This window comes from Bradyrhizobium prioriisuperbiae (assembly GCF_032397745.1).
Lineage (GTDB): Bacteria > Pseudomonadota > Alphaproteobacteria > Rhizobiales > Xanthobacteraceae > Bradyrhizobium_A > Bradyrhizobium_A prioriisuperbiae.
Window position 1 is genome coordinate 8658162 of sequence record NZ_CP135921.1, and the last position, 113435, is coordinate 8771596.

At 63.2% G+C, this 113435-nt stretch carries 111 protein-coding genes and 2 pseudogenes (2 of these 113 cut by a window edge); 51 read left to right on the plus strand and 62 right to left on the minus strand.

Annotated elements, in window-relative coordinates:
* The 5 genes from RS897_RS40140 to RS897_RS40160 form a co-directional block, all read right to left on the minus strand.
* Positions 1-186, minus strand: the 5' portion of a protein-coding gene (locus RS897_RS40140; RefSeq protein WP_315834186.1) for an ABC transporter ATP-binding protein. Its footprint begins 582 nt before the window's first position; the window shows 186 of its 768 coding nt (coding positions 1-186); its start codon is at positions 184-186; the stop codon falls past the left edge of the window.
* Positions 183-998: an ABC transporter permease gene (locus tag RS897_RS40145; RefSeq protein ID WP_315834187.1), complete on the minus strand. Its 816-nt coding sequence runs from the start codon at positions 996-998 to the stop codon at positions 183-185. Before RS897_RS40145 ends, RS897_RS40140 begins: the two co-directional genes overlap by 4 nt.
* Positions 998-1960: an ABC transporter substrate-binding protein gene (locus tag RS897_RS40150; RefSeq protein WP_315834188.1), complete on the minus strand. Its 963-nt coding sequence runs from the start codon at positions 1958-1960 to the stop codon at positions 998-1000. The genes RS897_RS40145 and RS897_RS40150 overlap by 1 nt, the downstream gene beginning before the upstream one ends.
* 72 nt (positions 1961-2032) lie before the next feature.
* On the minus strand, positions 2033-2431 hold the full coding sequence (locus RS897_RS40155; protein WP_315834189.1) for a carboxymuconolactone decarboxylase family protein: 399 nt from the start codon (positions 2429-2431) through the stop codon (positions 2033-2035).
* Positions 2432-2471: 40 nt separating this feature from the next.
* Positions 2472-3614 carry an FAD-dependent monooxygenase gene (locus RS897_RS40160; RefSeq protein WP_315834190.1) on the minus strand — a complete coding sequence of 381 codons (1143 nt, stop codon included), beginning with the start codon at positions 3612-3614 and terminating at the stop codon, positions 2472-2474.
* Positions 3615-3870: 256 nt separating this feature from the next.
* Here RS897_RS40160 and RS897_RS40165 point away from each other — a divergent pair.
* Positions 3871-4154, plus strand: a pseudogene (locus RS897_RS40165) (type II toxin-antitoxin system RelE/ParE family toxin).
* Between the two features lie 39 nt (positions 4155-4193).
* The gene (locus tag RS897_RS40170) at positions 4194-4490 is read left to right on the plus strand and encodes a HigA family addiction module antitoxin (protein WP_315834191.1); all 297 of its coding nucleotides are present in this window, start codon (positions 4194-4196) and stop codon (positions 4488-4490) included.
* A gap of 81 nt (positions 4491-4571) precedes the next feature.
* On the opposite strand, the gene RS897_RS40175 is transcribed toward RS897_RS40170, so the two are convergent.
* From RS897_RS40175 to RS897_RS40195, 5 genes are all read right to left on the minus strand, one after another.
* The gene (locus RS897_RS40175; RefSeq protein WP_315834192.1) at positions 4572-5003 is read right to left on the minus strand and encodes a DUF1801 domain-containing protein; all 432 of its coding nucleotides are present in this window, start codon (positions 5001-5003) and stop codon (positions 4572-4574) included.
* A gap of 17 nt (positions 5004-5020) precedes the next feature.
* Entirely contained in the window at positions 5021-5224 is a 204-nt protein-coding gene (locus RS897_RS40180) for a hypothetical protein (protein ID WP_315834193.1), read from the minus strand.
* 45 nt (positions 5225-5269) lie between these two features.
* The gene (locus RS897_RS40185; RefSeq protein WP_315834194.1) at positions 5270-5701 is read right to left on the minus strand and encodes an SRPBCC family protein; all 432 of its coding nucleotides are present in this window, start codon (positions 5699-5701) and stop codon (positions 5270-5272) included.
* On the minus strand, positions 5698-6021 hold the full coding sequence (locus RS897_RS40190; RefSeq protein ID WP_315834195.1) for an ArsR/SmtB family transcription factor: 324 nt from the start codon (positions 6019-6021) through the stop codon (positions 5698-5700). Before RS897_RS40190 ends, RS897_RS40185 begins: the two co-directional genes overlap by 4 nt.
* 191 nt (positions 6022-6212) lie before the next feature.
* Positions 6213-6734, minus strand: a complete 522-nt coding sequence (locus tag RS897_RS40195; protein ID WP_315834196.1) for a hypothetical protein — start codon at positions 6732-6734, stop codon at positions 6213-6215.
* Positions 6735-7059: 325 nt separating this feature from the next.
* Here RS897_RS40195 and RS897_RS40200 point away from each other — a divergent pair, with 325 nt between their 5' ends.
* Positions 7060-7851 (plus strand): phytanoyl-CoA dioxygenase family protein, encoded by a 792-nt coding sequence (locus RS897_RS40200; protein ID WP_315834197.1) that lies wholly within the window; start codon positions 7060-7062, stop codon positions 7849-7851.
* A gap of 78 nt (positions 7852-7929) precedes the next feature.
* Here RS897_RS40200 and RS897_RS40205 read toward each other — a convergent pair whose 3' ends face one another.
* Together RS897_RS40205 and RS897_RS40210 are read right to left on the minus strand one after the other, a co-directional pair.
* Positions 7930-8919, minus strand: a complete 990-nt coding sequence (locus tag RS897_RS40205) for a Bug family tripartite tricarboxylate transporter substrate binding protein (protein ID WP_315834198.1) — start codon at positions 8917-8919, stop codon at positions 7930-7932.
* Positions 8920-9021: 102 nt separating this feature from the next.
* On the minus strand, positions 9022-9951 hold the full coding sequence (locus RS897_RS40210; RefSeq protein WP_315834199.1) for a LysR substrate-binding domain-containing protein: 930 nt from the start codon (positions 9949-9951) through the stop codon (positions 9022-9024).
* A gap of 141 nt (positions 9952-10092) precedes the next feature.
* On the opposite strand from RS897_RS40210, the gene RS897_RS40215 reads away from it, so the two are divergent.
* Positions 10093-11340: an MFS transporter gene (locus RS897_RS40215; protein ID WP_315834200.1), complete on the plus strand. Its 1248-nt coding sequence runs from the start codon at positions 10093-10095 to the stop codon at positions 11338-11340.
* A gap of 149 nt (positions 11341-11489) precedes the next feature.
* Positions 11490-12254: a DsbA family protein gene (locus RS897_RS40220; RefSeq protein WP_315834201.1), complete on the plus strand. Its 765-nt coding sequence runs from the start codon at positions 11490-11492 to the stop codon at positions 12252-12254.
* Between the two features lie 18 nt (positions 12255-12272).
* Here RS897_RS40220 and RS897_RS40225 read toward each other — a convergent pair whose 3' ends face one another.
* The 4 genes from RS897_RS40225 to RS897_RS40240 form a co-directional block, all read right to left on the minus strand.
* A complete protein-coding gene (locus RS897_RS40225) occupies positions 12273-13049 on the minus strand; it encodes an acyl-CoA thioesterase domain-containing protein (protein WP_315834202.1) in 777 nt (258 codons plus the stop codon).
* 129 nt (positions 13050-13178) lie between these two features.
* A complete protein-coding gene (locus RS897_RS40230; RefSeq protein ID WP_315834203.1) occupies positions 13179-14204 on the minus strand; it encodes a histone deacetylase family protein in 1026 nt (341 codons plus the stop codon).
* A 46-nt stretch (positions 14205-14250) separates the two neighbouring features.
* Positions 14251-15540, minus strand: coding sequence for an ArgE/DapE family deacylase (locus tag RS897_RS40235; RefSeq protein ID WP_315834204.1), 1290 nt, complete (start codon positions 15538-15540; stop codon positions 14251-14253).
* Positions 15541-15580: 40 nt separating this feature from the next.
* Positions 15581-16327, minus strand: a complete 747-nt coding sequence (locus tag RS897_RS40240; protein WP_315834205.1) for a GntR family transcriptional regulator — start codon at positions 16325-16327, stop codon at positions 15581-15583.
* A 133-nt stretch (positions 16328-16460) separates the two neighbouring features.
* On the opposite strand from RS897_RS40240, the gene RS897_RS40245 reads away from it, so the two are divergent.
* The 9 genes from RS897_RS40245 to RS897_RS40285 all read left to right on the plus strand — a co-directional run bounded on the left by RS897_RS40245 (position 16461) and on the right by RS897_RS40285 (position 27294).
* Positions 16461-17237, plus strand: coding sequence for a class II aldolase/adducin family protein (locus RS897_RS40245; RefSeq protein ID WP_315834206.1), 777 nt, complete (start codon positions 16461-16463; stop codon positions 17235-17237).
* 60 nt (positions 17238-17297) lie between these two features.
* Positions 17298-18848 (plus strand): ABC transporter substrate-binding protein, encoded by a 1551-nt coding sequence (locus tag RS897_RS40250; RefSeq protein WP_315834207.1) that lies wholly within the window; start codon positions 17298-17300, stop codon positions 18846-18848.
* An 85-nt stretch (positions 18849-18933) separates the two neighbouring features.
* Positions 18934-19905, plus strand: a complete 972-nt coding sequence (locus tag RS897_RS40255; protein ID WP_315834208.1) for an ABC transporter permease — start codon at positions 18934-18936, stop codon at positions 19903-19905.
* Positions 19902-20741, plus strand: a complete 840-nt coding sequence (locus tag RS897_RS40260) for an ABC transporter permease (protein WP_315834209.1) — start codon at positions 19902-19904, stop codon at positions 20739-20741. Before RS897_RS40255 ends, RS897_RS40260 begins: the two co-directional genes overlap by 4 nt.
* A gap of 2 nt (positions 20742-20743) precedes the next feature.
* Positions 20744-22363: an ABC transporter ATP-binding protein gene (locus RS897_RS40265; RefSeq protein WP_315834210.1), complete on the plus strand. Its 1620-nt coding sequence runs from the start codon at positions 20744-20746 to the stop codon at positions 22361-22363.
* 3 nt (positions 22364-22366) lie between these two features.
* A complete protein-coding gene (locus RS897_RS40270; RefSeq protein WP_315834211.1) occupies positions 22367-23302 on the plus strand; it encodes a 2-hydroxyacid dehydrogenase in 936 nt (311 codons plus the stop codon).
* A 146-nt stretch (positions 23303-23448) separates the two neighbouring features.
* Positions 23449-24819 (plus strand): aspartate aminotransferase family protein, encoded by a 1371-nt coding sequence (locus tag RS897_RS40275; RefSeq protein WP_315834212.1) that lies wholly within the window; start codon positions 23449-23451, stop codon positions 24817-24819.
* Positions 24820-24959: 140 nt separating this feature from the next.
* Positions 24960-25889 carry a LysR substrate-binding domain-containing protein gene (locus tag RS897_RS40280; RefSeq protein ID WP_315834213.1) on the plus strand — a complete coding sequence of 310 codons (930 nt, stop codon included), beginning with the start codon at positions 24960-24962 and terminating at the stop codon, positions 25887-25889.
* A gap of 316 nt (positions 25890-26205) precedes the next feature.
* Positions 26206-27294: a TRAP transporter substrate-binding protein gene (locus RS897_RS40285; RefSeq protein WP_315834214.1), complete on the plus strand. Its 1089-nt coding sequence runs from the start codon at positions 26206-26208 to the stop codon at positions 27292-27294.
* Between the two features lie 73 nt (positions 27295-27367).
* Here the strand turns inward: RS897_RS40285 and RS897_RS40290 are convergent, their stop codons facing one another.
* On the minus strand, positions 27368-28162 hold the full coding sequence (locus RS897_RS40290) for a DeoR/GlpR family DNA-binding transcription regulator (RefSeq protein ID WP_315834215.1): 795 nt from the start codon (positions 28160-28162) through the stop codon (positions 27368-27370).
* Positions 28163-28689: 527 nt separating this feature from the next.
* On the opposite strand from RS897_RS40290, the gene deoC reads away from it, so the two are divergent.
* The 8 genes from deoC to RS897_RS40330 all read left to right on the plus strand — a co-directional run bounded on the left by deoC (position 28690) and on the right by RS897_RS40330 (position 38160).
* A complete protein-coding gene (gene deoC, locus RS897_RS40295) occupies positions 28690-29607 on the plus strand; it encodes a deoxyribose-phosphate aldolase (RefSeq protein ID WP_315834216.1) in 918 nt (305 codons plus the stop codon).
* Positions 29608-29614: 7 nt separating this feature from the next.
* The gene (locus tag RS897_RS40300; RefSeq protein WP_315834217.1) at positions 29615-32014 is read left to right on the plus strand and encodes an aldehyde dehydrogenase family protein; all 2400 of its coding nucleotides are present in this window, start codon (positions 29615-29617) and stop codon (positions 32012-32014) included.
* An 80-nt stretch (positions 32015-32094) separates the two neighbouring features.
* A complete protein-coding gene (locus RS897_RS40305; protein ID WP_315834218.1) occupies positions 32095-32550 on the plus strand; it encodes an RbsD/FucU family protein in 456 nt (151 codons plus the stop codon).
* A gap of 3 nt (positions 32551-32553) precedes the next feature.
* Positions 32554-33489: a ribokinase gene (locus RS897_RS40310; protein WP_315834219.1), complete on the plus strand. Its 936-nt coding sequence runs from the start codon at positions 32554-32556 to the stop codon at positions 33487-33489.
* Positions 33486-34361, plus strand: coding sequence for a carbohydrate ABC transporter permease (locus RS897_RS40315; protein ID WP_315834220.1), 876 nt, complete (start codon positions 33486-33488; stop codon positions 34359-34361). Before RS897_RS40310 ends, RS897_RS40315 begins: the two co-directional genes overlap by 4 nt.
* On the plus strand, positions 34358-35395 hold the full coding sequence (locus RS897_RS40320) for a carbohydrate ABC transporter permease (RefSeq protein ID WP_315834221.1): 1038 nt from the start codon (positions 34358-34360) through the stop codon (positions 35393-35395). The genes RS897_RS40315 and RS897_RS40320 overlap by 4 nt, the downstream gene beginning before the upstream one ends.
* Before the next feature lie 53 nt (positions 35396-35448).
* The gene (locus RS897_RS40325) at positions 35449-36906 is read left to right on the plus strand and encodes an extracellular solute-binding protein (protein WP_315838906.1); all 1458 of its coding nucleotides are present in this window, start codon (positions 35449-35451) and stop codon (positions 36904-36906) included.
* Between the two features lie 162 nt (positions 36907-37068).
* Entirely contained in the window at positions 37069-38160 is a 1092-nt protein-coding gene (locus RS897_RS40330; protein WP_315834222.1) for an ABC transporter ATP-binding protein, read from the plus strand.
* Here RS897_RS40330 and RS897_RS40335 read toward each other — a convergent pair.
* The 3 genes from RS897_RS40335 to RS897_RS40345 all read right to left on the minus strand — a co-directional run bounded on the left by RS897_RS40335 (position 38157) and on the right by RS897_RS40345 (position 42389).
* Entirely contained in the window at positions 38157-39380 is a 1224-nt protein-coding gene (locus tag RS897_RS40335; RefSeq protein ID WP_315834223.1) for an adenylate/guanylate cyclase domain-containing protein, read from the minus strand. The genes RS897_RS40330 and RS897_RS40335 overlap by 4 nt on opposite strands.
* Positions 39381-39443: 63 nt before the next feature.
* Positions 39444-41054 carry an MDR family MFS transporter gene (locus RS897_RS40340; RefSeq protein WP_315834224.1) on the minus strand — a complete coding sequence of 537 codons (1611 nt, stop codon included), beginning with the start codon at positions 41052-41054 and terminating at the stop codon, positions 39444-39446.
* Between the two features lie 78 nt (positions 41055-41132).
* Positions 41133-42389, minus strand: a complete 1257-nt coding sequence (locus RS897_RS40345; RefSeq protein ID WP_315834225.1) for an HlyD family secretion protein — start codon at positions 42387-42389, stop codon at positions 41133-41135.
* A 157-nt stretch (positions 42390-42546) separates the two neighbouring features.
* Between RS897_RS40345 and RS897_RS40350 the strand changes: the two genes are divergently transcribed.
* A complete protein-coding gene (locus RS897_RS40350; protein ID WP_315834226.1) occupies positions 42547-43464 on the plus strand; it encodes a LysR family transcriptional regulator in 918 nt (305 codons plus the stop codon).
* Positions 43465-43467: 3 nt separating this feature from the next.
* Here the strand turns inward: RS897_RS40350 and RS897_RS40355 are convergent, their stop codons facing one another.
* The 5 genes from RS897_RS40355 to RS897_RS40375 all read right to left on the minus strand — a co-directional run bounded on the left by RS897_RS40355 (position 43468) and on the right by RS897_RS40375 (position 49213).
* Entirely contained in the window at positions 43468-43668 is a 201-nt protein-coding gene (locus tag RS897_RS40355; protein WP_315834227.1) for a hypothetical protein, read from the minus strand.
* Positions 43665-44807, minus strand: coding sequence for a PepSY-associated TM helix domain-containing protein (locus RS897_RS40360; RefSeq protein ID WP_315834228.1), 1143 nt, complete (start codon positions 44805-44807; stop codon positions 43665-43667). The genes RS897_RS40355 and RS897_RS40360 overlap by 4 nt, the downstream gene beginning before the upstream one ends.
* A 37-nt stretch (positions 44808-44844) precedes the next feature.
* Positions 44845-47058 (minus strand): TonB-dependent siderophore receptor, encoded by a 2214-nt coding sequence (locus RS897_RS40365; protein ID WP_315838907.1) that lies wholly within the window; start codon positions 47056-47058, stop codon positions 44845-44847.
* Positions 47059-47343: 285 nt separating this feature from the next.
* Positions 47344-48408 carry a hypothetical protein gene (locus RS897_RS40370; protein WP_315834229.1) on the minus strand — a complete coding sequence of 355 codons (1065 nt, stop codon included), beginning with the start codon at positions 48406-48408 and terminating at the stop codon, positions 47344-47346.
* A gap of 220 nt (positions 48409-48628) precedes the next feature.
* Complete coding sequence (locus RS897_RS40375) at positions 48629-49213, minus strand: HutD/Ves family protein (RefSeq protein ID WP_315834230.1); 585 nt, start codon at positions 49211-49213, stop codon at positions 48629-48631.
* Positions 49214-49412: 199 nt separating this feature from the next.
* Here RS897_RS40375 and RS897_RS40380 point away from each other — a divergent pair, with 199 nt between their 5' ends.
* Entirely contained in the window at positions 49413-50666 is a 1254-nt protein-coding gene (locus tag RS897_RS40380; protein ID WP_315834231.1) for a serine hydrolase domain-containing protein, read from the plus strand.
* A 150-nt stretch (positions 50667-50816) separates the two neighbouring features.
* Here RS897_RS40380 and RS897_RS40385 read toward each other — a convergent pair whose 3' ends face one another.
* The 4 genes from RS897_RS40385 to RS897_RS40400 all read right to left on the minus strand — a co-directional run bounded on the left by RS897_RS40385 (position 50817) and on the right by RS897_RS40400 (position 56101).
* Positions 50817-51803: a SphA family protein gene (locus RS897_RS40385; protein WP_315834232.1), complete on the minus strand. Its 987-nt coding sequence runs from the start codon at positions 51801-51803 to the stop codon at positions 50817-50819.
* Between the two features lie 366 nt (positions 51804-52169).
* On the minus strand, positions 52170-53312 hold the full coding sequence (locus tag RS897_RS40390; RefSeq protein WP_315834233.1) for a tetratricopeptide repeat protein: 1143 nt from the start codon (positions 53310-53312) through the stop codon (positions 52170-52172).
* A gap of 18 nt (positions 53313-53330) precedes the next feature.
* A complete protein-coding gene (locus RS897_RS40395; RefSeq protein ID WP_315834234.1) occupies positions 53331-54635 on the minus strand; it encodes an MFS transporter in 1305 nt (434 codons plus the stop codon).
* Entirely contained in the window at positions 54632-56101 is a 1470-nt protein-coding gene (locus RS897_RS40400; RefSeq protein ID WP_315834235.1) for an amidase, read from the minus strand. The genes RS897_RS40395 and RS897_RS40400 overlap by 4 nt, the downstream gene beginning before the upstream one ends.
* A 427-nt stretch (positions 56102-56528) precedes the next feature.
* Here RS897_RS40400 and RS897_RS40405 point away from each other — a divergent pair, with 427 nt between their 5' ends.
* Entirely contained in the window at positions 56529-57185 is a 657-nt protein-coding gene (locus RS897_RS40405; protein ID WP_315834236.1) for a TetR/AcrR family transcriptional regulator, read from the plus strand.
* A gap of 29 nt (positions 57186-57214) precedes the next feature.
* Here the strand turns inward: RS897_RS40405 and RS897_RS40410 are convergent.
* The 8 genes and pseudogenes from RS897_RS40410 to ftrA all read right to left on the minus strand — a co-directional run.
* Positions 57215-57513, minus strand: a pseudogene (locus tag RS897_RS40410) (integration host factor subunit alpha); the annotation flags it as partial.
* A 73-nt stretch (positions 57514-57586) separates the two neighbouring features.
* Positions 57587-58798 carry an MFS transporter gene (locus RS897_RS40415; RefSeq protein ID WP_315834237.1) on the minus strand — a complete coding sequence of 404 codons (1212 nt, stop codon included), beginning with the start codon at positions 58796-58798 and terminating at the stop codon, positions 57587-57589.
* A 206-nt stretch (positions 58799-59004) separates the two neighbouring features.
* The gene (locus RS897_RS40420) at positions 59005-60705 is read right to left on the minus strand and encodes an aldehyde dehydrogenase family protein (protein WP_315834238.1); all 1701 of its coding nucleotides are present in this window, start codon (positions 60703-60705) and stop codon (positions 59005-59007) included.
* A gap of 34 nt (positions 60706-60739) precedes the next feature.
* On the minus strand, positions 60740-61909 hold the full coding sequence (locus RS897_RS40425; RefSeq protein ID WP_315834239.1) for an alanine racemase: 1170 nt from the start codon (positions 61907-61909) through the stop codon (positions 60740-60742).
* Positions 61906-63198 carry a D-arabinono-1,4-lactone oxidase gene (locus RS897_RS40430; protein ID WP_315834240.1) on the minus strand — a complete coding sequence of 431 codons (1293 nt, stop codon included), beginning with the start codon at positions 63196-63198 and terminating at the stop codon, positions 61906-61908. The genes RS897_RS40425 and RS897_RS40430 overlap by 4 nt, the downstream gene beginning before the upstream one ends.
* 523 nt (positions 63199-63721) lie before the next feature.
* Positions 63722-64072, minus strand: a complete 351-nt coding sequence (locus RS897_RS40435; protein ID WP_315834241.1) for a BA14K family protein — start codon at positions 64070-64072, stop codon at positions 63722-63724.
* A 311-nt stretch (positions 64073-64383) separates the two neighbouring features.
* Positions 64384-64797, minus strand: a complete 414-nt coding sequence (locus RS897_RS40440) for a YbaY family lipoprotein (RefSeq protein ID WP_315834242.1) — start codon at positions 64795-64797, stop codon at positions 64384-64386.
* A 151-nt stretch (positions 64798-64948) separates the two neighbouring features.
* On the minus strand, positions 64949-65917 hold the full coding sequence (ftrA, locus tag RS897_RS40445) for a transcriptional regulator FtrA (RefSeq protein ID WP_315834243.1): 969 nt from the start codon (positions 65915-65917) through the stop codon (positions 64949-64951).
* 85 nt (positions 65918-66002) lie between these two features.
* Here ftrA and RS897_RS40450 point away from each other — a divergent pair, with 85 nt between their 5' ends.
* Positions 66003-66398, plus strand: a complete 396-nt coding sequence (locus tag RS897_RS40450) for a rhodanese-like domain-containing protein (protein ID WP_315834244.1) — start codon at positions 66003-66005, stop codon at positions 66396-66398.
* Here the strand turns inward: RS897_RS40450 and RS897_RS40455 are convergent, their stop codons facing one another.
* Positions 66399-67076, minus strand: coding sequence for a terminase small subunit-like protein (locus RS897_RS40455; protein WP_315834245.1), 678 nt, complete (start codon positions 67074-67076; stop codon positions 66399-66401).
* Positions 67077-67486: 410 nt separating this feature from the next.
* Here RS897_RS40455 and RS897_RS40460 point away from each other — a divergent pair, with 410 nt between their 5' ends.
* Positions 67487-67756, plus strand: coding sequence for a hypothetical protein (locus tag RS897_RS40460; protein WP_315834246.1), 270 nt, complete (start codon positions 67487-67489; stop codon positions 67754-67756).
* Positions 67757-67807: 51 nt separating this feature from the next.
* Here the strand turns inward: RS897_RS40460 and RS897_RS40465 are convergent, their stop codons facing one another.
* Positions 67808-68107 (minus strand): hypothetical protein, encoded by a 300-nt coding sequence (locus RS897_RS40465; RefSeq protein ID WP_315834247.1) that lies wholly within the window; start codon positions 68105-68107, stop codon positions 67808-67810.
* Between the two features lie 341 nt (positions 68108-68448).
* Here RS897_RS40465 and RS897_RS40470 point away from each other — a divergent pair, with 341 nt between their 5' ends.
* The 10 genes from RS897_RS40470 to RS897_RS40515 all read left to right on the plus strand — a co-directional run bounded on the left by RS897_RS40470 (position 68449) and on the right by RS897_RS40515 (position 77617).
* Positions 68449-69522, plus strand: coding sequence for a sensor histidine kinase (locus RS897_RS40470; RefSeq protein ID WP_315834248.1), 1074 nt, complete (start codon positions 68449-68451; stop codon positions 69520-69522).
* A 58-nt stretch (positions 69523-69580) separates the two neighbouring features.
* A complete protein-coding gene (locus RS897_RS40475) occupies positions 69581-70237 on the plus strand; it encodes a response regulator transcription factor (RefSeq protein WP_315834249.1) in 657 nt (218 codons plus the stop codon).
* Positions 70238-70423: 186 nt separating this feature from the next.
* Positions 70424-70810 carry a hypothetical protein gene (locus tag RS897_RS40480; RefSeq protein ID WP_315834250.1) on the plus strand — a complete coding sequence of 129 codons (387 nt, stop codon included), beginning with the start codon at positions 70424-70426 and terminating at the stop codon, positions 70808-70810.
* Between the two features lies 1 nt (position 70811).
* The gene (locus tag RS897_RS40485) at positions 70812-72560 is read left to right on the plus strand and encodes an OmpA family protein (protein ID WP_315834251.1); all 1749 of its coding nucleotides are present in this window, start codon (positions 70812-70814) and stop codon (positions 72558-72560) included.
* Entirely contained in the window at positions 72560-73063 is a 504-nt protein-coding gene (locus RS897_RS40490) for a P-loop NTPase family protein (protein ID WP_315834252.1), read from the plus strand. Before RS897_RS40485 ends, RS897_RS40490 begins: the two co-directional genes overlap by 1 nt.
* Positions 73064-73885: 822 nt before the next feature.
* A complete protein-coding gene (locus RS897_RS40495) occupies positions 73886-74320 on the plus strand; it encodes an MscL family protein (protein WP_315834253.1) in 435 nt (144 codons plus the stop codon).
* Between the two features lie 210 nt (positions 74321-74530).
* Positions 74531-74725 carry a hypothetical protein gene (locus RS897_RS40500; protein ID WP_315838908.1) on the plus strand — a complete coding sequence of 65 codons (195 nt, stop codon included), beginning with the start codon at positions 74531-74533 and terminating at the stop codon, positions 74723-74725.
* 406 nt (positions 74726-75131) lie between these two features.
* On the plus strand, positions 75132-75944 hold the full coding sequence (locus RS897_RS40505) for an SDR family NAD(P)-dependent oxidoreductase (protein WP_315834254.1): 813 nt from the start codon (positions 75132-75134) through the stop codon (positions 75942-75944).
* Between the two features lie 106 nt (positions 75945-76050).
* Entirely contained in the window at positions 76051-76671 is a 621-nt protein-coding gene (locus RS897_RS40510) for a TetR/AcrR family transcriptional regulator (protein ID WP_315834255.1), read from the plus strand.
* A gap of 94 nt (positions 76672-76765) precedes the next feature.
* Positions 76766-77617: an alpha/beta fold hydrolase gene (locus tag RS897_RS40515; RefSeq protein ID WP_315834256.1), complete on the plus strand. Its 852-nt coding sequence runs from the start codon at positions 76766-76768 to the stop codon at positions 77615-77617.
* Between the two features lie 123 nt (positions 77618-77740).
* Here the strand turns inward: RS897_RS40515 and RS897_RS40520 are convergent, their stop codons facing one another.
* Together RS897_RS40520 and RS897_RS40525 are read right to left on the minus strand one after the other, a co-directional pair.
* Complete coding sequence (locus RS897_RS40520) at positions 77741-79147, minus strand: adenylate/guanylate cyclase domain-containing protein (RefSeq protein WP_315834257.1); 1407 nt, start codon at positions 79145-79147, stop codon at positions 77741-77743.
* 315 nt (positions 79148-79462) lie between these two features.
* Entirely contained in the window at positions 79463-80572 is a 1110-nt protein-coding gene (locus RS897_RS40525; protein ID WP_315834258.1) for a DegT/DnrJ/EryC1/StrS family aminotransferase, read from the minus strand.
* A gap of 188 nt (positions 80573-80760) precedes the next feature.
* Between RS897_RS40525 and RS897_RS40530 the strand changes: the two genes are divergently transcribed.
* Positions 80761-82008 carry a multidrug effflux MFS transporter gene (locus tag RS897_RS40530; RefSeq protein ID WP_315834259.1) on the plus strand — a complete coding sequence of 416 codons (1248 nt, stop codon included), beginning with the start codon at positions 80761-80763 and terminating at the stop codon, positions 82006-82008.
* A 607-nt stretch (positions 82009-82615) separates the two neighbouring features.
* Here RS897_RS40530 and RS897_RS40535 read toward each other — a convergent pair.
* Together RS897_RS40535 and RS897_RS40540 are read right to left on the minus strand one after the other, a co-directional pair.
* On the minus strand, positions 82616-82987 hold the full coding sequence (locus RS897_RS40535; RefSeq protein ID WP_315834260.1) for a hypothetical protein: 372 nt from the start codon (positions 82985-82987) through the stop codon (positions 82616-82618).
* A gap of 211 nt (positions 82988-83198) precedes the next feature.
* Positions 83199-83819 carry a TetR/AcrR family transcriptional regulator gene (locus RS897_RS40540; protein ID WP_315834261.1) on the minus strand — a complete coding sequence of 207 codons (621 nt, stop codon included), beginning with the start codon at positions 83817-83819 and terminating at the stop codon, positions 83199-83201.
* A gap of 144 nt (positions 83820-83963) precedes the next feature.
* Between RS897_RS40540 and RS897_RS40545 the strand changes: the two genes are divergently transcribed.
* Together RS897_RS40545 and RS897_RS40550 are read left to right on the plus strand one after the other, a co-directional pair.
* Entirely contained in the window at positions 83964-85229 is a 1266-nt protein-coding gene (locus RS897_RS40545) for an MFS transporter (protein WP_315834262.1), read from the plus strand.
* A gap of 230 nt (positions 85230-85459) precedes the next feature.
* Positions 85460-85765 carry a hypothetical protein gene (locus tag RS897_RS40550; RefSeq protein ID WP_315834263.1) on the plus strand — a complete coding sequence of 102 codons (306 nt, stop codon included), beginning with the start codon at positions 85460-85462 and terminating at the stop codon, positions 85763-85765.
* Positions 85766-85780: 15 nt separating this feature from the next.
* On the opposite strand, the gene RS897_RS40555 is transcribed toward RS897_RS40550, so the two are convergent.
* From RS897_RS40555 to RS897_RS40565, 3 genes are all read right to left on the minus strand, one after another.
* Complete coding sequence (locus RS897_RS40555) at positions 85781-86914, minus strand: alpha-hydroxy acid oxidase (protein ID WP_315834264.1); 1134 nt, start codon at positions 86912-86914, stop codon at positions 85781-85783.
* Between the two features lie 140 nt (positions 86915-87054).
* Positions 87055-87681, minus strand: coding sequence for a glutathione S-transferase family protein (locus RS897_RS40560; protein WP_315834265.1), 627 nt, complete (start codon positions 87679-87681; stop codon positions 87055-87057).
* Between the two features lie 172 nt (positions 87682-87853).
* A complete protein-coding gene (locus RS897_RS40565) occupies positions 87854-88525 on the minus strand; it encodes a GntR family transcriptional regulator (RefSeq protein ID WP_407654599.1) in 672 nt (223 codons plus the stop codon).
* 213 nt (positions 88526-88738) lie between these two features.
* Here RS897_RS40565 and RS897_RS40570 point away from each other — a divergent pair, with 213 nt between their 5' ends.
* The 9 genes from RS897_RS40570 (at position 88739) to RS897_RS40610 (ending at position 99671) form a co-directional block, all read left to right on the plus strand.
* Positions 88739-89758, plus strand: coding sequence for a TRAP transporter substrate-binding protein (locus RS897_RS40570; protein ID WP_315834267.1), 1020 nt, complete (start codon positions 88739-88741; stop codon positions 89756-89758).
* 35 nt (positions 89759-89793) lie between these two features.
* The gene (locus tag RS897_RS40575; RefSeq protein ID WP_315834268.1) at positions 89794-90303 is read left to right on the plus strand and encodes a TRAP transporter small permease; all 510 of its coding nucleotides are present in this window, start codon (positions 89794-89796) and stop codon (positions 90301-90303) included.
* Positions 90304-90342: 39 nt separating this feature from the next.
* Positions 90343-91623, plus strand: a complete 1281-nt coding sequence (locus RS897_RS40580) for a TRAP transporter large permease (RefSeq protein WP_315834269.1) — start codon at positions 90343-90345, stop codon at positions 91621-91623.
* Between the two features lie 41 nt (positions 91624-91664).
* Positions 91665-92150: a type II 3-dehydroquinate dehydratase gene (locus RS897_RS40585; protein WP_315834270.1), complete on the plus strand. Its 486-nt coding sequence runs from the start codon at positions 91665-91667 to the stop codon at positions 92148-92150.
* A 10-nt stretch (positions 92151-92160) separates the two neighbouring features.
* Complete coding sequence (locus RS897_RS40590; RefSeq protein WP_315834271.1) at positions 92161-93861, plus strand: FAD-dependent oxidoreductase; 1701 nt, start codon at positions 92161-92163, stop codon at positions 93859-93861.
* A gap of 21 nt (positions 93862-93882) precedes the next feature.
* A complete protein-coding gene (locus RS897_RS40595; RefSeq protein WP_315834272.1) occupies positions 93883-94554 on the plus strand; it encodes a DUF4286 family protein in 672 nt (223 codons plus the stop codon).
* A gap of 232 nt (positions 94555-94786) precedes the next feature.
* The gene (locus RS897_RS40600; RefSeq protein WP_407654394.1) at positions 94787-97126 is read left to right on the plus strand and encodes a TonB-dependent siderophore receptor; all 2340 of its coding nucleotides are present in this window, start codon (positions 94787-94789) and stop codon (positions 97124-97126) included.
* A 5-nt stretch (positions 97127-97131) separates the two neighbouring features.
* On the plus strand, positions 97132-98175 hold the full coding sequence (locus RS897_RS40605; protein WP_315834273.1) for an extracellular solute-binding protein: 1044 nt from the start codon (positions 97132-97134) through the stop codon (positions 98173-98175).
* A gap of 257 nt (positions 98176-98432) precedes the next feature.
* Positions 98433-99671, plus strand: a complete 1239-nt coding sequence (locus RS897_RS40610) for a PepSY-associated TM helix domain-containing protein (RefSeq protein WP_315834274.1) — start codon at positions 98433-98435, stop codon at positions 99669-99671.
* Positions 99672-99691: 20 nt separating this feature from the next.
* Here the strand turns inward: RS897_RS40610 and RS897_RS40615 are convergent, their stop codons facing one another.
* From RS897_RS40615 to soxC, 15 genes are all read right to left on the minus strand, one after another.
* A complete protein-coding gene (locus RS897_RS40615; RefSeq protein WP_315834275.1) occupies positions 99692-99895 on the minus strand; it encodes a hypothetical protein in 204 nt (67 codons plus the stop codon).
* A gap of 140 nt (positions 99896-100035) precedes the next feature.
* Positions 100036-101658: an ABC-F family ATP-binding cassette domain-containing protein gene (locus RS897_RS40620; protein ID WP_315834276.1), complete on the minus strand. Its 1623-nt coding sequence runs from the start codon at positions 101656-101658 to the stop codon at positions 100036-100038.
* An 84-nt stretch (positions 101659-101742) separates the two neighbouring features.
* Positions 101743-102540 carry a class II aldolase/adducin family protein gene (locus RS897_RS40625; protein ID WP_407654600.1) on the minus strand — a complete coding sequence of 266 codons (798 nt, stop codon included), beginning with the start codon at positions 102538-102540 and terminating at the stop codon, positions 101743-101745.
* Positions 102541-102584: 44 nt separating this feature from the next.
* Entirely contained in the window at positions 102585-102722 is a 138-nt protein-coding gene (locus RS897_RS40630) for a hypothetical protein (RefSeq protein ID WP_315834278.1), read from the minus strand.
* Between the two features lie 233 nt (positions 102723-102955).
* On the minus strand, positions 102956-103450 hold the full coding sequence (locus RS897_RS40635; RefSeq protein ID WP_315834279.1) for a GlcG/HbpS family heme-binding protein: 495 nt from the start codon (positions 103448-103450) through the stop codon (positions 102956-102958).
* A 16-nt stretch (positions 103451-103466) separates the two neighbouring features.
* Positions 103467-103928, minus strand: a complete 462-nt coding sequence (locus RS897_RS40640) for a DsrE family protein (protein WP_315834280.1) — start codon at positions 103926-103928, stop codon at positions 103467-103469.
* Between the two features lie 21 nt (positions 103929-103949).
* Positions 103950-104411, minus strand: coding sequence for a DsrE family protein (locus RS897_RS40645; RefSeq protein WP_315834281.1), 462 nt, complete (start codon positions 104409-104411; stop codon positions 103950-103952).
* A 151-nt stretch (positions 104412-104562) separates the two neighbouring features.
* Positions 104563-106302, minus strand: coding sequence for a thiosulfohydrolase SoxB (soxB, locus tag RS897_RS40650; protein ID WP_315834282.1), 1740 nt, complete (start codon positions 106300-106302; stop codon positions 104563-104565).
* 155 nt (positions 106303-106457) lie between these two features.
* Positions 106458-106784 carry a hypothetical protein gene (locus RS897_RS40655; RefSeq protein ID WP_315834283.1) on the minus strand — a complete coding sequence of 109 codons (327 nt, stop codon included), beginning with the start codon at positions 106782-106784 and terminating at the stop codon, positions 106458-106460.
* Positions 106781-107605, minus strand: coding sequence for a sulfur oxidation c-type cytochrome SoxA (soxA, locus tag RS897_RS40660; protein WP_407654601.1), 825 nt, complete (start codon positions 107603-107605; stop codon positions 106781-106783). The genes RS897_RS40655 and soxA overlap by 4 nt, the downstream gene beginning before the upstream one ends.
* Before the next feature lie 191 nt (positions 107606-107796).
* A complete protein-coding gene (soxZ, locus tag RS897_RS40665) occupies positions 107797-108108 on the minus strand; it encodes a thiosulfate oxidation carrier complex protein SoxZ (protein WP_315834285.1) in 312 nt (103 codons plus the stop codon).
* A 17-nt stretch (positions 108109-108125) separates the two neighbouring features.
* Entirely contained in the window at positions 108126-108620 is a 495-nt protein-coding gene (soxY, locus tag RS897_RS40670; RefSeq protein WP_315834286.1) for a thiosulfate oxidation carrier protein SoxY, read from the minus strand.
* 22 nt (positions 108621-108642) lie between these two features.
* Positions 108643-109020, minus strand: a complete 378-nt coding sequence (soxX, locus tag RS897_RS40675; protein ID WP_315834287.1) for a sulfur oxidation c-type cytochrome SoxX — start codon at positions 109018-109020, stop codon at positions 108643-108645.
* A gap of 32 nt (positions 109021-109052) precedes the next feature.
* Complete coding sequence (locus tag RS897_RS40680) at positions 109053-109727, minus strand: c-type cytochrome (RefSeq protein WP_315834288.1); 675 nt, start codon at positions 109725-109727, stop codon at positions 109053-109055.
* Positions 109711-110994, minus strand: a complete 1284-nt coding sequence (gene soxC, locus RS897_RS40685; protein WP_407654602.1) for a sulfite dehydrogenase — start codon at positions 110992-110994, stop codon at positions 109711-109713. Before soxC ends, RS897_RS40680 begins: the two co-directional genes overlap by 17 nt.
* 180 nt (positions 110995-111174) lie before the next feature.
* On the opposite strand from soxC, the gene RS897_RS40690 reads away from it, so the two are divergent.
* Positions 111175-111519: an ArsR/SmtB family transcription factor gene (locus tag RS897_RS40690; protein ID WP_315834289.1), complete on the plus strand. Its 345-nt coding sequence runs from the start codon at positions 111175-111177 to the stop codon at positions 111517-111519.
* A 10-nt stretch (positions 111520-111529) separates the two neighbouring features.
* Entirely contained in the window at positions 111530-112534 is a 1005-nt protein-coding gene (locus RS897_RS40695) for an MBL fold metallo-hydrolase (RefSeq protein ID WP_315834290.1), read from the plus strand.
* A gap of 42 nt (positions 112535-112576) precedes the next feature.
* On the opposite strand, the gene RS897_RS40700 is transcribed toward RS897_RS40695, so the two are convergent.
* Positions 112577-113435 carry the 3' portion of a YeeE/YedE family protein gene (locus RS897_RS40700; RefSeq protein ID WP_315834291.1) on the minus strand. The gene runs 203 nt beyond the window's last position, so only the last 859 of its 1062 coding nucleotides appear in the window; the start codon falls outside the window, past its right edge; it ends in the stop codon at positions 112577-112579.

Genomic DNA, 113435 nt, shown 5'->3' on the forward strand with positions numbered 1-113435 from the left:
GATCAGATTGAAGATCGTGGATTTGCCGCAGCCGGTCTTGCCGAGCAGCGCCAGCATCTGTCCCTTCGCCACCTGCAGGCTGAGGTCGTCCACCGCCACATATCCCTTTGCGTGTCCCGCCTTGCCGAAAATCTTCGAGACTCGATCAAGGTTGATCACAACTTCCGGGTCCTGGCTCACCGTCATAACGCGCGCTCCGACACCGCCCGATAACGAAACGCGATTTTCTCGATCCATGACAGCACCGCCTGCACGATCAGCACGAAAAACACCAATTGAAGCGTCCAGGCCAGCGCGCCGGCCATGTCGAAGACCTGCTGCTGTTGCAGCAGCTGATAACCGACGCCGCCGGTTGCGCCGACCAGCTCCGCCACCACCACCACGCGCGAGGCGTTGCCGAGATTGACCTTCCAGGCCGTGAGAATATCGGGCAGCACCGCCGGAATGATCATGGCGCGGAACAGCTTGGTGCGCGACGGACGGAAACTCATCACCATTTCGACGAGATCGCGCGACATCGCTCGCAGCGCGCCGAGCACTTGAAACGTGAACGCGGGCAGCGTGGTCATTACCATGATAAAGAAGATGCGAAGCTCGACGCCGTGAAACCAGATGATGGCGAACACCACCCAGGACAGCGCCGGAATGCCCTGAAACAGCGTGAGGATCGGCGACAGGAAATCATCGGCCGCGCGCGACCTCGCCATGATCACGGCCAGCGCCGCTCCGATGACGAAGGCACCGGCGAGACCCGCCAGGATGCGCAGCACGGTGGCAAAGACATCGCTGAACTGCGACCAGCTTGCGAGGATGCCGAGGCACCGCCAGAACACATCCACCAGCGAGGGAAACAGGAACGGCGGAAAGAACAGCGCCGCGAATTGCCACAGGCCGGCGACCACCGCAAACGGCAGCACATATCTGGTCAAGGCGCGCGCCGTGGCAGCCCCAAGCCGGGCAGCGTCAGACGGCGGATAATCCGCGCTGGGGACCGTCATCACATCGGATCCCGGTAGATCGTGACGGGCGACGGCTCCGAAGACAGGAAGCCTAGCGTCTTGCCGGCGTTGTAGACCGCCTTGATCTCCGGCCCGAGATCGCCCGCGCTTCGCACATGCATGCCGAGACGATCGTTGGCCCGCACCAGTTCGGCGATCGCCTTGCGGTCGTCGCTGCTGCCCTTCGCCGCGATCAAGATGGCCGCCTCGTCCGGGTTCGCAGCCACCCAGGTGGCCGCCTCCTTGTAGGCCGCGTAGAGCCTGGGGATCAGCGGCTTGTTCTGCTGGATCCAGTCGAGATGGGCCGCCAGACCAAGATAGGGAATGCTGGTGCTGCCGGCGAACTGCTGCCAGCTCTCCTTGATCTTGAGATCGAGCAGGCGAACACCCGGCTTCTTGGCGTGCAGCGTGGTGTAGGCCGGCTCCCACAGCTGGACAGCGGTGGCACGATCGGCCAGCGCATAACCGACAAGACCCGGCGTTGCCGTGTTGACCACCGAAAACTTGGCGGTATCGGCACCAAGCTGGCGTGCAAACCAATCAAACATCACATAGTTGGTCGTGCCCTTGGCGGCGGCAATGTCCTTGCCCTCGAGATCCTTGATCGCATTGATCTCGGAGCGCGAGGTCACCACGCCGCCCCAGTAGTCGAACAGGTTGAACAGATAGGCGACCTTGACACCACGCAGATCCGCAAGGCCCACGGTGAGCAAGGCGGCGCTGCCGCCGACCTTGAATTCTCCGGAATTGAACTGCGCGGTATAGGCATCCGGCGTGCGCTCCTCGAAGGTGATCGCAAGCCCGTTCTTCTCGTCCAGCTTGCGCGCCTTGATCACCGGCGGCAGGAAGGCGCCGAGCGACGGCGGCCCGAATACTACGATGGAGATCTTGTCGAGCTGCTGCGCCTGCACCGGTGCGGCAGCGATAAACGCCACAAGCGCAAGCGCCATGGTCCGGATCATGTGTCGTCCCTCCCCTCGATTATTGTTGTCTTGAAGCTTTTTGTTGGAGCGGCGCGCAGCGCGCGCCTGATATCAGTCGCTGATGCCCATCTCCTTGAACACCTCCTTGGCGATGCGGAAGCTGTCGAGGCCCGCCGGCACACCGCAATAGACCGCAATCTGCAGGAACACCTCGCGCAGCTCGTTCTTGGTGAGGCCGTTGTTGAGGGCGCCACGGACATGCAGCTTCAGTTCATGCGGCCGGTTGAGCGCCGAGATCATGGCGAGGTTCAAAAGGCTGCGGCTGCGCCGATCGAGCCCGGGGCGATTCCAGATTTCGTCCCAGCAGAATTCGGTAGCGAGCTTCTGCATCGGCCAGTTGAAATCGTCGGCCGAGGCCAGCGAGCGCTCGACATAGGAATCACCGAGCACGGCGCGCCGGGTCTGCAGGCCCCGGTCGAATTTTTCGCCACGCGGCTTCTGGTCTTCCATCACATTACTCCGTTGTTTTGCTTGATTGCCTGCCTGCTCGTCAGGCGGCTTCGAATTCAGCGAGCGGCGCATTCCAGGCGTCGTAGCCATAGACCCAGTCCGGATCGGTCGGGTTCTTCAGCCAGGTGTTGGTGCGCGAACTCAACTGGACGCGGGATGTCCGGGGCTTGCGTGTCGCCTCGAAACGGCGGAAGGCGTCGGCAACACCACCGCGCTCGACGCCTTCCAGGCATCGCGACAGCACCGCGGCATCCTCGATCGCCATCGCCGCGCCCTGCGCCATGTAAGGCGTCATCGGATGGCAGGCGTCGCCGAGCAGCGTGATGTTGCCCGCGCTCCAGCGCGGCAGCGGATCGCGATCGACCAGCGCCCATTTGTGCACCGACGGACAGGATTGCAGCACATGGCACACCTGCGGATGGAAATCAGCGAACGCCTGGCGCAGTTCATTAACGTCGCCCATGGCGGACCAGGACTCCACCGTGAAGCCCGGCTCGGGTTGGCTGGTGACGAAATAGACCTCGCTGCGATCCGGCTTGACGTAATAGATGACGATATGCCGATCCGGCCCCCACCATTTGGTGCAGTCGTCGATCGGATAGCCGCCCAGGAGTTCGGCCGGAAACACGGTCCGATAAGCGATGCGGCCGGTGAAATTTGGTTCGTCGCGGCCGAACAGGCGTTTCTTGACGAAGGAGTGGACGCCGTCGGCGGCAACCACCGCATCGGCGGTGACCGCCTTGCCATTGGCAAAGTTCAGCGTCACCTGCCCATTGGCCTGCTGCGCGATATCGATCACCCGATGATCAAGGTGGACGTGCTCTGCCGGCACCACGCTGGCGAGCGCGGCATGAAGATCGCCGCGATGCCCAAGCAGATACGGCGCGCCGTAGCGCTCTTCGGCGGGCGGGCCGAAAATCATGTCGAAACGGACGTCGCCGGTGTCGTACTCTTTATTGTTCCACGAGCGCGGGTAGAATGCCGCCGCCCGCAGCACCGGCTCGAGGCCGAACGCACGCAGGACCTTCATGGCGTTGCAGCCGATCTGGATGCCGGCGCCCAGCCGCGTGAACTTCGACGCCTGCTCGTAGACATTGACCTCGACGCCGGCGCGACGCAGCGCCGCCGCCGTCGCAAGCCCTCCCAAGCCCGCGCCTATGATCGCCACCGAGAGCTTCGCCATCGTCTTGCCTTGTCATGCTGTTGACCCGCCGCGACTATCGGCGGCGGGCAGCATGCTCCGCAAACGACTAATTCTGATGGAGCGTGAGTTCCGCTCACAGGCGGCGCGTTTCATTTCCCTCAAAGGACGATCCGTCCATCCTGTCCAGACCGATCACTGGCAATGCAGCATCACGTCGCTGAACCGACGCTCTCCTTGGTATCTCATGGAGATACGAAAGCCTTGTAATACGTATCTCAATGAGATACGTTTAGGCATGATCCGAAGCTTCAGGGGAAAGTTTGCCGAGATGATCCTTCAGGGTCGCAGAGTCCCGAAGGGTTTCCCGACCGATCTTGCCAAGGTAGCTCGCCGAAACTGATTATGGTGAACGCCGCCGACCTCCTTGAGGCCTTGAACTCGCCTCCAGGAAACCGTCTTGAAGCTCTTAAGGGCGACTTGTCGGGCAAGCACTCGATACGCATCAACGATCAGTGGCGGATCGTGTTCAGGTGGACCGATGCGGGCCCCGAAGACGTGGAGATCATCGACTATCATTAGCCAGACCCGGCCGATTGTGGCCACCGAAAGGATATTTTTATGGCAAAGAAACTCCCGCCGGTTCATCCCGGCGAAATCCTGCGGGAAGAATTTCTCGTTCCGCTGAAGCTGACGCCTTATGCGGTCGCGGCCGCGCTTAACGTGCCGCGCACCCGGATCGAACGCATCGCGCGCGAAGAAAAGCCCGTTACGGCCGATACCGCGCTGCGGCTTGGTAAATTCTTCAAGACTGGCGCAGCATTCTGGATGAACATTCAGGCGCGCTTCGACCTTGAAACAGCCGAAGACGTGCTCGCGCCCGAGATCAAGAAAATCGCGTCTTACGAGGCTGCATAGAGCGGTGCAGATCGCGCGTACCGAGTGTCTTGCAACGAATGCCCTAACACCAGGCGCTGCGAACAGCGCCTGACGCCGTGATCAGCGTTTGGCTTTGGAGATGTTCAGGGCCACGGCAGCGCGGATGAGGGCCTTCAACGCCTTTTCGTTGATCTTGTCGCCCTCATGAACATCAATGGCGCGCCTAGTGTTGCCTTCGAGGCTGGAATTGAACAGGTCAGATGGATCCGCCAGCGCGGCGCCCTTGGCGAAGGTCATCTTCACGGCGGCTTTATAGGTCTCACCGGTGCAGATGATCCCGGCGTGCGACCACACCGGAACGCCTCGCCACTTCACCTCCTCGACCACCTCCGGATCGGACTCCTTGATGATGGCACGGATGCGGGCCAGCACCTGGCCTCGCCAGTCACCCAGCTCCTTTATCTTTGCGTCGATCAGCCGAGACGCCGACTCTTCTCCCGGAGCTTCCTTCACACTCTTGATCTTCTTCGCGGTTGTTGTCGACTTTTTCATGTCGCGTCCTCGCAATCCTATCTGCGCCAAGCGGCCGTATACGGCAGCACGAACATGTACAGACCAGAGAACAGCAGCAAGAACAGCGGTAGCAGTGGGGAGTAGACGATCACGGCGGGAGGCTGCCCCCAAACCATGGCGACGAAATTGGCGATCACCGTCGCCGTGAAGATGATCGACAGCCAGCGATGTGTCTGCCGAATCCACATGTTCCAGTTCATAGAATCTCCCTCCTCAACACGAGCCAAAGTACAATCCGGCAGACATCACTCCGTCCGCGCCAGCACCTGCTCCAGGTTTGTGAAAAACTGCTGCCAGCCCGGCTTGGCCCCGCCAAAGGCCTGCTTCTGATCGGGACGGAAGCCCGATTGCTCCATGCGCAGATGGGTGCCTTTGCTTGTCGGCGTCAGCGTAAACGTGACGACGCTGGTCAGGTTGAAGGCCGCATCGTCATGCGCAAAATTCCAGGTGTAGGACAACGTCTTGTGCGGTTCGACCGCAAGCACTTCGCAGTCCAGCACGCCGCCCCAGTCCCCGCGCAGGTTGAAACGATGCCCCACCGCCGGCTTGAAATCGTTTTTCATCAGCCACTCCGCCATCAGATGAGGTTGCGTCAGCGCGCGCCACAGCTTCTCCGGCGGAAAAGCCATCTCGCGCTCGACAACAACGGTGCGCGTTTCGGTCGACGTTGCATTCATTGGTCCATCCTTTTCAGTAGATCTTCGAGCTGATCGAACCGGCCTTCCCAAAATCCGGCCATCTGGCTGGTCCAGTCGATCAGCGGCGCCAGCGCGCCGAGTTGCGCGCTGTAGTGGGTCTGGCGTCCCTCGTGGCGGTCGCGCACGAGTCCTGCCTGCTTCAGGACTCCGAGATGCTTGGAGACGGCCGGCTGCGAGACCTTGGCCCGCGCCGTCAAGGCGCCGACCGTCTGTTCTCCGTCACGGCACAGCCGCTCGAAAATGGCCCGCCGCGTCGGATCGGCGAGGGTTCTGAAGAGCACATCGTGGGTAGCCGGCATCTGACCTATAACTCACTGGTTATTGATCAAACCCATAACCGGAGAGCTATATGTTTGTCAACCGGGAACACGAACGCCTTGGAGGTTCCCTTGGCAATCTCGCCAGTGATGAGGCATCCCACCAACAAAAATCCCGCCACCAGTTTCTGGAAGCGGGTTGAGAGACAACAGATCCGGCAGCGATATGCGCGTCAGCGCCGAGGACCGAAGGCAGACGGAGACATGCCGAGCAGCGAGAGCGAGTTACCCTCCGTCTCAACAGGTCCCAGTTGGGTGTAACCGACCTCGAGCGACAGATTGAGATTTGGCGTTGGCTGGAATGCGACACCCGCACGCGCGTTATAGACCGGCAGCGTTCCCGACGTCAGATCGAAGCCGGCGAACGGCCCGCCCGCGCCGCTCCTGTAAGTCGAGGTGTTGAAGCCGGCATAGAACGTGACCGGCGCATTCTGCAGATTGTAGCCGACCTGTGTACCTTCGTAGGAGAACGAGTTCCCAAATGCGCCGAAGTGATTGAGGCCGCTGATGCTGAAACCCGCGCCGCCGCGCTCGCTGCTAATGAACCAGCCGCTCGGAAAATTGGTGCGCGTGTACGACATGCCGCCGCCGGCGTCGCTGAAGTCAAAGCTTGGAAAGTCGCGGTACATGTTGGCGCCGTGGCCGGCCCAATTGCTGGTGAAGCCGATGGGCCAGCCCGGGATCCAGTATCTCACCGGCGCGCTCTGGGCATGGGCCGTTTGCCCACCCAGACAGAGCGCCGCCACTACGATTGAGAGAGCTAATTTGCCTGAGAAAATCGACATCCGCGCGACCGACATATTCGCGTCAATTATAGCCGTCAGATCCCGAGAACGCCAGCGCGCCACCGTCGCAGGCAGATCACAAGCGCATGGGCGCAGCTTGCTTCCGCTCTGCACCTCAGTATACGGTTCCCGCATGTTCACATCCACATTCTTTCCACTGATCTGAGCGCCCAAGGCGTTCCCCAATCGGATCAATACGGCCGCGCCGACGCGCTGGCCGAACGGAGAATGTGTTATGCCCACAACCGAACACCTCGGCCTGACCTCTCATGAGGTGCAGGATTTCATCGACCACGGTTTCGTCAAAATTGAAAATGCCTTCAGCACCGAGCTTGCACAGCAATGCAGGAACGAGCTGTGGGCGGATATTGGCTTGTCGCCAGACCAGCCCGACACCTGGATTCGCCCCGTCATTCGGGTAGGATCCAAGGCTTCGCCTCCCTTCATTGAAGCCGCCAACACAGACCTGCTGCACAAGGCCTACGATCAACTCGTGGGCGTTGGCCGCTGGCTTGCGCCCAGAGGACTCGGAACCTTTCCGATCCGCTTTCCCTCACCGGACTCTCCTGGTGATGATGGCTGGCATGTGGATGTGAGTTTTGGTCTCGACAATCCGGATTTCATGGAATGGCGTGCCAATGTCAGGAGCAGCGGACGCGCCTTGCTGATGCTGTTCCTGTTGTCGGATGTCGGTCCAAACGATGCGCCCACGCGGATACGAAAGGGATCACACCCGACCCTCGCGAGGGAGCTGCTGCCTTATGGCGACGCCGGCGCGACGCTCCGGCAGCTCTCCGCCAATGGTTACGTTTCGACTGAGGATTGCGAGGTTGAACTGGCAACGGGCGCGGCAGGCACCGTCTATCTGTGCCACCCATTCCTCGTTCATGCCGCGCAACCGCACCGCGGGACGCAGCCACGCTTCATGGCACAACCACCACTGCTGCCGAGGGGTGAGTTTGATCCGGCGCTGCCACCCTCGCCGGTTCAGATCGCCATTCGTCGAGCTTGCGGGCTTACATTATAAAAAACAAAACCCAGGACCGCCGAACGGTCCCGGGTGATCTCTGGGAGACGAGATTGTCGCGACGACGAGCACTGCTGACTAAGCCGGCTCCAGGCCGAGCGCCTGCGCGCTCTCCATCCAGACCGGCAATTCGCGCTGATACAGGGCGTTGGTCTCCTTGAAGCCGATCGTGGGTTCAAGCACGAAAGTGGCGAGCACTTCCTTCACTTTCGGATCCTGGTTGGCGGCCACGCAGAGCGCCGCCAGCCGATCGACGATCGGCTGCGGGGTCGCCTTCGGCAGCGCCCAGCCAGTGAACCCACTCACCGTAAAGAACTTCGATGTCGCGCCCTGTTCAGGCAGTGTCCGGACATGCGGGAGCGCGTCAACCTTCTTCGAACTCACCGCGAACGCGGTGCCGAGTTTGCTTTGCAGAACGGGTTGAGCGGCCGTGTAGCTGCCCATGGCCACGTCGAGGGTACCTTCCATCAGTCCTGTCCACATCGGCGCCTCACCGCGGTAGTGCACCGGCTCGATGTTGAGACCATACTGCCTGTTGAGTTCGTTGATGGTGATGTGCGGGGACGAGCCCGCACTGTAGGTGCCGAAGTTCACCTTGCCGGTCTTGCGCGCGAAGGCGATGAAGTCGTCCAGCGTCTTGATGCCGGTTTTCAGGTTCGCGATCAGAGGCAGCCCGGCGCCCGGGATGACACTGACCAGCGTCAGGTCCTTGTCCATGTCGTAGCCGGGGTTCTTCATCATGACCCGGTTCATCACATAGGTGGTCGAAATCGAGCACAGGATGGTGTGGCCATCCGGTGCCGCGCGCGCGACATCCATCGCGCCCAGGGAGCCCGAGGCGCCCGACTTGTTCTCGATGACGACAGTCTGCCCGACCTGTTTGGTGATGAACTCGCCAAAGGCGCGTGCCAAGAGATCGGTCTGTCCGCCCGCCGGGTAGCTGCAGATCATGCGGATTTGCCGCGAGGGCCACGCAGCCTGCGCCGAAGCGCCACGTGCGAGAAAAGGCAACGCAGCGGCTGCCGCACCGGCCGTGATGACGTGACGACGGCTGAATTTCGCCAACATTAAGTCCCTCCCTGAATTTTCAGCGAGGGTAGCCCATCGTCGGGCCTGCGCCATGGATCGAAGGCGGGACAGATTGGCGCAGCCGCGCGCCGGCTCCTTGTCCTAATATTTCCATCCCATGGTATCAGCCCAGGCCCTTGTCGCCTGTTCGGTCTCGTGGCCGGCGTCTCCGAGCCATCCGCAGAAATCCTTGATCGCCGGCCAGTCCCGGTTCTCCTGGCGAAACAGCGCGCTATAGGAGCGCTTGCGCAGGCCGAGCGCGCCGAACGGAAGACACAGCTTTCCGGCCCTCAGTTCATCGATGATCAGGAATAGCGGAAACAGGCCCACGCCCAGCCGCTCCTGGGTCGCCTGCAGCGCGAAGTACATCTGCTCGAAACGCAGCACCACCTGCTCGGCCTGCATCTCGCCACCGGCCGAGGCAAACCACTGCCGCCAGTCATAGGGCTCGGTGAGGTAGGTGATCAGGGTGTGGCGCTGCAGGTCGGACACCCTGCCCAGTTCGCCGCGCTGCAGCAGATCGACATGGCAGACAGGCGCGATCAATTCGGTCATGAAATGGGTCGACGACCAGCCGTTGATCGCCCCCTGCTCGCCGCGGATCGCCACATCGAAACCCGCTTCATTGGCGTTCACAGGGCCGAGCGCGGTGGTGAGACGCAGCTCGATGTCCGGCCGCTTGCGCTGAAAGGTGGCCATCCGTCCGATCAGCCAGCGCATGGTGAAGGTGGGCGGCGCATTGATCCGCAGCACCGTCGGCGCGACATCTTCCTTGATGTCCATCGAGGCCAGCGCCAATCGATCGAGGATGGCGGTGACCTCGACATAATAGTGCTGGCCGGCATCGGTCAGGCTGAGTTGCGACGGCGCGCGGCGGAACAGCTTGACCCCGAACCAGTCCTCCAGCAGCGCGACCTGCCGGCTGACCGCGCCATGGGTCACATGCAACTCTTCAGCCGCCTTGGTGAAGCTGACATGACGCGCGGCCGCCTCGAATGTCCTGACCGCGTTGAGCGGTGGCAGTTTCCTCATCTGTTATCCGGCTATCCCATGCTGGCCTGATCGTATTTATCGACAGATCAGGCACAGAGCCACCCCCTGTGGTCCATGATCGCATAGGGGCATTCGCAAACTGCTGATGTGTTCCGCCGGCAAATCGGGCTCCATCACCGGATGGATCAGACGTCTGCAACACCCCATCAATCGACAATCCCAGCACGACCGGTCGTCGTCGCGCTGATCGTGCTGGCGATCTCGTTCGTGCTGGCCGCCCTCGGCCGCGGCATGAGCGAAAGCTTCACCGTCTTCCTGCTGCCGATCTCGAACAATTTCGGATGGGATCGCGGCCAGGTCGTCTCGATCTATTCGCTCACGGCCCTGACCAGCGGCCTGGTGGGGCCGTTTGTCGGGCGGCTGTTCGACCGTTCGGGGCCGCGGGCCGTGTTCACGGTCGGCCTGCTTGCGTTGGGCGGCGCCTTCCTGATCGCCGCCTATGCGCAGCAACTCTGGCAATTCCAGTTCAGCCTCGGGCTGTGTGTCGGATTGGGCCTCGCCAGTATCGGCAACGTGCCCGGCTCGATCTTGCTCGGACGATGGTTCGGTCCGCGGCTGCCGGCCGCGATGTCGGTGATCTATTCCGCTACCGGCGCAGGCGTGCTGCTGATGCTTCCAGTTTCCCAGGTGCTGATCGATCATCTGGGCTGGCGCGGCGCCTACCAGGCCTACGGTTATGCTGTCCTGTTTGTGCTGCTGCCGTTGCTGCTGGTGCTGCCGTGGCGGCTGTTCGCCGCGGGATCGCCGCATGTCACAAGGCCGGCCGCAGCCGATATTGCAGGCGACGGCTGGACCCTGCCCGCCGCCATGCGCCATCACGCCTTCTGGGCCCTGTTCGCGACGTTCTTTTTCACCGCGATCGGAATGTATTCGATTTCAGCGCAGGTCGTTGCCTATCTGGTCGATGCGGGCTTTCCGCCGCTGCAGGCGGCGACGGCGTGGGGTTTCAGCGGCGTGGTGCTGCTGTTCGGGATGCTGTCGATCACCTGGCTTGATGGAAAGATCGGCCGGCGCCGCTCGGTGCTGTTGAGTTATGCGATCTCGATCATCGGGATCGGCCTGCTCTGGCTGCTGAAGACATATCCCAACATCTGGCTGCTAACCGGCTTCGTGGTCTGCTTCGGCAGCATGATCGGTTCGCGCGGCCCGCTGCTGACGGCCACCGCGATGAAGATCTTTCGCGGCAAACATGTCGGCACCATCTACGGAAGCATTGCCATCGGCAGCGGACTCGGATCGGCGCTGGGTTCGTGGAGCGGCGGCCTGATCCATGACTTCACCGGCAGTTATGACGCACTGCTCGCGTTCGCCTTTGTCAGTGTCATCCTCGGCATGCTGCCGTTCCTGGTGGTACCCGCGCTGCGGTGACGGGACACCATTATTGCAAGATCGAGATTTCTGACTTGCGCCTTGTGCACTAAACCGCAGTACGCCCACGGATCAATCTTTGTTGCTTTGCCAGATCGCACGACAGATCAGACATTCGAGCAAATCGCCCGGATTCGGAGATCGAGATCATGCACATTCGGATATATGCCCTGGTTGCAGCCGCCTGCCTCTCGTTCGCTGTTATCGCCGGCCCCGCGTGGGCCCAGCAATCGGCGCCGGCGTTCAACGACGATCAGCGGCGCGCGATCGGCGACATCATCAAGGAGTACCTGATCCAGAATCCGGAGATCCTGCAGCAGGCCAACGCCGAGCTGGAACGCCGGATGCAGCAGGCGCAAAAGATCGCCCAGGGCAAGGCACTGAAGGAGGCACGCGAGACGCTGCTGTCCTCGCGCGGCAGCATCGTGATGGGCAACCCGGATGGCAAGATCACGATGGTCGAGTTTTCCGACTACAACTGTCCGTACTGCCGCAAGGCGCTGGACGACGTCCAGGCACTGATCGCAGCCAATCCGCAGCTGAAAGTCATCGTCAAGGAATTCCCGGTGCTCGGACCGGAGTCGGTCGAGGCCAGCCAGGCCGTGCTCGCGGCGACGCGGCAGCTCGACAACCAGGCCAAGCGCGCACAATACCATGACGGCCTGATGCGGCTGCGCGGCCGGGTCAATGGCGATACCGCGCTGTCGGCAGCCGGCAAACTCGGCGCGGACGCGAGCGCAATGCGGCGGGACATGAAGACCGACGACATCGCCGCCATGATCAAGGAAAACATGTCGCTCGGCGACCAGCTCGGCATCACGGGAACGCCGACCTTCATTGTCGGCGACCAGATCCTGGTCGGCGCCGTCGGCCTCGAGCAGATGCAAAAAGCGGTGTCGACCGTGACGGAGTAGCGGCGCCTCTGTCGCCGCTCAGGCCATCGCGGGCGCCGGCTTCGGAAACGGCACCAGCACCACCGCCATCGAAACGCAGCCGATCTCGCCATGGATATCGAGCAACGTCGCTTGCCCTGTTCCGAGGCCGGCCGCAGGCTGCCACCAGGTGCGCGCACGAACGCCGATCCACGGGCCGACCGGGCGCTTGAACAGCTGCACCGTCAGGTTCGGATTGGGATCGGCGACGACATTTTGCAGGGGACGCGCCACGCCGTGGCTCCAGTCAGCGGGACCGAGCACGCGCGACAGCGCACCGGCGCCCTCGATGATGTCGTGGTCGAGGCGAAACCAGGCTACGCCATCACCTGCTCTCGCCTCCATGGCATCCATGAACCAGGGCCCGCCATGGGCGGCGCGCACGGCGCGTGCCGGATAACACGTTGGATCGACCGAAGCATCCCGAGGCTCGGTGAGTCCGGGAACCTCGACACCGCGTTCACGCACAAGCGTGACGCGCGCCGTGGCGCAGGGCTCGGCTTCACCGACCGCCCACAGCGTGTTGTCGACCACGCTGACGCGCCCGCCCTCGGTCACGATGACTTGTTTCGTCCGCAACCACGCCATCGGTGTCGGCCGCAGAAAATGCGCGGTGACGCTGACCGCCCGTCCCCACTGCCGGTCGGCCGCGACCGCCTCGATTTCAGCGGTCAGAAGACTCGCGACCGCGCCACCCTGCAGGCCGGTGAACGGACCCGCCGCAAGTGGCTGGGGTTGCCAGTGGTGGGGGATATCGAGCGGTTGAAAAATCGGCACGGACCAGTTTTCCCGAGTGAGCAGGATTGTTTGTTCGGGAAATCTGATCGATGCGGCGGCAGGAAGCAAAGGATGCCTCGTCACGTGGGATGAGGATTTTTCACCCCATCACCACGGGCCAAGCGACAGCTAGCGCGCCTCCTCGAAGCCGGCGAGCACGGACGTGAGATTGGCGCCCAGAATATCCGAGAGATAACCACCCTCCTGCACGAACACGGTGGGCAGGCCGAGCCGCGCAATGGCGGCGCCAATGCGGCGGAAACCGGGGGTGGTGACCGCAAGGCCGGCAAGCGGATCGTGCTCGGAGGCATCGAGACCGAGCGCCACCACCAGTGCAGTGGGCGCGAAGGCCCTGATCGTCTTCTCGGCAACACCGATTGCCTTGATGTAATCATTGTCTCCCGTGCCTTTTGGCAGCGGAATGTTGAGATTGGCGCCGAGGCCCGGACCGGCGCCGCGCTCGTGCGCATAACCCCAGACGAACGGGTTGAAGAGTGTCGGATCAGCGTGAATCGACACCGTCAGCACATCGGGACGCTCATAGAAGATGCCCTGGGTGCCGTTGCCGTGGTGCACATCGACGTCGAGGATCGCGACCCGCTCGTGCTTGAGCCGCAGATGGGCGGCGGCGACGGCGCTGTTGTTGAGATAACAGAAGCCGCTGGCGAGATCGCGATAGGCATGATGTCCTGGCGGACGGCACAGCCCGTAGGTCGCATCCTCGCCATCCATCACCAGTTGGGCCGCCGTCGTCGCAACATCGGTGGCCGAACACGCCGCAGCCCAGGTGCCGGGGCCGATCGGACATGAGGTGTCGATGGTGTGCCAGCCGAGACGGCCGACGATGTGGCTGGGATAGGTCGCAGCGTTACGCACCGGATGAACGTTGGCGATCATCTCAGGCCCCGCATCGCCGAGCGCGCTCCAGGCGTCCCAGGCCTCTTCGAGGAACAGCAGATATTCCGGGCTGTGCACGCGGGCGCGCGGCCCTTGGCCGAACACGGTCGGCGCGACCAGGGAATGCTTCCCTGCTTTGAGTCCCGCAAGCAACCGGTCGGCGCGCTCGGGCTGCTCGGTGGTGCGCTTGATGACGCCACGCACCAGAAAGAATTGCGGGTCGTGGCTGCGATGCAGTTCGGTATAAACGGCCTTCACACGGAAACTCCAATTGCCAGGGAATTGCGATGATGGTGTCGGTGCATCAGGTCTCGGACGGCTCCGTCCCGCACCATTCCGCGACAAACAGTGCCATCGCCGTGGTGATGCGCTTGAGCGACGCGATGCTGACGCGCTCGTCGAAGCCATGGATGTTCTGCGAATACGGACCGTAGCAGAGCGTCGGGATCTTGTCGTAGAGCGCATAGACGCGGGCATCGAGATAACCGGCGGTCATGAAGCTCTTGAGCGGCTGCCCGGTCGCATCTTGATGCGCGCGCGCCAGCACCGCTTCGGCGTCTGATCCCGGCTCCAGCACATAACCTTCGGCAAAAAAGCCGTTGAACTCGACCGATGGCGGGTTGTTTGCGAGGAAATTGTCGGAGCGGGCGAAGGCCGCGATCCGATCGGCGATCTCCCGCGAAGCCTCCTTGGCCGACACGCCGGGATAGATCGCAATCCGGCAGCTGAGCTTGCACCAGGCCGGCACCGACGAGGCCCAATCGCCACCCTCGATCTTGCCGATGTTGAGATTGATCGGATGCGCCTCAGTCTCGAAATGGGCGCGCCCGGCTTTACGCTCGTTCCACTCGGCTTCGAGCCGGCGCAATTCACCCATGATGCGATAGGCCGCGTCGATGGCGTTGGCGCCGGCGCCCATCTCGCGCACATGCACCGGCAGACCGCGCACCTCGACCTCGAACCAGAGCACGCCGACATTGGCGCGCACCAGCATTTCATCTTCCGGCTCCGGGATCAGCGCGGCATCGGCCTTGTAGCCACGCAGATGGGTCATCAGCGCGCCATTGCCGGTGGATTCCTCCTCGACCACCGACTGCACATAGACCGTCGCGGCTGGCTGCAGCCCGATGCGGCGCAAGGCATCAATCGCGAAGATATTGGCGGCGTGTCCCGCCTTCATGTCGGCACCACCACGGCCATAGAGCCAGTCGCCCTCGATCACCGGATCGAACGGCGGATGGCTCCACATGCCTGCCGGCCCCGGCGGAACGACATCGACATGGGCCTGGAGAATCAACGATCGCCCGGTCTCGTTGCGCGGGCGATGAATGCCGACCACGATCGGCGCCGCGGAATGATCCTCACTGAACACCGCGCCGCCCGGATGCCGTTCGATGGCACCGCGGTCCATCTCGAAACGATCCATCGCATAATTGCGCTCGCGCAGCGCACGAAACACGAAATCCTGAACCGCATGCTCAGCGCCGCGCACCGAGGCAAAGCGGATCATGTCCTGGGTGAAGGCGATCTGCGCAGCAAACCCCTGATCGACCGATGCGGCGACGCGGTCGCGCAGCTGGGACTCGATGGTCATGAAAAGCGTCTCTCCGTAACAGCCGGGATCGCAGCGGACATCATGGTGCGTCGTTGTCGATGTTCTCGCCGTTGTCCTCGGCTTTGTTGTCAGCTTCGCTCAGCATGGGAATGTCCCGCACCAGTTTGCTGACCTGGCGCCAGGCGTAACCGATGTGATGATCGACGTGCGCCACGATGCGTTCGGGATGCCCCGCCTCGATCGCCGCCAGCACCGGCTCGTGGGTGCGGGCGATTTCGTGCGGATCGTCATAAAGGCGGCCGATCAGGCCGATGGTCATGCGCAGCTCGGCAGCGAGATCGTCGAACAGCCGCAGCAGCCTTCGGTTGTCGGCGATTTCGCAGACCAGCCGGTGAAACCGATAGTCCTCTTCCACCTGCCGCGCCGGATCGTCGAGATCGGCGGTCTGGTGCAGCACGTCGATCTGCCGGCGCAATGCGTCGCGCGACTCCGGCGTGAGATTGCGTGATGCCAGCACACTGGCATGGCGCTCGATGCACAGACGCAAGTCATAGATGTCGTCGATATCCCCAGCCTCGAGCTTGCGCACAAAGAAGCCGCGCCGCGGGCTCGCCACCAGGAGCCCCTGCTGTTCCAGAAGCCGCGCCGCCTCGCGGACCGGCGCCCGGCTGACGCCGAGTTCGCGGGCGACGCCCGCTTCCACCACCTTGGCGCCCGGAGCCAGCCGGCCCTGCATGATGGCCTGGGTGAGGATTCGGGCCACTTGGCCGACAAGATCGCTGTCGGCGATGGCGGGCAATCCGACCGGAGGAGACATAAGGCGCATGAAACGGACCCGTTTCGGGCCTGTTTGGGCCCATTTAACGAAGTGTACAGTAATTAATCGTCGATTGTCGACAGTTTAGTCTTGATGTCTGGATTATGACCGTGCCAGTTTTAGAGCCATTGAAAGGTGAACCATGACCCTCACTGCCCAAGCTCGCCCTGTCGCCGTGAACTCCGATGCCCAGATCCGCATCGACCTCGCCGCCGCCTATCGCCTGATCCATCGGCTCGGCCTGGACGACAGCATCTACACCCACATCTCGGCTCGCCTTCCGGGTCCGGAGCACCGCTTCCTGATCAACCCGTATGGCCTGCGCTTCGAGGAGGTCACGGCATCCAACCTGGTGACGGTCGATCCCGACGGCCAGGTGATCGACGACCCGATCGGGCTCGGCATCAATCCGGCCGGCTTCACCATTCACAGCGCCGTGCACGCCGCGCGCCCGGATGCGATCTGCGTGCTGCACACCCACACCGTCGCCGGTGTCGCGGTGTCGTCGCAGCAGGACGGGGTGTTGCCGCTCAATCAGTGGTCGATGCAGTTCACCGATGCCATCGCCTATCACGACTATGAAGGCATCGCGCTCGATCTCGATGAGCGTCAGCGCCTGGTTGCCGATCTCCGCGACAAGTACGTGATGGTGCTGCGCAATCACGGCATGCTGACCTGTGGGCGCTCCGTCGCCGAGGCCTTCAAGCTGATGCATAATCTGGAGCGCTCCTGCCGCGCGCAGCTCGCGATCCAGGCCGCAGGAGCTCCCGTCGCGCGCCTGTCCAACGCGGTGGCCGTCAAGACGGCCGGCCAATATGCGAGCTTCTACGACAGCATCGAGATCAAGGGTAAGCCGGACAGCGAATGGGCCGCCTTCAAGCGGATGCTGGAACGCACCGATCCCGACTTCATGAACTAGATCATCCGCACATTTCAAACGCGTCAGTCGGACAATTTTGCAGGCAATGGGGAGAATGGCATGCTGAAGCAGATCTTGGTTGGGCTGGCCTTGACCAGCGCGTTAAGCGCAGCGGCTTTTGCGCAAGAACCAAAAGCAGGCGGCGTCATCAACGCCGTGATCCAGCCGGAGCCTCCGGGCCTGATGGTGGGGATGGTGCAGAACGGACCGACCCAGATGGTCGCGGGCAATATCTATGAAGGCCTGCTGCGCTACAGCCCAAAACTCGAACCACTTCCCAGCCTGGCCGACAGCTGGACGGTCAGCGAAGACGGCAAGGTCTACACCTTCAAGCTCAAGAGCGGCGTCACCTGGCACGACGGCAAGCCGTTCACTTCGGCCGACGTGCTGTTCTCGATCGACTTCCTGAAGCAGACCCACCCGCGCGCACGTGGCAATCTGGCCCAGCTCGACAAGGTCGAGGCGCCGGACGCCACCACCGTCGTGTTCACACTGAAACAGCCGTTCGGCCCCTTCCTCGGCATCTTCGAGGTCGGCTCGCTGCCGATGATCCCGAAGCACATCTATGAAGGCACCGACTACAAGACCAATCCCGCCAACAACACTCCGATCGGCACCGGCCCCTTCATGTTCAAGGAGTGGCAGAAGGGATCGTTCATTCGCCTGGTCAAGAATCCAAACTACCATATCAAGGGCAAGCCCTATCTCGACGAGATCTACTGGCATGTGATTCCGGACGCAGCGGCGCGATCGGTGGCGTTTGAGACCGGCAAGGTCGACGTGCTGCCCGGCGGCTCGGTGGAAAACTTCGACGTGCCGCGGCTGACCAAGCTCAAGAACGTGTGCGTCACCGGCGCCGGCTGGGAATTCTTCAGCCCGCATTCCTGGCTCTGGCTCAACAACCGCTCCGGGCCGACCGCGAACAAGAAATTCCGGCAGGCCGTGATGTTCGCGCTCGATCGCAATTTTGCGAAAGACGTGATTTGGAACGGCCTCGGCAGGGTTGCCACCGGGCCGTCCGGCTCGTCGATCAAATATTATTCGAACGCGGTGCCCGAGTATTTCTACGACCCGGCCAAGGCCAAAGCCCTGCTGAAGGAGGCCGGCTACAATGGCGAGAAGGTCCGCCTGCTGCCGCTGCCTTACGGCGAAACCTGGCAACGCTGGGCGGAAGCCGTGCGACAGAACCTGCAGGACGTCGGCATCAACGTCGAGATGATCGCGACCGACGTTCCCGGCTGGAACCAGAAGACGTCCGAATGGGACTATGACATCGCCTTCACGTACCTCTACCAGTACGGCGATCCGGCCCTCGGCGTCGGCCGCAACTATGTTAGCAGCCAGATCGCAAAGGGCTCGCCGTTCAACAACGTCGAAGGCTACACCAACCCCGAGATCGATCAGCTGTTCGCTGACGGTGCGGTGGCGTTCCCCGACACGAAGCGGACGGATTTCTACGCCAAGGCACAGAAGATCCTGGTCGAGGATGTGCCGGTGGCATGGCTGCTGGAGCTGCAGTTCCCCACTATCACCCGCTGCAATGTCAAGAATCTCATCACCACCGGCATCGGTGTGAACGACGGCTTCCGCGACGCCTGGATCGACAAATAGGTCCATCCGGGACTGTCCCGGCGGCGACCCTATCGCCGTCGGGACTTCACCGACATCAGCCGCCTCTCTCGAAGGGATCTCCGTGATGCTGTCATTCGTCGCCCAGAGAGTGGTGAAGGCCGTGATCGTGCTCCTCGCCATCGTGGTGCTGAATTTTTTCCTGATCCGCATGGCCCCCGGCGATCCGGCGGTGGTGATGGCCGGTGAGGCCGGCGCCGGCGACCAGATCTTCATTTCGCAACTGCGCGAGAAATTCGGCCTCGACCAGCCGCTGCCGGTGCAGCTCTTCAAGTACGTCCGGGGCATCGTCAGCCTCGATCTCGGCTTCTCGTTCCGCCAGCAGATGCCGGTCTCGAAACTGATCCTCGATCGCCTGCCCGCCACGCTGCTGCTTACCGGCACCGCCTTCGTGATTTCGCTGGCGCTGGGCATCCTGTTCGGCACCCTCGCCGCGCGCTTCGCCGGCACCTGGGCCGACAGCGCCATCACGGTGCTGGCGCTGATCTTTTATGCCACGCCGCTGTTCTGGGTGGCGCTGATGGCGATCCTGTTGTTCTCGGTGACGATGGATTGGCTGCCGAGCTTCGGCTACGAAACGGTAGGCGCGAATTATACCGGCCTCGCCCATGTGCTGGATGTCGCCGCCCACCTGATCATGCCGGCCACGACCATCGGCCTGTTCTTCATGGCGACGTACGCCCGCATGACCCGGGCCTCGATGCTCGAAGTCAAGCGGCTGGATTTCGTCAAGACCGCCCGCGCCAAGGGCTTGCGGGATTCCGTCATCCAGCGCCGCCATGTGCTGCGCAATGCGCTGCTGCCGGTGGTGACGCTCGCCGGCCTGCAGGCGGGCACGCTGGTGGGCGGCGCCGTGCTCACTGAGACCGTGTTCGCATGGCCGGGCATCGGCCGGCTGATGTACGAGTCGCTGCTGCAGCGTGATTACAACCTGCTGCTCGGCGTCTTCGTGGTGTGTTCGGCCATGGTGCTGGCCTTCAATCTGGTCACCGATCTGGTCTATCGCTCGGTCGATCCGCGCATCGAGTACGCCACATGAAACAGGTCTGGCGAACGATGTCGCGCAATCCCGGCGGGCTGATCGGCCTTGTGATCCTCGCGATCGCGATATTCATCGCGGTGTTCGGCCCGCTGCTGTTTCCGACCTCGCCCTGGCGCATGGTGCAGCGGCCATTTCTGCCGCCGTTCGCGGTGGCAGGGCTTCCGCTCGGCACCGACGCGCTGGGACGCGACGTCATGGCGGGCGTGATCTATGGCGCCCGCGTCTCGCTGCTGGTCGGCCTGGTCTCGACTTTGGCGGCTCTGGCGATCGGCGTCCCGCTCGGCGCTGCCGCCGGCTATTTCGGCAACCGCATCGACGACGCCCTGATGCGATTCACGGAATTCTTCCAGACCGTTCCAAGCTTTGCACTGGCCATTGTGCTGGTCGCCATCCTGCAGCCCTCGATGGTGTCGATCGTCATCGCCATCGCCATCGTGAGCTGGCCGCCGGTGGCGCGCCTGGTCCGCGGCGAAGTGCTGTCGCTGCGCAGCCGCGAATACGTCCAGGCCGCAATCGTGACCGGACAGAGCAACAGCTGGATCATCTGGCGCGAGATCATGCCCAATGCGCTGTCGCCGGTGATCGTGCTGGCCTCGCTGATGGTCGCGACCGCGATCCTGCTGGAATCGTCGCTGTCGTTTCTCGGCCTCGGCGATCCCAATCTGATGTCGTGGGGTTACATGGTCGGCGCCGGCCGCACCGTCATCCGCCAGGCCTGGTGGATTACGGTGTTTCCCGGCATCGCCATCCTGGTCTCGGTGCTGGCGCTGAACCTGATCGGCGAAGGCCTCAATGATGCGCTGAACCCGCGCCTCGCCAAGGAAGGGCGCTGAAGATGGCGACCAACACCGTCGTGACCGTCAAGGACTTGAAACTGGCGCTGCCACCCGGCGGCGATCGCGCTTATGCCGTCGATGGCGTGTCGTTCGATCTGACGGCGGGCAAAATCCTGTGCGTGGTCGGGGAATCCGGCTCGGGCAAGTCGATGTGCGCCCATGCGTTGATGGGATTGCTACCGAACAGCATCGTCGCCGAGGCCGGCGAGATCCGCTTCGACGGACACAACGTACTCGGCCTCGACGAGAGCGGCTGGCTGGCGCTACGCGGTTGCCGCATCGCCATGGTGTTTCAGGAGCCGATGACGGCGCTCAATCCCTTGATGCGGATCGGCGAGCAGATCGCCGAGATGTTCGAGGCCCACAATCTCCTGACGCCGCGGGAGCGAAAGCAAAGGGCTGTCGACCTGCTGCGCGAAGTGGGGCTGCCGGATCCGGAGCGCTCAGTGCGCGCCTTTCCGCATCAATTGTCCGGCGGCCAGCGCCAGCGCGCCATGATCGCCATGGCGCTGGCACTCGAACCGGCCGTGCTGGTGGCCGACGAACCGACCACCGCGCTCGACGTCACGACCCAGGCGCAGATCCTCAAGCTGATCCGCGACCTGCAGCGCCGCCGCCACATGGCCGTCATGTTTATCACCCATGATTTCGGCGTGGTCGCCGACATCGCCGATCGCATTGTGGTGCTCCAGCACGGCAAGGTGGTCGAACAGGGATCCGCCGACGATGTGTTGCGGCGCCCGCAGCATGCCTATACCCGTGCGTTGCTTGCCGCGGTGCCGAGCCTGCAGCCGCCGGCGCGGGCTTCGCTGTCCGATCAGCACAAGGTGGTCGAGGTGATTGGCCTGGACAAAACCTATGTCAGCGGTGGCGGCTGGTTTCAGCCCAAACGCCATGTGCAGGCCGCAAAGAATGTGAGCTTCGACATTCACAAGGGCGAGACCCTCGGCCTGGTCGGAGAATCCGGTTCCGGCAAGTCGTCGGTGGCCCGCCTCGTGGTGCGCCTGCTCGAAGCCGACCGCGGCTCAGTTCGACTCGGCGACATCGATCTGACGGCCATCGACGGCAGGGCGTTGCGCAACCAACGCCGCCGCATCCAGATGGTGTTTCAGGACCCGTTTGCTTCGCTCAACCCACGCCGCAAGGTCGGCCACATCATCACCGACGGGCCGATCGCGCACGGGGTTGATCCGGACGTCGCGCGGCGGCGCGCCCATGAGCTGCTCGGCCTGGTGGGCCTCAACGCCAGCGCGATGGAGCGTTTTCCGCATGAGTTTTCCGGCGGCCAGCGCCAGCGCATCGGGATCGCACGTGCACTGGCGCTCGAGCCGGAAATCCTGGTCGCCGACGAAGCGGTCTCCGCGCTCGACGTCTCGGTGCAGGCCCAGGTCCTCAATCTCCTGGAGGATCTCAAGACACGGCTCGGTCTCTCGATGCTGTTCATCACCCACGACCTGCGGGTGGCGGCGCAGATCTGCGATCGGATCGCCGTGATGCAGCGCGGCACGATCGTCGAGTTGAAGCCGGCGACCGCCCTGTTCGCGGTACCGGAGCATCCCTACACGCGGGAGCTGCTTGCAGCGGTGCCCGGCCAGATATCGCCGTCGAGGGCTGCCTGAACCATGCGCTGTGTCTTCCTTAGCAAAAGTCTCGATCTGCGGGACTATCTCGGCACGGAAATCCCGCACCTCGCTGACCGCATCGAGCTCGTGGACCATCGCGACGACGGCACGGACGCGGACATTCAGATGGCGATCGCCTGGAAGCCGCCAGACGACGCGTTCGCGCGCTATCCCAACCTACAGGCGGTCTGCTCGATCGGCGCGGGCGTCGACAACATCCTCGCCTGCCCGAGCCTGCGACCCGATATCGATGTGGTGCGCGTGGTCGATCCGGCGCAAGCGCAGATGATGTCGGGCTTCGTGATCTGGCATGTGATCTGGCATCAGCGGCGCTTCGCCACCTATCTGGCGCAGCAGCGCGATCAGATCTGGCGGCGCCTGCGGCAGCGTGCCGTGCAGGAGGTGCCGGTCGCACTGCTGGGGTATGGGGAAATCGGCCAGCGGGTCGCCGCCGACCTCGCCATGCTGGGCTTTCCGGTGATGGCCTGGAGCCGCACCGAAAAGCCGATGCCTGCCGGCATCATCGGCTATCATGGCCACGACGGACTTGCTGATATGCTTGCGCGCACCGAGGTGCTGGTCAACCTGCTGCCGCTGACACCGCAGACCCGGGGTCTTCTGAACCGTGAGACCTTCGGCCGCATGCGCCGCGGCGGCTATCTGATCCAGGTTGGCCGCGGTGAACACCTGGTCGACGCCGATCTGCTCGCGGCTCTTGAGAGCGAACAACTGGCCGGCGCGGCCCTCGATGTGTTCGTCCCCGAGCCCTTGCAGCCGAACCATCCGTTCTGGCGGCATCCGAAGATCATCGTTACGCCACATGATGCGTGCGACGTCAGTCTCACGGCGGTCAGCGCGACCCTGCGTGCCACGGCGGATGCCGTCGAGGCCGGCCGGCGCCCGCCACACGCCGTCGATCGTGCGCAGGGCTATTGAACGATTCATGCAGAATTCGCCGGATCGATTGTGAATGCATACCCCCTGCGTGTCTGCGAGCAGGTTCCTGAGTTGAACACTTGCCCTCGGCGGCATACCTTCGCCGGACCGTCGCCCGCTCTTCAATGACTGCAAAGGACATCACCATGGATACCCAGCCCAATTCACCTGCCGCGCGCGACCGGAAGTATCATCTTCACTCCTATACCGACGCCCGCCGTCACCAGGAGGTCGGCCCGCTGATCATCGAGAAGGGCCAGGGGATCTATGTCGAGGACGACAGCGGCAAGCGTTATATCGAGGCCATGGCTGGCTTGTGGAGCGTCGGCGTCGGCTTCTCGGAGCCGCGGTTGATCGAGGCCGCGACGCGACAGATGTCCAAGCTGCCCTACTATCACAACTTCGGACACAAGGGGCATTCGCCGCTGGTCGACCTGGCGGAAAAGCTTGTGACCATGGCGCCGGTGCCGATGAGCAAGGCGTTCTTCACCAACTCCGGATCCGAGGCCAACGACACGGCCATGAAGATGATCTGGTATCGCTCCAACGCCTTGGCGCAGCCGCAACGCAAGAAGCTGATCAGCCGTCTGCGCGGTTATCACGGCGTCACCATCGCATCCGCGAGCCTGACCGGGCTGCCGAACAATCATCTATCGTTCGACCTGCCGATCGCCAACGTGCTGCACACCTCCTCGCCGCATTACTGGCGCGAGGCGCAGCCTGGCGAGAGCGAGCAGGATTTCTCCTCGCGGCTGGCGGACGATCTCGAGAAGCTGATCCTCGCCGAAGGGCCGGAGACGATCGCCGCCTTCTTCGGCGAGCCGGTGATGGGCGCCGGCGGCGTCGTGGTGCCGCCCGCCGGCTACTGGCAGAAGATCCAGGCCGTGCTCGCCAAATACGACATCCTGCTGGTGGCCGATGAAGTAATCTGCGGCTTTGGCCGCACCGGCAACATGTTCGGCAGCGAAACCTACGCCATCAAGCCCGACATCATGGTGATGTCGAAGCAGATCTCGTCGTCCTATCTGCCGATCTCCGCACTGCTCATCAACGACAAGGTGTTCGAGCCGCTCGCCGACGAGAGCAACCGGATCGGCACCTTCGGCCATGGCTTCACCGGCGGCGGACACCCGGTCGCGGCCGCCGTCGCGCTCGAGAACATCAAGATCATCGAGGAGCGCGGCCTCGTTGCCAATGCCCGCGAGGTCGGGGCCCACATGATGAAGGGCCTGCGCGAACTGGGCGCGCACGAGCTGGTCGGCGAGGTTCGCGGCGTCGGCCTGATCGGCGCGATCGAACTTGTCGCTGACAAGCCCGGCAAGTCGCCATTGGGCAAGGCCGGCGCGCTCGGCGGCATCGTCAACAAGCATCTGCAGCAGAACGGCGTGATCACCCGCAACATGGGCGATGCGCTGGCATTCTGCCCGCCGCTGATCATCACCAAGGCCGAGGTCGATACCCTGCTGGCCGCGGTGAAGCAGTCGCTCGATGCAACGCTGAAGGAAGTCAAAGACTGATCCTCTCGTAGGGATCGAGAGCCACAGCCCGGGCACCGGCCACAGCCGGCGCCCGGGCTTTTTATTGATGAACAAAATTGCACGCGGGATGCATTGGTTGTTAGACTGAGTGAGCAATTCACGAGGTCTTCTCACTTCGGATGAAATCTGCTCACCCATATCCGGTCGTTGCGCTGCGATCGATCCCGCCGCTGGCGGCGCTGCAAGCCTTCGAGCGCGCCGCGACACAACTGTCGTTCCGCCGCGCGGCGCGCGACCTGGCGCTCAGTCCGTCGGCAATCAGCCATCAGATCCGCGGGCTGGAAGCGCAGTTCGGCGTCAAGCTGTTTGTGCGCGGCGCGCGATCGGTGCGCCTGACCGCTGAAGGCGAGCGTTACCTGGAGCAGGTCTCGGCTGCTCTCACCGCGCTGGACGGCGCGGGACGCGAGTTGATGACCCGGCGGCGCGCCGATCGCCACGAATTGTGGGTCAGCTCACTGCCGTTTTTCACCAGCACCGTTCTGCTGCCGGCGCTGCCCGACTTCCATCGGCGCCATCCGGACCTGACGCTGCGTATCGAAGCCACGCATCAATATGCCGACTTCAACAGCTCCGGCGTCGATGTCGCCATCCGCTATGGCCGCGAGCAAGCCACCGGCCTGAAATTCGAACCGCTGGTCGAGGTCAACGCCCTACCCGTCTGCGCGCCGTCGGTGATCAAGGCAGGCCTGCGCACACCAGCTGATCTCTCCCGCCACGTTCTGATCCATCTGATCTCGCAGCCGCAGTCATGGCCACGCTGGCTCGGCGAGATGGGGCTTGCCGATTTGCAGCCGCGCGGACATCTGTGGCTCGATACCGTACCTGCAGCGCTGGAAGCCGCCGAGCATGGCCTCGGCGTGACGCTGGCGATGGCGCCTCTGATCCGGCGCCGCCCGGGCTTCGGCAGCAAGCTGATCGCCCCCTTCAAGGTCCAGGCCGGCTTTCGCGAAAAGCTTTATCTGGTGTCGCGCCCGGAACAGGCGCGCGACCGGCGCATCAGCGCGCTGCGGCGCTGGATCGTCGATGCCGTGCGGGCCGGCGGCCAGTGATCCCATTGACGGTTTCCTGATGCTTTCCTGCCGATCTCTTCGCAACTGCGTTATCGGCCTGCGCTGAAGGCACGCACTTGATTCCCCCACACCGAGCGTCCATCCTGCCGATGGGCCGGGATTTTGCTTTTCGACTTTGTTTTTCGACTCCGCCCAAATTCCTGTTTTTCTTTGGGCTATTATTCGGGTTCTCGCTTTCGAAGTCGGAGGTCCCAGGCACCAAGCGCAACGTCGGCCATCGGCGATTCCAAGACAAAACGGCAGTTAGATCGTTCTCCTCGTCGATGCGTCGGCATAAACACGGAGGAGGAAGCTCGTGAAACGTCGTGAATTCCTGACAGCAACCGGCGCCGGCCTGGCCGCCAGCACGGTCGCCGCGCCCGCCATTGCCCAATCGATGCCCGAGATCAAATGGCGGCTGACGGCCAGTTGGCCAAAGTCGCTGGATACGCTCTATGGCGGCTGCGAATTCTTCTGCAAGCGCGTCGCCGAGATGACCGACAACCGCTTCCAGATCCAGCCGTTCGCCGCCGGTGAAATCGTCCCCGGCCTGCAGGTGCTCGACGCGGTGCAGAACGGCACGGTCGAGATGGGCAATACGGCGCTGTATTATTACTGGGGCAAGAATCCGGCGTTCACGTTCGGCACATCGTTGCCGTTCGGACTGAACACGCGGCAGCATCTGTCGTGGATGCTGTTCGATGGCGGTATGGCGATGCTCAACGACCTGCTCGGCGAGTACAACTGCCACGGCATTCCGACTGGCAGCACTGGCGCCCAGATGGGCGGCTGGTTCCGCAAGGAAATCAAGTCCATGGAGGATTTCAAAGGCCTCAAATTTCGGATCGGCGGTTTCGCCGGGACGATCATCGCCAAGGTCGGCGGCGTGCCGCAGCAGATCGCGGGCGGCGACATCTATCCGGCGCTGGAGAAAGGCACCATCGACGCGGCGGAATGGGTCGGCCCCTATGACGACGAGAAGCTCGGTTTCGCCAAGGTCGCGAAATACTACTATTATCCGGGCTGGTGGGAAGGCACCGGCCAGGGCCACAACATCGTCAACATCCCGAAGTGGAACGCGTTGCCGAAGCACTATCAGGCGATCCTCACCTCCGCATCGCATGACACATTCACCTGGGTTACCGGGAAGTACGATTACGTCAATCCACCGGCCTTGAAACGATTGCTCGCATCCGGCGCAGTCCTGCGCCCGTTCCCACAGGAGGTGCTGGAGACCTGCTACAAGGCCGCAAACGAAATCTATGCGGACCTTTCGCAGACCAACAAGCATTTCGGCAAACTGCACGCCAGCCTCGCCAATTACCGCGGCGACTCGCTGATGTGGATGCAGGTGGCCGAATTGAGCTTCGACAGCTTCATGATGCGGATGCGCACAAGGGTCTGAGGTCAGAGCCCGGTCAACGACAAAGAAAGCCCCGGACAGTTTTCCGGGGCTTATTCGAGCGATGCGCAAACCGCTATTTGGCAGCGATGCCGAGCGGAAACGATTTGAACTGCTTACGCACGTCGGTGCCGACCGGGCCACCGACGACGATGCCAGCGAACACGCCGAGATCGGCGAAAAACGCCGGCTTCAAGCTACCGAGCTTGCTTTCATCGACCACCAGCACGCTCTCCATGGCGCTAGCGATCGCCGCCTGCTTCACCGCAACTTCGTGAAAATTGGAGCAGCTCGCGCCGCGCGCTGGATGAACCCCGCCGGCGGAAATAAAGGCCTTGTTGATTCCAATCCGGCGCAGATAGGTCAGCGCCTCGTCGGACGAAAACGACTGCGACGAGGTGTGATACAGCCCGCCCAGCAGCATCACCTGGGTGTTCGGCCGCTGGGTGACCCGCTCGGCCACGTTCATGGAGAAGCAGATCACCGACAGCGACAGATCGCGTGGCAGGCACTCGGCAAGCGACTGCATGGTAGAGCCGCAATCGATGAACAGGGTGTCGCCGTCGCGCACGGTTTCCACCGCGCGCCGGCACGCTAGGAGCTTGTGCTGAGCGTGCTGGTCGATCTCCTGCTCGATGGCGTATTTTCCAACCGTGGGAAACGCCGCATCCACCACATAGCCGCCGAGGCAGGCGAGCGGGGCATCGGACGATGCGAGATCGCGGCGGATGGTCATTTCCGATACGTTGAGAAGTTGCGCCGCGGTCCTGAGATGAAGCCGGCCGCTCGCGTCGACGGCATGCCGCAACCGCTGCAGGCGTAAAGCCCGGGCGTCCCCTGTCGGAGCCGTCTCATTCGATCCCACAGCCATTTTTACGTTCGCTCTGCTGACCTGTTGACAGCAATCTCACATGATGTGAGTATCGAAACACATTATGTTATAATAATAACATCTTCGCTATCTGGACGATAGTAGGGCCATGTTCGGGTTTTGGCGAGCTTCACATGCGAGGCCGCTGCAATCTGCTGGACCGGACGACTTCCGAGCGCGGACAGGGAGAAGAAAACATGTTGCGATCAAAACATCCGTTGCCCAATCGGGGCCTCATCTTGCCGTTCGGGCATGGCGATCGCTGACAACCAACCCCGATATGGCGAACACGATGCACGTTTCGGCAGCATCGCCTTCGCCATCGGCGCCGCCCGCGGCCGCGCTTCCCCCTCCCTCCCCCGCGCGGCCGCGGCGGTGCTTGAACTCCACGGATCAACTGCGTTCGAATGACCAGCCCCAGCCACATCTCTAATTCGACTGGCGGCGCACCGCGCGGCGCCGCGCACCTGCGGCCCGTCGACGCTGCAGCGAATGCGCCCCCCCGTAATCCTGGACGCGCGCTGGAGATGGAGTGGGTTGACGAGATCCGCATCAATCTCTCCGCAGCTGAACGTCGGATTGCATCGCTGCCAGGCCGGCGCACGGTCAAGAAGGACGCACAGGCGGCGTGGCTGCTCAAGGCCATCGCCTGCATCGACCTCACCACGCTCAATGGTGACGACACCACGGAGCGGGTGAAGCGGCTCTGCGCCAAGGCGAAGATGCCGGTACGCGCCGAAATTCTCGACGCGCTCGGATTCGCAGAGCGTGTGGTCCATACCGGCGCGATCTGCGTTTATCACCGCTTTGTTGCAACCGCCGTCGACGCGCTCAACGGTTCCGGGATTCCGGTTGCCGCGGTGTCGACCGGCTTTCCGGCAGGCCTCGTGCCACACGACATCAAGCTGAAGGAGATCGAAGCCTCGGTCAGGGACGGCGCCAGCGAAATCGACATCGTGATCACCCGCGAGCATGTGTTGACCGGCAACTGGTCCGAGCTCTATCGCGAGGTCAGCGATTTTCGCGCCGCCTGCGGCGATGCCCACATCAAGACCATTCTCGCCACCGGCGATCTCAAGACCCTGCGCAATGTGGCGAAGGCCTCCATGGTCTGCATGATGGCGGGCGCCGACTTCATCAAGACCTCGACCGGCAAGGAAGCCGTCAATGCCACCCTGCCGGTGACACTGGCGATGGTGCGGATGATCCGGGCCTATCAGGAGCGCACGGGTTTCAAAGTCGGCTACAAACCCGCCGGCGGCATCTCCACGGCCAAGGACGTACTCACCTATCAATTCCTGATGAAGGAGGAACTGGGTCGCGACTGGCTGGAGCCGGATCTGTTCCGGATCGGCGCGTCGAGCTTGTTGGCCGACATCGAACGCCAGCTCGAACATCATGTCACCGGCCACTACTCGGCCTTCAACCGCCACCCCGTGGGATGAGGCCGAGATGACCGTCGCACATTATTACGACACCATGGATTACGGCCCCGCCCCCGAAGGCGACGGCGAGGCGCGTGCCTGGCTGAAAAGCCATGGCGGTGTGTTCGGGCATTTCATCGCCGGCGATTTCAGCGCACCGCAATCGGCCAAGCATTTTGTGACACTGGAGCCCGCTACCGGCAAGCCGCTGGCAAAGCTCACACAGGGCTCTGCTGGCGATGTCGATGCCGCCGTCAGCGCGGCGCGCAAGGCGCAGCCGCGCTGGGCGAGGCTCGGTGGCCATGGCCGCGCGCGGCATCTCTATGCGCTGGCGCGGATGCTGCAGCGTCATGCCCGGCTGTTCGCGGTGCTGGAAGCGATCGACAACGGCAAGCCGCTGCGCGAGACCCGCGATCTCGACGTTCCGCTGGCGGCCCGGCATTTCCTGCATCACGCCGGCTGGGCGCAGTTGCAGGAGCGCGAACTCCCCGATCATGTTCCCATTGGCGTGGTCGGGCAAATCATCCCGTGGAATTTCCCGCTGCTGATGCTGGCGTGGAAGATCGCGCCGGCACTGGCGCTCGGCAACACCGTGGTGCTGAAGCCCGCCGAGTTCACCTCGCTCACGGCGCTGCTGTTCGCCGAGCTCGCGACGCAAGCGAGGCTGCCGCCCGGTGTCCTTAATGTGGTCACCGGCGAAGGCGCAACAGGCGCGGCGCTGGTCAGCCACCCCGGCGTCGACAAGATCGCGTTTACCGGATCGACCGAGGTCGGCCGGCTGATCCGCGCTGCCACCGCGGGCACCGGCAAGTCGCTGACGCTCGAACTCGGCGGCAAGTCACCCTTCATCGTATTCGAGGATGCCGACATCGACGGCGCCATCGAAGGCGTCGTCGACGCCATCTGGTTCAACCAGGGCCAGGTATGTTGCGCCGGCTCGCGGCTGCTGGTTCAGGAAGGCATCGCTGAGACCTTCCGCAAGCGGCTGATCCGCCGCATGGAGACGCTGCGGGTGGGCCATCCTCTCGACAAGGCGATCGACATGGGCGCGGTGATCGCGCCCGTCCAGCTCGCGCGCATCGCAGCGCTGGTCGAGACCGGCGTGAAGGAAGGCGCGCAGAAGCATCAGGCAAATACGGAGCTGCCGGAGGGCGGCTGCTTCTATCCGCCGACCTTGCTCTGGGGCGTGCATCCGGCCTCGACCGTGGCGATCGAGGAAATCTTCGGGCCGGTGCTGGTGGCGATGACCTTCCGCACCCCGGACGAGGCGGTGACGCTGGCGAACAACACGCGTTATGGCCTCGCCGCCAGTGTCTGGAGCGAGACCATCGGGCTTGCGCTCGATATCGCGCCGAAGCTCAAGGCGGGCGTGATCTGGGTCAATGCCACCAACCTGTTCGATGCCAGTGTCGGCTTCGGTGGTTACAGAGAGTCCGGCTTCGGCCGCGAGGGCGGCCGCGAAGGTGTGTTCGAATATCTCAAACCCAAGGCGTGGGGCGGACGCAGGCCGCGTCCCAAATTGCCGGCACTGCCGGAGCCGATTGCAGCGAATGACGCCAAGGCGGCAGCGTTCGATGCCCCCGCGCTCGACCGCACGGCAAAGCTGTTCATCGGCGGCAAGCAGGCGCGGCCCGACGGCAACTATTCCCGCGCTGTGCTGTCACCGAAAGGCAAGCGGCTCGGCGAGGTTGGCGAAGGCAACCGAAAGGACATCCGCAATGCGGTGGCGGCCGCGCGCAGCGCCGAGGCGTGGGCGAAAGCGACCGCTCATAATCGCGCCCAGGTGCTGTATTATCTGGCGGAAAACCTCTCGGCGCGATCGGCCGAATTCACCGCACGGATAACGAGCATGACCGGCGCCACACCGGCCAAAGCAAAGGCTGAAGTCGATGCGACGATCACGCGCCTGTTCAGTTATGGCGCCTGGGCCGACAAATATGAGGGCACCGTGCACACCCCGCCATTGCGCGGCGTCGCGCTCGCCATGCATGAGCCGATCGGCGTGGTCGGCGTCGCCTGCCCCGACGAGGCGCCGCTGCTCGGTTTCATCTCCCTGGTGGCACCGCTGATCGCGATGGGCAATCGCGTGGTCACGCTGCCGAGCGAACGGCATCCGCTCGCCGCCACCGATTTCTACCAGGTGCTGGAGACCTCGGACGTGCCGGCTGGCGTGGTCAACATCGTCACAGGCCACCATGACACACTGGTCACGACACTCGCCGAGCACGACGACATCGATGCACTCTGGGTGTTCGGCGCCAAGGAGAATTCGACACGCGCCGAAAAACTCTCGACCCACAATCTGAAGCGCACCCTGGTCGACCATGGCCTCATGCTCGACTGGCAAGACAGTGCAGCCAGCGAAGGCCCGATCCTGCTGCGCCATGCGGTACAAGTCAAAAATGTATGGATTCCCTACGGTGAATAGTACCAGCTAAACTGGAGCCGATGAGATAGAAGTTGGACCGGGGAACGCCGGCCAGCGCATGAAAAACGAGGGGGAAAAACATGCTCAAGACGATCGATCCATTGCTCAACGCCGATGTTCTCTATGCCCTGCGCGCCATGGGTCACGGCGATCGCCTGGTGGTATGCGACACCAATTTCCCCGCCGACTCCATCGCCCGGCAGACGAGACTCGGCTATCTGCTGCGGATCGACAATGTCAGCGCGGCGCGGGCGCTGCGCGCAGTGCTGTCGGTGCTGCCGCTCGATACGTTTGTGGACGATGCGGCGATCCGCATGGAGATCGTGGGCAGTCCCCAGGAGGTGCCGCCGGTGCAGCGCGAGGTGCAGGCCGAGATCGACCGCGCAGAAGGCCGCGCCTGGACACTCGTCCCCGTGGAACGCCACGCCTTTTATGAGAAAGCCAAGCAGGCCTATTGCGTCATCGCCACCGGCGAGCGCCGTTTCTATGGCTGCTTCCTGTTCACCAAGGGCGTGATCGCGCCAGACGCGGAGTGAACCATGAGCAGGGAGGGAGCCGTTGCGATCCTCGGCATCTTTGTCGCCGATCTCGCCTTTCGTGCCGGGCGCCTGCCGGCGGTCGGCGAGACCATCTTAGGCTCGGGATTCGGTATCGGCCCCGGCGGCAAGGGATCGAACCAGTCGGTCGCCGCCGCACGCTCCGGCGCCGCGGTCTCCTTTATCTCGCGGATCGGCCGTGACACCTTCGCCGATATCGCCTTGAAGACCTGGACCGCGGAAGGCATCACCCCGCGCGTCACCCAGGTCGACACGCCAACCGGCGCCGCATTCATCTACGTGCACGAGACCCGCGGTGATAACGCGATTATCGTGGTGCCCGGCGCGGCCGGCGAGCTCTGTGCCGCCGACGTCGACGCCGCCGCGGACGCGATCCGCGACAGCCGGGTGTTCGCAACCCAGCTGGAGCAACCGGTCGACGCCGCCCGGCGCGGCCTTGAAATCGCCCGTTCAGCCGGCGTGATCACCGTGTTTAATCCCGCGCCCGCCGGCACCTTCGATGACGTGCTGTTCGGACTCAGCGACTATGTCGTGCCGAACGAAAGCGAAGCCGAGGCCCTGACCGGGATTGCGGTCTCGGATCTTGATGGTGCCCGCCGCGCCGGGGACGCATTGATCGCCAAAGGTGCCGGCACCGCGCTGATCACGCTCGGCGAGCGCGGCGCATTGTTCCACCGCAAGGGCTGTTCGATCCATGTCCCGCCGTTCCGCGCCGGCGCCGTGGTCGAGACCACTGGCGCCGGGGATGCCTTTGTCGGCGGCTTCGCCGCAGCGCTGGCGCGCGGCGCCGATCCGGTCGAAGCCGCCATTTTCGGATCGGCGACCGCGGCCATTTCCGTGACCCGTGTCGGCACTGCACCCGCAATGCCGCACCGCGCCGAGATCGAAGCCCTGCTCAGAGACCAGCGCGCGTCATGATGCGCAACGATCCGATCAAGCATCTCTTTATCTGGCCGGCCGTCCTGGTCGTGCTGGCGATCTCGATCTTTCCGCTGATCTATTCCCTGACCACGAGTTTCCTCAGCTTCCGGCTGATTCCACCGATACCGCCGCGGGTGGTCTGGCTCGGCAACTACACCACCCTGTTGCAGGAGCCGCGGTTCTGGAACGCGTTGTTCATCACCACCTTGGTGGCGGTCATCGCGGTCACCCTGCAATACGTCATCGGCTTTGCGGTGGCGCTGGCGCTGAATGCCCGAGTGCCGGGCGAACGACTGTTCCGCGTCGGGCTGTTGCTGCCGATGCTGCTCGCACCTGTCGCGGTGGCGCTGGTGGCGCGCATGATCTTCAACCCGACCATGGGACCGCTCAACCAGCTACTCACGCAATTCGGCTTTCCCAACCTGCCGTTCCTGACCAACGGCCACTGGGCGCTGGGATGCATCATCGCGGTCGAAGTCTGGCAGTGGACGCCGTTCATGATCCTGATGCTGCTGGCGGGATTGCAGACGCTGCCGGAGGATGTCTATGAGGCGGCCGAGCTGGAGAACGCCAGCCATTGGCAGCAGTTCTGGGGCATCACTTTTCCGATGATGTTGCCGATCTCTGCAGCCGTGGTCTTCATCCGCCTGATCGAGAGCTACAAGATCATGGACACGGTGTTTGTGATGACCGGCGGCGGTCCGGGTGTCGACACCGAAACGTTGACGCTGTTCGCCTACCAGGAAGGCTTCAAGAAATTCAACCTTGGCTACACATCGGCGCTGAGCTTCCTGTTCCTGATCGCCATCACCGTGATCGGCACAACCTACCTGGTGCTGCTACGGCCGCATCTGGAGAAACGGCGATGAGCACACGCTCCCTCACCGGCCTCTCGCCCAGCGCCCGCCGCCTTGCCGCCTTCGGCTGCATTGTCTGGTGCTTCATCACCCTGTTCCCGCTGTACTGGGTGGTGGTGACCGCCTTCAAGACCCCGCCGGGCGTGGTCGGCGGCCCCACCTACATTCCGTTTGTCGACTTCACACCGACGCTGCAGCCGTTCATCGATCTCTATCAGGGCATCCGCGGCGAGTTTTTCCGCACCTTCCTGAACTCGACGATGGTGGGCTTATCGTCTGCAGTGATCGCCACCGCCATCGGCGCGATGGCCGCCTATGCGCTGGTGCGTTTCGAATTCAGAGTCCGCCTCGTCTCGGGCCTGGCTTTCTTCGTGCTGGCGCTCGGCGGCTACCTGGTGTTCAACGCCACGCTTGGGTTGACCCGGCCGCAGAGCCTGCTGCTGGCGTTTCCGATCGCGCTTGTCGCCGCCATCCTGGTCAACAGGCTGCCGTTGCCGGGGCCGATCCTCGGCAATGAGGACATCCTGTTCTGGTTCGTCAGCCAGCGCATGTTTCCGCCGATCGTTACCGCATTCGCGCTCTATCTTCTGTACACCGAAATCGGCCGAATGGGCTTCCAGCTGGTCGACAGCTTCATCGGCATGACGCTGTGTTATGTGGCGTTTTCGCTGCCGATCGTTGTCTGGCTGATGCGCGACTTCTTCGAGGCGCTGCCGATCGAGGTTGAAGAGGCCGCAATGGTCGACAACGTGCCGACCTGGCGCATCTTTCTCGGCATCGTGGTGCCGATGTCGATGAACGGGCTGATCGCGACCTTCCTGATTACGCTTGCCTTTGTCTGGAATGAATTCCTGTTCGCGCTGTTCCTGACCAACGCCAAATGGCAGACGCTGCCGATTTTGGTAGCCGGACAGAACAGCCAGCGTGGCGACGAATGGTGGGCGATCTCGGCCGCCGCCCTCGTCGCCATCGTGCCGATGATGATCATGGCGGCCCTGCTCGGCCGCATGATGCGATCGGGCGTGCTGCTCGGGGCCATCAAGTGACGACGACTACAAAGGCGAAAATCGCACAAGAGAAAATCGGAGGACACACCATGCTGAGAAGGACTTTGCTCGCCACAGCGGCAGCATTTGCAATAGCTTCCGCCGTGACCCCGGCGCAGGCCGCCTGCAGTCCGGACTATACGGGCGTCACGCTAACGGTGGCGTCGCAGACCGGTCCCTACATCGCCTCGGCGCTGAAGCTTGGTGCCGATGCCTGGTCGAAACAGACCTGCGGCAAGGTCAATGTGGTGGAATTCCCCTGGTCGGAACTCTATCCCAAGATCGCGACATCGCTGACATCAGGCGATGCGACATTCGACATGGTCTCCTTCGCACCGGCCTGGCTGCCCGACTTCGTCGACTACCTCAGCGAAATGCCGAAGGCGATGCAATCTGGGCCGGATTGGGACGATGTCGAGCCGGCCTATCGCGAACGGCTGATGGTATGGGGCGGCAAGATCTATTCGCAATCGATGGACGGCGACGTCCACACCTACACCTACCGCATCGACCTGTTCGAAGATCCGAAGGAGAAGGAGGCGTTCAAGGCCAAATACGGCTATGACCTCGCGCCGCCGACCACCTGGAAGCAGTATCTCGACATCGCCGAATTCTTCCAGCGTCCCGATAAAGGGATGTGGGGCACCGCGGAGGCGTTCCGGCGCGGCGGCCAGCAGTTCTGGTTCTTCTTCAGCCATGCGGCCGCCTACACCAACAATCCGAATTATCCCGGTGCGATGTTTTTCGATCCGGAAAGCATGGACGCGCAGATCAACAACCCCGGCTGGATCAAGGGACTGGAGGAATACATCCGCGCCTCCAAGCTCGGACCGCCCAACGCGCTCAATTTCTCATTCGGCGAGGTCAACGCGGCGGTGGCCGGCGGCCAGGTGGCGGAATCGATCGGCTGGGGCGACACCGGCGTGATCGCCGCCGATCCCAAGCAGTCGAAAATTTCCGGCAAGGTCGGCTCCGCGATGCTGCCGGGATCGAATGAAATCTGGAACGCGAAGACCAAAGCCTGGGACAAATTCCCCGAGGTGCTGCCGGGGCCGTTCATGGCGTTCGGCGGCTGGCAGATCGCCGTGCCGAAGGCGGGCAAGAACCAGGCGGCCGCCTGGAGCTACATCAAGACGCTGACCAGTCCCGAGGTGTCGGGCCAGGCAGCGATCACCGGCGGCACCGGCGTCAACCCCTACCGCAAGTCGCACACCACCAATCTCGAGCTGTGGAGCAAGATCTTCACGCCGCGTGAGGCGAAGGAATATCTCGGCGCACAATCGGCCTCGATCAACTCCAAGAACGTCGCCCTCGACGTGCGCCTGCCCGGCTACTTCTCCTACACCGAGGTGGTGGAGATCGAACTCGGCAAGGCGCTGGCGGGACAGGTGACGCCGAAGCAGGCGCTCGACACCGTGGCCAAGGAGTGGAACCGGCTGACCGACGAATTCGGCCGCGACAAACAACTCGCCGCCTATCGCGCGGCGATGGGTTTGCCGGCGAAGAAGTGATGCACCGCCGGAAGATCTGAAAGATCGGTGCGTTTCTACAAAGTAGGCCGTCATGCCCGGCCTTGTGCCGGGCATCCACGACTTTCTCAGCATCACTGCACGAAAGACGTGGATGGCCGGGACGAGCCCGGCCATGACGGGGTAAAAGCACAAGGCACAGACATGGCCCACGTCGAGATCGAGAACGTCAACAAGTCCTACGGATCTTACAGCGTCATCGAGGCGCTCGATCTGAAGGTGGCTGACGAGGAATTCGTGGTGCTGGTCGGCCCATCCGGCTGTGGCAAGACCACGACACTGCGCATGATCGCAGGACTGGAGACGGTGACCAGCGGCAGCATCCGTATCGGCGATCGTGACGTCACCGACCTGCGTCCCGGCCTGCGTAACTGCGCCATGGTGTTCCAGAACTATGCGCTCTATCCGCACATGAGTGTGGCCGAGAACATTGGTTACGGCATGAAGGTGCGCGGCACCCCGCGCGCGGAGATCGATCGCGAGGTCAGGAACGTCGCCCGCATCCTGGAGTTGGAAAAATACCTGGAGCGCCGCCCTAAACAATTGTCCGGCGGCCAGCGCCAGCGGGTTGCGATCGGTCGCGCCATCGTGCGCAGCCCCGACGTGTTCCTGTTTGACGAGCCCTTGTCCAACCTCGACGCCAAGCTGCGGATCGAAATGCGCACCGAGATCAAGGCGCTGCATCGCCGCCTCGCCAAGACCATCGTCTATGTCACCCACGACCAGGTCGAGGCCATGACCATGGCGGATCGTGTGGTGGTCATGAACGGCGGCAAGATCGAGCAGGCCGCCGATCCGATCACGCTGTACGAGAAGCCACGCAATCTGTTCGTCGCCGCCTTTATCGGCGCGCCCAGCATGAACTTCATTGAGGGCAGCCTCGCCGCAAACGATGGCGCCCTCGTCTTCACCGGCGCATCCGGAGTGGCGCTGACGCTGCCGAAAAGCCGCGCCAATGTTTATGGTGGCCACGTCGGTAAACCCGTCGTGCTGGGAATCCGGCCGGATCACATCGCCCGCGATGTGGCCGCAGGTTCATCGGTCCGCATGATGGTGAAAGACGTCGAACCGCTGGGACCGCACACCCTGGTGATCGGCACAGTCGGCGGCGCGCTGTTCACCGTGCAGATGCCGGTCGGCGTCAGGGCCAAGCCGGATGAAGCATTCGATATTCCGCTCCACCTCGATCAGGCCCACCTGTTCGACAAGGCCAGCGGCGACGTGATCCCGGTTTAGCGACCCTGCCGGGTCGACTTCTTTCCCTCTGCGCCGAAACAAAACAATTCGACCGGGTCGTGAAAACCCTTCAGATGGTGAAAGCCGGCCGTGGCAGGCTGCGACTCCGGCACCATTTCAGCAAACCGAGGTGATGCCAGCAACCGGTGAAACCCCGCACCGCAGACCGACTGGATGCGGCTGATCAGGTTGACGTCCGGCCCGATCATGGTGAAGTCCATCCGGCGCCCGGAGCCGATGTTGCCATAACTGACCGCGCCATAATGCAGCGCAATACCGGCCTCGAGCCTCTCCTCACCGGCCCGGTGATCGATATTGTCCAGGACCGTCAGCGCCACCCGAAAAGCTGTCGCGCACGCCGCCCTGGCATCGTCGTCATGAAAGAACGCCAGCACGGCGTCGCCCATGAACTTGACGATCTCACCGCCGGCCGCCGTAATCGACGGCACCACCTGATCGAAATAGTCATTGAGCAACGCAATCACCCGCGGCGCCGGCAACCGGTTGGACAGCTCCGTGAAGCCTCTGAGATCGCACAGCATCAGCGCCGCCTCCAGCGTCTCGACCTGGCCGCGGCGGATACGGCCGGCAAGGATACGCTGCGCCGTGACCGGGCCGACATAGGTGTCGAGCAAGGTGAGTTCGACCTTGCGTAGTGTTCGTAGCTCGCAGAGATTGCGCAGCGCCGGGACGATGCGCTCGAGCGCAAGACGCTCGGTCGCGGTAAATCCCCCTCGCCGTGCGGTGCAGAACGTCACCGCACTCAGCGGTCCGTCCCCGCTGTTCAGCGGACGCACCATCATGTCGACGAGACCGCGCTCGCGATAGACGTCGATCAGCGTCCAGTTGCGGGCTTCCCGGCGATCGAGGCGCACGTCCAGCGGTTCATTGTGCTCCATTGTGAAGTGCACCGGGCTGTGGACGAAGTCCGCGCTGGCCTCAATGCCATGCTCCCGGTCGAAGATCTCGACCGAACTGTTGGGTGACCAGGCCACCGTGCGGCCGAGAATCTCCGGATGCAGCGTACGCAGGTGCAGCGCCAGCCGATCGATCGGCAGTCCCGCGGCGAGAAGCCTGCGCCCCAGACCCGCGACGAGGCCGGCATCGTCGGTATCGTGGCATTCATCGCTGGCAAGCCATTCAACACAACGCAGCAGTGCATGGGCGAGTGGAGCGCGCCGGTCGTCGCGTGGATCCATTAGACTGGCGGTGGGGACCATGGCTTCACCTTGAGGTTACGCCGATATCATCGGCTTGGGCACGTCGTTGGGGTGGCAACAACATCAATGGGCACCGCTACCGCCGACCTGCCCCGCCGGCTTCTTGAGCATCAGGGTTGCAACCAGCGCCAGGACCAGCACAACGCCGAGCAGAAAGAAGGTGTCGCTGAAGGACATGATATTGGCCTGCAGCCGGACCCGGGAGCCGATGGCGACGACGGCCTTGTGCCAGGCCGTTGCCTGATCGGAGACGCCGTGATTGAGGAAATAAGTGGTCAGCTGATCGATCCGTTGCCGTGTTGCTTCCTCGAACAGCGACACTGAATTGGTCAGCACATTGGAGTGAAACTGTTCGCGCTTGCTCTGGAAGGTCTGCAACGCGGCGATCCCGATGGCGCCGCCCAGGTTGCGCATCATGTTGAAGAGCGCAGACGCGGAGCCTGCATTCTCCGGCTCGATGCCGGCGGTGGCGACGGCGGATAGCGGCGCGAACGCCAGCGCCTGGCCCACCGCACGCACGACATTCGGCCAGAACAACTGGTCGGAGGCATAGACACCGGTCATGTAGATGTTCATGAAGTTGGAAGCCGCGAACAGAGCGAAGCCGGTCACGATGATCAGGCGAACGTCAAAGCGTTGCATCAATCGCGGCACCAGCGGGATCAATACGAGCTGGGGCAGACCGGTCCATGCCAGCACCATGCCGATTTGTTCGGAGTTATAGCCCTGCACCCGGGACAAATAGAGCGGCAGGATAAACACCGAGCCATAAAGCGCGATGCCCATCAGAAAGTTTGCGGTGATGCCGAAGCCGAAATTGCGACGCAGCAGCAGCCGCAGATTGAGCAGCGGGCGCGGGCTGCGCAATTCGATGATCAGGAACAAAGTCAGCGAGACCGCGGCGATCACCGACAGCCGAACGATGAAAGGCGAGCCGAACCAGTCGTCCTTGTTGCCTTCTTCCAGCACGGTCTGCAGCGCGCCGAGACCGATCGCCATGGTGAGAATGCCGGGCCAGTCGCCATCCCGCAGCAGATGCAGCTGCATCGGCTTCGCCTCCAGCGACACCCACAGCATCGCCACCATGATCGCTCCGGGCACCAGATTGACGTAGAAAATGTACTCCCAGCCCCAGTTTTCGGTGAGATAACCGCCGATGGTCGGGCCGATCGCCGGTGCGAAGGTGGCGGAGAGTGCGAACAGCGCGAGGCCGATCGGCTGCTTGGCCTTGGGCAGCAGGGTGATGATCAGGGTAAACGCCATCGGGATCAGCACGCCGCCGGTAAAACCCTGGATGGCGCGCAGCACGATCATCTGCTCGAGATTTTGCGCCAGCGCACAAGCCGCCGAGAACACCAGAAACAAGATAGCATTGCTCAGCAGATAAAGACGGATCGAAAACACCCGTGCCAGCCAGCCGGACAGCGGAATGACGATGATTTCCGCAATCAAATAAGAGGTCGAGATCCAGCCGCCATCATCGATGCCAGCGCCGATGCCGCCCTGGATGTTGGCCAGCGAAGCGTTGACGATCTGGATATTGAGCACGGCCATGAAGGCGCCGAGCGTCGAGCCGATCACTGCGATCCAGGTGATCAGTGAACTTTGGGGAGCGGCCGCAGGTGCCGGTTTCGCTGTTACGGGAAACGCCGGTGCAGCAATTTGGGCGGTCATGGCAAAACTCCGTCTCTCCTGTGCCGGCAACCATGCCGCACACAGGCCTTCGCGATAATCGAGGAAAGACCGAAAGGATTATCCAGCGGGACTGGAAGGCCCGGCGGTGTTGGCGTCGCGTTCGATCGGAAGGCGGCATACGCCGCCCGTCGGCTTGGGCGAAACCGACGCGCCAGCCAGCTCATTCGCCTGCGGGACACCGTTGTCCGCGATCGCCGCAGCCTTGGTGTTGACCGTCGGCTCGACCGACATGCCGGCGCGCAGCAATCCCGCCATGCGCTCGTCGTCCAGTGTGATCTTCACCGGGATCCTCTGCACGATCTTGGTGAAGTTGCCGGTGGCGTTGTCCGGCGGCAGCAGTGCGAATTCGAGGCCACTCGCTGGCGACAGGCTGTCCACATGGCCGGTGATGTGCGCCCCGGGGAAGGTATCCACCTTGATTTCCACCGGCTGGCCATCGCGCACATGGGTGAGCTGGGTCTCTTTAAAGTTGGCGACGATATAGGTCGCATGCAGCGGCACCACCGCCATCAGTTGCGTGCCGGCGGTGACGTACTGGCCGATCCGCAGCGAGCGCGCGCCGACGGTGCCATTCACCGGAGCGACGATGGTGGTGTAGGACAGATTGAGCTCCGCCTGATGCGCCACCGCGCGGCTGCGTTCGAGCTGGGCCTGGGCCTGTTCGCGGGCGGTGGCCAGCACCGCCACCTGTTTCTCCGCCGCCACTAGTCCGGCTTTGTCGCGCTGGAGCTGAGCCGCGGCCTGCGCACGGATGGCTTCGGTCTGCTGGGCCCGCTGGATGGTGCCGGAGCCGGTTTGCATCAAGTCGCGATAGCGTTCCGCATCCGACACCGCAAAGGTCAGCGAGGCCTGGGTCGCATCGATCGCCGCCTTGGCCTGATCGACCAGCGACTGCTGCAGCACAAGCTGCGCATCGAGGTTATGGATCGCGGCCACTGCCGCATTCACGTCGGCATTGGCCTGGGCCAGCGCCGCACGGAAATCACGATCGTCGATCCGCGCCAGCACCTGGCCCGCTGTCACATGCTGGTTGTCCCGCACCAGGACGTCGGCGATATAGCCGGCGACCTTGGGCGCGATCGTAGTGTAATCGGCTTTGACATAGGCATCGTCGGTCGATTCCAGATAACGGCCGATGGTCCAGTAATCGTGACCGTAATAACTTCCGAGCGCAGTGCCGGCGAGCAGCGCAAGCACCAGCGCACCACGCTTGATCAGTGTCCGGCGCGATACCACGGGGGCCTGGGCCGGTGGGGTGGCTCCCGCGGCGTCGGTCGCCTGCTGGAAGCTGTCGGGGCGGGGCATCTCAACCATCGTCGTCTCCTGTGGCCGAAGCGGCCGTGATCTGATGGTCGCGAAGATGCAGTGTTCCAGCCGATCTGATAATCTTGGAAAATCGGGAAGGATTATCAATCGGGAGCGGATAATCAGGATCCGATCATGCGAAAATCTTCAAATATTTGAGTGAGTTATGGATCGGCTGACGAGTTTGACGGTGTTCGGCCAGGTGGTCGAATGCGGCGGGTTTTCCGCCGCCGGGCGGCGGCTCAACATGTCCGTCACCATGGTCAGCAACCATATCCAGTCGCTGGAGGACCGGCTCGGGGTGCGGCTGCTCAATCGCACCACGCGCAAGGTCAGTCTGACCGAAATCGGCCAAGCCTATTATGAACGATCCCGGCAAATCCTGATCGATCTCGATGAGGCCGATCGCGTGGCCCACGCGCTGCAGTCAACGCCACGCGGACTGTTGAAGCTTTATGCCACCTCCACTCTCGTGCGCTTCCTGTCGCCGGTCATCGGAGAGTTCCTGACCGCCAATCCCGCGGTCTCTGTCGACCTGACCGCCGGCGAACCGATGATCGACCTCATCGAATTGGGTTTCGATCTTGCGATCATGGCAGCGACGCCGCCGGATTCATCCCTCGTGGTCCGCAAGCTGACGCCATGGCGACACATCGTGTGCTGCTCGCCGGCCTACCTTGAGGCCAACCCGGCCCCCGAGCAGCCCGCCGACCTGATCAACCACAACTGCCTGAGATATGCCTATTATCCGTTCGGCCGCGATTGGCGGTTCGAGGGGCCGCAAAGGCAATCGATTACGGTGCCGGTCACCGGCAACACCGTCAGCACCAGCGGCGAGTTGTTGCGCACCCTGGTGCTATCAGGCAAGGGCATCATGCTGGCGCCGAGTTTTCTTGTTGGCGATGATGTGGAGGCGGGACGCTTGATCCGCCTGCTGCCGAACGTTCGTCTCCCCGAGCTCGCGATCAACGCGATTTATCCACACCGGCATCATCTGTCGAGCAAGGTGCGATCGTTCATCGACCTGCTCGCGGAACGCTTCACCGTCCACCGCAAGTGGATGAATCCGGCGGACGGCGCCTGACCATTAACGGCGGGACCTGGCGTAGCGCCAGCCGCAGATAATCAGCGGCAGGCCGACCATCAGCCAGGACGCGTAACGTCCGATTCCGCCTTCGACCAGCAGCGCAAGGATCAGGCCGGCGAACGACAGCACGCCGATCACAATCGGCGCGCCGAACACGCCACGCCAGTTCGGCGCGGCACCAGGCGAGAGGGATGGCTTCATTCGGCTGCCTGGGCGATTTCGGGAGCGGCAAGCAATTGCCGCCCGCGCCGCTCCTTGCGGCGTTTCACCAGCCAGAGATAGAGCCCGCTGCCGAGCACGATGATGGTCAGCACGTCCAGCACCGCCCAGATGATCTTCAGCACCATGCCGCCATAATCGCCGAAATGCAGCGGCTGCGAGATCAGCAGCGCTTTCAGATAAAGCGGCAATTCGCGGACTTCGCTGGCCGCACCAGTCTCGCCATCCACCAGCACCGGCTTGAACATGCGCGCAGTCAGGGTGCTGTCACCACGCATGAACACGGCGAAATGATGCGAGCTCGAGAACGGCGTGCCGGGAAATGCAATGAACGCCGGTGTCATGCCGGGAGCAGCGGCCTTGGCATTGTCGATGACGTGATCGAGCGAGGCGAGATGGGCGGGCAGCGGTTTGCCGGCATAGGGCGCGACCATCGCCGCCAGTTCAGTCGATTTCCACTGATCGAGCATCAGCTCGGCCCAGGTGTTGATGACACCGGTGAGCCCAACCACCGAGACCCAGGCGACAGTGGTGACGCCGATCAGATTGTGCCAGTCGAGCCAGGCGACGCGGCGGGATTTGCCATTGCGCACCGTCGAAAACTGCAGGCGGCGGGTGAATGGCCAATAAAGCACGACGCCGGACACCACCGCGACGAACATCAGCAAACCCATGCCGCCGAGGAACAGTTTGCCGGGCTGGCCGGCGAACATGTCGGTGTGCAGTTTCAGAATGATCAGCATCGGGCCGATGCCGACCTGCGCCATCGACTTGGCGCGATAGGCATCGAAGGCACGGACGACCGCGTTGTCGGGCTCGCCATTGGGCGCGCTGTTGGTGAACACGAACACGCTGCCCGGTTCGTCCTTGTCCCAGGAGACGTACTGAATGACCTTGCCCGGCGCCGTCGCCAGCGCCTCGGTCGCGACCTTGTCGATCGACGCTTTTGGCGTGCCAATCGCCACTGCTTCCGGCTGCGGCGAATATCCCAGCGCCTCGTCGATCTCGTGGTGGAAGATCAGCGGCAGGCCGGTGATGCACAGCAGCAGCAGGAACACGGTCGAGACCAGGCTCGACCATTTATGCACCAGCGACCAGATGCGGACGGTGCGGGCTTTCACGTCCAGGCCTCCGTGATTTCAGTTCGCGCTCAATGCCTTACCACTTGTAGGCGAGACTTGCTGTCGCCCGGCGGCGGTCGCCATAGAAGCAGGCATTGGTCGATGCGCAGCTCGCGACATAGATCACATCGGTGATGTTCTGCACATTGATCTGAGCGCGCCAGTTATCCCACTCGTAGTGCACCACCAGATCGCCGAGCACGCGGGCCGGCACCACCAGCGTGTTGGCCTGGTCGGCATAGGACGCACCGACATAACGGACGCCGGCACCGAAACCCAAGCCGGTCAGCGAGCCAGACTTGATGGTATAATCGCCCCACAGCGACGCCAGCTGCTGCGGCGTGTTGGTGGGTGTTTTGCCGATCAGTGCCGAGTTGAAATCCTGGCTGACGAACAGATGGTAGGCGGTGAACGAGCCCGTCAGTTTGAATTCGCGCGTGAGATTAGCGACCGCCTCGAGCTCAATGCCACGCGACGTCACCTCGCCGCTCTGGTTAGGCAGCAGGATGTTATTCGGATCGGTGGTCAGCGCGTTCTTCCGCTTAAGGTCGAACAGCGCCACATTGACGTAGCCGTTCATGCCGGCGGGAGCGAACTTGACACCGACTTCCGTCTGTTCACCCGTCTCCGGCAACAGCAGCTGCCCCGTGCCTCCATTGACGCCGATCACGGGATTGTAACTCGTCGCATAGGAGACATAAGGCGCAAGTCCGATATCGCTGGTGTAGATCAGCCCGGCTCGGCCACTGAACTTGCTATCGTCGCGGCTCTGGGTCGCGCCGGCGACATGATCGTTGTTGTCGGTCGAGACCCAGTCGTTGCGGCCGCTCAGCACGAGAGTCCAGCGGTCCCACTTGATCTGGTCCTGCACATAGAAACCAAGCTGCTTCTGCGTGATGGTGCGATCCGTTCCGAAAGGACCGGTGAACACGGGGAAATACCCATAGGCTGGACTGAGCACGTTGATCGACGCACCTCCGGCGAAGTTTTGGCGATCGTCGATGGAATAATGCTTCAAGTCCAGTCCAAACAGCGCCGTGTGGCTCAAGGCGCCGGTTGAAAAGCGATATTCGAGTTGGTTGTCGAGATTCGCCTGATCGGCGATGCCGATGGTGTGGAAGTTGCCGCGGGACAGATTGCCCGCCGCATCGGTGCCGAGACCGAACAGCGTGGAGTAATCGACGTTCACATGGGCAAACCGTGCGTTCTGGCGGAAAGTCACGCTGTCCGACAGATTACGTTCGAATTGATAGCCGATCATTTCCTGCTCGCGCCTGAAGAAATCGACGCTGGGATCGCTGCCGAAGAAGTTCGTGGGAATGCGACCGTACGGGGCTGCGACCACGGTGCCGACATATGGCAGGAAGTTCTGGCCATTGGTTGTGCTCTTCGAGGCCGAAGCCAGCAATGTAAAGCTGGTGTCGGCGTCCGGCTTCCAGGTCAGCGACGGCGCGATGAAATAGTTGTCATCCTTGATGTAGTCGGTCTGGGTGCCGCCGGCCTGCACCTGGCCGACCAGGCGATAGAACAATTGGCCGTTGTCGGTCTTCAGCGGCACCGGGCCGCCGAAATCGAATGAGAGATAGCGGTTGCCGTACTGGTTGATGCCGGCTTCGACATAGCGGATCGGCTCCGCTGGCGGCATCTTGCTGACCACGTTGACCATGCCGCTCGGGCTGCTGCCGCCGTACAGCACAGCTGACGGTCCGCGCAGAATTTCGATCCGCTCCATGTTGGACGTTTGCAGTTTCCAGCTTGCGTATGAGGTGTAGAACAGCTGCAGTCCGTCGAGGAACGTGCTGTTGTCATCGGACTTGAAGCCGCGGATCAGGAACCAGTCGTTACGGGTATCTGCGCCGAAGGTGCCGCCATAGACGCCAGCTGTGTAGCGCAGAATCTCGTCGAACTTGCCGGGCTTCTGGTCGCGGATCTGCTCGGCGCCGATCACCGAAATCGCCTGCGGCGTTTCCAGCAGCGGCGTGTTGGTCTTGGTTCCGCTCATCGAACGGCCCGCGACATAGCCGGTGATGGCGCCGCGCGGATTTTCCACGGCGGGGGCACTGGGGTTGCGAACCGGCGGGCGGCGGGGTGCCACCGCAACGCGCTGCGGGCGCGCCGCACGGCGCGGCGCGGCGGTGACACGGCGACGGGTGGTCGGGGCATCGACCGTCACTGGGCCCAGCGCGGTGCCGCCCGATGGCGACGTACCTGATTGCTGGGCGCTCGCGATCTCGAGCGTCGCCCCGCACATCAGAAACACGCTGGAAAGAAAACCAATTCGCAGTGACTTACACAGCTTCGACACGTCCCCAACTCCACCTAGCAATTCAGCGCCCTCCACATGATGACATGCGCACGACCCCGCATACGTCGGTGATGCCGGCCGTTCCAATTGAATCCTTCCAGGCAAGAAATAATTCTCGGGAATGCGGATTTTGGGAAACAGTCGTTTTTAATTATTCTAATTCTAAACTGCGCCGACGAGCCGCGAAGCTTGCCACCTGATCCAGCCACGATCATCGTTATGCAGACATCGCTACACCTTGATGAACTGGCAGCCGCACTCCTTGATGATGTCCTTGGCGATGTCGCGCAGTTCGCGCTCTTCCGCCGCGAGCTCCCTCGCCAGTGTCTCCGCCCGCCGCGCCAGGAACTTCCACACCAGTTTCTTGGGGTCGCCTTGCAGGCTGTCCTTGAGCGCCTTGAGCACCGCCTGCAGATCGTTGCGCTTGGCCACCACCACGAGCTTCTTGGCGGCGAAGCGCGCGATCGCGGCCAGACAGGCCGCCGTGCCATTCTGCGAGCGCCGCTTGCACTGCTCGACGGCCTGATCCAGCGCATCGATCACCAGGATGTTGTCCAAAATCGCAGCCTCGCCGGCGGCGATCGCATCCTCGATCGCCTGGTTCACCCGATTGCCGAGCTTGCCGGATTCGATCACAAGCTCGGTGAGCAGGATCAGGGCAATCACCGCCGCGATCGCGAGCAGGAACGCGGCGATAGCGGCTCCGGCGCCCGCCGCCACCAGCGGCAGCGCCGCGAACACGATCGCCGGACGGGTATGGCGCGGCATGCTGTCCATCAGCGCCACGCCGTGGCGATAATCCGTCTCGAACCGACCGGTGGGCGGCGCGCCCGGCTGCACCAGCGGGATCACCCGCGCACGCAACACATCGAACCGCGCCCGCTGGGTGGGAGAAAGATCGAGATCGTCGCGCGCCAGCAGCAAGTCGAGCCGCGCGAGGACGCGCAGCACGTCGGCGGCCAATTCAGCCTCCACGCCGACCATGGCGTCGTCCAGCGCGCGCATGGTCATCTTGCCGGTGATGATGTCAGGGGTCGTCTGATAGGCGGTGTTGATGATCCTGTTCTCGGTCTTGTAGCGCAGCACCGCATCGGCCGTGGTGTCGCCATAGAGGCCTGCGGCCTGTTCGCCCTCGCTGATGCCGCAAGGCGGCTTGTCGAGCAGCAGGCTCAGCGCCGCCTGGATCTTGCGGACATGGGTGCCGCGCGCGCCTTTGACGACATGACCGGCATCGACGGTCAGCGCCGCCTGCAAGGCTTTGTCGCCGCAAAACAGATCCGAGCGCAGACCGGTCATCTGTCGCCACTCCCCCACCAATGCGGATTTGGCGCGTTGTCCTCACGCGAACCGGCCCCACGCCCGGATAAGATCCCAGGCATGCTTCGCTCGAAAACGCTCAACCGAACAGATGATAAGTCTTGAGAGTGCAGCCACAGGTTCACGCGGGAACGCAGGTTCCATCATCCCGCATATGATTCAAATGATCTGCATGCGAGAGGTGCAAATTTTGCGGGTCTCACACCGCAAAAATCGAGCCGACCACAACGAGCCCGGAGATCAGCGACAGTTGCGCCGACGATGTCGGATCAAACCGCAGGGCATGGTCATCGCGCAACGGAAACGCGGCGCCATCGATCTCGATGAAGCTGTCACCCGCAGGCGCGTAAATCACATGGCTTCCCGCTGCCAGCCCCCGGGTCCCTGGCTGCGTCAGCGCCACAAGATCGATGGCGAACGCGGCAGCATTCGCCATCAGGTTCACGACGTCGACGGGGCCAGTTTCAAGGCGGGTGACGATGGCCAGTTCGCCGGCGAATCGAACCGGCGTGAAGGCCCGGCGCTCATCGAACTCGGCATCCGCCGCCTCCAGGATCAAGCCCTCGCCCTTGACCACCATCTGCATGCGCGTGATGCCAGGCAGATGGGAGAACGGGCCGGGCGCCACAATGGCCGTGCGGCCGAACTTCCACAGCAGGCTGTCCCAGTCGCGCGGTGCATCGGCGCGATAGGCGTCGGCGATGTCGATGAGGGTCCCGCCGCCATTCTTCCAGGGCAGACGGCGATAACCCTCGGGATCCAGTCGGGTGATTGTCAGTGTCATCGCCTGTTGTCGCTTCTGTGTGACAAGATGGCAAGCGGCAGCCAATGAGCATGACCCAGAACACCTTGAGCCACGTCAAGCGCTTTCAGAAGCGGTTACCCCGGCGCAAAACAGCTATGTAGACGCGCGCATTCCGATGTTACGATTGCATCTTGCCCGTCTTTCTCCCGACGTCCCCAGCCTCCAGGAGCCAGCCTTCATGACCGTCGCCGCCAGCCAGCCGCTTCCGACCGCTACCGAAACCGACCCGGAACGGCAGGGCTGGATGAAGGGCCTGCCGCCCTCGGCGGACCGCGCGGTGATGTTCCAGGACGAATCGTTCCGCAACTTTCCCCAATTCCGCTGGGCCTGGAGCAACCTGCGCCAGTTGGTGCCGACCGTGAACGTCTGGCGCGGACCCGGCCCGGCATCGCAACTGCCGCGTGCGGAGCGCGATATCGGCGGCTCCGTCTCCACCACCATGGACGGCCGCCCCATGACCTTCGCGCGGATGCTCGAGGAGACCTACACCGACGGCATCGCGGTGCTGCACCGGGGCCAATTGATCCATGAGCGCTATTTCGGCGCGCTGAAGCCGCACAAGCCGCACATCGCCATGTCGGTGACCAAGTCGTTCACCGGCACGCTGGCGGGCATTCTGGTGGCCGATGGAAAAATCGATCCGCAGGCGCCGGTCGCAGAGTATGTGCCCGAGTTCGGGCGAAGCGCGTTCGGCGATGCCCGCGTCCAGGAGGTGATGGATATGACCACCGGCCTCGCCTACACCGAGGTCTACACTGATAAGAGCTCGGACGTGTGGGGCCTGCGGCGGGCCAATGGCATGGCGCCGATCGAGCCGGGTTATGACGGTCCGACCACCAACTTCGATTATATCTGCGTGCAGAAAAAACAGGGCGAACACGGCAACGCGTTTGCCTACAAGACCGTCAACACCGACGTGCTGGCCTGGATCTGCCGCCGCGTCAGCGGCCAGACGCTGGCGGAGCTGCTGTCCGAGCGAATCTGGACGCCGATGGGCGCGGAGGAAGATGCGCACTATCATGTCGACCGCGTCGGCACTGAAAGCGGCGGCGGCGGTCTCTCCACCACCCTGCGCGACCTCGCGCGTTTCGGCGAGACCATGCGCAACCACGGCCGCTTCAACGGCCGCCAGATCGTCCCGTCAACCGTGGTCGAGGACATCGCCCGCGGCGGCGATCCCGAAAAATTCAAACCCGCCGGTTACACCACCCTGCCCGGCGCGTCCTATCGCAATCAATGGTGGGTGAGCCACAATGCGCATGGTGCCTATATGGCGCGCGGAATCCACGGCCAGGGCATCTATGTCGATCCCACAGCCGAAATGGTGATCGCGCGTTATGCGTCGCATCCGATGGCCGGCAACATGGCCAACGATCCGGTGACGCTGCCGGCCTATATGGCGCTGGCGAAGGAGTTAATGGCGAAGAGATAAGGCCCGCATCGCAAGATGTGGATGTCCCTGCGACCCGGCAGGCCGAGTCGCAGGGAACAAGCCCGACCATGATGAAGCGAGCAATGAACGGCCTCGTCATCATGCTTCGGCGGTGTACGGATAACCGCTCTGAAAAACCAAAGCCCGCGGTTATTTGTGAATCATCGGCCGCTTCGGCGTCGGCGCCGGCTCGTCCGGTGCCCACAGCCGATAGCTCAGCGTCGCAAACACCGTGAAGCCCTGCGGGATGGCAGACTGGTCGACAGGGCCTCCGACCGTGGACCCGGACGCCTTTGCCGAAACCTCCTGCGTGCCCCACAACGACAGGCTCGCAACCCCGAAGTCATAGCCGATCAGACCGCCGACCGCCCAGATATCGTATTTGTTGGCGTTGAGGATGGCGTTGCCATAGAACGCGCTGGACTTGTCCTTGGTAATTTGCCCCTGATAGTAGGCAACCGGTCCGAATGTCCATTTGCCGACCGTCTTGGTCGCCGTGAAGTCGGCGTGGAGAATGTTCCCCGTCGTATAGCCGGTGACAGTGCTCGCGGTATTGAATTCTCCGTAGATCGCTGCGGACAGGTTCCAGCCGTCGGCCAGATACGACACAATAATTTCCGGCTGGAATGTCCAGTATGGCGAGCCGACGTTGCCGGTGCCGGCAACGCCGGTCTTGGTGCCGTCGGGCACATAGATACCGAGACCGGTCTTGACCGCAAACCCGCTCTCGCCAAGCATCCAGCTCAGCTCGATCGGCACGATATAGGTGTTGAACATCCCGCTCGATTGCGTGTTGAACGGAGCCCCGAGGCTCTGTGCGACAAAGGGTTGCACGATCAGCGCGTCATAGGTGGCGCCGAGGAAAGTCCAGCCGGGAACGAACAGGAAGCCCTGCACGTCGACGAACCCCTGCGCGCCGACCTTGTTTCCCACCGTCTTCGTCACCGGTCCGGCGAGATTGCCCTGGAACGTATATACTTGGTTGAACATGTAGATGCCGGGTGGCGGCACGCCGGCGCTGGCGCCGATGAACGAGCCCGCCTTGGTCTGTGCCGCCGCCGCTTCATAGGCATTGGCGGGTGTCGCTGCGATCGCCGCGACACCCGCCGCGGCCATGAGAGCTGTCGTAAACCTCATCTGCTATCCCCCGTTTCAAAATGCTTTGAATCACTCACCTCGCATGCTGAAGCGGCATTCTCGGAAAATGTCCGAGCGAAGCTGTCCCGCATCAATGCGAGCAGTTTCGGCGACGCGCCTGACCAGCGCCCCGGAATGCTTTTCAGAATGATAGTGATCATTATCTAATATGGATCGAGGTGCAACATGGAAATGTCATCGATCTGAAGACTGCAGCTGCTTTTACCGGGGTGTTGCACAAAAACATGATGTGCTTTTGCGAAGGCCTCGCCGAGCAACATTCAGAAAAATATATCGCGCTGCGAACATCGCGTTCCGCAACGCTTCAAGCTGCACATCCCGACATGCGTGCCGGCGCACGCCGCATCAATACTTGAGCACAAGCTCCGCGATCGCCGCCGTCGCTTCGATGAACCCCTGCGGACAACTGCTCGCGGCAAGGCGGAACAGGCGTTGCGCGTCCTGCCGCCTGTCCTTCAGCAGCGCCCATTCGCCGCCATAGAACGCTGCTTCACAGGTCTGCCCCTGCGTGGCCTTTGGATCACTGTCCGCGGCGGCGGCCAGGGTCTGCGCCGAACTCAACTCGCCGAGAAACTGGCGGATCACCGGAGCCGGCCATGCCGTCATATCCAGGTGTCGCGCGGTTTGTGCCAGACGGCTCGGAGCCTTGTTGCGGCGTTCGGCAAGCTCGAGCCACAAAGCAGCATAAGCGTTTTTGGAATCGAGCTCATTCGCCTTCCTGAAATCGGCCTCCGCGTCCGCAACCGAACGGCCGACAAAGAAATAGGCGACGCCCCTGTTCAGATAGGCCGCGGCGTAAGCCGGATCGAAACGGATTGCCGCGGTGTAGTCGGCGATGGCGCGCGCATTGTCGCCCATGCTGTAGGACACGCTGCCGCGGTTAAAATAGGCTTGAGCATTGTTCGGATCGAGCCGCAGCGATTCATTGAGATCGGCCAGGGCCCGGGCGAACTCATTCCTGCTCTTGTAGACGGCGCCGCGATCAAAATAGGCCAAGGCATAATACGGATCGAGCCGGATCGCAGCATCAAAATCGGCCAGAGCGGGATCGGGATCGTTATTGTTCCTGTAGAAGTTACCGCGGCTGTTGTAGGCCCAGGCGCTTTTTGGATCGCGCCGGACGGCCTCGTCATAGTCGCCAAGGGCGCGCGCCTTGTCGCCTTTGCCGAGATACACATTGCCCCTGTTGATATAGGCGGCCGGGGCATCGGGATCGATCCGGATCGCCGCGTCGCAATCCGGCAGCGCACGTTCCAGCTGCTGCCTGGCCCACCACCATCCACAGCGATTGCTGAAAGCCGCCGCACGGCGTGATCCGGCCACGCCGGAATCGGCGATGACGCGATCGCAGGCCGCAATGCTCTGATCCACCCTGTCGAGGCCTCCGATCAGCTTGCACTGCTCAAGGTCGCTTTGGCTGTCGGCACGTGCCGGAGCCGGAACCACGGTCAACACGGCCAGGCCAGCAAGCAGCATCGAGAAGCGCATGTCCCCTCCATCGTGGCCTCACGGCACGGTCTTGATGTTGCGCACGAAGATCGAACCCAGCACCAGGATCGTCCCCGCGACCGCACAGAGTGTGGGGTAGCCGCCGAACTGGATAACCAATGGCGCGGCGAGAACCGGCGCCAGTGCATAGGGGCCCGCGATCGCGAAATTGATCACGCCGAGGTCCTTGCCGCGATTGCCGGCCGCGGGCAGCACCTGGGTGATCATGGCCTGGTCGACCGCAATATAGGCGCCATAGCCGAGCGCCAGAATGGCGGTGACGCACTGGACGCCCAGCCAGGTGTGCCAGACCGCGAGCAGCAGCATGGCGGCGCCCTGCACCAGTCCCGACACGATCACAAAAATCTTGCGCCGCCCACGGCGGTCGGAGAGATAACCGACGGTGGTCGCCGTCAGCAGGGAGCAGCCGGTATAGATCAATGTGAGGATGAACACGCCCTCCTCGGATCGCTTGCCCGGAAACACCTGCTCGTAGTGAACCACGTCGCGCAGGAAGAACAGCAGATAGAGCGTGAACATCGCCGAGCCGAGCTGCATCATGAAGCGGGTGATCCAGGCCCAGGCGAAGTCCGGATGCTGCCGCGGACTGATCCAGAAGCCGGCGAGGAAATCACGCCAGCGGAATGGCGCCAGCGCGGCACGGGACAGCACGGCATCCCGCGTGGTCAGCACGAACGGCAGCGCCAGCAGCAGGACCATCGCGGCAAGCGCGACATAGCCTTCCGACAGCCCGGTGAACACGTAAGCCGCCAGCACCACGCCGACGATGGTGCCGGCAGCCGGCATCACGCCCATGAAGGCGCTGGTCACCGCGCGCTGCCGCACCGGCACATGATCCGGCACCTCCGCGGTCAGCGACGCCTGCATGCCGTTCATGCCCGCCATCGCCACGCACCACAGCACCACCATGCCAAGCAACGTAGTCTGATGGCCGAGTAAAATGAGGGCGATGGCAGCGATCGTGGCGCCGCCGATGGTCCAGCCATGGCGGCGGCCAAATCGCGATGTGGTGCGATCGGACAACGCTCCGATGAGCGGATTGGCCAGCACCGCGGCGAGAGCGCCGAGGCTCGAGATCAGCGCGAACGCCGTCTCCTTGCTGTCGGGCGAGATCAGCGCGGCCTGCCGCGGCAGCAGCAGATTGCTGATCCCAAACATCCCGGTGTAGAGGCCGAGACTGGCCAGTGTCAGCAGGCCGATGAACCGCTTGCGAACGGGCATCACCGGCTCGGCGAGCGCCGCCGATGCGTCGGGACGTGGTGCTGCCCTTCTGAATTCGGCCACCTCCGTCGACAGCATCATTGCGGCCTCCCGCCGGCGAACACCGGAGGCCGGCGATGCGCCCACGGCCGTGCCGCCTCGAGCTCATAGGCCAGCTCAAACAGCATCCGTTCATCGCCTTCGCGGCCGGCGAATTGCATCCCCACCGGCAATCCACCTGCCGTCCAGTGCAGCGGCACACTCATGGCCGGCGCTCTTGCGACATTGTGGATCAGCGTATAGTCGGCGAATTCGCCAAAACGCGTCAGCAAGGTGTCGACCGACATGCTGCCGTCAATATGACCAACCGGAACCGACGGCCGCACCAGCGTCGGAGACAGGGTCACATCATAGGCAGAGAACCAGCCGACATAGGATTTCTGATACTCCCGCATTCTGGCTCTGGCGTTCTCAAGCTCGCCCGCGGGCAACCGCGCGGCCATCTCTGCCATCTGCAGGGTGAAGGGCTCCAGCATCAATTCATCCGGCTTGCGCCCGATGCCATCGCGAAGCAGTCCGATCGATTGCAAAGCGAGAGAGACCAGTGCGACGATTTTTGGATTGATGGCGAGGCGTGCCAGCCCCACGGCCTCGCGCGCCCCCGCCATCCAGAACTTGAAAAAGTCGTCGTTCAGCGCAGCGCCGTCGAGCGGCCAGGTGGTTTCCTCAACCGTGTGGCCGAGCTGTTCCAGCAGCCTGGCGGTGCCGTCCAAGCCGGCCCGCACATCTGCGTCCGGCTGCCGGCCGCCGATGCTGTTAATCACATAGCCGACACGCAAGCGGCGCTTCGACGGTGCCGTCACGGCGCCGATCGGCGGCAACAGCGCGTCCGCGCCAACGCGCTCCATCGCCGCGAACAATGCCGCCGAATCGCGCACGCTGCGCGAGATGCAATGCTCAGCGGTGACCTCGAGCCCACCGGCGGTGTGCTGATCGCCGATCAGCCGGCTGGGTGACGGCTTCAGGCCGAACAGGCCACACGCCGAGGCCGGAATACGGATCGAACCGCCGCCGTCGGCGGCGTCCGCCATCGGCAGCACCCCGGCCGCGACCGCCGCCGCCGCACCGCCCGATGATCCGCCCGACGACAGGCTGAGATCCCAGGGATTGCGGGTCGGCCCAAACGCCAACGGCTCTGATGTCGGCAGGAAACCGAACTCGCCGAGCGACGATTTGCCGATCAGCACCAGCCCCGCGGCTTCGAAGGCTTTCACCTGCGGAGAGCTTTCAGCCGGCAGCGGCGCCATCTCCGTGGCGCGCGCGCCCCAACGGGTGGCAACGCCCGCGATGTCATACATATCCTTGATGAGATAAGGCACGCCGGCAAAGGGACCGCCCAAGCCGCCGGCTCGCGCCCTTGCCCGCGCCTGATCGAACGTCGCCGTGACCAGGAAATTGAGTTTCGGCTGCATCGCCTCGGCACGAGCGATGGCGTCATCGACAGCTTCCAGCGCGGTGATGTCCTTGCGCCGGATCATCGCGGCAAGTTCGGTTGCGTCCGGGGTCACCGGTATTTTGGCGGAACTGTCGCCATCACTGCTGGCTTCATTTGCGGACGATGCCGCTAACACGTGATCGCAAATTGGCATCGCTTGGTTTCCCCACTCGCGCGGTGACCGCAGATCTCCAATTAAATAGTTATAACTATCGTATGTCAATAGGAACGGCAGCGCCGTTGAACGTGGTTACCCGGGCGACTCGGCTCCGCCGGGTCGCACACACAAGTGCGGGTATGACGACAATGGCGCGCGAGGCTGAGGGTGCTTGCATCCGCGACTTAAGGTAGCAATCACTACCTTGTCATGCGAACCTTCGCCTGAATCGTGCAAAGCACCGATCCCGATGTCGCAACACCGTTTTGTGCGCTCGGCTTTTTTTGATAAGACACGGGAATTCCACGCGAAAGCGCACTCCCTTTGGGTTTGACTGACAACCATGGCAAAGACACGAACCATCAAGAAGACGAAACCCGCGCCCGAGCGGGCGACACCGCAGCAGGAGCGCGCGATGCAAACCCGCGACCACCTGTTGGACGTGGCGGGCGAACTGCTGGGCGAGGTCGGCATCGAGAACATTTCCACCAACATGATCTGCGCCCGCGCCGGCATGACGCCGCCGGCGCTTTATCGCTACTTCAAGGACAAGCACGCGGTGCTCGAGACCCTGGGGCAGCGCCTGATGGACCGCCAGAACGAGGCGCTGTTGCGCTGGGTGGAGCGCTATACCCCGGACGGCATCGACACACTCACGACCCATCTCGAGGACCTGATGCGCGAGACCGCGCGCATCACCAAGGCGGAACCAGGCGGCGCCTGGATCGAGCGCGCCCTGCGCGCCTCGCCGAAGCTCGCCCATGTCCGCGTCGCCTCGCACCGCTTTGTCACCGACCGGATCACCGACGCCTTTGCTCCGTTGCTTCCCGGTGTCCCCCGCAAGGCGCTGTGGCGCCGCGTGCGGCTCACCGTGGAATTCGGCTACGCCACCGACGAAATGCTGGACGAAGAAGATCTCATCCCCCGCAACGACATTATTCGCGATGCAGCGCGGATCCTGAACCTGGCCATGCTGGACCTGCAGCGCCGCGACGATTGATCGCCACATCGATCGGTGTCGTTGTCAACACCGTTGGCGTTGATACGCTGCTTCAGAACGGCCGAGGCCTTGAAGACAATGACACGCCGCAGCAGGATATTGGCCTCCTCTCCCGTTTTTGGATTGCGGCCGATCCGCTGGCCTTTCCCGCGCACGATGAAGGAGCCGAACGACGACAACTTCACAGTCTCACCTCTCTCAAGGCAATCGGTGATTTCCTTGAGAACGAGTTCCGCAAACGCAGAGGACCCGTGGCGGGACAAGCTCGCCGCCCGGTAAACCGCGTCGTGCAGATCGACGCGCACACTGTGCTTCTGGTTCCGGTCATGGCTGTTCCAATATGGGCTTATCCAATATGGGTTGATCCAATTCGTCGCTCCGGATTCAAGTGATATCCGTCTTCAGGAAACGGCGCGGCGGCGCGCCGCGATCAGGAACAGGCCGAACAGCACCAGGCTGGCGGTCACCGCGCCGATCGAGAACACCGGCACCGCGCGCGCGTCGTCGCCGACCACGAACATCGACGCGGCCAGCGGGCCGATCGCGGCCCCGAACAGCTGCGCCGCCGGAATCAACAACGCCGTGTTGCGTGACGAATCGGCGTCGACCGTCTGCCCGATCATGAAGGGAATGACGAACATCCAGATGAAGCCGATCACCAGCACGGCGCCCCAGAACTGCGCGAGTGTGGGGCTGATGCCGAGCACGACCGAGGCCGCGAGCCCGAGCAGCGAGCAGACCAGGATGGCCGCGCGATAGCCGATGTGAGCCTGCAGCCAGGTCGCGGCGAGCGCGCCCAGCACTTGCGCAGCAAGACTCGCCGAAACCATGAAGGCGACCGTCTGCGAATCGATGCCGTTCTGCCCGCCCAAGGGCTCCAGAAATGCCCAGATCGCACCGACGAACATGAAGAATGCGAAGATGCTCAGCAGCGCCAGGATGGAGCGCGGCGTCAGCACGCCGTCCATATTGCCTTTTTGCTTGGGAATCTCGCCATATTCGGCGGGCACCAGCCCAGCGAGAACGATCGACGCCAGGCTCACGACCGCGAGCACCAGAAAACCGGTATTGGCCCCGACGGCGCCCGCCTCATGGATGATCCACTTGCCAACCCCGAAGACCAGCAGGCATTGCGCCAGAGTCTGCAGCGCGATGAAGATGCCGCCGATCCGCTCAGCGCGGCGGGACCGGGCAATCAGCTCGATCGACACCGCCACCATGCCGCCCTCGACTACGCCTGCAAGGGTACGGACCAGCAGGATCGCATGGGGCGTCTCCGCAAACGACACCGCTGTGTTGAGCGCCGCCAGCGCGAGGAGCAGGATCGCGGACTTGAGGCGCAGATGGCGGGTCGAGAACAGCATTGCGGCGACCGCGGAGCCGATGCCGATCGCAACGATTTCGGCGGTAACGACCAAGGCGAGCATGTCGAGATCGATGCGGTGCTCGTTGAACAGCGCGCCGAGCAGCACCGGCTGCAGGCCGAGAATGAGCAGACCGACCGACCCGATCCACAACGCCGCGCCAACCTGAACGGCCGTGGGATTGCCGACCAGCCAATCTTGATTCTGCGCCGAAACCGGACTCGCCGCCGCCGAACTCATTGCAGTCATCCAAGTACCCTCCCCAACATCTATGAAAGATTCGAGATCAGTAGCCCGGGTGAGCCAACGGCTCCGCGCAAAGCGCGGCCCGATGACAGGCTCCGCGACACCCAGGATCCAATCGCACCGTCCGACCCCGGATATCGCGCTGCGCGCTCATCCGAGCTACGGCTCATTCGTTCATCCATCCAGGATGTTCGAAGCGAATGCCAAGTCTAACCGCGCAGCGCCGTCGCGATGATGCGCGGCAATTTCGAAAAGCCCGGACGATACTGGAAGCTGGTCATCAGCCGTCCCAGTACATCGGCCTTGCGATTGGTCACGAACCAGGCCGGCCGTGGAAACGCCCGGAACGGCGCCTCGATCACGGTGCGCTCGGCCTTGTCGAACATAAAGCTGTTGTGCACGAACCCGATCCCACTCTGGACGTCGTCGAGCGTATGGCCCGGGAAGGCACCCCACGGCGTCTGGATCAGTGAGGAGCCGAGGCCAGACCAGGCGTTGATGGCGATACCGCCGTAGCGCAGGGTGGCAATGATCTCCTCGAACCGCTTGCGGCCGATCTGGCGCATGGTCTTCGGATGAATCAGGATATTGGCGCCGAGCGTGCCGTGCAGCTTGCTGTTGGCATAGTCAACGGCGGCACGCAGATAATACTCCGCATCGACACCCGCGATCCGCACCACGCTCATCGCCGGCGCGAACACCTCGTTGGTCTCGAGGTAGCTGTCGCTGCCCGGCCGGCAGAAGGTCAAAACGCAGGCCGGTGCGTCGTTGCGCGCAAGCTCGTGCACGCCCTCGCCATGCGCGCGGAACTGCGCCATGCGCTCGGAGGCGCCGGGGTAATACAGCGGCCGTGGCGGCGCGGCCTTCATGGTGGTTTCGATCGCGCTCAACAGCGCGCCGGACTTGTCCCAGCTCTCGGGCAACACCAGCATCTGGCAGGCGATACAGTTGAAACCGGAATTATTCAGCTTTTGCGTCACGATCTGCTCGGCCTGAAACGCGATATCGCTGGCACTCCAGGGGCCCTGCACTACGATGGTCGGACTGACGCCGCCGAGTTCCGAGGTGATGCGCCTGGTATTGCGCGGCGTGCCGTTCTGCCTGTTGGCGGCGCCCTCTTCACCCGGCCCCCAGACGATGGCATCGTGGGAAGCGGCCGCGCCGGTGATGTGGATCTCGTCCACCAGATCGTGATTGCAGAGATAAGCACCGGTGTCGGCACCGCCGCGGACAATGCGCAGCGCACCGAACGCGATCAGGGGCCGCAAGGCGGGTTGCAGGAAGTCGATGAGATAGTCGTTGACCGGATTCAGCTTCAGAATGACCACCTGGTGCTCGACCAATAGCTTATGAAAGCAATCGAGCGGCGACAACATCGCAACATTGCCAGCGCCCAGCACCAGCGCGATCTTGCCGCTCCTCTGCTCGGGCGGTGTCGCATAGGCTGACGCGGTGTTGTCGGCCAAATTAGCCGCAGTGACGCCCGGCTGCATCCAGACATCGGCGGTCACCCCGGCCATCAACAGCTTGTCCCAGATCGAATGCGGCATCACACGTGCGGCGATCTGCCCGTTCGGCAGTTCGCGCACCGGAATGGTTTTCAGGAACTGCTTGCCGTCCATCTGCGACAGCGTTTCGATGAACAGGTTGCAGGCCCCCATCACCGTGTAGGGGCCCGCCAGCCATTCTTCGCCCTCCAGCGGCGATCCGGCCGGAATGCTCTTCTTGCGCGCCGCGGTCTTGGCCCAGGCCTCGGCCACCTCCATCAGATGCTCCTTGATTTCGGCCAGCATCGCAATGCGCTCGCCGATCGACGTGCGCGCCCAGGCGTCCTTGCGCTGATCGAGCTCGGCGAGCGCAGTCTCCAGTTCGTCGAGACGTGGGTTGGTCTTGAGAGCAAGAGCGGTCATATCGCGTGTCTCCGTTCGTCCAACGTGGGTGTGCTCAGGATGGTGGAAGCACCGGCCAGGTATCGACGATCCGTTCACCGGAATAGACGGTGATCGGGCCGAATAGTTGCAGCACGAATTCGCTCTGGGTCGGGCGCAGAAAGGCGAAATCGTCGGGCTTGACGTCCGCGTCGTCCGGAAGGCCGGCGAATTGCTGATTGGTGGAGTGCCAGAATTGCTGGCTCGGCGTCAGCCCGGGCGGATGCACCGGCTTCGCCATCCAGCGTCCGCCGTAAAGGAAACAGCCGCGCCGGGGAAATTTTCCGAGCTTCTGCAGAATCCATGAGCGGTCATCGAAGCCGGGCACCTGCGGATCGACCACTTTGAGGATCGGCGTTGCGATATGCACCGCGGGCTTCAGCCCCGACAGGCTCGGCACGTCGAAATCGGTCGGCAGCACGAACGCCGATCCCATCGACAACTCATTGGCGCCGATGCCGCTGTCATAGAGCAACGCGGTCGAGCTGCCGCCGATATTGAGGATAGTGCGCTGGTGCGGCGCCAGGCAGGCCACGAACTGCCGGATCAGGCTCCTGGCTTTCCCCAGCGCGGCCTTCGGCCCTCCGAACAGGCCGGGCACGTGGCCGATATGGGCCTCATACGCCATGACCCCCTGGCAATGCAGCCGGGGGTATTTTTCCTGCGCCTTCAGCGCGAGCAGCAGCGCATCGGGGTTGCGGTAGCCGCCGCGGTGCAGGCCGACATCGACTTCGAAACAGAAGCGCAGATCGATCCGCAACTCTTCCGCCAGCGCATGATAGGCCGCGAGCCGCTCGTCGGTGTCGATCAGCCAGACGATGCGCGAGCCCGGACCGGCGGGATCGGCCAGCGCCCCCTTGGTCAGCGCATGGCGCGCGGCGCCCACCGGCATCGGCTTGCCGAACAGCAGATCGGCCGACGGAAACTCCGTCGCCACGGCCGCGCTGACCGGCAAGTGAAATGTCATGACCAGGTCGGTAGCGAGCGCCTTGCGGATGTGGGCCAGAAGCGGCAGGCATGGCAACGACTTGTCGACGATGCGGACCTGCAGTCCCGGCGCCAGCCGGGACTTGATCCTCGCGATATTGGCGTTCAGCCGATCAAGATCGAGCACCAGACATGGCTGGTGAATCTCCGCGGCGTGCAACGCCGCCGAAAGCCCCGCGAAATACGAATCCGCGCTCACTGCTCGACGCCGAACAACCGCGCCATGTACGGCGACACAAACCGATTGTCGGGATCCATCTCACGGCGCACCGCCATGGCGTCGTTCCAGCGCGGATAGACGGCGCTCAACTCTTTAGCAGTCAGGTTGTGCATCTTGCCCCAATGCGGCCGCCCGCCGTACTTGCGGAAGATCGGCTCTGCCGCGGCGAAGAACGGCAACGGGTCTTCCGGCGCGCCATGATGGATCGCGATCGAGCAGCTCGGCCGCTTGTAGAACGGACTGAGCCAGATCTCGTCAGGCGCCACCACCCGCACCTCGATCGGGAAATACACTTCCGGAAACCGGGTCTCGAGCAGAGCGATGATCTCGCGCAGCGCTCTGGGTCCCTCCTCGATCGGGAGATGGTATTCCATCTCGTTGAACTTCACATTGCGCTCGCTGGCGTAGACCTTCAGCCAAGCCTCGACATAATCCTCCGGCGGCAGCTTGCCGATCGCCGAGCCGATCAGGCTCTTGCGCAACCACGGCATGCGCTTGAGATAGTTGCGCAGGGTTCGCAGCGTCTTGACCGCCTCGTTGTCCGTGTCCTGTGGACGGGCTGTCACCGGGGCGTCAGTGATCTCGCTGGTCAGCATGATGGCCTGACCCGAGAACGGGATATAGAAGAATTCGACCGATCGCTGCGCCGTCATGATGCTGTGAAAGCGATCCAGCACCCCCGCCACCGGCTCGGCCCAGCGGCGACGGCGCAGGCGATAACTCGCGACATTGCGGATGGTCACTTGCGTGACCGCACCGAAGGCGCCGAGCGAGGCACCCACGGCATTGATCGCGTCGGGATTCGTGGTGCGATTGAACTCGCGCACCGCGCCGCGACCGTCGGTAATCTGAATAGCTTCGAGCAACGTCGGATAAGCGCCGAGCGTCGCACCCGAACCGTGAGTCGAGGTGGCGAGCGCGCCGCCGAACGCCTGGGTATCGATATCGCCCATGTTCGGCAGTGCCTGGCCAATGTCATTCAGCAGCTTGGTCATCGGCCCGATCTTGGTACCGGCACCAACAGTCGCCTGCAGTTTCTGCGGATCGTGCGCGATCAATCCCTGGAAGTTGTCGAGCGACACGATCGTGCCCTCGCTCTGCACCAGACGCGTGAAGGAATGCCCCGTGCCGACCATCCTGATGGGGCCCGGCGCGGTCCTGATGATGGCCGAGAGATCATCCTGATTGTCCGGCCTGACCATGCTTCGCGGCTGGGCCGTAACAAAGCCCGACCAGTTCGACCATTGGTGTTTCACGATCTGCAACATGTCTTCCCGCCAAGGGTGGCCACCGAAACGGGGCACTCCCCTCGGGGGCATCCGAGGAGGAGCACGGCCGCTTGCCGGCTCGCCAAATATGATAGCGATCATTATCTTTTTGAATTTCCCGAGTCAAGGCCGGACCTCGGCGGTCGCCCGGCCCTATCGCAGCCACGGCCACAGAGGCACGTGCCCGAACCCGTCACACGGAACGCGTCGCATGGCCGGCAACATGGCCAACGATCCGGTGACGCTGCCCGCTTACATGGCGCTGGCGAAGCAGTTGATAGCGGAAGATTGACCCCCGCGCCGATGCAGATCACGTGGCGCCTTCACACCACATGTGTCGTGCCTGCGTGCGTTGCGGCAGTATCTGCTGCTGACGAAAAACGGCGCGGCATCCGGACTTGCCAGCATGCGCCGAATGATCGTCCGCCATCATTCCACGTCGTCGTGGCCGCCGAAACGACAAAAGGGCTGCGGTTCGCACCGCAGCCCTAAAAGCAGATCCAAACACGATGGGATCGAAAACTTACTGGCAGATGTAGCGTCGGCCCTTCACCAGATAGGTGTTCGACGCCGGATCATAGGAGCGGTAGCGTTGGGCACACGAGGCCTGGTGCTGCTGCTGGGCGGCGGCCTCCTGCTGCGCGGCGGCGCTGGCTGCACCCGCGGCAATCACGCCGCCGACGATGCCACCGACAAGACCGCCAACTCCGACGCCGTCGTCATTGCAGTAGCCGTGACGGCACCAGACCTTTTCCGTCAAGGCCGGAACACTTACTGCGAGACCCGCGCCGGTCTGCAAGGGAGCTGAGATCGCGGATGCCGAAAACATCGCAGTACCGACGATGGCCATTGAAACAATCTTCAAAAAACGCATTGCGTCTCCTATTCGATTCCAACGGGCACAGGTCCTCACCTGCTCCCGATTCGTTTTTGACAATGATTGTGGGCGCGCATGGCCTCGGCCCAATATGAACGCTATTCGAACATGTCCGCCGGTTCAATGACGTGCGGTGCACGGAACCGTTGAAAACGCCGGAACTGTGTCATTTCGAGAACGCGAATTTCGCAAGGCGAAATGCGGGGACGCTGATCGCGCCGACATTCTGACAGGCCTGCACGTCACCAGCGGCGAAACAGCATCTCCTGATGCCGAGGAGCGTATCAGCGCGGCTCGGCACAGCGGAACTAACGCGGATCCGGACCGACGCGCTCGACCACGATCTCGGTATTATCCGCCCCGCCGGTGAAGACCGAATGGCGCGTCGTTGTGATGAACCACAGCCGGCCGTCGATCCTGATCTCCGCCTGCAGGGCGTAACTGTGGCCGCGGCGAATGCGGGTATCGTCGAAACGAAGCCTATACGGAAGCGGCACCTGCCCCCGCGGCCTGATCACCGTTCGCGCCAGCACCTTTGAGGGTGCGTCCGCCAACGACACGTCGAGCAGGCTCACCTGCAGACGCGCCGACGGCGGCAGCGCGATCCGCTCGCGATAGACCACGGTGCCGCTCAGGGTTTTGGGCGCCGCCAGCGCGGGCAGCACATGACAGGCTGCGATGAGACCCAGGATCAAGGCCGCCCGGCGCGAAAATCCGATCATCACGGCGTCCTTCCTGCGCGCAGTTTCGACCGCTGCACGAGCCTGCAACACGACCACGACATTAGCACAGGACCGCACCGTTACCGCAGAAACCTGATCCAACCCGGCAGGCAAGAGGGCTCCGAGGAAGATTACAAATCGACCATCACGGTCATTGCAGTTCAGCGATGAAGCGCGCTCGGTATTCAGTTGGACTGATGCCGATCTGCCTGCGAAAGTGGTGTCGCAGTGTATGAGCACTCCCAAAGCCGACTGCGCCAGCGACGTCATCCATGCTCAGCTTTTCCTGACACAGCAGTTGCTTCGCCCATGCGACGCGTTCTTCGATGAGCCAATCGCCGGGCGACGTGCCTGTTGCTTCGGTAAACCGGCGCAGAAAAGTACGGACGCTCATCCGACACTCCGCCGCCATCTCATCCACGGTCCAGCGTGTCCGCAAACTGGCGCGAAGCTTGTCAAGAAGCGGTGCAATCTCGGAGCCCTTGCGTTGAGGTACCGGCCGCTCCAGAAACTGGGCCTGACCGCCGGTGCGGTGAGCGGACATGACAAGACGCCGGGCGACCGAATTTGCGGCGGCTGCGCCGAAATCCTGCCGGACGATCTCGATCATCAGGTCGATCCCCGCGGCGCTGCCAGCCGACGTGAAAACACGACCATGCTGGCGATAGAGCGATGCATCATCGACTTCGACATCGGGATGGCGACGCCGAAGCTGATCCGCATAACGCCAATGCGTTGTCGCGGTGCCCCCGTCCAGCAGGCCAGTTGCCGCCAGCACAAAAGCTCCCGAACAGATCGACGCCAGGTGCGCGCCTCTCGCATGGGCATTGCGAAGCCTCCGACAAAGCGGTTCGGGCACCGGAGCATCGGCACCGCGCCAGCCGGGGACAATGATGAGGTCGGCCTGCTCGATCAAAGCAGGCGCCCCGTCCGCCACCAGTGTGAAGCCGCCGTGGGCGCGCATGGGGCCTTGATCGACCGGGCAACTGGCGAACCGGTACCAATTCGATCCCATCTCCGGCCGCGCCAGGCCAAATATCTCGGCAACAACCCCGAATTCGAACGTGCACAAGCCGTCATACAACAGCGCAACAACAAGGGGGCCCGATGGGATTGGCATGATCTTTACGTATATTGGCATTTACGCCAATTGCAAGCACGGGCCGGAAGCCTGACAAAGACCCGACAACGAAAGGAGACCTGTCATGCCGACGTCCGTCACCGCCGTCAGGCCAGCGGCCAGCGATCGTGCCCTTGCGCATTTTGGCGCGGAGTTCGAGTTTGAGACAGACTGCTGGGACGTTCATGACTCGATGAACAAAGGTGCGGACTTCGTGCTGCTCGATGTTCGCAGTTCGGCCATGTTCGCCAGGGGTCATGTCCCCGGTGCGATCAATCTGCCGCACGGCAAGATCGTCAGTTCCCGGATGGAGCAGTGGGGCGCAGACACCATCTTCGTCACATACTGCGCCGGGCCGCATTGCAACGGAGCCGCGCGTGGCGCATTGCGCCTTGCCGAGCTCGGAAGGCCGGTCAAAATCATGAGCGGCGGCATCACCGGCTGGCTTGACGAAGGGTTCGCGTTGGCGGCGGGATCGTGATCATCCGCAACGCCGTGCGCTCTGCGAAGACTTCGGCAAGCCAACGGATTTGCCATCGACGGCCTTCAGCAGGTCGACCCAACTCATGCCGCCGGCGCCGGCCGGCGGATCGGGCTCCGGCGCGAGCCAGTCTCGCCCCTTCGGCATCGCGTTGGCGAGCTTCCAGCGCCGCACCTTGATGCGCAGCCGCGCCCGCGCCACGTTGTTCCGATCGAACACCCGCACATCTTCGCCATTGGCCTTGCGCCGCAGGCGCCAGTCGCCGCGGCTGTCGTCGGCGATATCGAGCATCTCGTCCATCACCTTGAAATAGCCGACCAAACGCGCACGCCTGACACGCGCACCGAACCCGCCGCGGTTTCGCCGCACCCAGCGGCACACGGTCTTCAGGTTCGGCATGCCGGCGTCGCGACAAATCTCGGAAAGCGATTGGCCCTCGCTGAGGCGCACGCAGATCGCCTCGGCAATATCGGGCGCATGACATGTCGGCCGCCCTCGCCTGCGCAGCCGTCGCGTACGATCTCCGAAGCCATCGCGGTTGCTGCGCGCCCAACCTCTCACGGTGTTGTAGGCGGGCATGCCGGGGGTGTGACAGATGGTGCGCAGCGGCCGGCCACGGTCGAGCTCCACGCAGATCCGGTCGGCGATCTCGCGACTGTAACCAAGACGTCCTTTCATGGCGGAAACTCCTTTGCGCCGACGGCCCGCCCGATCGCAATCAACATCAAACAGTCCCAACAAAAAACGCCCCGGCGGCGAAAGCCGTGGGGCGCGCGATGGTCGCGACCATCTCTCTATCGAGAAACGTCTGGTGCGATTGTGTCGAGTTTCGGCGATTCACCGTTACGAGGCAAGCTGCGGCGAGCGAAAGGTGTGGCCAACAAGCCGAAAAAATACGTATCTGACCGCTTCACAGGGATCCCCAAGCCGTGGCACGGCAAACGTCATCTCCGTCGTTGCCTGTTTCGACGGACCACGATGTCGCCGGCGACCCGCTGACCGCAACTGCTGCATTGCCACGTCGATTCTCACCGGAAAGGCTCCGACGAGTTTGCCTCCCCTGGCAGTGCATGGACTGGCGGGGCGACATGGCGGCCGGCGACACGTATGCCCAAATTACCGACGACGACGCCGTTTTGCCCGCGACCAAACTTCCGGATCACAAGGCCAAGCACCCAAACCAGAAACCCGAAGGACATGAGGATCAGTCCGCCGACAAGGAGGGAGGTTCCAAACGGCGTTTCCAGGACCAGGATGCCGAACAAGACGGTGGCTGCGCCACCGCCGGCCATTGCCAATCCAACCCAAAGCAGCAGCATGCATCCTTGCCTTTCCGCTACCGAAGCGACACGCGGTGACAACTGCCGGCACCGAATTTCCCATGCCGCCATTCCTCTTGCTCATCCGCTTCAGTTCATGGTCGGATCTGAATAGATTTCGCGAGCGCGCTTTGTCAGCGTCGCAAGGCGCATGGTCGGGCTGACCTTCAGCAGACCTGCGCGCACGAGCGAGAAAACGACCTGCCGTGAGTGAAACGGTCCCCACTTGCTCGTGGCATATCCGCGCGGATAGTGTCGCAGACGTCCGACGAACGCCGAATCCAGCGCCGCTTTCTGCCTCGCGGTCACGGAACGGCCTTTAGGGCTATTTGTCGCGTCGCCCAAATCGCCTGGCTGCTGACGCAGCGCTTCCAGAAGTGCGACCTTCATCCGCCACCTCATCGAAGGATCGTGAACACTTGTGCCGTGCCGGCGTCTGCTGGCGCGCCGATCAGCATTGCGCGTGGGAGCATGCCCGTGCGACGTCAGGCGGGGACATCGCTCTGGTCGCCGCCCAACCGAACAGCCCTATTTCTTGATGCAATGGCCCTGCTACTCGCATACCTATCCCCTATGCTTGGCCCTGCCCCATCCTCTCAGAGACCGTATTTCGTGCGGCGGAGACATCTGACGAAAGTCACAATCGAACATGACGAAAGTCATATTTGTTTGCGGTCCGTCCAGGCGTACGCCAAACTGATGAGGCTCGTTTCGAGCTGGTTGAGAGACGGATGATCGACCTCGACGCTGAGTTGCTTCCGGCTGCAGAAGCCAACGTCATAGGGCTTGCCGTCGTTGGAGCCGACAGAACGACGCGGCGCAAGATCGGAGGCCTGGTCGAATGGCTGCCTGCGATCGGCGTGGACTGCTGCCAGTGCATGCTGCTTGCGGGGATGGAATCCGAATTGGCTGCGCTGGCCGAAGGACAGCGGGAGGTCATCGCCCTGTCGAGTGTCCGAGGCGCGTCACTCGGGCTGGATCATCCCGTCACGGCGGTCGTCCTCTGGAACAGGGAGCAGTCGCACTATCTTGTGATTGCGATGCCCGATTTTGCCGCGCGCCAAGTCGAAGTGCTGCTCGGAAGCGAACGCCGCGCGCGGCGCCTGATGGAGCAACAGCTCGAGGCGGCAAGTTCGGAGGTGCGTTTTGCCTCGCTTGCACGGACGCGGCTGCGCCTGGCGCGCGACCTTCACGACACGCTGGTGCATTCGATCATGGCGCTTTTGACCCAGATTCGGCTGATGCGACACTTCCTATCGACCGATCCCGCGCGCGTCTCCGATGGTCTTGCGACAGCCGAAGAAGCCGCAATCAGCGGCCTGGCGCGCGCACGCGATGCCATTGCCCGCCTGCGGATGCCCGATGAGCCCGAACTTTCTCCGGACGTCGAAGGCATGCTATCCGATTTTGCGACACGCACCGGCGCCGAGGTGTCGGTGGACATCAGTGATGAAGCGCGCAGCGGGCTGCACACCTACGGCATGACGATCCAGCGCATTCTCGGCGAGGCGCTGCGCAATGTCGAGGCTCATGCGAAAGCGCGGCGGGTCCGGTTTCGCGCGGTCGAGGAGCAGGCCAGCAGCGGCAGAAGAATGATTGTCGAGATCCGGGACGATGGATGCGGCTTTGACCGGGCGATTCCCAAGCCAGGGCACTTCGGATTGATAGGAATGGCCGAATTTGCTGAACTCGCCGGCGGCGACTGCGCGGTGGAGAGCGCGCGCGGGAAAGGAACACTGGTTCGGATATCGCTACCCGTGACTGCGCCGCCCGGGACACTGTCTTCAGGTACGCTGACATATTGAGCAATCGGACGCCGGGAGTGGAGCGCGAAGGGCAACGATAAGGATGATGGGGCGGCTCGTGGACAAAATCGAAAAGGTGCGGGTGCTGATCGCCGAAGATCAGACCCTGATCAGGGAAGGCCTTGCCACCCTCCTCGCACAACAGAACGACGACTTTGAAATTCTCCCGGGCGCAGCCGACGGCGAGCAGGCGATCGAATTTGCGCGTCGATATCGGCCCGACGTCATCCTGATGGATCTGCAAATGCCACGCGTCGACGGCATCACGGCGACCCAACGGATTCTCCGCGAGTTCCCGCAGACCCATATCGTCGTCCTGACCACGTTCGAGACGAATGACTTGATCTTCGAGGCCGTCAGCGCAGGCGCGAAGGCGTATCTGCTGAAGGACGCCAGGATCGATGAGATCGCAACGACGATCCGCGCGGTGACGAACGGCCAATCGGGGCTTTCGCCCGGCGTGGCCGCGCGCATCCTCGACGAGTTCAAGCGGTTGCGCCGCCCGCATCCGGCGGCAAAACCGCGCCTTCACGAGGGCCTGACGGCCCGCGAGAATGAAATTCTCAGGCTGATTGTCGAGGGCAAGAGCAATACCGAGATCGGCGAGCAGCTGCATTTGGCTGAAGGGACGGTCAAGAACTATGTCAGCACGATCCTGACCAAATGCGAGGCGAAGAACCGGACGGAACTGGCAATAAAGGTAATTACTCACTAATATGAACGCGTTGGGAACGTGGATTTTTCGAAATCGGGTCCACCGCGGATTCACCTTTGTCCCGACCGATAAAACCTCTATGTTTGCAATGAATTAATTCAGACTGGTGCTGGATCGCGATCGTCTTGGATGACGGCAGGTCGGGATAGCGACAGTTTGGTAGCGTCGGAGAACTGAGGAACGGCCATGAAGGGTATCGAGCAGAGACACAGCACAAAGGACACTGCGAGGGACGTCGCGAGGGACGTTGCGAGCTCGGCCGCTCCAGGCAACGGATCCGAAGCGACCACGCATCGCGAGGCGACGATCGATCAGGTTCGCGATCTCCTGTTTGGCGGAGCGCAGCGGTCGATCGAAGGCAATCTGGCCGGCCTGCGGGAGGAGATGCAGGCGTCCCTCAGTCGGCTGCAAGCGGACTTTGCGAAGGAACTGGCCGCGCTTCAAGCGAAGGTAACCGAGCTCGAGCGGGACACGGAGCAAAAACGGCTCGCTTCGCATCGGGACATCGGCGCCGCAATTTCAGAGCTTGGCGCAACCATCAGCGGACTGGGATCCGGCCACGCGGGAAGATAGCATGGGCGCTGCTGTCGGCCAGAACCGCGAGATCGAGCAACTCAAGACATTGCTGTTTCAACCGGAAGCGGCGCGTCTGCAGACGCTGGAAACCGATCTCGCTTCGCTTCAGCAGTATGTGGGCAACGCCGACCGCCTCGAGACGGCAACGGCAAGCATATTGATCGCCGCGCTGGAGCAAGCGGAAGTCAACCGGCCACGCGAACTCGCCAATGCCATCGCCCCTTCCGTGGTTTCGGCGATCAGGAGCGAGATCAGGAATTCGCGCGATCTGATGGTCGATGCCCTCTACCCGATCATCGGGCGGCTGGTCAGCGCCGCGGTGGCCAATACCTTCAAGGAACTCGTTGCGTTTCTGGAACAGCGCGTCAACGCCCTGACGTCCGCGGAGCTGTGGATCGGCCGCATCAAGTCGCTGGTCACCGGCCGCCCGATCAGCGAGTTCGTCCTGGCCAACGGCAACCCGCCGCGGGTCAACCGGCTGCTGATCGTCGAGCGCGGCAGCGGGCGCCTGATCGCCGACTGGAAGCGCGAGGAGACCGCCGACGAGCGTGCCGACCTGCTCAGCGCAATGGTCGCGGCAATTCTGGAATTTTCCGTTCAGGCGCTCGCCGGAGAAGGCACGCTGCGAACGCTCGACTTCGGCGGAAGGCAAATCGTGCTTCGCGAATCGCCGCGGTTCATCCTCGCGGCGGAATGCATCGGATCGCTTCGCGCCGCCGACGACGCCCGGATCAATTCACTTTTCTTCGATACGATCGAGCGACTGGACCGCGGCACGAGCTGCGATGCCGCGATGCTCGCCGCGCTGGCGGCGTCCATCGAAACCGCTCCCCTCCCGCACAAGACGACGAGCCGGCGAGGAAGAATCATTCTGTTCAGCCTGCTCGCTCTCGGCGCTGTCGCGCTGGCCTGGCTGGCCGGACTGTTCGTGACCCGGACCATGCTGGAGCGGCGGACGGATGCGGCGCTGCAGCAGCTTGTCGGGAAGCAGCCGCTGCTGGCGTCGTTTCCGCTACGGCTGGACTTCGATCATCGCAATCGAAGCCTCTCGGTCTCCGGCATCGAGCCCAGCCAGGTGGAGATCGCTCCGGTGATCGGCGCGCTGACTGAGGCGGCGGCGCCGTACCGGATCATCGATCGGATCGGCATCGTGCCCGGACTGGACCAGTCGACAGCACTGCATGCCGGTGTCGCGGCCCTGCAGCAGTCTGTTGCCCGCGCGCAAGCCAGCATCGATGAGACGCGCGGCGCGACGGCCGAGGACTCGAAACGCCGAAACCAGCAATACGCCGGGCTGAGCCAGCAATATGTCGAGCTGAGCGAGCAATATGCCAGACTGAGCGAGCAATTCGCCCGATTGCAGTCCGCCGTCGACGGTCCTGCCCAACGGCTCGACCGCTTCATGGCCACGACGGCGATCTTTTTCGGCAATGGTGACGAATTTCTCGATAACGGACAGGCCGAGCAGCAGATCCGGGAGCTGGCAGGGCTGCTCGCGACCAACGATCTGAGAGTTCGAATCGTCGGCCATGCGGACGAGAGCGGATCGGAATCCGGCAACAAGATCCTTGCCCGCAAGAGAACGGAACAGGTGGCGCGGAGACTGACGGCTCTCGGGATCGAGCCGTCGCGGCTGTTTCCCGTTTCGCGCTCGGCATCGATGCCGCTCACCGAGAAGACTGGCGCGATTGGTGGAAACCGCCGGGTGACTTTCGAAAACGTGTTTCAAGCGGAAGTGCCGCGCTGATGCTTACCGCCAAGGTCATGCTGCTCGGCGACATGGGTGTCGGCAAGACATCGATCATGTACCGCCTCGTGTACAATCGTTTCGAGGGGCAATACAAGACAACGTTGGGCGTCGAACTTCTCAGCTATGACGTCTCTCCCGCATCAGCGGACGGCGAGCCGATGCGCCTTGTACTGTGGGATACGGACGGCGATTTTGGAACGCAGATCTTCGACACCGTCTACGTGACCGGCGCCTCGGCCGCGATCGTCGTCTCGGATGTCACGCGGCCGCAAACGGTCACGCGCATGATCGAATTGATTCACGGCTTCGAGACACGATTTCCGGGACGGCCCTACAGGGCTCTGGTCAACAAGATCGATCTTCCGGAGGCTGCAGGAAGCACCGCGCGCATCGGGGAGCTCCCGCGATCGAACGTCAAGTTCGTGAGCGCGAAGACCAGTAGCGGGATTGCGGAGAGCTTTGCGGAGCTCGCGGAAACCATTCGCCGTCGACGGCTCTAGTACCCACTTTTGATCAAACGTGATTCAGAATCGGTGGGCACGTACAGTGTTTGCTCGTGTCACTTGGCTATGATTCCGGGTACTAGATTCTTGTTTGACGCGTTTTCTCCGCACAAACGCTTCGCGTTTGTCGCGGGGGAACCGGTATCCACGTCGCTCGAAAACGCTCTAATCCGCAAATATCCCGGCCCAACAAAGAACCAGAAAGACGCATAGCGCCCAGGAGTCGATGCCGAGCTGAAGATAGGCAAGGAATTGCAGGCAGCACAGGCACCAAACCAGAATCCCCCTCGGCATTGCAAACCCACTCACATAAGACCTGCACGTTCAGTCACAGATCATCGGGCAGCCATTTTCCGGCTGAAACTTCGGACAGGCTCACCATCGGGACGAGGACGCCATGTTGATCAGCCGCCCCGGCGCGCGGGGGGCGGTGGATGCCGGGGCGGCTGACTCCACCGCTCTGGGGAGGGCGGCGAAAACGTCTCAGCATGGACCGATGCCGCAAGCTTTCCGGCCTCGATGCTGGTGGACGTGTTGCTGGGGATGACATGAGCGAATTCTGAATCTATGCCGTGACGTGCGGAAGCCCGTCCTGCTGATCAGCTTCCTTCACCCAATGTAGATCACATCGCTCGGGCTTCCCGGAAGTGACGAAAGTCATCTTCCGCTCTCATGGCAACAGGCCCATCGTCGGACACGGCGTCGCACCTTGAGCAAGATCGCCGGACCTTCAGCGCCCGCAAGCAGGCCGGCCCTCCTCCGGCGCCTGCAAGGCACGGGTGACGACGAAACGTTCGATGTCGAGGGACATGCACTGCAATGAAGGGTCACGTCGCTGATATCGCCGTTGGCATCATGATCGGCACGGTCTTCGGCGCCATCCTCACCCTCGCGCTGAATGCTGTTGTCGCCGCGTTCATCCACCTGTTCGTGGGTCGCTCGCTCAACACGCTCAAGCACGAGGCGCCCCCGGCTGCGGCGGAACCGCCGAAGCCGACCAGGCGGCAGGAACTGCTCCATCGCGCGATCACGCCCATCGCGGCAGTTCTGGCGGCCGCCATTTGGACAATGGGCCTCCATGGGACCACCGCGCGAGCGGACAATCCTGCCGACGAGCGCCGGCCACAGGACGCACCTGTGCAGCGAACCGTTCTCCCTGCGCCGGCGAGGGTCATCCTGCCGGCACCGTGGGAGCCGGCCACGCCCACCCGTCCCGCGACCGCGCCAGTGGAGTCCGCGGGTTCAAGAAAATAGCGCTGCTCCCCGGCTCGATTCCATTTCGGCTTTCCGATCGCTCGGTGTTTCCCGGCCCGGCCCGCGGCGGCGTCGAAAGTGACCAAAGTCATCTTCAACCCGCATGGCGGCCAGCCTATTGTCGGGACGTATCTCGAACAGACGAGATCACACACCGCGGGACGGTGCCGTCAAGAAAAACGTCGTCATGGGTGCAAGCAGGAGGCCTTTGTGAACCACTCCTTCTACAGTGCGGATCGCATGACACATTTGAAGATTGTGCTCGTTGCGCTGGTTGCCGCCACGGCGATTGCCGGTGTCGGGATCGCATCCCACGTCAGCAGCGACGACAACGTGCAGGCACACGTGATCAGGGCCGGCAAGCCGGTGGTGCTGACCGACAGCACAAATCTGGTCGTGCGATAACCAAAGCAAGGGAATTCGCTTGGCCGCTCCGCGGATATCGGTCGACAATGACTGATCGGACGACTTGACCAATGCCGCCAAGCGACGCGTCACTTTCCCCATGAGTGACGGCATTGAGAAAACGCCCGCTCCCCACGGGCGTTTTCTTTGCCGAAATGGATCAGCTTGCCGAAACGCCGTTGCCCGGTGCCGCCGAAACGATATATGCCCGGCTTCAGCGGTGCAGCGACCAGGCGGCCGCAGCCACCCGGTCAATGCCCTCGCCGCCGTCGGCTTCAAGACCTATTATCCGGACACGACACCACGGTCGTCCCGATGTGCCCGGCGCAAACCATGGCGGTCGGGTTGACGCCCACCCGCGACCGAACACGACGCCGCAATCAACAAACACAGGATGGAAACAACGATGTCCTCACGCATGCTGGAAGGCCAGGTTGCCCTTGTCACCGGAGCAGGCCGCGGCCTTGGGCGCGCGTTCGCCGAACGGCTGGCCGCGCTGGGCTGCCACATCGCCGTTCATGGCATGCGCGAACATGGCCCGTCCGAATTCGGCGGAACGCAGACACTGACCGACGTCGCCCGCGCGATTGCCGACACCCACAAAGTCCGCACCGTGAAACTGCTGGGCGACATGACCGACATCGGCGATATCGAACGGACGGTGCGGAACGCCGAAGCGGAGCTCGGCGCGATCGATATCCTCATCCACAATGCCGGCGGCGACATCGCGGCCAAAGGCGGCAAGCCCGATCCCAATGACGTGGTGAACATCAAGGCGGAGGACGTGCGCGCGGTGATCGACCGCAATCTGCTGAGCACGATCTTCGTGTGCCAGCAGGTGGCGCGCGGCATGATGGAACGGCGGCGCGGCCGCATCGTCACCATCGGCTCGGTCGCGGCCTTCAAGGGCCGCACCAACGCCTCGATCTATGCGACCGCAAAAGCCGGCGCCATGCATTTCACCCGCTGTCTCGCCGACCAGATGCGGCCTTATGATGTGACCGTGAACACCATCGCGCCAGGCGACACCCGCACCGAACGTTTTGTGAATACGCGCGCGGTGGATCCGGCGAAGCTGGCCGAAGCCGGCACGCTGGACCGCATCGCCACGGTGGACGAAGTGGCGCGGCTGGTGGAATTGTTCGCAGGCCCGATGGGCGCGTTCGTCTCGGGACAGGTGCTGCGCGTTGATGGCGGCGGGCAATTGTGGCCGGCATGAGCGGGCGCTTAGCGTTGCGCCCAAAGCGATAAGCACCCAACAATAAAGCGAGCTTGCCTTTTACGACCGATCAGTCTAGATATCCAGCATGGCACGAGAAATCCCATTGCGGGTTGCGCGCGGCCGCCCCCGCGAGTTCGATACAGACGCAGCCATCGAGCGGGCCATGGGTGTTTTCTGGTCGTCCGGCTATCACGGCACATCGCTGCCGGATCTGCTCGAAGCGACCAATCTCTCGCGGGGCAGCCTCTACGCAGCCTTTGGCGACAAGCACGGCCTCTTTTTGCTCGCCCTGGACCGTTATATCGACGACGCGTTGACGCGCCTCGATAGCGAACTTGATCCGCGAAAGAATGCCTCCAAGAATGCCTCCAAGAATGCTTTGGCGAGTCTTCGGGCCTGCCTTGCCGGGTATGTCGAGCGCGCCGGTGGAGCCAGTGGCAAGCGCGGATGCCTGGTGGTGGCAACCGCCATGGAGCTGGCCAGCCATGACATCGAGGTCGAACAGCGTATCCGGCGCTTCTTCAAGGCGATGGAGACCCGGCTGACCGCGGCACTGACGCGCGTACAGGCCGAGGGGGACTTGGTCGATGGCGTCGAACCCGCGACCGTCGCCCGTTTGCTTGTCTGTCTCATCGAAGGCATGCGCGTCGTCAACAAGACAAGCCCGGACCGGAGCCTCTCGCAAGCCGTCGTCCAGATCCTCATCGACCGTTTCGCAAGGTAGATCGCATGGACAGAACATCGTTTGGCGCGTCGATATATAGACCATCCGGTCTTCAAATCTAATTTCTCCGTTCAATTCAACGAAAGGACCCACAATGAGTACTCAGCTAGACGGCTTCCGTCACCAGGTGCTGCGCGCAGGCGACGTCAACATCCATGCTGTCGTCGGTGGCAATGGGCCGCCACTCGTTCTCCTCCATGGCTTTCCGCAGACGTGGTGGGAATGGCGCAAGATCATGCCGGCGCTCGCCGAACGACATACCGTGGTCGCCCTCGATTTGCGCGGAGCAGGACATTCCGACTGCCCGCAGGGTGGCTATGACAAGGCAAGCCTTGCCGAAGACGTGCACGGCGCGATGGGAGCACTCGGCTTTACGCATTACGCCGTCTGCGGCCATGATATCGGAGGGATGGTCGCCCTGGCCCTGGCCTTCACGCACCGCGAGGCCGTGACGCGCGTTGCGATCCTGGATGTGCCGATGCCGGGCTGGAGCGGGTGGGAGGCCACTTTCGTTGACCCGAAGGTCTGGCATTTCGCGTTCCATATGAAGCGCGACCTGCCCGAGCGACTCATCCATGGTCGCGAGCATGATTACGTCTCCAGCTTCTTCTTTGAACGCATATTCAACCATGATGCGTTTTCGATCGAGGAAGTGGAAGTCTATGCGCGCGCCCTCGCTCAACCCGGCAACACCCGCGGTGGCCTGGAGTGGTATCGTGCCTTCCCGACGGACCACGCCAACGCTCTCGGCTGGAAGCGGAATCCCTTGACGATACCGGTCCTCGCACTGGGAGGAGACCACAGGTGGGGACCGAGGATCGTCGCCATGCTGCAGGAATTCGCCACCAATGTCTCAGGTGGCAGCATTCCGGAGTGCGGTCATTGGCTCGTCGAGGAACGGCCAGCGGAAACAACCGCAGCACTTCACAAGTTTTTCGCGTCATAATGCTTGGAAGGATCGGCACTGCCGTGTCGCGATCGCCGCGCTCGGCAGAAGCGCAATAAGAGGCCGGCGGCCGTGGTGCTGTCCGGCCTGATCCAGATCAGCCAGCGGACCGATCACGGCTCCTCAGGGAATCTCGTAGACCGACACCTCGCCGGCGATTCCGCTCAAGGCGACCCGCCTGACTGTGGGTGTCAGTCCGCTCGCCTCAAGCAGGCCCCTCGCCTGGGCGTTCTCCACCACCGACTCCGTCACCACGATCGAGCGTGAATCGGCAAGGCCCTGGACCCGCGAGGCGATGTTGACGGTCTGGCCGAAATAGTCCTGCTGTTCATTGAGCGTGACCGCGAGGCATGATCCTTCATGGATGCCCATTTTCAGGCGCAGGCTCTGATGCTGGCGCTCGGCGCCGAGATCGCTCATCGCCTCGCGCATGCGGATCGCAGCCGCAATGGCGCGGTCCGGCGTCTCGAAGGTTGCCATCACGGCGTCACCAATGGTCTTCACCACGGCGCCGCGTTCGGAGGCGATGATGTCCTGCAGCAGCCTGAAATGCTCGTTGACCAGATCGAAGGCGACGAGATCGCCGACCCGGTCATAGAGCCCGGTGGAATCCTTCAGATCGCTGAACAGGAAGGTCAGGCTCAGGATCTTGAGGCGCTGGCCGATGGCCAGCGTATCGGTGCGGTAGATGTCGCGGAAAGTCTGATTGGTGAGCAGGCGCCTGGCATTGAGAATGGGTTTGCGTTGCTTCAAAAGATCATCCAGCGCCTGGTTCGCCACCCAGACAGCCGGCAGCACCCGGCTGTCGGTGCGGTTTTCCAAGGCCAGACGCAGCGGCCCGGGACGCAGGGCAATGGTCTCGACCGGGACCTGCAGCTTGTTGAAGACAACGGACAGGCTCTGCCGCTCGCTTGTCTCCTCGCCGCTGATCTCGAGGAACTGGGCCGTATGGGTCACGGGATCGAACACGATCACCGTGCCTTGCGGTATCTGCAAGGACAGAATGGCCCGTTCGCCCGGCGGCAGGTCGACGGTCTCCAGCGTAACCTCCCGCAGCAGCTTCTCCAGATCGGCCGGAAGATCGATCGCCGAACTCCAGAAGATCTGCTGATAATAGTCGGCCGCCGACAATTCGTCGGGGCTGTGCGCCGCGATCTTGCGCACACGCGGACTGACCGCGAAGGTTACCTCGACCAGATTGTCGAGGCTGGTCTCATAACCCGCGGCACAAAAAGCACAGGTGTACTGCGCCCGATCCAGGGTTTTCAGGCTTTTGTTGGCTGAAATCACACCGGCGCAACTCGGACACATGACATTCCATGTCATCTCGAAGAGGCCGAGCCCCACCGCATTGAGCAGGGCCGCGATGACGCGCTCCTCGTCGAGGCCGTGCCGCGCGGCGATATCGAGGGCGTTGATTTTATTCAGGGCATGATCCGGAGCCTCCCGCACCATGCGCTCAAGCAGATCCACCACGCCAGCGTCGGCTGACTGACGCAAGGCCCCAAACAAACTGTCTGATACGCTCATGCGGCGATGCTACACGTAAAGAGGAAAAACCGGAAACTTTGCCGAGCTGTTTCGACGCGAAAACGCTCTCGTGCTCCGTAACCGTTCTCACATCCAGAATCTTGATGTCCGTTCTTGGACATAGAGACGATTGCGCAGATTGCGAGCCCGGCGACGCGATTTAATCGCGGATGCCTTTTGGCTTCGGATGTCCTTGCGCAACTATCTCAGTCCCTTCAGAATCTGCACCGGCACCGGCGACCACAGCGCAAACCCCTTCTCGTCGGAGATCGCCTGTCCGTTCATTGCCTGTTGCCCGCCCCCCGGCAGCCGCAATCACTTGTACGCGTTGACAGCCTCCACAACGTAATCCACTTCATCCTGGATCATGTAGGCGAAACAGGGAAGATTGATCACGGAGTTCGCGATCCAGGTGGCATTCCCATCGGAGATCTTGCCGCCGATATAGCCAGTCGCGCCCGGCTGATCGCTCATGGCGCCGGGGTAGACCGAGCCGTAACCGATGTTCTTCGACTTCAGAAACTCTATGAAAGGCGGCCGGGTCGACGGCTGCATCACCGCGACCGAGAGATAGCCGTTCTCGCGGACGTTCGCGGCCGGGCCGATGAATGTGAGCGCCGGATGTGTGATCCGCTCGCGATACTGCGCGCAGACGCCGCGACGGCTGTCGACGCGCGCATCGAGATGCTTCAGCGCTTCGAGCATGAAGCTTGCTTCGTAGGCGCCGAGACGCGAGTTCCAGCCGACCAAACCGTGCTCGTAATGACTGATGCGGCCGTGATTGATCAGGGTGCGACAGGCTTCGGCCACCTTGGCATCCCGGAAGAAAACGCCGCCGGCATCCCCGCTCGCGCCCAGCACCTTGGCCGGATAGAAACTGGTGGTGGCGACAGTCGCCGTGCCGATCAGGCTTTGTCCATCGATCAGGGTGTCGATGGCCTGGGCGCAATCCTCGACCAGCGTGACGCCGCTCTCAGTGCAGAGCTTGCGGATGGCGACGGTTTCGGGACAGGCCCAGCCATAGAGGTGGACCAGCAGAACCGCCTTCGGCCGGAATGTTTCGATGCCGCGCTTCACGGTATCTGCCGTGAGATGCAGGGTCTCCCGGGAGACATCGAGGGTGCAGGGAACGGCCCCCACATTCACGACGGCTTCGAATGTCGCCCAGAACGTCATATCCGGGATCAGGACCTTGTCGTCCTTGTTGACGCCGGCGGCGCGCAGCGCCAGCTGGATCGCGTCGGTGCCGTTGGCGCAGCCGAGTGCGTGCGCCGATTGTGTCCGATCCTTGATCGCCTGTTCGAACTGGCCGATGGCGGGGCCGCCGGCAAAATGGCCGTTCCTGATCAGCTCGGCGGCTTTGGCCACCACGGCGTCGTAGAAACCGGCTTCATAACGCAGGATGTCGATGAACGGGACTTTCACGATGTCTCTCTGATGGGTGAAACGGGCCAGCCGCCCGCATGCCAAAACTCACGGCAGGACGCAAGCCGGCATCGCCAGTCCAGCCGCCCCACCTCCGCCGCATCCCCCATGGATGCCATGCCGGAACGTGGGTTGTGCAACGCAACATGTGGACTTAAGTGGAGGGCTTCTCCGGCAAGGTGCCCTGCGTGTCCGAATTGAATGCCAATGCCGTCGTCTCGACGGTCCACCGCCCGATGGGCTTTGCCGAATTCGTGATGATCATCGCGGCCATCATGGCGCTCAATCCGCTGGCGATGGACATGATGCTGCCAGCGCTGCCCAATATTGGTGCAACCCTGCGCATCACCGACGGCAACCGCCTGCAGGCGGTGCTGGCCGTGTTCCTGGCCGGCTTCGGTGCCGGACAGCTGATCATGGGCCCGGTGTCCGATCGTTTCGGCCGCCGCCCGGTGCTGATCGGCGGCATGGTGGTGTACTGCGTCGCGAGCCTGCTGGCGATCGCCGCACCCTCCTTCGAAACGCTGCTGCTGGCGCGCGCGCTGCAGGGCCTTTCCACCTCCGCCACCCGCGTGATCGCGACCTCGATGGTGCGCGATTGTTATGCCGGCCGCCGCATGGCCGGCGTGATGTCGCTGACCATGATGATCTTCATCGCGGTGCCGGTGCTGGCGCCGTCGCTCGGACAACTGGTGATGCTGTGGGCGCAATGGCGCGGCATCTTCATTGTGCTGATGCTGTATGGCGTGGGCGTGCTGACCTGGAGCGCGCTGCGGGTGCCGGAAACGCTGCCCGTGACGGCGCGCAAGTCGCTGGCCATCCCGCAGGTGCTCGATGCGTTTCGCCAGACCGTGACCAACCGCCAGACACTCGGCTACGCGCTGGCCGCCGGCGGCGTGCAGGGTTCCCTGTTCGCTTTCGTATTCTGCTCGCAGCAGGTGTTAACCGGGATCTACAAGCTCGGACATTATTTCCCGCTGGCGTTTGCGGCCGCCGCCATCGGTGTCGCCATCGCCGGCTTTGTCAACGCGCGCCTGGTCGGCCGTCTCGGCATGCGGGTGATGTCGCACAGCGCGCTGATCGGCTTTGTGGTGGTGGCCGGGACCATGCTGGGCGCGGAACATCTCGGGATGCTGAACTTCCCGCTGTTCCTGGCACTGTCGACGCTGATGATGTTCGCCTTCGGCCTGTCGTTCGCGAATTTCACGGCGCTCGCGATGGAGCCGCAGGGCCACATCGCCGGCACCGCCTCCTCGCTCTACGGCTCGATCACCACCCTGCTCGGCATCAGCCTCGGCGCCATCATCGGCCAGAGCTATGACGGCACGCTGGTGCCGTTCACCACCGGATTTTTCCTCTGCACGCTGAGTGCACTCGCAGTCGTGACGGTGGTGGAAAAAGGCCGGCTGTTCGTGCCGCATCACAAGGCGGGCTGAGTGGCGGCTGCATACATCGCCCTACTGGCGAGATAGGACAGCTCCAATTCGCTTCGGAACAGCTTGAGTCGGGATACATCGTCCAGAGGCGTGACGCTGATGTCGTACAAGCCCCATCCAGAGCAATATGGTCAAGCGTGCGACCGACATAGAACACAGCCCACTTGGAGCGACCGTCCGATCGAACAGTCCGATCATGAACGACTTGACGCTTCTGATCCCGGACGACGATACGAACCATGGCGGTCAATTTGCCGGGCGACTGCGCTAAGTCGCTTGGCTGCCGCTGAGGTCCTCCCATCAGATTATCAATGACATCCCGCTGCGCCAGGTTATCGAAGTAGGCCTATAGGTTCAGGTGATAGTCCGGTTCAGGATGATGCGGGACCGAAATGTGACCGACTCTCCCTCGACCAACTGCACCGGAATGGCCTGTCGTGGAATGTCGTTGTGGATCAGTCTCATCAACGTCAGGTATGGAGGGGCACCGAACAGCCATGCCACGCCAACCCGAAGCGCAACCGTGGCGCGAAGCGCAATCGCCGCCCGACAAGCATCTGCACCCACAGCCGTCTCATGCTCAGCTCTATTACCTCGTCAGCTCTTGTCATCGCGCCATCAGAACAATAAACGGCACTAAACAGATTGAAATCGTCAGCGGATACATCAACAGCTTTGTTCTGAGCGAGAAAGGCGTGTTGGTGGGATCCGCTTCAGCCGCAAATCTGATTTCGGAGAAAACGAACACGAAATTCAGATTATATTTTCTCGAGAGACCGGCCAGGGAGTCGTTGATGAGGCAATAAAACTCAAACAGAATGAAGATAAGAACAACGTACAACCCGGTTTCCGAGTCCATTTTTTCCAGAATTTGGCTGATGTCCTTTTTCAGGATTCCACGCAGCGCGAAGCCCAGAAGCGAGGCTGTCGCAACTGCCGCGCAAAACAGGATGAGACCCAATTTGACAAGATTCTTCATGCCGAGAGTCCGTTGAGCACAGTTCCAAGCGTGAACCAGCCGCACCGGCAACGAATATTGTCTGGACCTCACGAAACCCTCAACGGGCGAATACGCAACCGCTTGCAACGACACCGTGAGTTAAATTTATCGGGCTGAAAACAACGCACTTTTCCTAAAATTGGCGCGGAACGCGCGTCTCGAACCCATGAGGCCCGCGGCACCTCGGGCCTCACTCCCGCGTCACACTCGCGTCGATCAGCAGCTTCGCCACCGCCACCGCCGATTGCGCCGGGCCCGCTTCAGACTGCTGGCCGGTGGTGTAGATGCCTTCGATCAGCAGCAACAGGCCGTCACCGAGCACATCGGGCTTGCGCGCGCCCATGGCGGCGGCGAGCTCGCGCAAGCGCTTGCGGAAGGCCTGCTTGTGGGCGACCGCAACCCGGCGCGCCGGATGTTCGGGCGCGGGATATTCGATCGTGGCGTTGCTGAGGCCGCAGCCGCGATAGCCCTCAGCTGCCGCGCGGCGGGCAAGCTGGCGGATGTAGGCCAGCACATGCTCGCGCGGGTCGCTGTAGCTCTTGCCCTCCGGCTTCTCGAAACTGATCCAGAACTCCTGGTCGTAGTCGCGCAGATAGGCGGCGGCGAGTTCGTCCTTGGACGGAAAGCTGCGGTAGAGGCTCGGCTTGGTGACGCCGGCCTGCTGCACGATCTCGTCGACGCCGACGGCACGAATGCCCTCGCGATAGAACAGCTCGCGCGCCGAGGCGCGGATCTTGTCCACCGCGCGGAGCGAACGCTCCGAAGACGGGTCTGCGGATGGGTCCGGGGCGGATTGGGTGTGCTTGCTCATGAGGCGTCCAGGGCTTTCGAAACGATTGCTCGCAAAAGCGGCACGATCGGCGCTTGACAATGTTACTGACCGGTACGTATACAAGCGCCATCGCAATACGTACCGGTTAGTAACATGCAACATCCCTCATCTTCAAGACCCTCGATGTCGCGACGCCCGTTCGGCCAGAAGTATGCCTTCGTGGTGGTGGCCGTGATCTTCCTCGCCCTGCTGTCGGCGGCGGGCCTGCGTTCCTCGCCCGGCGTGCTGATGCTGCCGCTGCAGAAATCGTTCGGCTGGAGCGTCGACATCATCTCGATCTCGGCCGCCGTCGGCATCTTCCTGTATGGCCTCGCCGGACCGTTCGCCGCCGCGGTGATGCAGAGTTTCGGCATCCGCCGCACCGTGCTCGGCGCACTGGTGCTGATGTCGGCCTCCACCGGCGCGAGTTATTTCATGACCGCGCCGTGGCAGCTGTTCCTGACCTGGGGACTGCTCTCGGGCCTCGGCTCCGGCGCCGTGGCCAATGTGCTCGGCGCCACCATCGTCAATCGCTGGTTCACCACCAACCGCGGCCTGGTGATGGGGTTGCTGACTGCGAGCACTGCGACCGGCACGCTGATCTTCATGCCGGGCCTCGCCGCACTGGTGCAATGGGGCGGCTGGCAGCCTGTGGTGCTCACCGTGTCGGCCTGCTGCGCGGCGCTGATCCCGCTGATCTACTTCCTGGTGCCGGAACGGCCTTCGGCGATCGGCCTGCGCTCCTACGGCAGCACGGTCGACGACGTGGCGGCGCCGCCCACCACGCAGAACCCGTTCGCAGTTGCGATCGGCAACCTGGTGCGCGCCGCGAAGACCCGCACCTTCTGGTACCTGTTCGCCACCTTCTTCATCTGCGGCTTCACCACCAACGGCCTGGTCGGCACCCACATGATTTCGTTCTGCGGCGACGTCGGCATTCCCGAGGTGCAGGCCGCGGGCCTGCTGGCGATGATGGGCATCTTCGATCTGGTCGGCACCACGCTGTCGGGCTGGCTCACCGACCGCTTCGACCCGCGCAAGCTGCTGTTCGTCTATTACGGGCTGCGCGGGCTGTCGCTGATCTACCTGCCTTACTCGGATTTCTCGCTGCTTTCTCTCTCGGTGTTCGCGGTGTTCTATGGCCTCGACTGGATCGCGACGGTGCCGCCCACGGTGCGCATCGCCAACGAGATGTTCGGTGACAAGAACGCGCCGGTGATTTTCGGCTGGATCGTCGCCGGCCATCAGCTCGGCGCGGCATCGGCCGCCTTCTTCGCCGGCATGATGCGGTCGACACAGGGCAATTACCTGGAGGCGTTCATCATTGCAGGGATGACCGGCGTGGTGGCCGCAGTGCTGTCGCTGATGATCGGCCGGCGGCGGGCGGAGCCGGTGTTGGCGACGGTGTGAGGGTCGAAGCAGCGCTACACCCGCGACACCAACGGGGAAAGGGCATTGCCCATCGACGCCCAAAGACCGTCATGCCCGCGCTTGTCGCGGGCATCCACGTCTTAGGAGCATCGCCGCAAGAAAGACGTGGATGGCCGGGCCAAGCCCGGCCATGACGGAGTGGGGATGCTCCCGTTAACCATTCCTAACCGCTCTGCCCTATGATCGCCGAATCATCGGGAGACCCACGCATGCTGCTCAGGCCCACGCTCACGACCATCGCGCTGATTGCGACCACGATGGCGGCGGTTGCGGCTGATTTGCCGGCAGGGTCGAAGATCGGCGAGATCTTCGCAGGTCCGCCGAAGACCCGGCACGCGGCCTATCGCGAGAGCGATCCGTTTGTTGCGATTTTCCCGAAGGAGCAGAACTCACCGCGGGTGCCCGGCTATTACGGGCGACCCGGCGATTTCTATTATCGCACCTATTACGGCACGCCGCCGGATGTCATCCATGGCCGCCTGCCCTATGCCTGCTGGTGGTCCGGCAGCTGCTGACGAGGCGAAATCCTCTCAGTACCGATAAGGCTCGATCTCCAGCAGCGGGAACGCACTGAATACCGACGGTGCGTTGGTGGCCGTCGCGGCATGCAGATAACTGCCGTCGAGCTCGGCGAAGGTGTTGACACCAAGCAGACCCAGACAGCGCTGCACCTCGTCCTCCAGCAATTCCAGCATCCGCACCACGCCGGCTTCGCCGGCCGCGGCCAGCGCCCAGCATTGCAGGCGGCCGAGACCGACAAGGTCGGCCCCCGCGGCGATCGCCTTGACGATGTCGGTGCCACGGCAGAACGAGCCATCGACCATGATTTTCGCGCGGCCGGCGACGGCTCGCACGATTTCAGGCAACACCTGCATGGCGCCGCGGCCGTGATCGAGCTGGCGCCCGCCATGGTTCGACACGTAGATCCATTCGACGCCGTGATCGAGCGCGATCGCGGTGTCTTCCGCGGTGGCGATGCCCTTGAGGATCAGCGGAATCTTGTACTTGTCCTTGATCAGCTTCACCGTGCGCCAGTCCAGCGCCGCCTGGAAGGAGCGTCCCGAAACCCGGCTGCGGCCGGAGGTGACGTGGCGCTTGGCGAGATCACGCTCGCGCCGGCTGTAATGAGTGGTGTCGACGGTGAGGCAGAACGCGCTGTAGCCCCGGGCGATGGCGCGCGCGACATGATCCTCGACATAGGCGTCGTCACCGCGGACATACAGCTGATAGATCCGCAAGGCATCGGGGCCGGCGTCAGCGACTTGTTCCAGGCCGGGCTCCGACACCGAACTCAGCATATGCGCGACACCGAAGCGGCCGACGGCACGCACCACGGTGGCGGCGGCGCCGGAGTGAAACGTCTCCAGCGAGCCGACCGGCGCCAGCATCACCGGCAAACGCAGCTTGCGGCCGAACAGCGTCACCGACGTATCGACATCAGCGACATTGCGCAGCACACGCGGGCGGAACGCGATCTCGTCCAGCGCCATGCGGTTGCGGCGCAGCGTGGTCTCGGTCTCGGTGCCGCCGATGATATAGTCCCAGGCGTTCTGATCGAGATTGACCCGCGCCTTTCGCACGAGTTCGTGAAGGTTCTGGAATTCGTCGGCCACGCCGCTGATCTCGACATCGCCGGTCGGCGGCGTGGTGCTTGTGTCCTGCATGGTGCATCTCCCGCGCCCGCCCCTTGTTCCGGGCGTGTGCAGGTTGTGTAAAGAAAGCGGCAGAGGCGATCCAGCGCGGCTACCGCATATCGGCCCATCCAGCGGCGCGGGTCACGCCAACGAAACCAAGCGCGGCGATCTCAATCCAGCTTGGCTTCCATGCCACGCTTGACGCCGGGTCGCGCCATCAATGTCTCGTACCAGCGCTTCACATTGGGGAAATCCGCCAGCGGCACCTTATGCCGCTCGTGCCGCCAGGCCCAGCCGAGAATGGCGAAGTCGGCCACCGACAGGTCGCCTGCGACGAACGCACGATCCGCAAGCCGGCGATCGAGCACGCCATAGAGCCGGCGCGTTTCCGTCGAATACCGCTTCAAGCCGTAGGCGCGGTCCTGCTCATTGGCGAGCGCAATGAAATGATGCACCTGTCCGGGCATCGGACCGAAGCCGCCCATCTGCCACATCAGCCATTCCAGCACCGGAATGCGATCGAGCAGCGAAACCGGCAGGAACTTGCCGGTCTTCTCGCCGAGATAAAGCAGGATGGCGCCGGATTCGAACACGCTGACGCGCTTGCCGCCGGGACCGTCCGGATCGACGATGGCTGGAATCTTATTGTTGGGGCTGATGGCGAGGAACTCGGGCGCAAACTGCTCGTCCTTGCTGATGTTCACGGGGACGACACGATACGGCAGCCCCATCTCCTCCAGCGCCACGCTGATCTTGCGGCCGTTCGGCGTGTTCCAAGTGTGCAGTTCAATGGTCATGATGGCGTGCCCCCGCGACCCGTCTTCGCCAAGGCTTCGACGGGTTGATGCCTAAACCCTCCGAAGCGCAGCGAAGGAGGGAAGCTGGGAGTCCACTACCCCGAAACATCGGGGTCTCACAACAGGCGTATCCGCATGCCGATGTCGCCGTTTCGTCGTTGGTCGACCGCCGTCATTCCCGCCGCAGGGTGCCGCTTGCCAGCGCGTGCTCGACGCAGCCGCGGATGTGCTGCACCAGGATCTTCTTCGCCTTGGCGATGTCCCGTGACAACGCGCAGTCGAGCAGCGCCTGGTGCTGCTTGGCGGTCTCACTGCCGCGATACTGCAGGGCGTAGCGGAAATACTTGTCGAAGATGACGGCGTGCGCGGCCATCAGTTCGCGCGAGCCGCAGGCCGAGATCAGCGCCTGGTGGAATTCGCCGTCATAACGACGCCGCAGTTCCGGCACATCGGATTTTGATGCGATCTGGCGTTCGGTGGCAGCGAGCTTGTGATGGGCCGCGACCACGCGCCCCTCCCACTCCATATCGCCGATGCCGAACGACTGCTCCATGGCGTGGTGCTCGAGCAGGATGCGCAGTTCGGCGAGCTCCTGCAGGTTCTTCACTGAGACCGGCGCCACCTCGAACCCCTTGCGGCCCTCGGCGATCACAAAACCTTCGGAGGCCAGACGGTTCAGCACCTCGCGGAGCGTGCTGATGCTGACGCCATAGTCTTCCTTCATCGCCTCCAGCCGCAGTCGCTCCGACGGCGTCAGCACGCCAAAAATGATGTCGTCCCGGATCCGGCGATAGCCGGCGTCACCAGCCGAGCCGGTATCGGTGACTGCAGAGGCGTTCACGATCAATTCCCTTTGGAATCACTGCAAGGGCGCAGCCGGCACAGGCTAGCGGGTCGGCACGCCTGCGGCAAGCGATGATCAGATAATACTAGTTTCATATGATTGTTTTAAAATCATATGTTGACTCAGTAATTGCCCTATGTTGAGAGTCCACTGCCGCGGGCGCCTGCGAAGGCTGGCACCGGGCCAACAAATCGTCGACCAAGGGAGGAGACCATGAAGACCGGCGCAGCCTCGCTCGCCCTGTTGCTGGCCCTGACCGGCCCGCTCGCCACCACCGCCTTCGCGCAGGACGTGCAGGAACGCACCATCCGCTGGGGCCATCTCAACAACACTGATCATCCGGTCAGTCTCGGGGTGAAGAAATTCGCCGAGGTGCTGGCGGCCAAGAGCGGCGGCAAGCTCAAGATCAAGGAATTCGCGGCCTCCCAGCTCGGCAACGAGATGCAGCAGCAGTCGGCGCTGCGCGGCGGCACCCAGGAGATGCTCTCCGCCTCCACCACGTCGCTGGCGACGGTGGTGAAGGAATTCGGCGTGCTCGACTTCCCCTTCATCGTCAGCACCACCGACCAGGCCGACGCGCTGGTGCAGGGCGCTTTCGGCAAGGCGATGCTCGAAGTGCTGCCGGCCAAGGGCCTCACCGGCATCGGCTATTGGGGCCTCGGCTTCCGCAATGTCACCAACAGCACGCGCCCGATCACCAGGATCGAGGATTTCTCGGGGCTGAAACTGCGCGTGATCCCGAACCCGGTGTATCTGGAATCCTTCACCGCCTTCAAAGCCAATCCGGTGCCGATGAACTTCAGCGAACTCTATTCGGCGCTGGAGACCCGCACCGTCGACGGCCAGGAGAACCCCTACACGGTGATCCTCTCCAACAAATTCTTCGAAGTGCAGAAATATGTCTCCGCGACCAACCACACCTTCACCGAGAACATCATCCTGGTGAGCAAGGTTTTCTGGGACAAGCTCTCACCGACCGAGCAGCGCATGATCCGCGAAACCTATGAGGAGACGCGCGGCTACCAGAAGGAGCAGACCCGGCTGCAGACCGAGAGCGCGCTGAACGAACTCAAGGCCAAGGGCATGCAGTTCAACGAGATCGCCCCGGCGGAACTCGACCGCATGCGCCAGGCGGTGAAACCAGTGACCGACAAGATCTCCGCCGAACTCGATCCGGAGAAGGTCAAGCTGTTCAACACCGAGCTCGAACGCGTCCGCAAGGACGTCAAGTAGCCGCTCCGGCATATCGACCCTAGGGCGGACAACCCATGGACCGGCTTCTCGACCTCTACTGCCGCGCCCTCAAAGCCATCATCGCCGTCATGCTGGCGGTGATGGTGGCGCTGGTGTTCGGCAATGTGGTGCTGCGCTACATCTTCAATTCCGGCATCACCGTGTCGGAGGAACTGTCGCGCTGGCTGCTGGTGTGGCTGACCTTCCTCGGCGCGGTGGTGGCGCTGCGCGAGCACGCCCATCTCGGGGTCGACACGCTGGTGCGCCGGCTTTCGCCCGCGAGCAAGCGCATCTGCTTCATTCTCAATTACGGGCTGATGCTGTTCGCCGATGCCTTGCTGCTGAAGGGCAGCTGGGCCCAGACCCTGATCAACTGGGGCGACCGGGCGCCGGCGACCGGCCTGTCGGTCGGCATTTTCTACCTCGCCGGCGTGGTGTTCGGGGTCTCCGCCGCGGTCGTGCTGCTGTTCGACCTGATCCGGGTGCTCGGCGGCGACGGCAGCGAGGCCACCCTGGTCGCGGTCAAGGACTCCGAGGAGCACTGAGCGGCGGCACGCTTCCGACAAGGCAGGACCCACGATCCGATGACCATCGCCGTCTTCACCCTTTCGCTGCTCGGCGCCATGGCGCTGGGCATGCCGATCGCCTTCGCGCTGATCATCTGCGGCGTCGCGCTGATGAGCACGATCGACATGTTCGACTCGCAGATCGTCGCCCAGAACATCATCAACGGCGCCGACAGTTTCCCCCTGATGGCGGTGCCGTTCTTCATGCTCGCCGGCGAGATCATGAACAAGGGCGGGCTCGCCAAGCGCATCGTCAATGTGGCGATGGTCGCGGTCGGCCATGTCCGCGGCGGGCTCGGCTACGTCACGATCCTGGCGTCCTGCATCCTCGCCTCGCTGTCGGGCTCGGCCGCCGCCGACGCCGCGGCACTCGGCGCGCTGCTGGTGCCGATGATGGTCGCCGCCGGGCACGACAAGGCACATGCGGCCGGCCTCGTCGCCGCGGGCGGCATCATCGCGCCGGTGATCCCGCCGAGCATCGGTTTCGTGCTGTTCGGTGTCGCCGCCAATGTGTCGATCTCGAAACTGTTTCTCGCCGGCATCTTTCCCGGCCTGATGCTCGGCCTCGGGCTGTGCGTGGCCTGGTGGTGGGTGGCGCGCCACGAGAACCTGACGCCGCCGCCGCGCGCCTCGCTGAAGCAGATCGCCACCGCGGTGGCGGACGGCTTCTGGGCCTTGATGCTGCCGGTCATCATCATCGTCGGACTGCGGTTCGGCATCTTCACGCCGACGGAAGCCGCCGTGGTGGTCGCGGTGTATTCCCTGATCGTCGCCACGCTGGTCTACCGCGACCTCAAGCCGTCGCAGCTCTATGGCGTGCTGGTGTCCTCCGCGGTGACCACCAGCATCGTGCTGTTCCTGGTGGCGGCGGCGCTGGTGTCGTCCTGGCTGATCACGGTGTCGGAAATCTCCGCCCAGGTGGTCGAGCTGCTGCGCCCCTTCATGGGCAACAGGATCCTGCTAATGGCCGCCATCATGGTGGTTGTCGTCATCGTCGGCACCGCGCTCGACATGACCCCGACCATCCTGATCCTCACCCCGATCCTGATGCCGATCGTCAAGCAGGCCGGGATCGATCCCGTCTATTTCGGCGTCCTCTTCATCATCAACAACGCCATCGGCCTGATCACGCCTCCGGTCGGCGTCGTGCTCAATGTGGTGTGCGGCGTGTCGCAGATCAGCATGGAGGATATCATCAAGGGGGTCTGGCCCTTTATGATCGCGCAGCTGATCGTGCTGTTCGCCATGGTGCTGTTCCCGTCCCTGGTCACCGTGCCCGCGCGCTGGCTGGCCGGCTGACACACCCGGCTGATCCGGCCGCAACCGATAGGAAGATTGCAATGTCCGCACGCCTGATGATCCTGAACGGTCCGAACCTCAATCTGCTGGGGACGCGTGAGCCGCATATCTACGGCACCACCACACTGGCGGCGATCGAGGCGCGCTGCCGCGACACCGCCGCACTGCTCGGCGCGTCGCTGGCCTTCCACCAGTCCAACCACGAAGGCGTGCTGATCGATCACATCCATGCCGCCCGCGAGAGCGCCGACGCCATCATCATCAATCCGGCGGGATTTTCCTTCACCTCGATCTCGCTGATCGACGCCCTGAAAATCTTCGGGGGACCGATCATCGAGCTGCACATCTCCAACATCCACGCCCGCGACGAGCTGCACCGCCATTCCATCACCTCCGGCGCCGCCACCGCGGTGATCTGCGGCCTCGGACCCTACGGCTATGTGGCGGCGATGCTTGCAGCGGTGCAGCGGCTGGGCGCCCTGCCCGCGGCGCTGCCGGCACCCTTGCGCGAGCCCGTCGCGTCATAAAGGAGCCGCGATGTTCCGCGCCCTGTCCTCGCTGCCGTCGCACGAAGCCTATGACGTGGTGGTCGCCGGCGCGGGCGCGGGCGGTTTGGCGGCGGCACTGTTCGCGGCCATCGCGGGCGCCAGGGTATTGCTGGCGGAGCAGTCCGATATGATCGGCGGCACCACGGCGCTGTCGGCGGGCTCGGTATGGATTCCCAACACTCATCTTGCAGGGGATGCCGACGACGATCCCGCGCAGGCGCGTCTCTATCTCGACAGCGTGATCGGCAATCATGCGCCGGCGGTCCTGCGCGAGGCTTTCCTTGCCAGCGGCCCGCAGGCCATCGCGCTGCTCGACGCGCGGAGCGAGGTCAAATTCCGGCCTTACGCGCTGCATCCCGACTACGAGCAGACCCAGCCCGGGGCCACGGCGCGCGGCCGCGCGCTGGAACCAGTCCCCTTCGACGGCCTCCGCCTCGGCGCCGATCTCAACCGCATCAGGCCGCCACTTCCGGAGTTCACCATCCTCGGCGGCATGATGGTCGATCGCACCGACATCCGTCATCTGCTCGGCATGACACGCTCGCCCGCCTCGGCCTGGCATTCGGCAAAATTGCTGGCACGTTATGCCCGCGACCGCCTCAAAATCCGCCGCGGCTCGCGCCTGGTGATGGGCAATGCCCTGGTCGGCCGGCTGCTGATCTCGCTGAAGCAATACGATGTCACCATCGTCACCGGCACAACGATAACCGGGCTGACTGCGACGGACGGTGCCGTGCGCGGCGTCACGCTCGCCGGCGGCGGAACCGAGCGAGTGATCGCCGCGCGGCGCGCCGTGGTGCTCGCCGGTGGCGGCTTCATCGGGGACGACGACCAGCGCCGGCAATGGCTGCCCGCGGCCGGTTTCCTGCCGAGCGCCTGTGCGCCGGGTCAAGGCGGCGCGCTGCAGAAACTCGCGCTTGGGCTCGGCGCGCGCATCGCCGAGGGCAACCGCGATGCGGCTTACTGGGCGCCGGTGTCGCTGCGCCGCCGCGCCGACGGCAGCACCGCGGTGTTCCCGCATTTCGTGATGGACCGCAGCAAGCCCGGCACCATCTGCGTCGATCAATCGGGCCGGCGCTTTGTCAACGAGGCGACATCGTATCATGAATTCGCCCGCGCGATGCTCGCGCGAGACCGCGTACAGCCCTGCATTCCCTGTTTCATCATCGCCGACGCCCGCGCGCTGCGCGCCTACGGCCTCGGTCTGGTGCGGCCCGGCGCGCGCAACCTCGCGCCGTTTCTTGCCGACGGTTATCTGGTGGAAGGCCCCGATCTCGCCGCGCTGGCGCGCAAACTCGACATCGATCCCGCGACACTTATGCAGACGGTCGAGCGGACCAACGTCTTAGCCGCGAGCGGCCATGACGCGGATTTCGGTCGCGGCAGCACGCTTTATCATCGCGTCAATGGCGATCCGGCTGTCGGCCCCAATCCCACCCTCGCCCCGCTGGCGCAGCCGCCGTTCTACGCGGTGCGGCTCCAACCCGGCGACATCGGTGCAGCCAGGGGCCTTGTCGTGAACGAATGGGCGCAGGTTATGCGGGATGGCCGGCCGATCACAGGCCTCTATGCCTGCGGCAACGCGATGAATTCGATTACCGGCGGCACTTATCCGGGACCAGGTATCACGCTGGGCCCCGCCATCACCTTCGCCTATCGCGCCATGCGTCATGCATTGCCAAAGGCATGACGCCGAGAAAGGACCGAGACGATGACCCAGGGACAAGGCTTTCTCACCATCTGGAGCGATATCGCGCCGGAGCATGAGACCGATTACCTGCACTGGCTGACCCGTGAACACACCGCCGAACGGGTCGGCTGCGAGGGCTTTCTCGCCGTCCGGGTGTTTCGTGCGCTGCCCGCCGAACTGCAGCGCTATGTGATCTGTTACGAGCTAGAGCGCGCCGACGCGGTGGACGGCCCCGATTATGTCGCCCATCTCAACGATCCCACCCCATGGACACGGCATACCCTGCCGCGCCTGCAGAATTTCGTCCGCGGCGGTGGCACGGTCGGGTGTACAGCCGGCCTCGGCGAAGCCGGCTTCGCCTATGTGCTGCCGCTTGCGCAGCACCTGCCGGAGGATGGCAAACCTCTGGTTAGGGCATTGGTCCGGCACGACCGGGTGGTGGCCGCACGCTATTGCGTGACGGACTTGGCGCGCACCGCGGTGAAAACCATCGAGAAGAATCTGCGCGGGATCGATCAAGCCGGAACAGAGCGCTCGTTCTCCGGGGTGCTGCAGATCGAGGCGCTGGATGAAGACGCCCTGATTTCGACGCGCGAAACCCTCAAACAGTTGTTGGACCCTGCGAACGTCGATCCGACGATCTATCGGCAGGTCTTCCGGCTGAGTCGGAGGCATCTCGAAAGCCGCGCATGATCTTGACGGTGCGATGACGCACAAGATGCGTTGCATATCGCTCGAAGCACACGCTCCACGCACATTTGTCTGTTTTTTCCGCACGCGCAGCCCGCGGATACATCGCGATGACGGGATTGCGGGCAGCACGCGCGTGCTTAGAGCGATTCAAGTTTGGTGATGTTCTTTTCGTTGCCCACGGCTGGTAGACGCGTCCGCGTCAAACAAATCTCCAGTGTGGAAGTGAAACGACGTGACCAACGCAGACTGCCAATGCCCGAACGCCTCCCGCCATTCATTCGACCGGCGCCGCGGGCCCTGGCTGATCGGAGCGGCCTTCCTGCTCGGTGATCTCGCCTTCAACACCACGATCACCCACGCACAGTCGGCGCTGCCGGCGGTGACTGTGGAAGCGCCGACACAGGGTCGCAAGCCGGCACGTCCGGCCAACGCCACCGCACGACGCGCGCAGGCGATTCCGGCCCGCAGGCGGGACACCCATCGCGCGCCTGCCGCGCCGACAGCGTCGGAGCGTGCAGCGGCGGCCGCCGCCGCGCAAACCGAAGCCAGGCTCGGCTATCGTCCGTCTCCGAGTTCGACCACCCTTCGCACGGGCGCCTCACCGCTGGAGACGTCGCAAGTCGTCAATGTGGTGCCGGCGCAGGTGATCAGCGATCAGCTGCCTCGCAACCTCGACGACGCGCTCGTCAATGTCAGCGGCATCACCCAGACCAACACGCTCGGCAGCACCCAGGACGCCGTCATGCGACGGGGCTTCGGTGACAATCGTGATGGTTCGATCATGCGCAACGGCATGCCGCTGGTGCAGGGCCGCAGCCTGAATGCCGCGGTCGAAAGCGTGGAGGTGCTCAAGGGGCCGGCGTCGCTGCTCTACGGCATCATGGACCCCGGCGGCATCGTCAACACCATCAGCAAGCGGCCGGAACTCACGCAGCGCGGTTCGATTTCCGTGCTGGGGTCGACGTATGGGGGCGGCAAGAACGGTGGCGACATCACGCTCGACCTCACCGGCCCGATCGGCGACGGCGGCCTCGCCTACCGGTTGATCGCCTATGGCGTGAATGAAGACTACTGGCGCAACTTCGGCCGCCGCAACGAGGGGCTGATCGCACCATCGCTGGCCTGGTACGGCGAGAACACGACCGTACAGCTCAACTACGAGCATCGGGATTTCTATTATCCGTTCGACCGCGGCACGGCCCTGAACACGACCACCAGGAGGCCGCTGGACATTCCCGCAACGCGGCGCATCGACGAACCCTTCGACAACATGTGGGGCCAGTCCGACCTGGCGCAGATCACGGTGGACCACAAGATCAACGAAGACTGGAAGGTTCACGCCGGCTACAGCTACAACCGGGAAAATTACGACGCCTATCAGCTTCGCGTCGTCAGCGTGAATCCCACGACCGGCATCGAGACCCGCAGCAACGACGGGACCCTGGGCGCCCTGAGTTACGACAGCTACGGCACCGCCTATGTGCAGGGCGGATTCTGGATCGGCGGCATGCGCAACGAGGTGCTGCTCGGCGCGGATGCCGAACACCGCCTGATCTATCGCCGTGACCTGTTGCGCCAGACCCCCGTCAACAAGAGTTTTAACGTCTACAATCCGATCTACGGCCTGGAGCAGCCGTCCAGCACGGTCTCTGCGCCCGACAGCGACCAGACCGACAACCTGCACGACCAGTCGCTGTATTTCCAGGATACGCTGCACGTCACCAAGCAGCTCTCTCTGGTCGGTGGCGTGCGTTACGAAGGCTACCGGCAGATCGCGGGCAAGGCGCGGCCGTTCCAGACCAACACGGATATCGACGGCGCGAAGGCCCTGCCGCTGGCAGGCGCCGTCTACAAGCTCACCGACCAAGTCTCGCTATATGCGAGCTATACGCAATCGCTGAAGCCGACATCGGCGATCGCAGCTCTTGTGGGCGGCGGCGGCTTTGTGATCACCGGCAACCTGGCGCCCGAGGAAGGCACCTCCTGGGAGACCGGCATCAAGTTCGATTTCAACAAGCGGCTCTCCGGCACCGTCGCGCTGTATACCCTCGACAAACGCAACGTGCTGGTGTCGCAGCTCAACAACGCAACCGGGCTCAATGAGTTTCGTGCCATCGGCGGCGCACGCTCGCGCGGCGTCGAAGTCGATGTCACCGGCCGCCTGAACGACAACTGGAGCATGATCGGCACCTATGCCTACACGGATGGGGCCGTTACGGATGATCCCGTCCTCGCCGGCAAGCGCCTGCAGAATGTCGCGATGAATACCGGATCGCTGTATCTGGTCTACGATTTCCGCGATGCCCTGCCCGGCCGGCTCCGGGTGGGCGCGGGCGCGCATTATGTCGGCGACAGGCCCGGCACCGCTGACAACGCCTTCGTCCTGCCGGCCTATACGGTGGCCGATGGGTTTGCGACCTATGAGACCAAATACGAGACGCTGCCGGTAATCTATCAGCTCAACGTCAAGAACATATTCAACACGGTCTATTATCCGTCGGCCGTCAACACCCAGTTCATTGCAGTCGGCGATGCCCGGCGGGTGTCGCTGTCGGCAACAGTGAAGTTCTAAGCCCGATGCGCCGCTCGCGACAACCTGCCGGCCGCACCGCTGCAATCCTGCTCGTACTGTCTGCAACCTGGTTCGGCGGTGGCATCACCGCCGGGCGTGCCGAGGAGATCACGCTCTACACCACGCGAGAGGCGCAGCTGCTCGCGCCGGGGATCGCGGCGTTCACCAGGGACAGCGGCATCACGGTCAGGCCGGTGTTCATCGAAGACACCATGGTCAAGCGCCTGACGGCGGAAGGCGAGACCTCGCCGGCCGACGTGCTCCTGACCATCGGGCTCGACAAGACAACCCAATTGTCCGATCGCGGGCTGACGCAGGCGTTCGCATCGGCAGTTGTTGAAGCGGCCGTGCCGCCCTCTCTGCGGGGCCACGACGCACAATGGCTTGCGCTGTCGGTGCGGCCGCGCATGGTAATGGCGCGCAAGAATACCGCGCTTGCCGCAATCACTTATGAAGATCTGGCCGACCCGAAGTGGCGGAGCAAACTATGCATGCGCGCGGCGCTGCATCAGAACAATGTCGCGTTGATTGCGGCGTTCCTTGCCCATCACGGGCCGGACGCCACCGAAACCTGGCTGCGCGGCCTGAAGGCCAACCTGGCACACAAGCCGGCCGGCAAGGACAATGACGTGATCCGCGAGATCGCGCAGGGCAGCTGCGAGATCGGCCTCGGCAACACCGTGGCGCTGGCGCAATTGCGGGATGGACGCGAAGGCCGCGACTGGGCCGGCTGGGCCGATGCGGTCAAGGCGGTGCCGACATCGTTCAAAGGTGGCGGCGGCCATATCAATCTGACCGGCGCCGCGGTGGCGAAACACGCACCGCATCCGGCGGCGGCGCGCCAATTTCTGGAGTTCCTGGTGACGCCAGCCGCGCAGCGGATCTATGCGGCGGCCGAACTGGAGTATCCGGTGGTCCCGGCGGCGGGTCGCGATCCGATCGTCACGGAGATCGGAACATTCCCGAGCGATACCTTGCCGATCGATCAGATCGCGGCCCATCAGCAGGCTGCAATCGCCCTGATCAAAAAAGTCGGCTTCGACGATTAGGGCAAACTCAGCATGCGCGGTATCCTTATAAAATTCCGCTCTGCCCCCCTCACCCGACATATTATTTGCGACGCGTGGGACGAGCTCACGCTGGCTGCTCAATATAGAACGATTACAAACTGCGCATGGCCTTCGCCGGGTGGCCGCACGAACGACGGTCCGGTATGGTCTGATGACGCCGTCGACGAGATGGCGCCGCCAAGCCGCACCGAGACCGGTGCCGATCCCTTCCCTCACCGAGACCGTCGTTTTCATCCATGATCAAGCGCTCGATCAAGGCTGCGCTGCTGCAGCTGCATTCCATTGTCGGCCTCGTACTGGCGCTGGTGCTGACCGTGATCGGACTGACCGGGGCCACAATGAGCTTCGAGGACGAGATCGGGACCAGCCTGAATGCCGGCATCATGCGTGTGGAGGCACGCACAACGCCGAAACTGACGCCGGACGAGCTGGTGGCACGGCTGCATGCGGCTCAAGACATCGGCCAAGACATCGGCCAAGACATCGGCCAAGACATGGGCCAAGACATGGGCAAGGTCTCGGCGGTGACCATGAGCAGCGATCCCACCGCGTCGGTGCGCATCCGCTTTGCCCGCGACGACCGCGGCGAGCGGCCATCCTCGGTGTATGTCGATCCCTATGACGGCCAGTTGCTGGGATCGCCGCGCGGCGAGGCGTTCTTCGCCACCGTGCGCAGGCTGCACCGCTGGCTGCTGCTGCCCGGCGACTCCAACGGCTATGGCCGTCAGGCCACTGGCGTGGTGGCGATCGGCCTGATCATGATGCTGATCTCGGGCCTGGTGCTGCGCTGGCCGCATCGGGCCAGCAGTGTGAAAATGTGGCTGAAGCCGAACCTCGCCTTGCGCGGCCGCGGCTTCCATCGCTCGCTGCATGCCGTCGCCGGCACCTGGGTGTTCGTCATCTATCTGGTGATGACTCTCACCGGCCTCTGGTATTCGTTCGACTGGTACAAGAATGGCGCCGTCTGGTTGTTCTCTCGCCCGGAGGTTTCAGCCGCGAAGCTGCAGCCGAAGGCACCGCCGGCCGGGCGCATGCGCTCCACCGATGCCGCGCCCGCTGCAGCGTCCCTGACATTCAACCGTGTCTGGTCGGCGTTCCTGCACGAACAAGGCAGCCGCTATACGACGGCTTTACTGACCTTGCCGGCCGGCAGCGGCACGGTGGTGCGTATCCGATCGTGGCCGAAGGATTCGTCGCATGAGGCCGAGCGTGACGAATTCCGCATCGATGCCGTTACCGGCCGTATCGTGTCTGCAGAGTTGTATGCCGACAAAACAGCAGGCGAGCGGATGCTGGCGAGCGTGCTCGACATCCACCGCGGCAGCATTTTCGGATGGCCGGGCAAACTGCTGTTCATGCTGGCGGCGGCGCTGATGCCGCTGTTCGCCTTCACCGGCTTGATGCTGTATCTCTCGCGCCGGCGGTACAAGCGCCGGTCGCAGCCGAGGCTCGGGAGCCTGGTTCCGGGCGAATAAGAAAAGGTACGCGCAACGCGTCAGGACAGCATCGCAATCACCGCCTGGATCTGGGCGGACGCTACCGCGACCAGTCCATCAAAGGAGGTGTGGCCGTGGGCCGCGGCCTTGAGAATGACCTCAGCCATCGCGGCCTTGACGCCGAACACCGATTGATCGGCGGGGATCCTGGCCATCACGGCTTCGAGAGCGGCGCGCATGGTCTGAACAAGCTCGGGATTCATGGCTGTCCTCCATGGTCCCGGATCATACGCGACGGACGAGACACGCCGACTCACAGCCGCGTGTCATTGCTCAATTTTAATGCTTATCAATTTCAGCGTTTGTAATTTTCACGTCATAAAACGCGACGCGTGGTTTCGCCTCAGCTGTGCAGCCCCGGCGCCTCGTGGCCCGTGCGCGCGACATATTCGGTGTAGCCGCCGCCATACTGGTGGATGCCCTCGGGGGTCAGCTCCAGCACGCGGTTGGAGAGTTCGGCGAGGAAGTGGCGGTCATGGGACACGAACAGCATGGTGCCTTCGTAGTCCTTGAGTGCCGAGATCAGCATTTCCTTGGTGGCCATGTCCAGATGGTTGGTGGGCTCGTCCAGCACCAGGAAGTTCGGCGGATCGAACAGCATCAGCGCCATCACCAGACGCGCTTTCTCACCGCCCGACAATACGCGGCAACGCTTCTCGACGTCGTCGCCGGAGAAGCCGAAGCAGCCGGCCAGCGCGCGCAGCGAGCCTTGTCCGGCCTGCGGGAATGCATCCTCCAGCGACTGGAACACAGTGCGCTCGCCTTCCAGCAGGTCCATCGCGTGCTGCGCGAAGTAACCCATCTTGACGCTGGCGCCGAGCGCCACGGTGCCGGTGTCGGGCTCGGTGGAGCCCGCGATCAGCTTCAGCAGCGTGGACTTGCCCGCGCCATTGATGCCCATGATGCACCAGCGCTCACGGCGGCGCACTGAAAAATCCAGCCCCTGATAGATGCTGCGGCTGCCATACCCCTTGTGCACGTTCTTCAGGCTGACCACGTCGTCGCCGGAGCGCGGCGCCGGCAGGAAGTCGAAGGTCACGGTCTGGCGGCGCTTCGGCGGCTCGACCCGCTCGATCTTTTCCAGTTTCTTGACCCGGCTCTGCACCTGCGCGGCGTGGGAGGCCCGCGCCTTGAAGCGCTCGATGAACTTGATCTCCTTGGCGAGCATCGCCTGCTGGCGCTCGAACTGCGCCTGCTGCTGCTTTTCGTTCAGCGCGCGCTGCTGCTCGTAGAATTCATAGTCGCCGGAGTAAGTGGTGAGGCCGCCGCCGTCGATCTCCACGATCTTGCCGACGATGCGGTTCATGAACTCGCGATCATGCGAGGTCATCAGCAGCACGCCCTCATAACCCTTCAGGAATTGCTCCAGCCAGATCAGGCTTTCCAGATCGAGATGGTTGCTGGGCTCGTCCAGCAGCATGGCGTCGGGACGCATCAGCAGAATGCGGGCCAGCGCCACGCGCATCTTCCAGCCGCCCGACAGCGCGCCGACATCGCCCTCCATCATCTCCTGGCTGAAGCTCAATCCCGCCAGTACTTCGCGGGCGCGGCCATCCAGCGCATAGCCGTCCAGTTCTTCGAACCGCGCCTGCACCTCGCCATAGCGGGTGATGATGCTGTCCATGTCGTCGGCCATTTCCGGATCGCCCATGGCGGCTTCCAGCTGCCGCAGCTCCGCCGCGACCTCGCTGACCGGACCGGCACCGTCCATCACTTCGGCCACCGCACTGCGGCCTGCCATTTCGCCCACGTCCTGGCTGAAATAGCCGATGGTCACGCCGCGATCGACCGCCACCTGGCCCTCGTCCGGCAGTTCCTGTCCCGTGATCATCCGGAACAGCGTGGTTTTGCCGGCCCCGTTGGGACCGACCAGGCCGACCTTTTCGCCCTTCTGGAGCGCCGCGGAGGCCTCGATGAAGAGAATCTGGTGGCCTTGTTGCTTGCTGATGTTGTCGAGACGGATCATGGGGGCGCGGGAACCTGGACAGGACGGATTTGCGCTGTCTTTAGGCTATGTTGCGCTGCGGTGAAAGGGTTTTCCGGCTGCCGGTCACTTCGCCGGGGACGGCGCAACGCACAGCCTCCAGAGCGACCAGACGCGGTCCAGCACGGCCAGATTGGTGGCATCGGCCCGGGCGGCCTCATCCGGTGTCAGATACGTCACCTCGCCGCCGAGCGCTGCGGCTTGCGATTGAAGCCGAGCATTGACGTCGGTGTAATAGGCCCGGAATACAGCGACCTTGACGGACGGCCCGACGGTCACATCGCCATGGCCACGCATCAGGACCACCGATTTGTCGCCGAGCGCCCGGGCCAGCGACTGGCCGATGGCCGGGCTGCGCACCAGCATGTCGGTTTCGCCGAAGTCCTTGCGAATGTCCCACACCGGCGCGCCGGCACCGAGAAAGGCCGCGTTGTGATAGACCGGCCGCAGCGGCAGCCGGCTCACCGTGAAGGGGATGACACCGGGCGAATGGGCATGCACCACCGCTGTCACGTCCGGCCGCGCCTTGTAGATCTCGGCATGAATGAAACGCTCGAGGAAGACGGCACGCCCGCGCGCATCCACGGCATTGCCGTCGCGGTCGAACTCCATGATATCGGCGGCGGTGACCAGCGCCGGCGCAAGCGAGCGCGACATCAGGAAGTGATCGGGATTGCCGGGGGCACGTGCGCTGACATGGCCGAAGCCGTCGAGCACGCCGAAGTCGGCGAGGATGCGGCTGCCGGCAACGAGATCGTCGATCACAGCGGCATCTGTGGGGGTGGAAGCCGGGGGAGCGGCCTGGGCCTGCGCAACCCCGGAAAGCAGCAGGACGGCGAATACAAGACCTGCTCCGACACTCATGCCGGTGGATCGAGCCAGGAAATGACCCAATCTTGCGGCCATGTTCACTCCGGCTGGGACACCATCGCCGCGGTCCAGTCCACGCTGTAATACGCGCTCGCCTTGCTCGCGAGCGCCGCGGCCAGAAGGCAGACGATCAGCACCAGCACCTTGGTCGAGAAGATTTTATGGAACAATTTCATCTAGCGTCCCGAATTCGAAGTTCGCACCATTTTCCGCACCCCTGAACGAACTTCGAATTCGATAAGGACGCTAGCAACTTTATGATTCTAGTGTGCTTTATGAATGCGAAGTTCCTGAAAGAGCGCGCCGCAAAGGCACAGGAACTTCGCATTCAGCACACTAGAACTCCGATCCGCCTCCCTATAGGGCAACGGCCGGTCCGGCACAATCGGGCTGATCCGGCCCCCGACAGCTAGAAATCCAGCTTGTCGCGGATGCTGTCGATCCCCGCCTTGGCGCAGGCCTCGTCCTTGTCGCCGCCGGGCGCGCCGGACACGCCGATGGCGCCGAGCAGCGTACCGCCGGCCTCGATGATCAGACCGCCGCCCAGCATGGTGACCCGCGGGAGAGTGGCGAGGCGCGCATCGAGCGTGCCAGCCTGGATCGACTTCACCATGTCGGAGGTGTTGGCGCGGAAACCGAGCGCGGTCCAGGCCTTGTCGGTGGCGGTGCGCGGCGCCGGCAGGCCGGCGAACCGATCGCGCAGCATCACCTGCGGCTCGCCGAACCGATCGAGCACCGCGACGGCGATCTGATAGCCGTCGGTGCGGCAGCGTTTCAGCGCGGCCTGCGCAGCTTCGAGCGCGACATCCGGTGACAACGATTTGTAGGTGACGGTTACTTCCTCTGCTCTCGCCACACTGGCGAGCGCGACGGCGGCAAGCGATACTGCAATTAGTCCCTTCAAGATTCCCTCCGCGTCCTCACGGCTTGAGATAACTCCAGCCGTCTTCCTGCAATTCCATCAGCCGCACCGCGCCCGACGGCACCAGGCTCGCCTGTGGAACGATGGTGATGGCATGGCCCTCACGCTTCTCCATGCCTTCCTTGGTGTTGTTGCAGGCCGCGAACTTGATCGACGACGGGAAGGAAAACTCCGACATCTGCCGCAGCCGGTCCTTCACCGGCGAGGTGTCATCGCGGAACATGTGCAGGCCCGGCCCATAGGCCACCACCTCGATCTGCACGTCCTCGCCCTTGGCCTTGTAGTATTCCATGATGTTGGCGGCGTTGTTCAACGCGAGATTCATGATCGCGGGATCGTTCTGGTCAACCTGGATGGCGACCTTGTGCGACTTGGTATCCGCGGCGGCTACGCCCGCGACCGCGGAAGCGAGCAACAGCAGGCCTGCGAGCGTCGTGACGATTGTCCTCGTGATGGGCATCGGACTTCCCTCCCCTTATTGTTATGGGCGGACAATCGTGTAGCCGCTTTCGGCAAGGCTGAGAAGCTGGGCCACACCGGCCTCGACTTCGATCGCATTGGGATTGACCGCCAGGCGCTGCCCGGTCTCGCGCGCGATGGTGTCCAGGGTGTTGCCGCAGATATCGAACCGCACGCCCTGCGCCACCAGGCTGTCGACCAGCTTGCGGTTGGCATTATCGGCCTTCAGCAGATCGATGCCGGGGCCGAAGGTCACGACTTCAATCGCGACCTTGTCGGGACCGTAATACTTCAGGAGGTTGTAGGCCACGCTGATGACCAGCCCCTCTTTCTTCGGATCGCTGTCAGAGAGCTGCAGCGCGAGGTGGTGCTCGGCGAAGGGCTTGTCGGCGGGTTTAGCGTTCTGCGCGAGGGCCGTGCCGGGCGCGAGCACCAGGGTTGCGAAGCACGCAAGTGCGACAACTGCTCTGCGCCGATTGGTCATTGTTGTTCCGCCCTGATGTCTCTCTCGGTCATGGCCGGGCCTGTCCCGGCCATCCACGTCTTGCTCGCTCATATGCCGTCAAGACGCGGACGCCCGCAACACGCGCGGGCATGACGCGGAATGTAACGTAACGCCCGAGCGCCAGGTTTCATCACCCCGCATAACCCGGATTGCCGTCGACGCCCTTGATCTCGACATTGAGATTCTCGTTTGCCTTGCCCGCGCCGCCGCGCAGATAACTCGCCACCGTCTCCCATACCGGCTTGCCCTTCTGCTCGTTGACCGAGGCCCAGCCCGCGACCTTGTAGGATTTCGCGGCCTCGATCGGCGCGCCGCCGGCAAGCCTGAGATCGGAAATGCGCTGGCCCATCGGCTGCGCCGGGGCGCAGGCGTAGGACAGTCCGCCCATCCGCACCATGTCGCCGCCCTGCTGGTAATAGGGGTCGGCATTGAAAAGATTGTCGCAGACGTCTTCCATCACCGCCTTGATCTGCTCGCCGGTCATCGGCTGCACATAGACCTCCGGATAGGTGATGGCGGTCTGGCTGAGCACATCCTGCATGGTGAGCGCAGCACCGGGGAGCACTGTCGGCCCCCAGCGGAAGCCGGGCGACAGTGCGATCTCGGTGTCGAGTTCACGTCGCAACGCATCGCAGATCAACTGGTCCATGGTGCCGTTGAAATTGCCGCGGCGAAACAACAGCCGGTCGGCCACCGCGACCTGTTCGTCGAACACCTTGGCATGGGGTGCGCGCAGACCCGCGATCAACGCCTGCATCTGGGGATCTGCCTTGAGCCGATCGCTGAACACCGGCAGCAGGCGATAGCGGATATCCTTCACACCGCCCTTGCCGATGTCGAGATCGAGCACGCCGAGGAATTTGCCATTGGAGCCGGCATTGCTGACCAGCGTCCTGCCGCCGGCATTGGTCACCGCGAGGGGCTGCGGCACCGCATCGTGGGTGTGGCCGCCCAGGATGACATCGATGCCACTGACGCGACTGGCAAGCTTGAGGTCCACATCCATGCCGTTGTGGGAGAGCAGCACCACCGCATCGACCTTTTCGACCGTGCGCAGGCGATCGACCAGCTTCTGCAGCTCATCGTCGCGCACGCCAAAAGTCCAGTTCGGCACGAAACGCCTGGGGTGCGCGATCGGCACGTAGGGAAACGCTTGGCCGACAATGGCGAGACGATAATCGCCCATCTGCCTGACGGTGTAAGGCTTGAAGACGCGCCCGGAGTCCTTGTCGAAGGCCTCGGCATCGTTGAAGGCGGCTTCCTCGGTGAGGAACACGTTCTGCGCCAGGAACTCGCCCTTGAAGTCGCGCAAATTCCGGCGCAGCACCTCTTCGCCGTAGGTGAACTCCCAGTGCCCGGTCATGGCATCGATCCCGAGCAGGTTGGCGGCCTGCACCATGTCGGCGCCCTGCATGGCGTTGGCGAGGCCACTGCCCTGCCAGAGATCGCCGCCGTCGAGCAGCACACTGCGGCCGGCCGACACCGCCGCGCGCAGGCCGTCGATCAGGGTCTTGAGATGGGCGAAGCCGCCCATGCGGCCGTAGCGCCTGGCGTCGCGATCGAAGTCGAGGAAGGTAAAGGCATGAGCCTGCGCGCTGTCGCGCACCACGCCGAACTGCGTCAAGAAGGCCTCACCGACCAAATGCGGCGGTCGGCCGGCCATGGCGCCGAGACCGATGTTGATGCTGGGTTCGCGGAAATACACCGGCAACAACTGCGCATGAGTGTCGGTCATGTGCAGCACACGCGCATTGCCGAACGGCGCGAAATCGTAGAGCGCGTCGGTTTGTGCGACGCTGGGGCGTGGCAGGCCGGCGATGGCGGGTGCAGCCAGCGCGAACTTGAGGACATCACGTCGATGGAATGGCATTTCTTAAAGTCCTCGCGGTGGCCCGGCAATCCAGCTTTCTTCGATTTCAATAACCGCTGCAAAGCTGGATCACCGGGTCAAGCCCGGTGATGACGCAGAGAATGAGGAACGCGCATCGCGCATCAGGAATGGATCGTGTCGTTCACAAAACCAAATCAACGCAACTCGGAATCCCGCCAGGCATCCTTCTCGCGCAGCGACTGGGCGACCGAGGCTTCGGCCAGCGCCTTGGCGTCCAACGCGAGCTTGATCGCCTTGTCGAACTCGCCGGCTTCGCCCGCCTTGCGCGCGGCGGCGAGTGCGGCAAAGGTCACCGTCCACTGGTTGCGCAATTCGCCGGCGCGTTTGTTGGTGGCCTCGGCTTCGGCGAGGGCAGCCTTGAAGGCAGCGTCCGGCGCTTGTGCATGAGCCGACATACCGGTGCTCAGCACGGTAGCTGCAACAGCGAGAACGATCAGGCGACGCATGGCAAACTGCCTCATGGCCGCGCTCCCGGTCCCGAGATCGGCAAGCCGTTGCTGAGATACGACAGATAATATTCGAGATTGCGATACTCGGGATCCTGCGGCTCCAGCGGTGTGCCGCGGACCTGGCTGTTGCAGGTGGTGAAACGGCGGCTGGTGGTGCCCATGCCGCCCCACTCCGAGCGGTAGATCGGCATGGCATTGAGAATACCCAGCGCCGGCGCCAGCACCTCGGCGCGAATGCGCTCGCCCGGGCTCTGGATGTGGCAGCTGGCGCAGGAGAAATTCAGCTGGCCGCGGCGCTGATAGAAATACTGCTTGCCCGCTTCATAAGCCTGCAGCGCGCGCGGATCGTTCGGGATCTTGACGTCCATCGGCTTGCCGCGCGAGGTCAGCGCCATGTAGGCGGTCACCGCCGCCATGTCGTCCCTGACATAGGAGTACGGTTTCTCGCCGTTCGCTTCCAGGCACTGGTTGACCGCAAGCTCGAGCGTGATCACCTGACCCTTGGCGGTGTCGAAATAGGGATAGTTCTGGCGAATGCCGACGCCCTTGTCGGGAAAGCAGTCCGCCAGCGTCTTGCCGTTCTTGAACAGCTGCGCCATCAGCTCCTTGCCGCGATCGACTGCGAAGTCGTAGGGCGGGAAGTCTTCCTTCTCGATCCATTGCTTGCGCATATCTTCGTTCATCGAATAGGGACCGTTGACGAAATCCTCCAGCGGCACCTTCGGGAATTTCTTGACGAAGTAGTCGCGGAACACCTTGAAGTCCTGCTCGGGCGTCGTGGCGTCGAGCGCCATGGAGGGACGTCCGGCGATGACGCTAATAGCTGCCGCCATCGCGGCGAGCCTCAATGCAAATCTCGCGGCTTTATGCGCCATTGTCACGTCCCCTCCCGAGTTTTTTCGTCATTGCCGGGCTTGACCCGGCAATCCAGCTTCTTGCCACGTGTTTGGCGAAAGCTGGATACGCGGGTCAAGCCCGCGTATGACGCAGTATTTGCAGCAAGCGTCGACGATCAATCACGCCGTCAGCCGATCTTCGCGGTCAGCGTGTCGGTCGCGCCCTTGTTGTCGATCCAGGTGATCTTGAGATCGTCGCCCTTGGCGCCGCCCTTGAAGGAGAACTTCACGAACGGATCCTTGGAGACCGCCGGGCCCCACAGCGCGGTGAACACCACCTTGCCGCCGACTTCAAAAGTCACCGTTTCGATGTGATGGGGCGGGATCAGCTCACCCTTGGCGTCCTTGACGAAGCCGGAGTCCATCGGATGCTGGATCAGCGCCTGGACTTCGGTGGTGTCGGTGCCGGCGGTGGCGCGAACGCGGATTGTCGATGCCATGATGGATGTTCCTTATCTCAGCCGCCGCAGCCGCCGACGGTGACTTTGACTTCCTTGGAGGTGCTGTAGAGTGTGCCGCCGGATTCCACGACTGCAACCACGTTGCTGGTCTTGGCCATCTTCAGCCGGTTCGAGACCTGCGGCGTGGTGCCCTCGGGAATCCTGTAGGACGCCGCCAGTGCGTTGGGATTTTCCGCGACCATGATCGAGATCGAAGTCACGCCGGGCAGCGTGGTCGAGACGCTGATCGGCACCACCGCGCCATTCTCGGCGATTTCCGGGGCGTCGAGCTTGATCTTGTCGGAGGCCTCCGTCGGTTTGCCGCCATACAGCGTCTTCAGGGTGTCGGCTTCCGACTTCTGCTTGAACGCGTCGCCCGGCCAACCGGCGGCATCGGCCGCAAAGGCCGCGACCGCGCGCAGCGCATTCAGGCCCGCGCCCACCACGGCGGCAAGCGCGAAGCCGCGCAACACGCCGCGGCGCGATGCCTGGCTTTTCAACAATCGTTCCATGGTCAGTCCTCCCGGATCGAAATCAAAGGGTGTAGAGAAATTCGACCACCGCCGAAATCTCTTTCTCGTTCAAAATCAGGTTGCGCCCGAACGGCGGCATCACGGTCAACGGATTGCGTTTGGTCTCGTCGGTGACGATGCCGATCAGTTCGTTGCGGTCGGGAAAGCGGGCCTTCATGTCGTTGAGCGGCGGCCCGATGGTGCCGGGCAGATCGCCACCCTTGATTTCATGGCAGGTCAGGCAATTGCCCTTGCCGCGGTCAAACGCGAGGGCGCGGCCCTCGGCGGCCGAGGTCTGCACCCAGGATGGCACCGACGACGGCGGAGTCTGCGACTGGGCCTGCGCCGCACCGCTGCCGAGCAGACAAAACGCGAGAGCAATATGTCGGGCACCTATCATGCGCAAAGACCTTGCTGGTTCCTTCGAGATACTCATTTCGGCTGCATGTCGTCGAGCGGACCGGTGGTCCGCGGCGTGAGGTTCTTGCCTTCCGCTGTCGACACGATCTGGATGGCTTTCGGATCGAAACAGTTGCTCATGCAGGGCTTGTTGACGGTGTCGGGACGCGGATCGGTCCAGCTGAAGCTGTCGTGGTTGGGCATCTTCACCTTGGGCAGGCTATCCTTGTCGGCGACAAAATCATCGGGAACGATGTCGTTGAGGCTGAGGATATACGCGGTCAGCGCGTAGACGTCATCTGTCGGAAGTGTGTGCGGCGACGGCATCGGCATGGCGCGGTTAATATAGTCCCACAGCGTGACGGCAAAGGGCCAATAACTGCCGACTGTGGGCTCCGGCCTGTCGCCGGTCAACGTTCCCTTGCCGCCGACGAGTTTGGGGAAACGCCCCTCGCCTTCGCCGAACGTGCCGTGGCAGGCCGCGCACTGCTCCGCGAACACATCCGTACCGCGCGCGACGTCGCCCTTGCCCAGAGGCAACCCCGCACCGTCATCGCCACGGGCGTCGATGTCCCAGCCGGCAATCTCCGCTGCTGTCGGCGCCCGGCCATAACCCAACGGCCCACGCTCGCCGGCCAGCGCCGCACTCATCGAGACGAGGACGCCGAGCGCACCGATCACACCGCGCCAATCAGCCGGTCTGAACATCGAAAATGCTCCCGTCGGCCTTGACCTGCCAGGTCTGGATCGAATTGTTGTGGTAGACCGAATTGGTGCCGCGGATCTTTCGCAATTGCGAAATCGTCGGCTGCACGTAACCCGTCTCATCGATCACGCGCGATTCCAGCAGCGCCGGACCGCCGTCCCATCGCCACGGCAACGTGAAACGTGTCAGCGCCTTCGACAGCACCGGCTCCTTCAGCTCCGCCTTGCGCCAGTTGGCGCCGCCGTCGGTGGAGACATGCACCTCCTTGACCTTGCCGGCGCCGCTCCATGCCAGCCCGCGGATTTCGTACAGGCCCGGACCGCCCAGCGGCTTCTCCGGACAGGGGAACGCGATGACGGATTTCGCGTCGATCGCCCAGGTGAAACCGCGGGATTTTCCGTCCGGCATCAGGTCGGTGTATTTCGAGGTCTCCTCGCGGGTGTACCAGGGCTTGTCGCCGACCTTGATGCGGCGCAGCCACTTGATGCTGACATTGCCTTCCCAGCCCGGCACCACCAGCCGCAGCGGATAACCCTGTTCCGGCCGCAGCGCCTCGCTGTTCTGCGCATAGACCACGAGGCAGTCGTCGAGGCATTTTTCCAGCGGCAGGCTGCGGGTCATGTGCGCGCCGTCGGCGCCCTCGACCAGCGCCCACTTGGCTTCCTTCTTCAATCCGACTTCGCCGAGCAGCGTCGAGAGTTTGACCCCGGTCCATTCCGCGCAGCTGATCATGCCATGGGTGAACTGCAGCGAATTGAGCTGCGCGGCGCGCCACTCCATGCCGCCATTGGCCGGGCATTCGATGAAATGGATCCGCGAGGTCGATGGAAACCGCAGGATATCCTTCATGGTCAGGATCAGCGGCCGCTCGACCAGACCATGGATCATCAGCCGGTGCTGCGACGCCTCCACGTCCGGTCGTCCCGCGTGATAACGTTCGAAGAACAATCCGTTCGGCGTGATGATGCCGTGCAGGTCCTGCAGCGGCGAGAAGCTGATGGAGGATTCCGTGCCCGCCGTCAGCCACGGCACGTTGCGGCGGATGACACCGGCTTCCGCATCCGCCGGCTTGCCATAGGGGCGATCGACCACGCCGGCGCCGATCGACTGCGACCAGGGATGATCCGCCGGCGGCGCGGCCCCCTCCGCGCTGGCGCCGCCGCGCACCAGCATGGACGCCGCCAGCGCGCCGGAGGCCCGCAGCAGCGACCGCCGTCCGACCACCCGTACGGCACCGGACGATTCTTCATCGCCCGCGGTCGCCGTCAGCCCGCGCCAAAATCTACTCCGCACTTCGCTCCCCTCGACTGCAATCTTTTCCGATCGGCAGCTTTTTTGGAATGTTTCACCATCGCGTATCCGTGACTGCTAAATTAGTCAATGCTAAAGTAGGTGAAGCTAACATACATAAATTCGCCGCCCCGCACTGCAGCACACCGGACCCGTCTCATGGATGCGCAAACCAGCCGCGACGCCAAAGCGCAGGACGCCGAGCGCAAGCTGCTGGCGCAGCAGGCCGCCGACGTCTCCCGGCTGCTCAGCCTGCTCGGCAATGCCAACCGGCTGCTGATCCTGTGCTACCTGATGATGCGCAAGGAGATGAATGTCGGCGAACTCGTCGCCGCCGTGGATCTCAGCCAGTCGGCGCTGTCGCAGCATCTCACCAAGCTGCGCGAAGACGGACTGGTGACGGCCCGCCGCGATTCCCAGCACGTCTTTTATCGCATCGCGGATCCGCGGGTGACCAAGCTGATCAAGGTGCTGAAGAAGCTGTATTGCGACGATGTCGCATGAACGGTCGCGCATGAATATTCGCCTTCTCGCCGCGCTGGGCGCGCTTCACATCGCAGCACTCGCGCCGGTGACCGCGCAGAGTGAACCGCCTGTCACCTACGCACCGCTAACGCAACCGCTGGACATTGCGCAGGTGCCGGGCCAGTCGATTTTCTACAGCGTCGGCAATCCCGGCGTGCCGGGCAGCGTCAACGAGGGCAACACCTCGAACGCGGGCTATGTGATCACCGAGAGCGGCGTGGTGGTGTTCGACGCGCTGGGCACGCCGAGCCTGGGCTGGGCCCTGCTCAACGACATTCGCAAGCACACCGACAAGCCGATCCTGTTCGTGGTCGCGAGCCACTATCACGCCGATCACATCTATGGCCTGCAGGCATTCAAGGATCACTCGTCGGCCGAGATCATCGCCCAGGAGCGCGCGGCGGAATACAAGGAAAACGAGGAAACCGCCGACGAGCGCGCCAGCCAGCGGCTGGACCAGCGCCGCGGCGCGCTTTATCCCTGGGTCGACAAGAACACCCGTGTGGTGCCGCCCGACATCACCTTCCACGACCGCGCGACCCTCGCGCTCGGCGGCAAGCGTTTCTCGCTGTTGTACGCGGGCCCCGCGCACTCCGGCAGCGACATCATGATGATGGTGCAGCCCGACGGCGTGCTGTTCGCCGGCGACATCGTGCAGAACAGCCGCATCCCGTTCATGAACGGCGACGACGTCGACACCGCGCAATGGCTGCGCGCGCTCGATGACGTGCTGAAGCTGGAGCCGACCTTCATCATCCCGGGCCACGGCAAGCCGTCGGCGGCGGCCAAGGAAGCCATCGCCTTCACCCACGACTACATCGCCTATGTGCGCGCCGCGATGGGCAAGGCGGTGGAAAGCTGGACCGATTTCGATACGGCTTACGCCGCGACCGACTGGTCGAAATACAAGGACTTGCCGGCGTTCGAGAACAACAACCGCGGCAACGCCTATCGGATCTATATCGAGCTGGAAGGCGCGCAGTTCAAAAAATAGATCTGCGCTGTGAAGCGGATCGGTCGCGGCCTGACCGCGCCGTCAGGCCGATGTCGGCTGCAACGCCGGCACCCGCAGCCGGCCGCGCAGGCCCGCCGTCGCGCCGACCAGGATTCCCGCCACCGCCACGAACGATCCGATCGCCAGCGTCGAGAGGCCGGTGAGGCCCTGGCCGATGGAGCAGCCATAAGCGAGCGCACCGCCGGAGCCCATCAGCGCCGCACCACCGATCGAGCGCAGCATGTGGTTGGCCGAGGTGTAGCCTTCGACACGAAGTCCGCGGGTCAGCAGCGCGGTGAGGAAACTGCCCAGCACCACGCCGGGCACCAGCGCAGTGCCGAAACTCATGGTGAGGCCGGTGGAGAGCATGGCGTACTGCAGGGTGTCGGCGAGCGGCGCGACGAAGGTCAGCGACGTCACCGGCACCGGGTTGAAATCGTCGGCGCCGAGATAGCCGGTGGCAAACCAGCCGGCCGCGACCAGAGCGCCTACGGCGAGACCGGCCGCGATCTGGGTGCGATCGCGGCGAAAACGCCCGTTGGAGAATGCGAACAACAGCAGCGGCACCACCACAATCAGCGCGCCCAGCAGATGGGCGAGCGGCTCGCTCGCACCCGCGCGCGTGATCACCGCCGGCACCGAGTTGAAGGCCGGCGTCGCCTGGGTCCACTGCAGCAGCGGGATGCGCAGCGGCGCGAGCAGCCCCTTCAGCGTCATCTGGGCGGTCACCGCGATCACCATCACGACCACCAGCGAACGCAGGTTGCCGCGCCCGAGCAGCACCAGGGCGCGCGAGGCGCAACCGTTGGCCAGGATCATGCCGTAACCGAACAGCACACCACCGAAGAACATCAGCGGCGCGGAGAACTGCGGCTGCAGATAGATCGTCTTGCTGAAATCC

What these genes read in the sequence shown, in the direction of transcription:
- RS897_RS40145 (WP_315834187.1), bottom strand. Translation starts at nt 998, where the DNA reads ATGACGGTCCCCAGCGCGGATTATCCGCCGTCTGACGCTGCCCGGCTT.
- RS897_RS40150 (WP_315834188.1), bottom strand. Translation starts at nt 1,960, where the DNA reads ATGATCCGGACCATGGCGCTTGCGCTTGTGGCGTTTATCGCTGCCGCA.
- RS897_RS40155 (WP_315834189.1), bottom strand. Translation starts at nt 2,431, where the DNA reads ATGGAAGACCAGAAGCCGCGTGGCGAAAAATTCGACCGGGGCCTGCAG.
- RS897_RS40160 (WP_315834190.1), bottom strand. Translation starts at nt 3,614, where the DNA reads ATGGCGAAGCTCTCGGTGGCGATCATAGGCGCGGGCTTGGGAGGGCTT.
- RS897_RS40170 (WP_315834191.1), top strand. Translation starts at nt 4,194, where the DNA reads ATGGCAAAGAAACTCCCGCCGGTTCATCCCGGCGAAATCCTGCGGGAA.
- RS897_RS40175 (WP_315834192.1), bottom strand. Translation starts at nt 5,003, where the DNA reads ATGAAAAAGTCGACAACAACCGCGAAGAAGATCAAGAGTGTGAAGGAA.
- RS897_RS40180 (WP_315834193.1), bottom strand. Translation starts at nt 5,224, where the DNA reads ATGAACTGGAACATGTGGATTCGGCAGACACATCGCTGGCTGTCGATC.
- RS897_RS40185 (WP_315834194.1), bottom strand. Translation starts at nt 5,701, where the DNA reads ATGAATGCAACGTCGACCGAAACGCGCACCGTTGTTGTCGAGCGCGAG.
- RS897_RS40190 (WP_315834195.1), bottom strand. Translation starts at nt 6,021, where the DNA reads ATGCCGGCTACCCACGATGTGCTCTTCAGAACCCTCGCCGATCCGACG.
- RS897_RS40200 (WP_315834197.1), top strand. Translation starts at nt 7,060, where the DNA reads ATGCCCACAACCGAACACCTCGGCCTGACCTCTCATGAGGTGCAGGAT.
- RS897_RS40205 (WP_315834198.1), bottom strand. Translation starts at nt 8,919, where the DNA reads ATGTTGGCGAAATTCAGCCGTCGTCACGTCATCACGGCCGGTGCGGCA.
- RS897_RS40210 (WP_315834199.1), bottom strand. Translation starts at nt 9,951, where the DNA reads ATGAGGAAACTGCCACCGCTCAACGCGGTCAGGACATTCGAGGCGGCC.
- RS897_RS40215 (WP_315834200.1), top strand. Translation starts at nt 10,093, where the DNA reads ATGGATCAGACGTCTGCAACACCCCATCAATCGACAATCCCAGCACGA.
- RS897_RS40220 (WP_315834201.1), top strand. Translation starts at nt 11,490, where the DNA reads ATGCACATTCGGATATATGCCCTGGTTGCAGCCGCCTGCCTCTCGTTC.
- RS897_RS40235 (WP_315834204.1), bottom strand. Translation starts at nt 15,540, where the DNA reads ATGACCATCGAGTCCCAGCTGCGCGACCGCGTCGCCGCATCGGTCGAT.
- RS897_RS40240 (WP_315834205.1), bottom strand. Translation starts at nt 16,327, where the DNA reads ATGCGCCTTATGTCTCCTCCGGTCGGATTGCCCGCCATCGCCGACAGC.
- RS897_RS40245 (WP_315834206.1), top strand. Translation starts at nt 16,461, where the DNA reads ATGACCCTCACTGCCCAAGCTCGCCCTGTCGCCGTGAACTCCGATGCC.
- RS897_RS40250 (WP_315834207.1), top strand. Translation starts at nt 17,298, where the DNA reads ATGCTGAAGCAGATCTTGGTTGGGCTGGCCTTGACCAGCGCGTTAAGC.
- RS897_RS40255 (WP_315834208.1), top strand. Translation starts at nt 18,934, where the DNA reads ATGCTGTCATTCGTCGCCCAGAGAGTGGTGAAGGCCGTGATCGTGCTC.
- RS897_RS40260 (WP_315834209.1), top strand. Translation starts at nt 19,902, where the DNA reads ATGAAACAGGTCTGGCGAACGATGTCGCGCAATCCCGGCGGGCTGATC.
- RS897_RS40265 (WP_315834210.1), top strand. Translation starts at nt 20,744, where the DNA reads ATGGCGACCAACACCGTCGTGACCGTCAAGGACTTGAAACTGGCGCTG.
- RS897_RS40270 (WP_315834211.1), top strand. Translation starts at nt 22,367, where the DNA reads ATGCGCTGTGTCTTCCTTAGCAAAAGTCTCGATCTGCGGGACTATCTC.
- RS897_RS40275 (WP_315834212.1), top strand. Translation starts at nt 23,449, where the DNA reads ATGGATACCCAGCCCAATTCACCTGCCGCGCGCGACCGGAAGTATCAT.
- RS897_RS40280 (WP_315834213.1), top strand. Translation starts at nt 24,960, where the DNA reads ATGAAATCTGCTCACCCATATCCGGTCGTTGCGCTGCGATCGATCCCG.
- RS897_RS40290 (WP_315834215.1), bottom strand. Translation starts at nt 28,162, where the DNA reads ATGGCTGTGGGATCGAATGAGACGGCTCCGACAGGGGACGCCCGGGCT.
- deoC (WP_315834216.1), top strand. Translation starts at nt 28,690, where the DNA reads ATGGAGTGGGTTGACGAGATCCGCATCAATCTCTCCGCAGCTGAACGT.
- RS897_RS40300 (WP_315834217.1), top strand. Translation starts at nt 29,615, where the DNA reads ATGACCGTCGCACATTATTACGACACCATGGATTACGGCCCCGCCCCC.
- RS897_RS40305 (WP_315834218.1), top strand. Translation starts at nt 32,095, where the DNA reads ATGCTCAAGACGATCGATCCATTGCTCAACGCCGATGTTCTCTATGCC.
- RS897_RS40310 (WP_315834219.1), top strand. Translation starts at nt 32,554, where the DNA reads ATGAGCAGGGAGGGAGCCGTTGCGATCCTCGGCATCTTTGTCGCCGAT.
- RS897_RS40315 (WP_315834220.1), top strand. Translation starts at nt 33,486, where the DNA reads ATGATGCGCAACGATCCGATCAAGCATCTCTTTATCTGGCCGGCCGTC.
- RS897_RS40320 (WP_315834221.1), top strand. Translation starts at nt 34,358, where the DNA reads ATGAGCACACGCTCCCTCACCGGCCTCTCGCCCAGCGCCCGCCGCCTT.
- RS897_RS40330 (WP_315834222.1), top strand. Translation starts at nt 37,069, where the DNA reads ATGGCCCACGTCGAGATCGAGAACGTCAACAAGTCCTACGGATCTTAC.
- RS897_RS40335 (WP_315834223.1), bottom strand. Translation starts at nt 39,380, where the DNA reads ATGGTCCCCACCGCCAGTCTAATGGATCCACGCGACGACCGGCGCGCT.
- RS897_RS40340 (WP_315834224.1), bottom strand. Translation starts at nt 41,054, where the DNA reads ATGACCGCCCAAATTGCTGCACCGGCGTTTCCCGTAACAGCGAAACCG.
- RS897_RS40345 (WP_315834225.1), bottom strand. Translation starts at nt 42,389, where the DNA reads ATGGTTGAGATGCCCCGCCCCGACAGCTTCCAGCAGGCGACCGACGCC.
- RS897_RS40350 (WP_315834226.1), top strand. Translation starts at nt 42,547, where the DNA reads ATGGATCGGCTGACGAGTTTGACGGTGTTCGGCCAGGTGGTCGAATGC.
- RS897_RS40355 (WP_315834227.1), bottom strand. Translation starts at nt 43,668, where the DNA reads ATGAAGCCATCCCTCTCGCCTGGTGCCGCGCCGAACTGGCGTGGCGTG.
- RS897_RS40365 (WP_315838907.1), bottom strand. Translation starts at nt 47,058, where the DNA reads ATGTGCGGGGCGACGCTCGAGATCGCGAGCGCCCAGCAATCAGGTACG.
- RS897_RS40370 (WP_315834229.1), bottom strand. Translation starts at nt 48,408, where the DNA reads ATGACCGGTCTGCGCTCGGATCTGTTTTGCGGCGACAAAGCCTTGCAG.
- RS897_RS40375 (WP_315834230.1), bottom strand. Translation starts at nt 49,213, where the DNA reads ATGACACTGACAATCACCCGACTGGATCCCGAGGGTTATCGCCGTCTG.
- RS897_RS40380 (WP_315834231.1), top strand. Translation starts at nt 49,413, where the DNA reads ATGACCGTCGCCGCCAGCCAGCCGCTTCCGACCGCTACCGAAACCGAC.
- RS897_RS40385 (WP_315834232.1), bottom strand. Translation starts at nt 51,803, where the DNA reads ATGAGGTTTACGACAGCTCTCATGGCCGCGGCGGGTGTCGCGGCGATC.
- RS897_RS40390 (WP_315834233.1), bottom strand. Translation starts at nt 53,312, where the DNA reads ATGCGCTTCTCGATGCTGCTTGCTGGCCTGGCCGTGTTGACCGTGGTT.
- RS897_RS40395 (WP_315834234.1), bottom strand. Translation starts at nt 54,635, where the DNA reads ATGATGCTGTCGACGGAGGTGGCCGAATTCAGAAGGGCAGCACCACGT.
- RS897_RS40405 (WP_315834236.1), top strand. Translation starts at nt 56,529, where the DNA reads ATGGCAAAGACACGAACCATCAAGAAGACGAAACCCGCGCCCGAGCGG.
- RS897_RS40415 (WP_315834237.1), bottom strand. Translation starts at nt 58,798, where the DNA reads ATGACTGCAATGAGTTCGGCGGCGGCGAGTCCGGTTTCGGCGCAGAAT.
- RS897_RS40420 (WP_315834238.1), bottom strand. Translation starts at nt 60,705, where the DNA reads ATGACCGCTCTTGCTCTCAAGACCAACCCACGTCTCGACGAACTGGAG.
- RS897_RS40430 (WP_315834240.1), bottom strand. Translation starts at nt 63,198, where the DNA reads ATGTTGCAGATCGTGAAACACCAATGGTCGAACTGGTCGGGCTTTGTT.
- RS897_RS40435 (WP_315834241.1), bottom strand. Translation starts at nt 64,072, where the DNA reads ATGCGTTTTTTGAAGATTGTTTCAATGGCCATCGTCGGTACTGCGATG.
- RS897_RS40440 (WP_315834242.1), bottom strand. Translation starts at nt 64,797, where the DNA reads ATGATCGGATTTTCGCGCCGGGCGGCCTTGATCCTGGGTCTCATCGCA.
- ftrA (WP_315834243.1), bottom strand. Translation starts at nt 65,917, where the DNA reads ATGCCAATCCCATCGGGCCCCCTTGTTGTTGCGCTGTTGTATGACGGC.
- RS897_RS40450 (WP_315834244.1), top strand. Translation starts at nt 66,003, where the DNA reads ATGCCGACGTCCGTCACCGCCGTCAGGCCAGCGGCCAGCGATCGTGCC.
- RS897_RS40455 (WP_315834245.1), bottom strand. Translation starts at nt 67,076, where the DNA reads ATGAAAGGACGTCTTGGTTACAGTCGCGAGATCGCCGACCGGATCTGC.
- RS897_RS40460 (WP_315834246.1), top strand. Translation starts at nt 67,487, where the DNA reads ATGGCGGCCGGCGACACGTATGCCCAAATTACCGACGACGACGCCGTT.
- RS897_RS40465 (WP_315834247.1), bottom strand. Translation starts at nt 68,107, where the DNA reads ATGAAGGTCGCACTTCTGGAAGCGCTGCGTCAGCAGCCAGGCGATTTG.
- RS897_RS40470 (WP_315834248.1), top strand. Translation starts at nt 68,449, where the DNA reads ATGATCGACCTCGACGCTGAGTTGCTTCCGGCTGCAGAAGCCAACGTC.
- RS897_RS40480 (WP_315834250.1), top strand. Translation starts at nt 70,424, where the DNA reads ATGAAGGGTATCGAGCAGAGACACAGCACAAAGGACACTGCGAGGGAC.
- RS897_RS40485 (WP_315834251.1), top strand. Translation starts at nt 70,812, where the DNA reads ATGGGCGCTGCTGTCGGCCAGAACCGCGAGATCGAGCAACTCAAGACA.
- RS897_RS40490 (WP_315834252.1), top strand. Translation starts at nt 72,560, where the DNA reads ATGCTTACCGCCAAGGTCATGCTGCTCGGCGACATGGGTGTCGGCAAG.
- RS897_RS40495 (WP_315834253.1), top strand. Translation starts at nt 73,886, where the DNA reads ATGAAGGGTCACGTCGCTGATATCGCCGTTGGCATCATGATCGGCACG.
- RS897_RS40505 (WP_315834254.1), top strand. Translation starts at nt 75,132, where the DNA reads ATGTCCTCACGCATGCTGGAAGGCCAGGTTGCCCTTGTCACCGGAGCA.
- RS897_RS40515 (WP_315834256.1), top strand. Translation starts at nt 76,766, where the DNA reads ATGAGTACTCAGCTAGACGGCTTCCGTCACCAGGTGCTGCGCGCAGGC.
- RS897_RS40520 (WP_315834257.1), bottom strand. Translation starts at nt 79,147, where the DNA reads ATGAGCGTATCAGACAGTTTGTTTGGGGCCTTGCGTCAGTCAGCCGAC.
- RS897_RS40535 (WP_315834260.1), bottom strand. Translation starts at nt 82,987, where the DNA reads ATGAAGAATCTTGTCAAATTGGGTCTCATCCTGTTTTGCGCGGCAGTT.
- RS897_RS40540 (WP_315834261.1), bottom strand. Translation starts at nt 83,819, where the DNA reads ATGAGCAAGCACACCCAATCCGCCCCGGACCCATCCGCAGACCCGTCT.
- RS897_RS40545 (WP_315834262.1), top strand. Translation starts at nt 83,964, where the DNA reads ATGTCGCGACGCCCGTTCGGCCAGAAGTATGCCTTCGTGGTGGTGGCC.
- RS897_RS40550 (WP_315834263.1), top strand. Translation starts at nt 85,460, where the DNA reads ATGCTGCTCAGGCCCACGCTCACGACCATCGCGCTGATTGCGACCACG.
- RS897_RS40555 (WP_315834264.1), bottom strand. Translation starts at nt 86,914, where the DNA reads ATGCAGGACACAAGCACCACGCCGCCGACCGGCGATGTCGAGATCAGC.
- RS897_RS40560 (WP_315834265.1), bottom strand. Translation starts at nt 87,681, where the DNA reads ATGACCATTGAACTGCACACTTGGAACACGCCGAACGGCCGCAAGATC.
- RS897_RS40570 (WP_315834267.1), top strand. Translation starts at nt 88,739, where the DNA reads ATGAAGACCGGCGCAGCCTCGCTCGCCCTGTTGCTGGCCCTGACCGGC.
- RS897_RS40575 (WP_315834268.1), top strand. Translation starts at nt 89,794, where the DNA reads ATGGACCGGCTTCTCGACCTCTACTGCCGCGCCCTCAAAGCCATCATC.
- RS897_RS40580 (WP_315834269.1), top strand. Translation starts at nt 90,343, where the DNA reads ATGACCATCGCCGTCTTCACCCTTTCGCTGCTCGGCGCCATGGCGCTG.
- RS897_RS40585 (WP_315834270.1), top strand. Translation starts at nt 91,665, where the DNA reads ATGTCCGCACGCCTGATGATCCTGAACGGTCCGAACCTCAATCTGCTG.
- RS897_RS40590 (WP_315834271.1), top strand. Translation starts at nt 92,161, where the DNA reads ATGTTCCGCGCCCTGTCCTCGCTGCCGTCGCACGAAGCCTATGACGTG.
- RS897_RS40595 (WP_315834272.1), top strand. Translation starts at nt 93,883, where the DNA reads ATGACCCAGGGACAAGGCTTTCTCACCATCTGGAGCGATATCGCGCCG.
- RS897_RS40605 (WP_315834273.1), top strand. Translation starts at nt 97,132, where the DNA reads ATGCGCCGCTCGCGACAACCTGCCGGCCGCACCGCTGCAATCCTGCTC.
- RS897_RS40610 (WP_315834274.1), top strand. Translation starts at nt 98,433, where the DNA reads ATGATCAAGCGCTCGATCAAGGCTGCGCTGCTGCAGCTGCATTCCATT.
- RS897_RS40615 (WP_315834275.1), bottom strand. Translation starts at nt 99,895, where the DNA reads ATGAATCCCGAGCTTGTTCAGACCATGCGCGCCGCTCTCGAAGCCGTG.
- RS897_RS40620 (WP_315834276.1), bottom strand. Translation starts at nt 101,658, where the DNA reads ATGATCCGTCTCGACAACATCAGCAAGCAACAAGGCCACCAGATTCTC.
- RS897_RS40625 (WP_407654600.1), bottom strand. Translation starts at nt 102,540, where the DNA reads ATGAGTGTCGGAGCAGGTCTTGTATTCGCCGTCCTGCTGCTTTCCGGG.
- RS897_RS40630 (WP_315834278.1), bottom strand. Translation starts at nt 102,722, where the DNA reads ATGAAATTGTTCCATAAAATCTTCTCGACCAAGGTGCTGGTGCTGATC.
- RS897_RS40640 (WP_315834280.1), bottom strand. Translation starts at nt 103,928, where the DNA reads ATGCCCATCACGAGGACAATCGTCACGACGCTCGCAGGCCTGCTGTTG.
- RS897_RS40645 (WP_315834281.1), bottom strand. Translation starts at nt 104,411, where the DNA reads ATGACCAATCGGCGCAGAGCAGTTGTCGCACTTGCGTGCTTCGCAACC.
- soxB (WP_315834282.1), bottom strand. Translation starts at nt 106,302, where the DNA reads ATGCCATTCCATCGACGTGATGTCCTCAAGTTCGCGCTGGCTGCACCC.
- RS897_RS40655 (WP_315834283.1), bottom strand. Translation starts at nt 106,784, where the DNA reads ATGAGGCAGTTTGCCATGCGTCGCCTGATCGTTCTCGCTGTTGCAGCT.
- soxA (WP_407654601.1), bottom strand. Translation starts at nt 107,605, where the DNA reads ATGGCGGCAGCTATTAGCGTCATCGCCGGACGTCCCTCCATGGCGCTC.
- soxZ (WP_315834285.1), bottom strand. Translation starts at nt 108,108, where the DNA reads ATGGCATCGACAATCCGCGTTCGCGCCACCGCCGGCACCGACACCACC.
- soxY (WP_315834286.1), bottom strand. Translation starts at nt 108,620, where the DNA reads ATGGAACGATTGTTGAAAAGCCAGGCATCGCGCCGCGGCGTGTTGCGC.
- soxX (WP_315834287.1), bottom strand. Translation starts at nt 109,020, where the DNA reads ATGATAGGTGCCCGACATATTGCTCTCGCGTTTTGTCTGCTCGGCAGC.
- RS897_RS40680 (WP_315834288.1), bottom strand. Translation starts at nt 109,727, where the DNA reads ATGTTCAGACCGGCTGATTGGCGCGGTGTGATCGGTGCGCTCGGCGTC.
- RS897_RS40690 (WP_315834289.1), top strand. Translation starts at nt 111,175, where the DNA reads ATGGATGCGCAAACCAGCCGCGACGCCAAAGCGCAGGACGCCGAGCGC.
- RS897_RS40695 (WP_315834290.1), top strand. Translation starts at nt 111,530, where the DNA reads ATGAATATTCGCCTTCTCGCCGCGCTGGGCGCGCTTCACATCGCAGCA.